The organism is Photobacterium jeanii (genome assembly GCF_001650345.1).
GTDB lineage: Bacteria > Pseudomonadota > Gammaproteobacteria > Enterobacterales > Vibrionaceae > Photobacterium > Photobacterium jeanii.
Genome location: NZ_LVHF01000012.1, coordinates 1,095,759 through 1,211,101, shown reverse-complemented (window position 1 = coordinate 1,211,101; position 115,343 = coordinate 1,095,759). Strand labels below are relative to the sequence as shown.

At 45.3% G+C, this 115,343-nt stretch carries 100 protein-coding genes and 1 other RNA gene (2 of these 101 cut by a window edge); 62 read left to right on the top strand and 39 right to left on the bottom strand.

Going from position 1 to position 115,343, the window contains the following annotated elements:
* The 6 genes from ccmE to A3K86_RS06745 form a co-directional block, all read left to right on the top strand.
* Positions 1 to 104: the end of a cytochrome c maturation protein CcmE gene (gene ccmE / locus A3K86_RS06770; RefSeq protein ID WP_068329552.1), read on the top strand. 382 nt of this gene lie to the left of the window's left edge; the window shows 104 of its 486 coding nt (coding positions 383–486); its start codon lies off the left edge, out of view; its stop codon occupies positions 102 to 104.
* A complete protein-coding gene (locus A3K86_RS06765) occupies positions 101 to 2,089 on the top strand; it encodes a heme lyase CcmF/NrfE family subunit (RefSeq protein ID WP_068329549.1) in 1,989 nt (662 codons plus the stop codon). The genes ccmE and A3K86_RS06765 overlap by 4 nt, the downstream gene beginning before the upstream one ends.
* Positions 2,086 to 2,640, top strand: a complete 555-nt coding sequence (locus A3K86_RS06760) for a DsbE family thiol:disulfide interchange protein (protein WP_068329542.1) — start codon at positions 2,086 to 2,088, stop codon at positions 2,638 to 2,640. Before A3K86_RS06765 ends, A3K86_RS06760 begins: the two co-directional genes overlap by 4 nt.
* A complete protein-coding gene (locus A3K86_RS06755) occupies positions 2,640 to 3,155 on the top strand; it encodes a cytochrome c-type biogenesis protein (RefSeq protein ID WP_068330276.1) in 516 nt (171 codons plus the stop codon). The genes A3K86_RS06760 and A3K86_RS06755 overlap by 1 nt, the downstream gene beginning before the upstream one ends.
* On the top strand, positions 3,155 to 4,372 hold the full coding sequence (ccmI, locus tag A3K86_RS06750; RefSeq protein WP_068329540.1) for a c-type cytochrome biogenesis protein CcmI: 1,218 nt from the start codon (positions 3,155 to 3,157) through the stop codon (positions 4,370 to 4,372). Before A3K86_RS06755 ends, ccmI begins: the two co-directional genes overlap by 1 nt.
* 84 nt (positions 4,373 to 4,456) lie before the next feature.
* Positions 4,457 to 5,287 carry an MlaA family lipoprotein gene (locus tag A3K86_RS06745; protein WP_415860030.1) on the top strand — a complete coding sequence of 277 codons (831 nt, stop codon included), beginning with the start codon at positions 4,457 to 4,459 and terminating at the stop codon, positions 5,285 to 5,287.
* Positions 5,288 to 5,339: 52 nt separating this feature from the next.
* Here the strand turns inward: A3K86_RS06745 and A3K86_RS06740 are convergent, their stop codons facing one another.
* The 5 genes from A3K86_RS06740 to A3K86_RS06720 form a co-directional block, all read right to left on the bottom strand.
* Complete coding sequence (locus tag A3K86_RS06740; RefSeq protein WP_068329536.1) at positions 5,340 to 5,987, bottom strand: hypothetical protein; 648 nt, start codon at positions 5,985 to 5,987, stop codon at positions 5,340 to 5,342.
* Between the two features lie 332 nt (positions 5,988 to 6,319).
* Positions 6,320 to 7,606 (bottom strand): outer membrane protein transport protein, encoded by a 1,287-nt coding sequence (locus A3K86_RS06735; protein WP_068329527.1) that lies wholly within the window; start codon positions 7,604 to 7,606, stop codon positions 6,320 to 6,322.
* Positions 7,607 to 7,983: 377 nt separating this feature from the next.
* Positions 7,984 to 9,198 carry an outer membrane protein transport protein gene (locus A3K86_RS06730; RefSeq protein ID WP_068329524.1) on the bottom strand — a complete coding sequence of 405 codons (1,215 nt, stop codon included), beginning with the start codon at positions 9,196 to 9,198 and terminating at the stop codon, positions 7,984 to 7,986.
* A gap of 307 nt (positions 9,199 to 9,505) precedes the next feature.
* Positions 9,506 to 10,249 (bottom strand): DUF3379 domain-containing protein, encoded by a 744-nt coding sequence (locus tag A3K86_RS06725; RefSeq protein ID WP_068329521.1) that lies wholly within the window; start codon positions 10,247 to 10,249, stop codon positions 9,506 to 9,508.
* A complete protein-coding gene (locus tag A3K86_RS06720) occupies positions 10,236 to 10,808 on the bottom strand; it encodes a sigma-70 family RNA polymerase sigma factor (RefSeq protein ID WP_068329517.1) in 573 nt (190 codons plus the stop codon). Before A3K86_RS06720 ends, A3K86_RS06725 begins: the two co-directional genes overlap by 14 nt.
* Before the next feature lie 518 nt (positions 10,809 to 11,326).
* On the opposite strand from A3K86_RS06720, the gene fadI reads away from it, so the two are divergent.
* Positions 11,327 to 12,637, top strand: a complete 1,311-nt coding sequence (gene fadI, locus A3K86_RS06715; protein WP_068329514.1) for an acetyl-CoA C-acyltransferase FadI — start codon at positions 11,327 to 11,329, stop codon at positions 12,635 to 12,637.
* Positions 12,637 to 14,742: a fatty acid oxidation complex subunit alpha FadJ gene (gene fadJ, locus A3K86_RS06710; RefSeq protein ID WP_068329511.1), complete on the top strand. Its 2,106-nt coding sequence runs from the start codon at positions 12,637 to 12,639 to the stop codon at positions 14,740 to 14,742. Before fadI ends, fadJ begins: the two co-directional genes overlap by 1 nt.
* 102 nt (positions 14,743 to 14,844) lie before the next feature.
* Here fadJ and A3K86_RS06705 read toward each other — a convergent pair whose 3' ends face one another.
* A complete protein-coding gene (locus A3K86_RS06705) occupies positions 14,845 to 17,610 on the bottom strand; it encodes an insulinase family protein (protein WP_068329508.1) in 2,766 nt (921 codons plus the stop codon).
* 283 nt (positions 17,611 to 17,893) lie between these two features.
* Between A3K86_RS06705 and sixA the strand changes: the two genes are divergently transcribed.
* Both sixA and A3K86_RS06695 read left to right on the top strand, forming a co-directional pair.
* Positions 17,894 to 18,367 carry a phosphohistidine phosphatase SixA gene (sixA, locus tag A3K86_RS06700; protein WP_068329505.1) on the top strand — a complete coding sequence of 158 codons (474 nt, stop codon included), beginning with the start codon at positions 17,894 to 17,896 and terminating at the stop codon, positions 18,365 to 18,367.
* 216 nt (positions 18,368 to 18,583) lie between these two features.
* A complete protein-coding gene (locus A3K86_RS06695) occupies positions 18,584 to 18,943 on the top strand; it encodes a hypothetical protein (protein WP_198160405.1) in 360 nt (119 codons plus the stop codon).
* Positions 18,944 to 19,016: 73 nt separating this feature from the next.
* Here the strand turns inward: A3K86_RS06695 and smrB are convergent, their stop codons facing one another.
* On the bottom strand, positions 19,017 to 19,547 hold the full coding sequence (smrB, locus tag A3K86_RS06690) for an endonuclease SmrB (RefSeq protein WP_068329503.1): 531 nt from the start codon (positions 19,545 to 19,547) through the stop codon (positions 19,017 to 19,019).
* Positions 19,548 to 19,600: 53 nt separating this feature from the next.
* Here smrB and prmB point away from each other — a divergent pair, with 53 nt between their 5' ends.
* Positions 19,601 to 20,533 (top strand): 50S ribosomal protein L3 N(5)-glutamine methyltransferase, encoded by a 933-nt coding sequence (gene prmB / locus A3K86_RS06685; RefSeq protein ID WP_068329495.1) that lies wholly within the window; start codon positions 19,601 to 19,603, stop codon positions 20,531 to 20,533.
* A gap of 100 nt (positions 20,534 to 20,633) precedes the next feature.
* On the opposite strand, the gene A3K86_RS06680 is transcribed toward prmB, so the two are convergent.
* The 4 genes from A3K86_RS06680 to A3K86_RS06665 form a co-directional block, all read right to left on the bottom strand.
* Positions 20,634 to 21,692, bottom strand: a complete 1,059-nt coding sequence (locus A3K86_RS06680; protein ID WP_068329491.1) for a hypothetical protein — start codon at positions 21,690 to 21,692, stop codon at positions 20,634 to 20,636.
* A gap of 19 nt (positions 21,693 to 21,711) precedes the next feature.
* Positions 21,712 to 23,022, bottom strand: a complete 1,311-nt coding sequence (locus A3K86_RS06675) for a BamA/TamA family outer membrane protein (RefSeq protein WP_084406528.1) — start codon at positions 23,020 to 23,022, stop codon at positions 21,712 to 21,714.
* A gap of 271 nt (positions 23,023 to 23,293) precedes the next feature.
* On the bottom strand, positions 23,294 to 23,992 hold the full coding sequence (gene queC / locus A3K86_RS06670; RefSeq protein WP_068329488.1) for a 7-cyano-7-deazaguanine synthase QueC: 699 nt from the start codon (positions 23,990 to 23,992) through the stop codon (positions 23,294 to 23,296).
* 156 nt (positions 23,993 to 24,148) lie between these two features.
* Positions 24,149 to 25,222, bottom strand: coding sequence for a PLP-dependent cysteine synthase family protein (locus A3K86_RS06665; protein ID WP_068329485.1), 1,074 nt, complete (start codon positions 25,220 to 25,222; stop codon positions 24,149 to 24,151).
* 145 nt (positions 25,223 to 25,367) lie between these two features.
* On the opposite strand from A3K86_RS06665, the gene A3K86_RS06660 reads away from it, so the two are divergent.
* From A3K86_RS06660 to A3K86_RS06615, 10 genes are all read left to right on the top strand, one after another.
* Positions 25,368 to 25,823: an Lrp/AsnC family transcriptional regulator gene (locus tag A3K86_RS06660; protein WP_198160413.1), complete on the top strand. Its 456-nt coding sequence runs from the start codon at positions 25,368 to 25,370 to the stop codon at positions 25,821 to 25,823.
* Positions 25,824 to 26,187: 364 nt separating this feature from the next.
* On the top strand, positions 26,188 to 28,209 hold the full coding sequence (locus A3K86_RS06655; protein ID WP_068329479.1) for a hypothetical protein: 2,022 nt from the start codon (positions 26,188 to 26,190) through the stop codon (positions 28,207 to 28,209).
* Between the two features lie 125 nt (positions 28,210 to 28,334).
* Positions 28,335 to 28,820 carry a hypothetical protein gene (locus tag A3K86_RS06650; RefSeq protein WP_068329476.1) on the top strand — a complete coding sequence of 162 codons (486 nt, stop codon included), beginning with the start codon at positions 28,335 to 28,337 and terminating at the stop codon, positions 28,818 to 28,820.
* A 34-nt stretch (positions 28,821 to 28,854) separates the two neighbouring features.
* The gene (locus tag A3K86_RS06645) at positions 28,855 to 29,673 is read left to right on the top strand and encodes an FTR1 family iron permease (RefSeq protein ID WP_068329466.1); all 819 of its coding nucleotides are present in this window, start codon (positions 28,855 to 28,857) and stop codon (positions 29,671 to 29,673) included.
* Positions 29,670 to 31,094: an FAD-dependent oxidoreductase gene (locus tag A3K86_RS06640; RefSeq protein ID WP_068329464.1), complete on the top strand. Its 1,425-nt coding sequence runs from the start codon at positions 29,670 to 29,672 to the stop codon at positions 31,092 to 31,094. Before A3K86_RS06645 ends, A3K86_RS06640 begins: the two co-directional genes overlap by 4 nt.
* Before the next feature lie 28 nt (positions 31,095 to 31,122).
* Positions 31,123 to 31,713 carry a hypothetical protein gene (locus A3K86_RS06635; RefSeq protein ID WP_068329462.1) on the top strand — a complete coding sequence of 197 codons (591 nt, stop codon included), beginning with the start codon at positions 31,123 to 31,125 and terminating at the stop codon, positions 31,711 to 31,713.
* Complete coding sequence (locus tag A3K86_RS06630; protein WP_232321913.1) at positions 31,688 to 33,217, top strand: hypothetical protein; 1,530 nt, start codon at positions 31,688 to 31,690, stop codon at positions 33,215 to 33,217. Before A3K86_RS06635 ends, A3K86_RS06630 begins: the two co-directional genes overlap by 26 nt.
* A 65-nt stretch (positions 33,218 to 33,282) precedes the next feature.
* Entirely contained in the window at positions 33,283 to 36,207 is a 2,925-nt protein-coding gene (locus A3K86_RS06625; protein WP_232321911.1) for a cytochrome D1 domain-containing protein, read from the top strand.
* Positions 36,208 to 36,528: 321 nt separating this feature from the next.
* Positions 36,529 to 38,271, top strand: coding sequence for an ABC transporter transmembrane domain-containing protein (locus A3K86_RS06620; RefSeq protein ID WP_068329456.1), 1,743 nt, complete (start codon positions 36,529 to 36,531; stop codon positions 38,269 to 38,271).
* On the top strand, positions 38,271 to 40,091 hold the full coding sequence (locus A3K86_RS06615; protein WP_068329454.1) for a SmdB family multidrug efflux ABC transporter permease/ATP-binding protein: 1,821 nt from the start codon (positions 38,271 to 38,273) through the stop codon (positions 40,089 to 40,091). Before A3K86_RS06620 ends, A3K86_RS06615 begins: the two co-directional genes overlap by 1 nt.
* Positions 40,092 to 40,283: 192 nt before the next feature.
* On the opposite strand, the gene tesB is transcribed toward A3K86_RS06615, so the two are convergent.
* Positions 40,284 to 41,144, bottom strand: a complete 861-nt coding sequence (gene tesB / locus A3K86_RS06610) for an acyl-CoA thioesterase II (protein ID WP_068329452.1) — start codon at positions 41,142 to 41,144, stop codon at positions 40,284 to 40,286.
* A gap of 220 nt (positions 41,145 to 41,364) precedes the next feature.
* Between tesB and A3K86_RS06605 the strand changes: the two genes are divergently transcribed.
* Positions 41,365 to 41,784 carry a YbaY family lipoprotein gene (locus tag A3K86_RS06605; RefSeq protein WP_068329450.1) on the top strand — a complete coding sequence of 140 codons (420 nt, stop codon included), beginning with the start codon at positions 41,365 to 41,367 and terminating at the stop codon, positions 41,782 to 41,784.
* Positions 41,785 to 41,811: 27 nt separating this feature from the next.
* Here the strand turns inward: A3K86_RS06605 and A3K86_RS06600 are convergent, their stop codons facing one another.
* On the bottom strand, positions 41,812 to 42,126 hold the full coding sequence (locus A3K86_RS06600) for an MGMT family protein (RefSeq protein ID WP_068329448.1): 315 nt from the start codon (positions 42,124 to 42,126) through the stop codon (positions 41,812 to 41,814).
* Between the two features lie 162 nt (positions 42,127 to 42,288).
* Between A3K86_RS06600 and A3K86_RS06595 the strand changes: the two genes are divergently transcribed.
* A complete protein-coding gene (locus A3K86_RS06595; RefSeq protein WP_068329441.1) occupies positions 42,289 to 43,020 on the top strand; it encodes a VP0952 family biofilm-associated protein in 732 nt (243 codons plus the stop codon).
* A gap of 158 nt (positions 43,021 to 43,178) precedes the next feature.
* An RNA gene (gene ffs / locus A3K86_RS06590) (signal recognition particle sRNA small type) lies at positions 43,179 to 43,275 on the top strand.
* A gap of 125 nt (positions 43,276 to 43,400) precedes the next feature.
* Here ffs and A3K86_RS06585 read toward each other — a convergent pair.
* The gene (locus tag A3K86_RS06585) at positions 43,401 to 43,913 is read right to left on the bottom strand and encodes a DUF2799 domain-containing protein (RefSeq protein ID WP_068329439.1); all 513 of its coding nucleotides are present in this window, start codon (positions 43,911 to 43,913) and stop codon (positions 43,401 to 43,403) included.
* A 467-nt stretch (positions 43,914 to 44,380) separates the two neighbouring features.
* Between A3K86_RS06585 and A3K86_RS06580 the strand changes: the two genes are divergently transcribed.
* From A3K86_RS06580 to A3K86_RS06545, 8 genes are all read left to right on the top strand, one after another.
* Positions 44,381 to 44,944 carry a TetR/AcrR family transcriptional regulator gene (locus A3K86_RS06580; RefSeq protein ID WP_068329436.1) on the top strand — a complete coding sequence of 188 codons (564 nt, stop codon included), beginning with the start codon at positions 44,381 to 44,383 and terminating at the stop codon, positions 44,942 to 44,944.
* Positions 44,945 to 45,076: 132 nt separating this feature from the next.
* Complete coding sequence (locus A3K86_RS06575; RefSeq protein ID WP_068329434.1) at positions 45,077 to 45,310, top strand: hypothetical protein; 234 nt, start codon at positions 45,077 to 45,079, stop codon at positions 45,308 to 45,310.
* A 12-nt stretch (positions 45,311 to 45,322) separates the two neighbouring features.
* Positions 45,323 to 46,696 (top strand): hypothetical protein, encoded by a 1,374-nt coding sequence (locus A3K86_RS06570; protein ID WP_068329432.1) that lies wholly within the window; start codon positions 45,323 to 45,325, stop codon positions 46,694 to 46,696.
* Positions 46,697 to 47,103: 407 nt separating this feature from the next.
* Positions 47,104 to 48,723, top strand: a complete 1,620-nt coding sequence (locus A3K86_RS06565) for a methyl-accepting chemotaxis protein (protein ID WP_068330268.1) — start codon at positions 47,104 to 47,106, stop codon at positions 48,721 to 48,723.
* 112 nt (positions 48,724 to 48,835) lie between these two features.
* The gene (locus A3K86_RS06560; RefSeq protein ID WP_068329424.1) at positions 48,836 to 50,098 is read left to right on the top strand and encodes a hypothetical protein; all 1,263 of its coding nucleotides are present in this window, start codon (positions 48,836 to 48,838) and stop codon (positions 50,096 to 50,098) included.
* A 10-nt stretch (positions 50,099 to 50,108) separates the two neighbouring features.
* Complete coding sequence (locus A3K86_RS06555) at positions 50,109 to 50,504, top strand: type 2 periplasmic-binding domain-containing protein (RefSeq protein ID WP_068329419.1); 396 nt, start codon at positions 50,109 to 50,111, stop codon at positions 50,502 to 50,504.
* A gap of 232 nt (positions 50,505 to 50,736) precedes the next feature.
* Positions 50,737 to 51,885 carry a serine hydrolase domain-containing protein gene (locus A3K86_RS06550; protein ID WP_068329408.1) on the top strand — a complete coding sequence of 383 codons (1,149 nt, stop codon included), beginning with the start codon at positions 50,737 to 50,739 and terminating at the stop codon, positions 51,883 to 51,885.
* A gap of 74 nt (positions 51,886 to 51,959) precedes the next feature.
* The gene (locus tag A3K86_RS06545; protein WP_068329407.1) at positions 51,960 to 52,427 is read left to right on the top strand and encodes an RNA-binding S4 domain-containing protein; all 468 of its coding nucleotides are present in this window, start codon (positions 51,960 to 51,962) and stop codon (positions 52,425 to 52,427) included.
* A 38-nt stretch (positions 52,428 to 52,465) separates the two neighbouring features.
* On the opposite strand, the gene yidZ is transcribed toward A3K86_RS06545, so the two are convergent.
* On the bottom strand, positions 52,466 to 53,461 hold the full coding sequence (gene yidZ / locus A3K86_RS06540) for an HTH-type transcriptional regulator YidZ (protein WP_068329406.1): 996 nt from the start codon (positions 53,459 to 53,461) through the stop codon (positions 52,466 to 52,468).
* A gap of 184 nt (positions 53,462 to 53,645) precedes the next feature.
* On the opposite strand from yidZ, the gene A3K86_RS06535 reads away from it, so the two are divergent.
* Positions 53,646 to 56,432 carry a M16 family metallopeptidase gene (locus tag A3K86_RS06535; RefSeq protein ID WP_068329404.1) on the top strand — a complete coding sequence of 929 codons (2,787 nt, stop codon included), beginning with the start codon at positions 53,646 to 53,648 and terminating at the stop codon, positions 56,430 to 56,432.
* Positions 56,433 to 56,503: 71 nt separating this feature from the next.
* On the opposite strand, the gene A3K86_RS06530 is transcribed toward A3K86_RS06535, so the two are convergent.
* The 7 genes from A3K86_RS06530 to dinG all read right to left on the bottom strand — a co-directional run bounded on the left by A3K86_RS06530 (position 56,504) and on the right by dinG (position 63,767).
* Positions 56,504 to 57,421, bottom strand: a complete 918-nt coding sequence (locus A3K86_RS06530; RefSeq protein ID WP_068329402.1) for a cation efflux transmembrane domain-containing protein — start codon at positions 57,419 to 57,421, stop codon at positions 56,504 to 56,506.
* A 245-nt stretch (positions 57,422 to 57,666) separates the two neighbouring features.
* The gene (locus A3K86_RS06525; RefSeq protein ID WP_068329399.1) at positions 57,667 to 58,974 is read right to left on the bottom strand and encodes a phosphatase PAP2 family protein; all 1,308 of its coding nucleotides are present in this window, start codon (positions 58,972 to 58,974) and stop codon (positions 57,667 to 57,669) included.
* Between the two features lie 202 nt (positions 58,975 to 59,176).
* Positions 59,177 to 59,338, bottom strand: a complete 162-nt coding sequence (gene rsmS, locus A3K86_RS06520) for a pleiotropic regulatory protein RsmS (RefSeq protein WP_068330267.1) — start codon at positions 59,336 to 59,338, stop codon at positions 59,177 to 59,179.
* A gap of 84 nt (positions 59,339 to 59,422) precedes the next feature.
* Entirely contained in the window at positions 59,423 to 60,334 is a 912-nt protein-coding gene (locus A3K86_RS06515; protein ID WP_068329396.1) for a histone deacetylase family protein, read from the bottom strand.
* Between the two features lie 3 nt (positions 60,335 to 60,337).
* Positions 60,338 to 60,889, bottom strand: coding sequence for a primosomal replication protein PriC (gene priC, locus A3K86_RS06510; protein ID WP_068329393.1), 552 nt, complete (start codon positions 60,887 to 60,889; stop codon positions 60,338 to 60,340).
* A 10-nt stretch (positions 60,890 to 60,899) separates the two neighbouring features.
* On the bottom strand, positions 60,900 to 61,673 hold the full coding sequence (locus tag A3K86_RS06505) for a sulfite exporter TauE/SafE family protein (protein WP_068329389.1): 774 nt from the start codon (positions 61,671 to 61,673) through the stop codon (positions 60,900 to 60,902).
* 15 nt (positions 61,674 to 61,688) lie between these two features.
* Positions 61,689 to 63,767 (bottom strand): ATP-dependent DNA helicase DinG, encoded by a 2,079-nt coding sequence (gene dinG, locus A3K86_RS06500; RefSeq protein ID WP_068329385.1) that lies wholly within the window; start codon positions 63,765 to 63,767, stop codon positions 61,689 to 61,691.
* Between the two features lie 535 nt (positions 63,768 to 64,302).
* On the opposite strand from dinG, the gene A3K86_RS06495 reads away from it, so the two are divergent.
* Together A3K86_RS06495 and A3K86_RS06490 are read left to right on the top strand one after the other, a co-directional pair.
* A complete protein-coding gene (locus A3K86_RS06495; protein ID WP_068329382.1) occupies positions 64,303 to 65,274 on the top strand; it encodes a porin in 972 nt (323 codons plus the stop codon).
* Between the two features lie 327 nt (positions 65,275 to 65,601).
* A complete protein-coding gene (locus A3K86_RS06490) occupies positions 65,602 to 66,249 on the top strand; it encodes a YccT family protein (RefSeq protein WP_068329379.1) in 648 nt (215 codons plus the stop codon).
* A 128-nt stretch (positions 66,250 to 66,377) separates the two neighbouring features.
* On the opposite strand, the gene A3K86_RS06485 is transcribed toward A3K86_RS06490, so the two are convergent.
* A complete protein-coding gene (locus A3K86_RS06485) occupies positions 66,378 to 66,740 on the bottom strand; it encodes a TraR/DksA C4-type zinc finger protein (RefSeq protein WP_068329375.1) in 363 nt (120 codons plus the stop codon).
* 704 nt (positions 66,741 to 67,444) lie between these two features.
* Between A3K86_RS06485 and A3K86_RS06480 the strand changes: the two genes are divergently transcribed.
* The 5 genes from A3K86_RS06480 (at position 67,445) to recR (ending at position 71,810) form a co-directional block, all read left to right on the top strand.
* Positions 67,445 to 67,834 carry a YbaN family protein gene (locus tag A3K86_RS06480; protein ID WP_068329372.1) on the top strand — a complete coding sequence of 130 codons (390 nt, stop codon included), beginning with the start codon at positions 67,445 to 67,447 and terminating at the stop codon, positions 67,832 to 67,834.
* Positions 67,835 to 67,924: 90 nt separating this feature from the next.
* Positions 67,925 to 68,470: an adenine phosphoribosyltransferase gene (gene apt, locus A3K86_RS06475; RefSeq protein ID WP_068329368.1), complete on the top strand. Its 546-nt coding sequence runs from the start codon at positions 67,925 to 67,927 to the stop codon at positions 68,468 to 68,470.
* A gap of 140 nt (positions 68,471 to 68,610) precedes the next feature.
* Positions 68,611 to 70,815, top strand: a complete 2,205-nt coding sequence (dnaX, locus tag A3K86_RS06470) for a DNA polymerase III subunit gamma/tau (RefSeq protein WP_068329366.1) — start codon at positions 68,611 to 68,613, stop codon at positions 70,813 to 70,815.
* A 59-nt stretch (positions 70,816 to 70,874) separates the two neighbouring features.
* Positions 70,875 to 71,204 (top strand): YbaB/EbfC family nucleoid-associated protein, encoded by a 330-nt coding sequence (locus tag A3K86_RS06465; protein ID WP_068329356.1) that lies wholly within the window; start codon positions 70,875 to 70,877, stop codon positions 71,202 to 71,204.
* Between the two features lie 3 nt (positions 71,205 to 71,207).
* Entirely contained in the window at positions 71,208 to 71,810 is a 603-nt protein-coding gene (recR, locus tag A3K86_RS06460; protein WP_048898682.1) for a recombination mediator RecR, read from the top strand.
* Positions 71,811 to 71,879: 69 nt separating this feature from the next.
* Here the strand turns inward: recR and A3K86_RS06455 are convergent, their stop codons facing one another.
* Positions 71,880 to 72,425: a regulatory protein ToxS gene (locus tag A3K86_RS06455; RefSeq protein ID WP_068329354.1), complete on the bottom strand. Its 546-nt coding sequence runs from the start codon at positions 72,423 to 72,425 to the stop codon at positions 71,880 to 71,882.
* Positions 72,416 to 73,282, bottom strand: coding sequence for a winged helix-turn-helix domain-containing protein (locus A3K86_RS06450; RefSeq protein WP_068329352.1), 867 nt, complete (start codon positions 73,280 to 73,282; stop codon positions 72,416 to 72,418). Before A3K86_RS06450 ends, A3K86_RS06455 begins: the two co-directional genes overlap by 10 nt.
* A gap of 256 nt (positions 73,283 to 73,538) precedes the next feature.
* On the opposite strand from A3K86_RS06450, the gene htpG reads away from it, so the two are divergent.
* The 4 genes from htpG (at position 73,539) to A3K86_RS06430 (ending at position 78,975) form a co-directional block, all read left to right on the top strand.
* Entirely contained in the window at positions 73,539 to 75,443 is a 1,905-nt protein-coding gene (gene htpG, locus A3K86_RS06445; RefSeq protein ID WP_068329340.1) for a molecular chaperone HtpG, read from the top strand.
* 172 nt (positions 75,444 to 75,615) lie between these two features.
* Complete coding sequence (gene adk, locus A3K86_RS06440; RefSeq protein WP_068329339.1) at positions 75,616 to 76,260, top strand: adenylate kinase; 645 nt, start codon at positions 75,616 to 75,618, stop codon at positions 76,258 to 76,260.
* Positions 76,261 to 76,474: 214 nt separating this feature from the next.
* Positions 76,475 to 77,446, top strand: a complete 972-nt coding sequence (gene hemH, locus A3K86_RS06435; RefSeq protein WP_068329338.1) for a ferrochelatase — start codon at positions 76,475 to 76,477, stop codon at positions 77,444 to 77,446.
* Between the two features lie 224 nt (positions 77,447 to 77,670).
* Complete coding sequence (locus A3K86_RS06430) at positions 77,671 to 78,975, top strand: inosine/guanosine kinase (RefSeq protein ID WP_068329333.1); 1,305 nt, start codon at positions 77,671 to 77,673, stop codon at positions 78,973 to 78,975.
* Between the two features lie 109 nt (positions 78,976 to 79,084).
* Here the strand turns inward: A3K86_RS06430 and A3K86_RS06425 are convergent, their stop codons facing one another.
* From A3K86_RS06425 to nagB, 6 genes are all read right to left on the bottom strand, one after another.
* Complete coding sequence (locus tag A3K86_RS06425) at positions 79,085 to 79,990, bottom strand: aldo/keto reductase (protein ID WP_068329331.1); 906 nt, start codon at positions 79,988 to 79,990, stop codon at positions 79,085 to 79,087.
* 248 nt (positions 79,991 to 80,238) lie between these two features.
* Positions 80,239 to 81,909, bottom strand: coding sequence for an asparagine synthase B (gene asnB / locus A3K86_RS06420; protein WP_068329329.1), 1,671 nt, complete (start codon positions 81,907 to 81,909; stop codon positions 80,239 to 80,241).
* A 320-nt stretch (positions 81,910 to 82,229) separates the two neighbouring features.
* The gene (locus tag A3K86_RS06415; protein WP_068329327.1) at positions 82,230 to 83,819 is read right to left on the bottom strand and encodes a cation:proton antiporter family protein; all 1,590 of its coding nucleotides are present in this window, start codon (positions 83,817 to 83,819) and stop codon (positions 82,230 to 82,232) included.
* 163 nt (positions 83,820 to 83,982) lie between these two features.
* Positions 83,983 to 85,197 carry a DNA-binding transcriptional regulator NagC gene (nagC, locus tag A3K86_RS06410; RefSeq protein ID WP_068329324.1) on the bottom strand — a complete coding sequence of 405 codons (1,215 nt, stop codon included), beginning with the start codon at positions 85,195 to 85,197 and terminating at the stop codon, positions 83,983 to 83,985.
* A gap of 2 nt (positions 85,198 to 85,199) precedes the next feature.
* Positions 85,200 to 86,336: an N-acetylglucosamine-6-phosphate deacetylase gene (gene nagA, locus A3K86_RS06405; protein ID WP_068329323.1), complete on the bottom strand. Its 1,137-nt coding sequence runs from the start codon at positions 86,334 to 86,336 to the stop codon at positions 85,200 to 85,202.
* Positions 86,337 to 86,351: 15 nt separating this feature from the next.
* Positions 86,352 to 87,152 carry a glucosamine-6-phosphate deaminase gene (gene nagB / locus A3K86_RS06400; RefSeq protein WP_068329322.1) on the bottom strand — a complete coding sequence of 267 codons (801 nt, stop codon included), beginning with the start codon at positions 87,150 to 87,152 and terminating at the stop codon, positions 86,352 to 86,354.
* A gap of 255 nt (positions 87,153 to 87,407) precedes the next feature.
* Between nagB and nagE the strand changes: the two genes are divergently transcribed.
* Both nagE and glnS read left to right on the top strand, forming a co-directional pair.
* Positions 87,408 to 88,898: an N-acetylglucosamine-specific PTS transporter subunit IIBC gene (gene nagE / locus A3K86_RS06395; RefSeq protein WP_068329321.1), complete on the top strand. Its 1,491-nt coding sequence runs from the start codon at positions 87,408 to 87,410 to the stop codon at positions 88,896 to 88,898.
* Positions 88,899 to 89,328: 430 nt separating this feature from the next.
* Positions 89,329 to 90,990 (top strand): glutamine--tRNA ligase, encoded by a 1,662-nt coding sequence (gene glnS / locus A3K86_RS06390; protein WP_068329318.1) that lies wholly within the window; start codon positions 89,329 to 89,331, stop codon positions 90,988 to 90,990.
* Positions 90,991 to 91,125: 135 nt separating this feature from the next.
* On the opposite strand, the gene fur is transcribed toward glnS, so the two are convergent.
* Entirely contained in the window at positions 91,126 to 91,572 is a 447-nt protein-coding gene (gene fur / locus A3K86_RS06385; protein WP_068329315.1) for a ferric iron uptake transcriptional regulator, read from the bottom strand.
* A 276-nt stretch (positions 91,573 to 91,848) separates the two neighbouring features.
* Here fur and A3K86_RS06380 point away from each other — a divergent pair, with 276 nt between their 5' ends.
* Positions 91,849 to 92,358, top strand: coding sequence for a DUF4442 domain-containing protein (locus tag A3K86_RS06380; protein WP_068329308.1), 510 nt, complete (start codon positions 91,849 to 91,851; stop codon positions 92,356 to 92,358).
* An 85-nt stretch (positions 92,359 to 92,443) separates the two neighbouring features.
* Here A3K86_RS06380 and fldA read toward each other — a convergent pair whose 3' ends face one another.
* From fldA to A3K86_RS06365, 3 genes are all read right to left on the bottom strand, one after another.
* Entirely contained in the window at positions 92,444 to 92,971 is a 528-nt protein-coding gene (gene fldA, locus A3K86_RS06375) for a flavodoxin FldA (protein ID WP_068329305.1), read from the bottom strand.
* A gap of 197 nt (positions 92,972 to 93,168) precedes the next feature.
* A complete protein-coding gene (locus tag A3K86_RS06370) occupies positions 93,169 to 93,390 on the bottom strand; it encodes a DUF2788 domain-containing protein (RefSeq protein WP_068329299.1) in 222 nt (73 codons plus the stop codon).
* Positions 93,391 to 93,513: 123 nt separating this feature from the next.
* A complete protein-coding gene (locus A3K86_RS06365) occupies positions 93,514 to 94,275 on the bottom strand; it encodes an alpha/beta fold hydrolase (RefSeq protein WP_068329296.1) in 762 nt (253 codons plus the stop codon).
* 103 nt (positions 94,276 to 94,378) lie between these two features.
* Here A3K86_RS06365 and seqA point away from each other — a divergent pair, with 103 nt between their 5' ends.
* Both seqA and pgm read left to right on the top strand, forming a co-directional pair.
* Entirely contained in the window at positions 94,379 to 94,930 is a 552-nt protein-coding gene (seqA, locus tag A3K86_RS06360) for a replication initiation negative regulator SeqA (protein ID WP_068330265.1), read from the top strand.
* 39 nt (positions 94,931 to 94,969) lie between these two features.
* Positions 94,970 to 96,616 carry a phosphoglucomutase (alpha-D-glucose-1,6-bisphosphate-dependent) gene (pgm, locus tag A3K86_RS06355; protein ID WP_068329294.1) on the top strand — a complete coding sequence of 549 codons (1,647 nt, stop codon included), beginning with the start codon at positions 94,970 to 94,972 and terminating at the stop codon, positions 96,614 to 96,616.
* 91 nt (positions 96,617 to 96,707) lie between these two features.
* Here the strand turns inward: pgm and A3K86_RS06350 are convergent, their stop codons facing one another.
* A complete protein-coding gene (locus A3K86_RS06350; protein ID WP_068329292.1) occupies positions 96,708 to 97,529 on the bottom strand; it encodes a DUF1853 family protein in 822 nt (273 codons plus the stop codon).
* Positions 97,530 to 97,636: 107 nt separating this feature from the next.
* On the opposite strand from A3K86_RS06350, the gene A3K86_RS06345 reads away from it, so the two are divergent.
* Complete coding sequence (locus A3K86_RS06345; RefSeq protein WP_068329291.1) at positions 97,637 to 98,395, top strand: Nif3-like dinuclear metal center hexameric protein; 759 nt, start codon at positions 97,637 to 97,639, stop codon at positions 98,393 to 98,395.
* An 81-nt stretch (positions 98,396 to 98,476) separates the two neighbouring features.
* Here the strand turns inward: A3K86_RS06345 and A3K86_RS06340 are convergent, their stop codons facing one another.
* Positions 98,477 to 99,766 carry a citrate synthase gene (locus A3K86_RS06340; RefSeq protein ID WP_068329290.1) on the bottom strand — a complete coding sequence of 430 codons (1,290 nt, stop codon included), beginning with the start codon at positions 99,764 to 99,766 and terminating at the stop codon, positions 98,477 to 98,479.
* A 412-nt stretch (positions 99,767 to 100,178) separates the two neighbouring features.
* Here A3K86_RS06340 and sdhC point away from each other — a divergent pair, with 412 nt between their 5' ends.
* The 9 genes from sdhC (at position 100,179) to A3K86_RS06295 (ending at position 110,384) form a co-directional block, all read left to right on the top strand.
* Entirely contained in the window at positions 100,179 to 100,565 is a 387-nt protein-coding gene (gene sdhC, locus A3K86_RS06335; RefSeq protein ID WP_068329283.1) for a succinate dehydrogenase cytochrome b556 subunit, read from the top strand.
* Complete coding sequence (gene sdhD, locus A3K86_RS06330; RefSeq protein ID WP_068329280.1) at positions 100,559 to 100,906, top strand: succinate dehydrogenase, hydrophobic membrane anchor protein; 348 nt, start codon at positions 100,559 to 100,561, stop codon at positions 100,904 to 100,906. Before sdhC ends, sdhD begins: the two co-directional genes overlap by 7 nt.
* Positions 100,907 to 102,673, top strand: a complete 1,767-nt coding sequence (gene sdhA, locus A3K86_RS06325; protein ID WP_068329272.1) for a succinate dehydrogenase flavoprotein subunit — start codon at positions 100,907 to 100,909, stop codon at positions 102,671 to 102,673.
* Positions 102,674 to 102,687: 14 nt separating this feature from the next.
* Positions 102,688 to 103,401 (top strand): succinate dehydrogenase iron-sulfur subunit, encoded by a 714-nt coding sequence (locus tag A3K86_RS06320; protein ID WP_068329269.1) that lies wholly within the window; start codon positions 102,688 to 102,690, stop codon positions 103,399 to 103,401.
* A gap of 109 nt (positions 103,402 to 103,510) precedes the next feature.
* Positions 103,511 to 106,321: a 2-oxoglutarate dehydrogenase E1 component gene (sucA, locus tag A3K86_RS06315; protein WP_068329260.1), complete on the top strand. Its 2,811-nt coding sequence runs from the start codon at positions 103,511 to 103,513 to the stop codon at positions 106,319 to 106,321.
* A 48-nt stretch (positions 106,322 to 106,369) separates the two neighbouring features.
* Entirely contained in the window at positions 106,370 to 107,584 is a 1,215-nt protein-coding gene (odhB, locus tag A3K86_RS06310) for a 2-oxoglutarate dehydrogenase complex dihydrolipoyllysine-residue succinyltransferase (protein WP_068329258.1), read from the top strand.
* 158 nt (positions 107,585 to 107,742) lie between these two features.
* Positions 107,743 to 108,909 carry an ADP-forming succinate--CoA ligase subunit beta gene (gene sucC / locus A3K86_RS06305; protein WP_068329256.1) on the top strand — a complete coding sequence of 389 codons (1,167 nt, stop codon included), beginning with the start codon at positions 107,743 to 107,745 and terminating at the stop codon, positions 108,907 to 108,909.
* Entirely contained in the window at positions 108,909 to 109,781 is an 873-nt protein-coding gene (sucD, locus tag A3K86_RS06300) for a succinate--CoA ligase subunit alpha (protein WP_068329252.1), read from the top strand. The genes sucC and sucD overlap by 1 nt, the downstream gene beginning before the upstream one ends.
* Positions 109,782 to 110,081: 300 nt before the next feature.
* Positions 110,082 to 110,384, top strand: coding sequence for a VF_A0006 family four-cysteine protein (locus A3K86_RS06295; RefSeq protein WP_068329249.1), 303 nt, complete (start codon positions 110,082 to 110,084; stop codon positions 110,382 to 110,384).
* Between the two features lie 63 nt (positions 110,385 to 110,447).
* Here the strand turns inward: A3K86_RS06295 and znuB are convergent, their stop codons facing one another.
* Both znuB and znuC read right to left on the bottom strand, forming a co-directional pair.
* The gene (znuB, locus tag A3K86_RS06290; protein ID WP_068329246.1) at positions 110,448 to 111,233 is read right to left on the bottom strand and encodes a zinc ABC transporter permease subunit ZnuB; all 786 of its coding nucleotides are present in this window, start codon (positions 111,231 to 111,233) and stop codon (positions 110,448 to 110,450) included.
* The gene (gene znuC / locus A3K86_RS06285) at positions 111,233 to 112,009 is read right to left on the bottom strand and encodes a zinc ABC transporter ATP-binding protein ZnuC (RefSeq protein ID WP_068329243.1); all 777 of its coding nucleotides are present in this window, start codon (positions 112,007 to 112,009) and stop codon (positions 111,233 to 111,235) included. The genes znuB and znuC overlap by 1 nt, the downstream gene beginning before the upstream one ends.
* Positions 112,010 to 112,102: 93 nt before the next feature.
* Between znuC and znuA the strand changes: the two genes are divergently transcribed.
* The 3 genes from znuA to A3K86_RS06270 form a co-directional block, all read left to right on the top strand.
* Complete coding sequence (znuA, locus tag A3K86_RS06280; RefSeq protein ID WP_068329236.1) at positions 112,103 to 112,996, top strand: zinc ABC transporter substrate-binding protein ZnuA; 894 nt, start codon at positions 112,103 to 112,105, stop codon at positions 112,994 to 112,996.
* A 2-nt stretch (positions 112,997 to 112,998) separates the two neighbouring features.
* A complete protein-coding gene (mepM, locus tag A3K86_RS06275) occupies positions 112,999 to 114,342 on the top strand; it encodes a murein DD-endopeptidase MepM (RefSeq protein ID WP_068329235.1) in 1,344 nt (447 codons plus the stop codon).
* Between the two features lie 124 nt (positions 114,343 to 114,466).
* A protein-coding gene (locus A3K86_RS06270) for an AraC family transcriptional regulator (RefSeq protein WP_068329234.1) crosses the window boundary here: on the top strand, positions 114,467 to 115,343 show its beginning. The gene runs 2,276 nt beyond the window's last position; 877 of the gene's 3,153 nt are visible here — the first part of the coding sequence; the start codon lies at positions 114,467 to 114,469; its stop codon lies off the right edge, out of view.

The following is a 115,343-nucleotide window of genomic DNA, read 5'->3' as shown; positions in this document are numbered from 1 at the left end:
AGCACGATGAAGAATACATGCCGCCTGAAGTCGCTGCAGCGATGGAGAAAACCCACGCGCCGCTTCAATATTCAAAAGAGCAGAAGCAAGGTAGTACACAATGATTGCTGAAATAGGGCATTTTGCTCTTATCATCGCGCTAGGGTTATCGGTACTGGCAAGTATCTACCCACTTTATGGCGCATCGGCGGGAAATCAGATGATGATGCGTACCGCCCGTCCACTGACTTATGGCATTTTTGCTATGTTGTCGTTGTCGTTCGTGATCCTATGTTGGGCGTTTTACACCAACGACTTCACGTTGACTTATGTTGCAAGTAACTCGACGTCGCAATTGCCATGGTACTACCGTATCACCGCGGTGTGGGGTGCTCACGAAGGTTCATTACTGCTTTGGGTTCTGATCCAAGCGGGTTGGGCGGCAGCCGTTGCACGCTTTAGTCGTGGTATGCCACTAGAGTCGGTATCACGCGTATTAGCCGTAATGGGCATGATTTCAGTGGGTTTCCTACTGTTCATCATCGTGACATCAAACCCTTTCCTACGTACCTTGCCTTACTTCCCTGTTGAAGGTCGCGACCTTAACCCACTGCTACAAGATCCGGGCTTGATCATTCACCCGCCATTACTGTATATGGGCTATGTTGGCTTCTCGGTAGCGTTTGCTTTCTCAATCGCTTCGCTAATGACGGGTCGTCTAGATACTGCATGGGCTCGTTGGTCTCGTCCTTGGACAATCGCAGCATGGTCGTTCCTAACACTAGGTATCGCGATTGGTTCTTGGTGGGCGTACTACGAACTAGGCTGGGGTGGCTGGTGGTTCTGGGATCCAGTAGAAAATGCCTCGCTAATGCCTTGGCTTGCAGGTACTGCGTTGATGCACTCACTAGCAGTGACAGAAAAACGTGGCACCTTTAAAGCGTGGACAGTATTACTGGCGATCTCTGCTTTCTCATTGAGCTTACTGGGTACCTTCTTGGTACGTTCGGGCGTATTGGTATCGGTGCACGCATTCGCATCGGATCCTGCGCGCGGTATGTTCATTCTTGGTTTCCTTGTGGTTGTGATTGGCGGCTCGCTATTGCTTTACGCATTGCGTGGCGCACAAATTCGCTCACGAGGTAACTACAGCCTACTATCACGTGAAAACCTACTGCTAGCAAACAACCTGTTACTGGTTGCAGGTCTGATTGTCGTGCTTGTTGGTACGTTATTGCCACTGGTTCACAAACAAATTGGTTTGGGCTCGGTGTCTATCGGTGCACCATTCTTCAATACTTTGTTTACTTGGTTGATGGTGCCATTTGCTTTCATTCTAGGTATCGGTCCACTGGTTCGTTGGAAGCGTGATCAGCTAAGCTCGCTGAAAAAGCCGTTGATCCTTTCGGGTCTATTCACTGTGCCTTTTTCTGTAGGCGTGGTGTACCTGTTCGCAGATAAATTCCAGCCGTTCGCAGCCCTAGGCGTTGCAATGGCAGTATGGATCATTGTGCTGCAAACTTATGAGCTTTATGAGCGTGCTACTCACCGTCATACCCTAGCGGTTGGTTTAGGCAAGCTTGGTCGTAGCCACTGGGCAATGGTGCTAGGTCACCTTGGTCTGGCTGTCTCTGTTATCGGCATGGCATTGGTTTCAAACTACGATCTTGAGCGCGACGTACGTATGGCGCCGGGCGAAAGCATCCATGTTGAAGGGTACGATTTCAAATTTGCAGGTCTACGCGATGCGGATGGTCCGAACTACGATGGTTACATTGCAGACTTTAACATCACGAAAGATGGTAAGTATGTGACGACCCTGCATGCAGAGAAGCGTTTCTACAGTGTTGCACGTTCAATGATGACCGAAGCGGCTATCGACAGTGGTATTACTCGTGACCTTTATGTCGCTATGGGTGAAAAGCTGGGTAACGAAGGCGCTTGGGCAGTACGTATTTACTATAAACCGTTTGTTAACTGGATTTGGTTTGGTGCCATTCTAATGGCTCTTGGTGGTGCATTTGCGATCAGCGACAAGCGTTACCGTTTCCGCCAAAAAGCGAAGCAACCAAAATCAACAGCAGGTAAGCAAGTTGAGGTGAATGGATGAATAAGAAGGTTTTATACATCCCGCTAGTGCTTTTTATCGCATTAGCCATGGTGTTTCTTGTGCAATTAACGCGTAATGCAGACGGTGATGATCCGACTAAGTTGGAATCTGTACTGGTGGGTAAACCTGTCCCTCAGTTCAAACTTGAAGACTTAGTAGAAGCGGGCAAGTTGTACGAGCAAGACATTTTTAAAGGTCAGCCTTTACTACTAAACGTATGGGCGACTTGGTGTCCAACTTGTTACGCTGAGCACTCGTACTTAAATAAACTCGCAGCTACTGGCGTTAAGATTGTTGGTCTGAACTACAAAGATGATCGCTTGAAAGCTGTGCAGTGGTTGAATGAATTGGGCAACCCATACATTCATAGCTTATTTGATGGCAGTGGTATGCTGGGAATGGACCTTGGTGTTTATGGTGCGCCAGAAACATTCCTTATCGATGCTGACGGAGTGATCCGTTACCGTCACGTGGGCGATGTTAACCCACGTAACTGGGAAGAAACTCTGCAGCCTATGTATAGCAAGTTGCTAGAGGAAGCGAAGGGATGATGAAACGATTCTCCATGCTTCTCGCTGGTCTGATGCTGGCACTGTTGACGTCAACGTCAGCAGTGGCGGCGATTGAAGTACACAGCTTTGATAACGTCGATCAAGAAGAAGCATTCCAAGAGCTAACGGCAACCCTGCGTTGCCCTAAGTGTCAGAACAACACGATTGCTGATTCCGATGCGCCTTTAGCGCGAGACATGCGCCAGAAAGTGTATGACATGCTTCAGCAAGGCAAAGATAAAGAAGATGTGGTTGATTACATGGTCGCGCGTTACGGTAACTTCGTTACCTACGAGCCGCCAGTGATGCTATCGACCATTATTCTATGGCTTGGTCCGTTATTCTTTATCGTAGGTGGCTTTACGGTATTGGTATTGCGCTCTCGTCGCAATAATGAGCCTCAGGCTGCGGCAAACGATGATCTTGATGAAGCTGAAGCGAAACGTTTAAAAGCGATGCTCGCTGAAATGGAACAAGATAACGTTGAGAACAAAAACGATAAGGTAGAAAAATAATGATGTTGTTCTGGATCACCACCATCGTTTTAATTTTGGTGGGACTACTTTTTTTCGTGGTGCCGATTTATTACGGTAAAGCGCAAGATGACGCCGCTAGCCGCGATGAGCTCAACAAAGCTTTTTATCAAGATCGTGTACGTGAAATCGAATCTGAAAGCGATGAAGGTATTGTTGCTACTAAAGGTGAGCTGGTTTCTGAGCTGCAACAGTCATTGCTTGATGACGTTGTAGAGCTGCATCAGCCGGAAGAAAAGCTAACGTCACCTTGGTTAGTTTTGCCGGGTATCGTTGCCACTATCGTGATTTGTTACGGTTTGTACTTCAACGTAGGTAACATCAGTAAAGTGGACGAATGGCAGAAAGTCGCAGCGCGCTTACCTGAGCTTTCTCAGCGTCTAATGAATGAAGATCAAGACCCTCTGACTGATGAAGAGATGAATGATCTGACATTGGCGTTGCGTACCCGTCTTCACGATACGCCAAATGATGCGACTGGTTGGTTGTTGCTTGGTCGTATTGGTATGGCTAACCGTGATGCTGAGACATCACAGACGGCGATGAAGCGTGCCTACGATCTGCGACCTAACGATACGGAAGTACAGTTAGGTTACGCCCAAACTTTGATGATGATTGGCGACCCTGCGCAAAGCGACTTTGTTCGTTCGCTACTACGCTCGGTGATCAAGCGCGATCACACCAATGTACGTGCGATGTCGTTGTTGGCGTTTGATGCGTTTGAGCGTAAAGAGTTTAAGCTGGCGATTTCTTACTGGAGCATGATGAAAAAACTGGTATCGCCAGATGATCCTCGTGTTGAAATGTTAGACCGCAGCATTGAGCGTGCACAAGCACAGCTAGGTACTGGTGAGGCGACGACTAAATCACTGACAGTAACGATTAACCTAGACCCAAGTGTGCAACTGCCGCAACAAGGTTTGTTGATCATCTCGGCACATGACGAGAATGGTTCACCGATGCCGATTGCGGCTCGTCGTGTACCGCTTTCAGGCCAGTTCCCTTTGACTGTAATGCTTGATGATAATGACAGCATGATCCCAGAGCGTTTAATGTCGTCTTTGCCTAAGTTAATGGTTAAAGCTCGCATTGATGCTGATGGTAACGTAATGACTAAGCAAGGTGACTGGTACGGTGAAAGCCAACCTGTTGACCTTGGAAGTAGCGTAAATGTTGTGATTAATCAGCAATACAAATAACTAAACTGGAATAAATTGAGCAGGCTCGATATTATTATTGAGTCTGCTTTTTTTATGGATGAAATTTAAAGCTTGTTAAAAGAAATACTTAGAACCGCCACAGTCGCTATTGTGCTTTCAACTTCGGTTATTGGCTGTGCTGACTCGCCTGAAAGGCATGAGCAGCAAGCTGCGACTACCAACCAAGTGAAAGTAGCGGATCATATCGACTATGAAGCGGAAGCCAGCAGTGACACGCAAAGTGGCGTTTATGACCCTTTCGAAGGTATAAATCGCTCTGTTTGGCATCTTAACTACAATATTCTCGATCCTTACGTGGTTCGCCCAGTGTCTTTGGCGTATGTGGATTATGTACCTGTTCCTGTGCGCTCAGGGCTAGCCAACTTTTTAGCTAACCTTGAAGAGCCAGCGAGCATGGTAAACAGCTTGATCATGCTGAATCCTGAAAACGCGGCGATTCACTTTAACCGTTTTTGGTTTAATACCGTGTTTGGTTTGGGCGGCTTGATTGATATCGCGACTGCCGCTGATATCCGCTCACCGGGTCAGCGAGAGTTTGGTGATTCACTCGGTTATCACGGGGTTGGGAACGGACCTTATTTCATGGTGCCTATGTATGGTCCTATTACCTTGCGTGAAGGGGCGGGGGATATCGTCGACGGTTTATACTTCCCTCTTAACTTGCTGACGTTCTGGCAAAGTGCGGGTAAGTGGGCACTAGAAGGTATGGAAAAACGTGCGGCATTAGTACCGCAAGAAGCGATATTAGAAGATTCGCCAGATCCGTATTTGTTTACGCGTGATGCTTATATTCAGCATAAGAACTTCCGCGCATCGAATGGTGCTCCTTTGGATACGCAAGAGCAAGAACCTGATTTTTCAGACGAGTTTCTTGATGAAATCGATGATTATTAGGGGGGCTAGCCTAGAGTTAATAAAAATCCGAGCATTGCTCGGATTTTTTGTATCAGTAGTAAATGGTGGTATCTAGTTGCTTTATTGTTAGTTCATTAAAGCCCGGCGTAAAGCTGTCTAAATCGTGATGCTTTGGTTTATCGATGTTCAACTGCGTTGTTGTCGAAGGTAGTACATCATCGCTCCAGCATTGTTTACTAACTTGTTTATGAACGGCTTTGCCGCTGGCAAGGTTATAGTCAAATAGCTGATAACAACCTTGGGTTCCATATTTGATGGTTGCTCCAATTAAAGGCCACGCCTTACCATCAAAACGGTATCTGTGGGTGTAATTCCATTTTTGTGCACTGCCGCCAAAATGATGAATCACTAAAGCGCCACGCTCAATGGTCATGCTTTCAAACGGATCCCCTAATAGGCCTCCGCTTTCACTGTCTAACACGCCACCTTGGCTAACATGCCATAGCTGCCATTCATCTTCGCTTCCTTTGAATATTTGAATCATGCGTAGAGCTGGGCTTTGCCCTTTGATTGCGACGTCAAGCAACAGTGCTTTTTCGGGCTGACCATCTTTGTCTAAATCTCCCCACGCTTCAGCAAGAATATGGGACTGAAGGTTAAGGCTTTCTGAATCGTTGGATGCTTGCGTAGTTAAGCTGAAAGCAAGCAAAGGGAGTAGAGTAAGCGAAAGTCTTGTCATGATGATAATCGTCGTTAGATGGTGCGATAGGTGATACAAGCAAGGCCAAGGATAGCGGTTGAGAATCTCACGCTGCAAGTAAGTTTTAGCTAAATTTTGCGGTGTGGGCAGTGAATATGAGCGACAGGAAAGTGAGTTGGTAGTGGTGGCGGAGAGGGTGTGCCTTTTATGTTTATTTCGAATCTAGCTGTGGCACGATAGCTAAAAAAATGCCGCTTACAAGATAGCCTTGTTAAGCGGCATTTAGACTCGTACCTTCTCATTGCTGACTTTACAGTGCGTTACCGCCAATCGCTATGAGCGAGTTTATGTGAGTCAGTCTTTATGAGTGCTTAGAAGCGGTAGCTTGCTTGAACACCAAGTAGCCATACGTTACCAGTGGTTTCACCAGTAAATTGACCTGGAAGTGCAGCTTCTGATTCAGTCATAGATGCATCTTTTGCGAAGATGTAAGTAAAGCCAGCATCTAGGTTGAAGTCTTTAGTTACTTGGTAACCTGCACCTAGGCTTAGCCATAGACGATCTGTCTCTGGGATAGTTTGGGTACGGTTAGCATCGTCAACTGCTGATGTGTCGTAAGCTACACCAGTGCGAAGTACAACAGCCTGGTTTAGTTGGTAAGTTGAACCAACAGCAAAGCGGTAGTTGTCTTTCCAGTTTTCATCTTTGATATGCTGTTTACCTAGAGCGTCGATATCTGCTTCTAGCTTGTCAAAGCTGCTCCAGTCGGTCCAGTTGAAGCTTGCGTGTACAGCTACTTTGTCAGTTAGCTGGTGGAAGCTTGCAAGTTCTGCTGTAGCAGGAAGCGTTAGCTCCATGCTACCAGAATACTTCTTAGCAACTTGTTTACCAGACATAGCTGCTGTCATGTCGAAAACAACACCAGATGCTTCGCCTTCAAGTTTTAGATCGACTGCAGAGCGGTAGTTGAAACCAATGCGGTTGTCATCATTGATCTGCCAAGCGGCACCCAGTTGCCAACCCCAAGCAGTATCATCACCTTCCATGTATTTTAGGTCAGTGCCTTTTGGAATAACGCCTTGTTGAGTAGGCATATCTGTTGGAGTATTAGCACCAAAGTGGCCTTCACCCATAACGTAACGAACACCAGCACCTACGCTGAATTGCTCGTTAATTTTGTAAGCAAGGTTAGGGTTGATCTCAACAGAGTGAACTTTCGCTTGGTTACCGTATTGGGTCGCAAGGAACTCGCCACCAAGTTCTGTTTCCATACCGTAGTTGGTAGACAGCGCAAGACCAACGAATACTTGATCATTGATTTGGTGTGACAGGTAGAAGTTAGGGATCACTGCAGATTTTGCAATGTCGTTTGCTTCTGTTGGGATATCCATACCAATGTTAAGGTTACCCTTCACATCGATATTAGGATCAACGTAGATCGCACCTGTCGATACTTGAGTACCAGTTAGGTAGCTAAGCATTGCTGGGTTACGGAACTGTGCGCTTGCGTTGTCAGCCATTGCTGCTTCACCTGCGAAAGCACGACCAAGACCTGTTGCTGAATATTCTGCTAGTTGGAAGCCTGCTGCTGCTGCATTTGCACTGATAACTAGCGTTGACGCTGCTGCTAAAGCGAGAGTGATATTGTTCTTTTTCATGATTAATTGTTCGCTGAAATTTGTATGGCGAATAATACGCCTTAGAGTAAATGCTTTAATTAAATAAATGCACTTTTGTGTTTTTTTGCTTAAAAAGAGTGCGATTAGTGGGGTTCTTGCGATTTCGTTGCTGCTTTTTTCACTCAAATCGAGCACTGTGAATTTTTTTCAGCGTACACGTGTGTCATAAAATAAGGGTTTGAGCGTACAGGGCGTCGCTGAGTTTTAGCGAGTAAAGTGAAGTTAATTCGAGAAAATTGAAAATAATTTCTGCTTATTTATTGATATTTATGAAATTAATTCAAAAGTAATGAATAAAATAAAAAGGGAGCCATAAGGCTCCCTTCATTATTTTTTTACTTAACTGTTCGCTGAAATTAGAACGAGCGGCTGTATTGAATACCGTATAGCCAAGCATTAGCGCGAGTTGTCGCGTTAATAGGTAGTACTGCATCATTTTCAACAACAGATACATCTTTACCCATCAGGTAAGTAACACCGAAGTCGATGTTCGATTTGCTGTCGATGTGGTAGGTGAAACCACCTGATAGCCATTGGCGGTCAGAGTCAGGCACTGAGATAGATGTTTTCGTATCTTGTGCGCTGGTGTCGTACATGTAACCTGCACGTAGTTCCCAATCGTTGTTTAGGTAGTAGGTACCACCTAGCGAGTAGTGCCAGCCATCTTGCCACTTATATTCTTTTAGCGTTTGGCTAGGGCTACCTGTTGTAGCTAGCTTGTCAAACTCGCTCCACTTGATCCACTGTACGCTATAGTGAACAGCGAACTGGTCGTTAAGTTTGTGGAAGCCTGAGAATTCAGCCATATCAGGTAGAGGCATATTTAATTTGTGCCCGTCTAGCTGTTGGCCTTTTAATTTAATGGTTCCATCAGCTTCAAGATCTGGGCTGTAACGGTACGAAAGACCAAAGCGATTGTCTTCGTTTAGCTCGTAAACACCACCGATGTTCCAGCCAAGAGCATAGCCATCAGCGTCAACTTCTACTAACTTAACGCCTGGAGCTAATTTTTGGTTTTCTCGCTCAAGCTTACCGCTACCGTAGATTACATCTAGACCACCACCAACGCTGAACTGTTCGTTGATACGGTACGCAACACTCAGTGCAAAGTTAATGCTTTTAACATCGGTTAGACCACCGTATTCGTTTGCAGGAAAATCACTGCTGAATTCAGTTTTTGTACCGAAATTTGAGTAAAGGCCAGCACCTACAGTAAATTTGTCATTGATTGGGTGAATGTAGTAGATGTTTGGCACGTAGGAAGTGCTACCAATTTGTTGGTCTGAAGTACCAGTTGGTGCTAGAGGGTACTTCACATCTTTTACTTTGATATCTGTATCGATAACGTTTACACCCAGAGAGAGTGCAGGCGCATCGAATAGTGCCATTGCTGCTGCGTTACGAGATAGTACAGATGCGTTATCAGCGATTACCGCATCACCCGCAAACGCACGACCTAGACCAGTCGCAGATTGGCTATTAAGTTGGAAACCAGCCGCAGCTGCTTGCTGCGATGCCATTGCTACAGTCAACGCTAAGATTGACTTAGTAAACAGACGCTTCTTGTTCATATTTATTATTATTCCTAATCTATTTTGTGCAGTTATATCTTCTACTTTGGAAGATTGCGCAAGATTGTAGGTGGGGAGCCTGACCTATCAAAGCAGACCAGTTGTTATTTTATTGATGCGTATAACGAAAGTTAACGAATCGTTAAGGATTGTATAGTAATTACTCTATTTGAGGGGAGAGGGAATCTTTCTTTATGCAACAGAGGTAACAGTTTTTCGTTCTGTATGTGCAAACAGAATAAAAGCTGCTATGACGCAGCTTTTATTATTGAGAGCGCTATAACGCATTGATTGCGCTACAGTGAAACTAAATTTGCCAACGTAATTCCGATTTTATGGTATTCGCGACAGGCTTCATATCGCTGCCTTTTTCGCCTACCACAATTAAACTGGCGTCACGAAGTGGCATCAACACACCTTCCATCTTGCTGTCTTTGAAATCCGTCTCAATTTGACTTTTCATTGGTACCACAAACACAGTGACTTTACCTTGTGGGGTATCCATCACCATATGTAAGGCGTTTTGATTGCCAAACGAGCAGTGGTTCACATAATAAACATGGCCTGGTAATTCGGTTAACTCTGAGCCAAACGGTTTCAACTTTGCGTTTACTTGGCTGAGTTCTACGCCTTCATCTATGGTGTTAACAAAAGGCGCTTCGGCATAGAAATGATCCAATGCCATTTGACCTAAATTAGCTTCTGCTGCTGCGATTTGTGCTGTTTTTGATGTTGATGATGTATTGTCAAAAATTGAATTGAACTGTCCGGTGAAAATACCAAACGCAAACGCCACCGATGCCGCTATTGCTAAATGTACCTTAGTGGTTTTAGGTTTTGCTGGTGTTTGACCTGACTGATGAAACAGGATTCGATCGGCAAGATCATCCGGAACATCGACTTTTAGCGCTTTATCAATTTTGGCATCCAATAGCTGCAATTCATCGGATAACTTGCGGTTAACCAACGACGCATTTTTGGCTTCGATCATCTCCTCACTGTTATCGTTCGGATCAGCGAGAATACGCCGACGGAATTCAAGATCGTCCATTTTGATGACCCCTCTGTTCGGTTTGTTTCTCTAATTGCTCTTTTAGTTGGTTACGTGCTCTGAACAAGCGAGTCATTACGGTGTTGCGATTGAGTTCAAGAATGTCAGCAATTTCATCGCCACTAAATCCGGCCATTACCTGAAGTACCAAAGGTTCTCGATATTCGGGTGATAGTTTCATGATTTGGCGGTGCAGTAATTGCTGCTCTAATTCCATTTCATTGTCTTGCTGGTGCGTGTCGGCAATGGCGTAATCATCAATATCGACCAAGTCGAATTGTTTACGTTCAAAGCGACGTGCATTCTCTCGACGCAGAATGGTGATCAACCAAGCTTTAGCGGCTTTATCATCCTGCAAACTATCGAGCGAACGCCATGCGCGCAAGCAAGTTTCTTGCACTAAATCTTCCGCGATATGCTGATCATGGCATAGCCAGTATGCATATCGGTAGAGGTCTCGGTGCCACGCCCTAACCAGGGCCTCGTATCGTCTTTGCTTATTCATATCAACAGAGACCGAGGGATCTGGTTTTTTCTTACGAAAAAATTGTTTAATCATGTTATTGCCTAAACCAATGGTGGTTATCCTTGCGATCTGAATGAATTATCGTCGGTGATTAATCAAAAAAATGTGTTTTCGAACTTAAAATTGATCTGCTTCAAATTCTGACTTCGCAGGCAAGTTATAGTAGTTCCCGTCATCTGGTAGTGGTGATTGAGCGCAAGTCCTGAGGATTCAGGTTTGCAATGAGTTAACACTATCTGTTGAGCAAGATGACAACTTCCTTTTGAAGGCTGACTTTACTTTCTCCTATCAGGTATTGCCTGATTTGCAATTGGCTTTATGTTAATTGATTTAAAATTCATTACGTAGATTGCTTTCCGCGTAAATTACAACCATACCAATTCGGTATGGTTTTTTTTTGCCTATAGAAAAAGTATATACCTCTCGCTGCTGAATCTTCATCATACTTCTTAAAACATTTGTTTGAATTGAATAACAACTTGATTACAATTGTTGTGGTCTGACCTCTATTTTTGGTATCACGCCTATTGAACAATTGATAAGGAGTTGCGATGACACGTCTCCAAAAGCTTACCACCTCGCAAGGTGAGCGCATCGCTGTTGTAAGTGGATTACGTACCCCGTTTGCTCGCCAAGCTACCGCCTTTGATGGTGTCCCAGCTTTGGATATGGGCAAAATGGTGGTGAATGAAATGCTCAATCAAGTCGATATCGACCCTAAGCTCATAGAGCAAGTTGTGTTTGGGCAGGTAGTACAAATGCCTGAAGCACCAAATATTGCTCGTGAAATTGTGCTAGGCACGGGAATGGATATTGGCACCGACGCCTACAGTGTTACCCGGGCTTGTGCGACAAGTTTCCAAGCGGCAGCCAATGTTTGTGAAACTATTTTGTCGGGCACCATAGATATTGGTATTGCGGGTGGTGCGGATTCATCATCTGTGTTGCCAATTGGTGTCTCTAAGCGCATGGCGGCAACGCTACTGCAATTGAGTAAAGCCAAGACCATGAGTAAGCGCCTCAAGCTCATTAGCAAACTTAGCCTAAAAGATTTGATGCCTGTGCCGCCTGCGGTAGCGGAATACTCAACGGGATTAAGTATGGGGCAAACTGCTGAACAAATGGCAAAAAGCCACGGTATTACGCGTGCGCAGCAAGATGAATTAGCTCACCGCTCCCATACGCTTGCCGCGCAAGCATGGCGTGACGGCTTAATCCAAGGGGAGGTGATGACAGCTTTCCCAGAACCGTATCGCCAGTGGATTGATAAAGACAATAATATTCGTGAAGACTCGAGCCTTGAGTCATATGCGAAGTTGCGTCCTGCTTTTGATCGTAAGTTTGGTTCGGTTACCGCCGCCAACAGTACCCCATTAACCGATGGTGCCGCTGCGGTGCTATTGATGCGTGAAGGTCGTGCGAAAGAGTTAGGCTATAAACCGCTTGGCTATATTCGCTCCTATGCTTTTGCCGCGATTGGCGTAGAGCAAGATATGCTGATGGGGCCGTCATACGCCACGCCGATTGCTTTAGATCGTGCTGGTTTATCATTATCGGATCTGACGTTGATCGACATGCACGAAGCATTTGCAGCCCAAGCTTTGTCGAACGTGAAAATGTTTGGTTCGAAGCAATTTGCGCAAGAAAAACTGGGACGTAGTGAAGCAATTGGTGAAATCGACATGGACAAATTCAACGTCTTAGGCGGCTCGATTGCTTACGGTCACCCATTCGCAGCGACAGGGGCGCGAATGATGACGCAAACATTAAGAGAGCTACAACGTCGAGGTGGTGGTTTTGCATTAAATACCGCTTGTGCCGCTGGTGGCTTGGGTGCAGCAATGATTTTGGAGGCAGAGTAATGACACAATCAGCGTTTAGTCTTACCTACGGTGACAACGGCATTGCTTGGCTCAAAGTCGATGTGCCGGATGAGAAAATGAATACCTTGCAGTCGGTTTTTGCAGAGCAAGTATCTGCGGTATTGGCTGAGTTAAAAACCAAGTCTGATGTTAAAGGTATGGTGATCCACTCAGGTAAGCCAGATAATTTCATCGCGGGTGCTGACATCAAAATGTTAGCAGCCTGTACTACAGCGAAAGAAGCGCAAGCTCTGGCTACACAAGGGCAAGAGTTGTTTGCTCAGCTTGAACAGCTACCATTTCACGTAGTGGCGGCGATTCATGGTCCGTGCCTAGGTGGTGGTTTAGAGCTCGCTTTGGCATGTCATAGCCGCGTTTGTTCCGATGATGACAAAACCCGTTTAGGCTTACCTGAAGTGCAGCTAGGCTTGTTGCCAGGCTCTGGAGGTACTCAGCGTTTACCTCGTTTAGTCGGTGTTGCCAATGCGCTCGATATGATCTTAACGGGTAAGCAGCTCCGTGCTAAAAAAGCGAAAAAGTTAGGTTTAGTGGAAGAGTCGGTGCCGCTTAGCATCTTGTTAGAGATAGCTGAAAAACAAGCCTTGAAACCTAAGCCAAAGCGTAAAGGCACCATGCAAGAATGGGCGCTAGGGGGGAACCCTATTGGGCGTTCATTGGTATTTGAACAAGCAACCAAGAAAACCCGCGAGAAAACGCGAGGCAATTACCCTGCGACAGAAGCCATTTTAGAAGTGGTGAAAGTTGGCTTACAAGACGGTATGAAAAAAGGGTTAGCATTGGAGGCAGAGCGTTTCGGTGAGCTTGTAATGAGCCCTGAATCAGCAGCGCTACGCAGTATTTTCTTTGCTACCACAGAGATGAAAAAAGAAAACGGTGCTGATGCAACACCACTGAAGATTCAACGTATTGGTGTACTTGGTGGCGGTTTAATGGGCGGCGGGATCAGCCATGTGTCAGCGGTAAAAGCTAAGCTGACAACGCGGATTAAAGATATCAGTAACGATGGTATTCAAAACGCCCTTAACTACAACTACAAGTTGTTAGAAAAGCAGCGTAAGCGTCGTATTATCAGCAAAGCGCAGCTGCAATCTAAGATGATGTCGATAACTGGCGGAATTGATTACACAGGCTTTAATCATGCTGATGTAGTGATTGAAGCGGTGTTTGAAGATCTTGGATTGAAGCATCAAATGGTGCAAGACATTGAGGCGAATGCCAAGCCTGAGACGATCTTCGCTACTAATACCTCGTCTTTGCCAATCCATCAAATTGCGCAAGTAGCAGAGCGACCGGAAAATGTTGTTGGTTTGCATTACTTCAGTCCGGTGGAGAAAATGCCGCTGGTGGAAGTGATCCCTCATCAAGGTACGTCACCACAAACGGTGGCTACTGTGGTCGCATTAGCGAAGAAACAAGGTAAAACCCCAATCGTGGTGGGCGACAAAGCCGGTTTCTATGTGAACCGTATTTTGGCGCCTTACATGAATGAAGCAGCAAGCTTGTTGATGGCGGGTGAGCCGATTGAGCACTTAGATAATGCCTTGCTTGATTTTGGCTTCCCGGTTGGGCCAATCACCTTATTGGATGAAGTGGGCGTTGATATTGGCGCTAAGATCATGCCTATCTTGGTGGCAGAATTGGGTGAGCGTTTTAAAGGTCCTGATGTATTTGAGACCTTACTCAACGATAACCGTAAAGGGCGCAAGTCAGGTAAAGGCTTCTACTTGTATGACAGCAAGAAAAAAGAAGTCGATAAAACCGTTTATAAACTGCTGAACCTCGAGCCACAACAGCACCTCGCGGCGATTGATGTTGCGCAACGTTGTAGTTTAATGATGCTTAATGAAGCGGTTCGCTGCCTAGACGAAGGTGTGATCCGTTCGCCTCGTGATGGTGATATTGGCGCTATCTTTGGTATTGGTTTCCCACCATTCTTAGGTGGTCCGTTCCGTTATATGGATCAGCTTGGTATTCCGCGTGTGGTTGAGTTACTGAACGAATACAAAGATAAATACGGTGAGCGCTTCACGCCATGTGAGAAATTAGTGGCAATGGCAAGTGAAGGGCAACGCTTTTATTCCTAGTCATAGCGATTGAGCACTTCAAATAAAAAAGACCAGCTTCGGCTGGTCTTTTTTGTTGCTGGGCAGAGTACTGTAGGAAGTACTTCTGGTTGTTCATTCGAGTTAACGCGCATCTCGTTTGAAGTCATCGACAGACTCGATGGGCTTACCGATATCGAGTGGCTCAAGGTTGGCGTGTGCTTGGCCTTGGCAATGCATGACGACTCGATTGGCCGTACGTGGTTTAACGATATCAACAATGAAGCGCACCATGTCGGCTCGGCTTAGGTCTTCAAGCGCGGTGATCACTTTTTGGCGTTGGTTAAAGTGCTCATCTTTATTACCAATGCTGACCCACAAACGTTGAGCGCGAGTACGTAAGTTTGTATCTGGCTCTGCAATTTGGGCGATAAGCCCCTGCTTGCTGGCTTGCCATTGCGCTTCATTGAGCTCTAGCAGTACCAAAGCAAACGCGTTAGTGAAGTCATCGATGGCTTCAGTCAACTGGCTTGGCGCGGCTACCGGGGATTGAATGTATAGGATCAATCCTGGGTGGCGATTGAGCGGTAAATTCGCCGTTCCCACCATGTAGCCAAGCTGCTGTTTAGTGCGTAGCTCGTGGAAGAAAGTGGTCGACATTAAGTGATTCGCCAAGGTGTAAATCGCAATCTTACGTGGTGTGGTTTCACGCGATTGGTAATACATCAAGATCGCTGAATCGGCATGGTTGCAGCTGATTTCGTGCGTCATGGTGCCGCGTTGACCAAGGCGAACCAGTGGACGTTGTGCTTCACCGTACAGTTGGTCGGTAACGCGGAAGGCATCTTTTAACACCTCGGCCAGCGCTAACGCATCTTCTTTAAGCCAGTTGCCGTATACAAAAGTGTCGATGTGAAGCTCGGCAAACATCGCCTCAACAAAGGCTGGAAGTTCATCAACCTCAATGGATTCCAAGGCTTCGATCAGAGTCGGGTAAGGTGGATTGTTTGGCTGTAATAAACCCGTTAACTCATTAAAGAGTTGAGAAATCGGCTTATCTTCAGCGGCATTTCGCCAATTGCGTAGCATCTGGGCTTTGATATTTCTAAAACGTTCTGGATCGAAATTGCGGTTGGCAAATTTATCCAATAATAGCTTCATCAAGAGCGGTTGCTTCTCGCTAAACCCTGACAGTTGTAACGTTACGCCGCCTTGGTGGGCGTAAAGGTTATACGACATCCCTGCAATTTCAGCTGGATAAGCACTTTCATTGATCGCCTCGAGTAGCATTTCCACACACAAACGTGTTTTCACAATATTGCGTGGGCTGCTAACTGCATGGGGGCTGTCGATGGCGACATACACCACACCTTTAGGCACCCGAAATTCGTGCTCTTGTTTGTACCACAGGCGAAAACCCGGTAGATCTTGGATCAGTTGCGGTGGGTTACCGGCTTCATCAACTAACGGATGTGGGTCGAGGTTTTCGCAAATAAATGGGTTTTGCTCTGGCAGTGAAAGGGCTGGGTTTAGCGCGACTTGCTGCCATTGTTCAACTTGTGCCGGAGTAAACTTAGTTACTGAATAAGGCGTGTGATACCACTGTGCGATGCGATCGTATTCTTGCCCTTGAGCCACTAACACCAAGCGCATGTTATCGGGTTTGAGATAGTCGAGCAGGCTGGTGATCAGCGCCTCGTCGTACCCTGCCATCATGTAGTCACCGTAGACGATATCGTCTGGTGAGTAATGGAGCAGGTTCATTACCAAGTAACTGACGGTATCGAGCGGACGGCTTTTTTCCTGATAACGGAAAGCAAACTCTAATACCGAACGTTTTTCTTTATAGCGCCATTCATTGAGTCCTTGGGTTTTAATGAGCTCAATGTATTGGAATACCGAAGTGACGATGTCATCAATGTGCTCCAGCCCTTTAGGGGTGAGGTTCAAGCTGACTGTAAATTCGCGGAAGTTGCTGCCACTAACGCCACCGCCAGCGGCTAATGTGTTGATGTAACCTTGTTTTTTTAGGAGTGACATCAAGCTTCCTTGACCTTCATTACCCAGTAAATGCGCAATGTAAGATAAAGGCTTTTGGCTGTAGTACTGATCAATCGACGGCATGGTGAACGACAAGGTAAGTTTGCGTACTTCCTTGATCGGTTCAATTTTAATAAAGCGACCTGTTTCGTTATTGGTCACCAAAGGGGCGGTGATCTCAGGACGCGGTTGACCGTTTGATGAAATATGGCTGAAAAACTCGTGAGTAAATTGTTCCAACTCATCCAAGCTTTGCGGGCCAAGTAACACTAACCCCATCACACTCGCTGAGTAATGGGTGTGGTAGAAGGAGAGCAATTCATCACGTACTGAACTGTCATTTCTGTCATCTAAGGTGGTGAGATCGCCAACCGAGAATTTAGCAAAAGGGTGGTCGGGGTTAATGGTTTCTTTGTGAACTTGATAGAGGCGGCGAACGTCGTCTTTAATTTTTAGTTTGTATTCTGAGTCGACGGCTTGGCGTTCTTTATCGACCGCTTCTTCGTTAAAAAGTGGGGCTGTGAAAAATTGCCCGAAACGATCTAAACCTTCTTCAAACGCATGCGGACTTACCTCGAAGAAAAAGGTGGTGTTCTCTGTGCCTGTCCACGCATTGTTGCTACCGCCGCTACGGTTTATAAAGGTTTGGAAATCACCGACTTTGGGGTATTTTTCAGTGCCTAAAAATAGCATGTGCTCTAAAAAGTGTGCCATGCCTTGGCGGTCAATAGGATCGTCAAAATGCCCAACGTTAACCGTTAGAGCGGCTGCTGAGCGCGGTGCATCTTCATCATGTACCAACAGTACCTTGAGCGCATTAGGTAAAGTGAGGTAACGATACTTTTTGGGATCATTAGGGCTAATGTGCACAGGAGGGACGCCTATTTATTATGATAATTAGGCTAATTATGACGCTCATCCCTAATGCTGGCAAACTTAACGCGCTAACTATGTTGACTTTATTATCATTTTTGTCACTTTTTTATTGAACCGCTAACACATTCGGCAACGTATAACTGTCAGGAATAGCGAAAAGGCGGCAATCTAAGGGCTGTCGCCACGGTCACGGAATGGGAAGAGAATTGCCGCAATAGCTATTCAGTTCCGGCAAGGCTTGTTAGCATAGCGATGAATCACAGTTTCGGAAGATAAGATGCGAATTTTTATTATGCGCCACGGTGAAGCGCAAAACTTTGCGCCATCAGACGCTGAGCGCCCACTAACCCCGCGCGGTGAAGCACAGTCTCGTCAAATGGCGGAGTGGTTAGCGCAGCAGCTTGATGGTCAGCTAGCAATGGCTTGGGTTAGCCCGTATTTGCGTGCGCAGCAAACTTGGCAAACCATGACAGACGCTCTGCCAGCGCCCGCTAAGTTAATGACAGTCGAAGATATTACACCTTATGGTGATGCCGAAGATGTCGCTGCTTATGTTAAAGCTGTGGTTGATCTTGAACGCCCAGAAACTCTAGTGATTGTCTCTCACCTTCCTTTAGTGGGTTACCTAACGGCTGAGTTGGTGGTTGGTATGCAGCCGCCTATGTTCCAAACGTCAGCGATTGCTGCGATTGATTACAACCCTGAAACCGGTAAAGCCACCTTCCTTGAGCAAGCTATTCCCCACGGATAATTTCAGCTTTTCAGTCATGTATGACTCGCTTATCCCTTTTGGTGTGTTTTTTGCTTATATCACTTAAGCAACGGCAATTATTGCCGATAGCTTAGTAGTACCAACCAGAATAGCGCTTTGAGCAAAAAGCTGGTTGGTATTAATTGCGATCAATAGGGATGCTTGGTGCCACTGTACCAAGATTGACGTTTGCACCTTCAACGAAAGAAAGTAGTAATGAAAATAAAACTCCTGACATTTGTATGTACTCTGTTTCTTCTAGGCTGTGTTCACCGTCCTGCTGGGCCGAGCATCAACGCGAATGGTGCAATTAAGTGGGCAAATGGTGTAAGCGAAGAAATGCATATTTCAGCATCAGGCAGCACCCTAACGTTTGCTTCGCCAGACTCTTTTGGCCGCAGTGGTGGTATTGCGATTTTCTCTCGTATCGACAGTGCGCGTAATGGTGACTGTGAGCATTACTACAGCGAAGCGGCGCTGAAAACCCGTATGCAGATTTGTAAGAGCGGTGAAGTGACTTTAATCAAAGAAGGTAAGGTCATTAATGTTGGTGCACTGGCAAGATGGGTGTACTGAGTTAAGTCGTAAGCATATGAAAAAGGTGAGCGTGGCTCACCTTTTTTGCATTTGGAATATCAAAGTGGGCTTATTAACGCTCGGGAATGTCGAGTAACACCAAAAGCGCACCGTCGCCACCGAACTCAAGCGGCGCTTGGTGAAAAGCCATAACATCAGGGTGTTGTGCTAGCCACATTGGCGCTTTCGCTTTCAGAATATGCTTACCGATCCCATGCATCACACAGGCACAAGCCACTTTTTCTTTGATGCAAGCAGCAATCATAGCGGCTAGTTCTCGCTTCGCTTCTTGCTGTGTCATACCATGCATGTCGAGATACATATCAGGGACGTAAACACCACGACGAAGTTTCTTCACTTCGTATTTCGACACACCTGTACGAGCATATTGCATCGGACCGTTTTCATTTAAATGCGGCTCAAACTCATCCGAGAAATAAAACTCATGATTTTGCGCTTCTTTTGCCGACACTTTCGGCGTATCGGTCTTTGTGCTCTGTCGGCGCGTTGTGATTATGGTATCATGCGTCAACTTTTTTACGCCCTTTACCGCATCTTTGAAGAGTGAGAAATCGTCTTCTAACGCAGGATCTTTTTTAGTCATAATGAAATTCCAACAACTTGATAGCGGTATTGTAGCGTCATTCGGAGGCTATTTTGGATAAGATTTTTGTCGACGAAGCCGTCAACGAACTTCATACATTACAAGACATGCTACGTTGGACGGTAAGCCGTTTCAATGCCGCGGGTCTTTTTTATGGTCACGGTACTGATAACGCATGGGATGAAGCCGTTCAGCTGGTTCTACCTACGTTGTACCTACCACTTGATATTCCAGCAGAAGTACGTGATTCGCGCCTAACAAGCAGCGAGCGCCTACGCATTGTTGAGCGCGTTATCCGTCGTATCAACGAGCGCACACCTGTGTCTTACCTAACGAACAAAGCTTACTTCTGTGGTATGGAATTCTTCGTCGATGAGCGTGTGCTTGTGCCACGTTCGCCAATCGGTGAGCTGATTGAAAACAGCTTTGAACCATTCCTAAAAGAGCGCCCAACGCGCATCATGGATCTGTGTACTGGTAGCGGCTGTATCGGTATCGCTTGTGCGCATATGTTCCCTGAAGCCGAAGTGGACATTGTTGATATCTCAACAGACGCGCTAGCTGTTGCTGAGCAAAACATCACAGACCACGGTCTAGAACAACAAGTGATCCCACTGCGTTCGGACTTGCTACGTGATGTGCCAAAAGACAAATACGACCTGATCGTGTCTAACCCACCTTACGTGGATCAAGAAGACATGGACAGCCTACCGGATGAGTTCCGTCACGAGCCTGAGCTTGGTTTGGCGGCAGGTAGCGATGGTCTGAAACTGTTCCGACGTATTATGGCAAATGCACCTGATTACCTAAAAGAAGACGGTATTCTGATCTGTGAAGTGGGTAACTCGATGATCCACGTTGAAGAGCAGTACCCGCACATTCCATTTACTTGGATTGAATTCGAAAACGGTGGTCACGGTGTCTTCATGCTAACGCGTGAACAGCTAGTGGCATGCCACGAAGAGTTTTCTATCTACCGTGACTAATTCACGTTAGAAAGAGAGGATATTAAAAACGGAGCGCGATGCTCCGTTTTTTTATGCCTGCGATTTATCTAACTTGGTGTCAATTCCAAACGCGATAGGTTTAGAAACGGCGACCGAGCGAGAAAGTAAACTGATTCCAGTTTAAGAATCCGTACTCGGCAAACAACGACCACTCGTTGTTATCACCAAAGTCATACACGGCGCTGATGGCCATGTTAGAGCTCTCTTTACTCTTTAAATCGACATCAAAATCAATCGACTCAGCGACGCTAGATAGCGGTGTACCTTCGAGTGAAATGCTGCCGCTGACGTTTTGCTGGATCATTTGATACGTATAGCCACCAAGTAAAGTTAGCTTACCGTAAGGGACGTCGTAACGCTGACCAATACGCAGGGCACCAATCGACGTACGAATCGTGCTGTCGGTGGTGGTGGTCCAAGAGTTGGTCATCGCACCCACGGCGGTGACGATGATAGGACGCATGCCATCAATCACTTCAAATTGCCCCGCTAACACAGTACCGATACCAAGGTTATAGGCTTCATATTCAAGGTGAAGCGGCAGCGTTGTTGGGATGCCGTCAGGTAGTGTGACTGTTTTATTCTCTAATTTTATAGTTGAGAGATCAGCGGTAATATCTTTGGTGCCTCGGGTATAACCAGCAAGACCATAAACATTCATGAAAGGGAAAACCCACGCATCTAGGCGAAGCTGAATACTGTCATCTTTCCCTGTAATCCCTACATTTTCGGCAGGGATTGCCATCGCACAGCTGTTACCACCCGTAGAGGTGGCCGCAGGACGTGACGGACGCTCTGGATTAGTTGGATTCGTCGGATTTCCTGGACGGCTTGGAATTTCAGGAACCGCGGGCACATTACATAATCGACCTAACGCACCACCATGTGCATTCAATTTGAAGTCATTTTCCGCCACATACTCGACTTCCTGAGTATTCATGTAGATCCCAAAACCAACCGGAATCGGTAAGTCGTAACCTAGCTCACGGGCTTTATCGCCAAAAACGGGTAATCCGCTCCAGTGGATATTGTTCTTTTCGCGTTCAACTTGCGCGAGGACATCACTGTCTTGTGCGTGCGTGAAAGGGGATAACGCGCCAGCGAAAAGCGCGGCGCCAGTTAATAAAGAGTGCTTCATTTTCACAGTGATATCTCGCTTAAAATGCCTCAGTAAAGTTGAAATAAAACGCCATGCCGTGCTCGCTAAAGCCCAAATCCAATCGTACGTTCATACGTGGTTGCACTTCGTAGCGATAGCCGACGCCATAGCTAAGTAGTAAGTGGTCGCTCAGTTGTTTGGCGCTTTCTGCCACCGAGCCAACGCCAGTCCACAAAGTGATGCCGTGGTTGGAGAGCTCGCCATTATTGCGTTTAAATGTGTGGCGGTATTCAGTGGTTAGTTCTGCGGTGGTGCGGTCACGATATTGCCCTTGGTAGTAACCCCGCATTGACGTTGGTCCACCTAAGGTTGGCATGTCGTAATAGGGAATATCGCCCCATGCCTGCTGGTAAGCTGCGTAGGTAGCAATTACTCGTCCTTGTTCCAAGCTATGGTAAAAGCGATGCTGAACATCTAATTTTTCGTAGCTAGCTTGGCTACCTAACTGTGAATTAAAAACAAGGTATTGCAGTTTGGCGTATTGCCCTTGCCATGCATTCACAGCCACGTCGCGAGAGTCAAATTGCAGCGCACCACCTAAGCCCAAAGTGAAGGGCTTGTCTTCAAATGCAAGATAATTGGGATCATTGGCGATCGCTTCACCTGCATCTGTATCTTGCGGCGCGTAGTAATTAATGCGAATAGCTGGGCCAACAAACCACTCGTCTTTGAGGCGGAAGTTGAGGTTCGACTCATAGGTAGTGCTGAGCACTTGTTGTTTGGTGGCATCGCCAAGCTCAAAGGCTTGCGCGTTATCGTAGCCAATTCCCCAGTAATGTTTGGTTTGCATGCCTGCATTCCACATTCCAATGAATTGGATATCGTTGTTGTTCCAAAACAGGTTGTGCTTGGCGCGAAGTCCATAACCGATGTCGTTATCAACTGCATTCGCGACTACAAATAAAGACACGCTAGAGCGTTGTAGATCTTGTTGTTGGCGATCAGACTTGAATGAATAGAGTCCACCAGCTGCGACTAAAATACCTTGCTCTGGGGTATAAGCTGGGCCACCGAGAAAGGTAAATATCGGTAAGCCATTTATTTCTTGATGGTACTTGCGTGCATACGCTAAATCGTCAATCAACTGGGCGTTGTGTTCGCTGTCAGGCTGCTGCTCTAGCGTGTCAATCGCTTGATCATATTGCGTGAGTGCTTGTTCCGCCTGTTCACGGTCAGCCATAAATTCAATCGCGGCCTTGTCGGTCACAGGAGCGTGGTTTGGCGATGTGTGTGTGGCTGAGAGGCTATCTGCTAGCACTGCAGTTGGTGTTAGGCATAGTAGTCTGATCAGCCAGCGTTGAAACAACATAGTCGTACCCAGAGTCGATATAAAAATTACATTTATGGAATAGCGTTCCAATTGGGTGCGAGATTATAGACCGTATGGTATTCCATATCTATATTTTTTGGAACTCTGTACGGATTAGGGTGTCTCTGTGGTTATGAAAACGATGATAAATGAGGGCGTTCGCGGGGGAGAGTAAGCTGTAAAGTTTTGGTTTAAGTATAAAAAAGGCGAAGCTTGAAACTTCACCTTTGATGCTTACTTTACCAACGGGCGTTGGTGTCAGTTGCCTTGTTTAAGCTTTGCCTTGCGCTTGTTTTCGTTCAAGCTCAGCCATAATCTCAGCTTGATCCGCTAAGTATTCTTCAAGACCTGCACGACGAAGATCGCACGATGGGCAATCACCACAGCCGTCACCTACCACGCCGTTATAACAAGTTAGTGTGTGTTCACGAACAAACTGCAATTCTTGGTATTGATCGGCAAGTGCCCATGTTTCTGCTTTATTGAGCCACATAAGCGGCGTTTCAATTTTCAGCGCGCGATCCATGCCCAATACCAGTGATTGGTTGAGGGATTTCACGAACTCGTCACGGCAGTCTGGGTAGCCTGAAAAATCTGTTTCACATACGCCAGTGATCACAGCTTCAGCGCCGATTTGGTAGGCATAGATACCCGCAAGGGTCAGGAACAGAATATTGCGCCCTGGTACAAACGAGTTTGGCAGACCGTTTTCTTGAAGCTCATGAGAAACCGCAATGTTGTCACGAGTTAATGAGCTGATAGCCAGTTCATTTAGCAGACCCACATCCATGACTTTATGGGCAGCCACATTGAGTTTTTTACAGATAGCTTCAGCGATCTCGATTTCTAACTTATGGCGTTGACCATAGTCGAAAGTAATACAGTGTACTTCATCGTATTGGGCGATAGCTTGGATCAAACAAGTGGTTGAGTCCTGACCGCCACTAAAAACAACGACAGCTTTGCGCATTTTTAATGTCCTATAAATTGTTCTTACCGAAAAACAGTCGGTAGGGTGCTACCTGAAACGCGAGTTCGCAGGTAGGCCACAAGCAGGTTCTCTTCTGGCATCTGCAATGCTACCGCACCCCTATGGCAATCGAAACAGAAAAATGAGTTGAGCTGTTTACACTTTATCCAAACAACCCGTTTGTTCCAGATTTTCTAATTGCGCCAAATACGGTGAGATATTCCCGATATTGGTCGCGACCCATTGCTCATCAAAATAGGTATCTAAATAACGCTCACCGCTATCGCACAGTAACGTTACTATCGAGCCTGTTTCGCCGCGTGCTTTCATCTCGCATGCCAGTTGCAATACGCCATAAAGGTTGGTGCCGGTCGACGCACCAGCTTTGCGCCCTAACAACTTTTCCAGCCAATGAGCGGTTGCCACACTGGCAGCATCGGGAATGGTGCGCATTTCATTGATCACATCTGGAATAAAGCTAGGTTCAACTCGAGGACGTCCAATCCCTTCAATACGGCTGCCTTTATCGCCAGTCAGAGAGCTGTCTCGGGTTTGGTAATAGGCGTGGAAAACGGAGTTTTCAGGGTCAACGACACACAATTGGGTCGGGTGCATTTGATAGCGAATATAACGGCCAATAGTGGCGGACGTGCCGCCTGTACCCGGGCTCATGACAATCCAACGTGGGATAGGGTGTGCTTCCAACGCCATTTGGCTAAAGATGCTATTGGCAATGTTGTTATTGCCGCGCCAGTCGGTGGCGCGTTCGGCGTAGGTGAACTGATCCATGTAATGACCGTTGAGCGCTTTGGCTAACCGACGCGATTCATCATAGATCTCGCTAGGACTATCAACAAAGTGGGCTTGTCCGCCATAAAACTCAATTTGCTCTATCTTTTTATAAGCGGTCTTACGTGGCACCACGGCAATAAAAGGTAGACCAAGCAAGCGTGCAAAATAAGCTTCTGAGACTGCCGTGCTGCCCGATGAAGATTCGATAACGGTAGTGCCTTCATTGATCCAACCGTTGCACAAGGCATACAAAAACAGTGAACGTGCTAAACGGTGTTTCAAGCTGCCTGTGGGGTGAGTACTTTCATCTTTAAGATAAATATCAATGCCGTCGAGGCTGGGAATGGTCAGTTTGATAAGATGGGTGTCTGCCGAGCGTTGGAAATCGGCTTCAATTTTCCGTATTGCGTTGTTAATCCATTGGGTGTTCACCGCCATAATCTCATCCTCGATTAATTCATATTTGTCCTTTCATTATTAATCTTAATTGTTCGTTGCGATAAAAACTTTGCTATATTTGCTGTGTTCCTCGTTGGAATAGAAAAGTTTTCTATAATTTTAAGGTTTAGCATAAATGAAAGCTCTGATTGATCATGTCGATAGAATGCTATTAAGGCTGTTACAGGAAGATGGCACCTTATCGTTAGCCGAGCTGGCTGATAGAGTGAATTTAACCACCACGCCTTGTTGGAAGCGTCTGAAACGATTAGAAGAAAATGGCATTTTGCGCCAGCGGGTGGCACTGCTTGATCCGGTCAAACTTGGGCTGTCGTTCACCGCCTTTGTGCAAATCAAAACCAGTGATCACTCCAAAGAGTGGTACCACAATTTAGTGGAAGCGGTGGCTGATTTTCCAGAAGTGATGGAGTTCTATCGCATGGCGGGTGAATACGACTACATGATGAAAGTGCAAGTGGCGGATATGGCTGCGTTCGATCAGTTCTATAAGAAGATGGTTAATAGCATCGAAGGGCTGACTAATGTGACCTCGACGTTTGCGATGGAGCCATTGAAGTACACCACGGCTTTGCCACTTTAAACTGCCATTACTTGATTGATTTTTACAAGCACCGTTTACAGCGTGTCGTGCTTTATAAGCACTTATTTGAACCGTTGTAGATGATGCTTTTGTTTTTTTTGTTTTTCATTTCCCTTTCTTCTCTTTTCTCATCCTTTAAGTCCTCCTTTTGTTCATCTGGGTTTATATCACCACCTCTCAATTTGTGTATTTAAAATACAACTAAAGTGATTTTTATCAATTTTGCTAATAAAAATGATTCCCGTTACTGTTATTTACAAATTGAAACATATATAGTGCGAATCATTCTCGTTTAGCATTGTTTGTGATGGCGGTATGTCTATTGCGATTGCTGTAATGATGGAATTACAAAAAAGGAAAAGCCGTGAAGAAGTCAACGTTAACGCTTGCGATTGCTGCCGCTGTATTTACTTCAGCTGCAAGTGCATCAGCACATGTAAAAGTACTCGATAAAACTCACCAACCAGCAGGTAACTTTTTAGCTTACACCGAGTTTGAACTTTCAGGTGAACCTTTAGCGGAATCGCTAGGTTTGGATCTGGATGTTTTAGACGCGAATGTTGCTGATGAACCAACCCCTTTTGACTTTGCTGCGGGTATTGAAAGTTACGAGTATTCGGAAGAAGCGATGTATGCGCTTAACTACCAATCACAAATGGGTCCACACCTTGTGAATGGTCCGGTTAACCAAGCTCGTGGTGGTAAGTTAGCTGATCTGGGTAAACGTGTGATTGAAATGGCGGGTGCTGTAGGTTTCCCTGCAAGTGAGATCCCACAAAACATGTACCCAATTTCCATTCCATACGTATCTGGTAGCCCTGAGTTTGCTCAAAAGCCTGATACGACGACGGTTAATGGCGATGAAGTTGAAATTACAACTGCGAAAGGTAACAGCAAAACGGTACAAACCGTGGTGCCTGCTTACTTCCGCGATTACAAAACGTTGGCTTGGAATGAAAAAAGCTTCGATAAAGCATTTAATCCTGCTGCGACTGGCGGCATTTTGCTGAAAGAAGTGATGTGGTCCCAAGACTTCTTGGGTGGAATGCACGTGACGGATACCGATGAAGAAGTGGAAGCAGAATCTGCAATCATGGATCAAGACGGTAAGCATAGCCTTGGTGTGTCTGCGGCTGATGGCTTTAACGGCATGATGTTGACAGAGATGTCAATCGATAAGCTACTTATCATGCAACAGCAAATGGGCTTCGATGGTAAAAAATTGGGCGTTAAATTTGGTCCTGATTACGATCCTGCGAAAGGACCAATTTGGTTTGCACATAAAGTTGCTGTGACTGAAGGTCAGATGAATGGTGTGAAGACGATTGCTGGCCTGAAAGTAACGGATGCCTCTTCCACATTGCGTGATACGTGGTCAACATTGTGGCCTGTAGCTGAGTTCTATGCTTTCAGTGACCAACGCAAAGCTAACAGTGCACAAAACCCAGCCTTCCTAGCGGTATTTGATGGTGCGCCTTTTGCGGCGGCACCTGCGGCGAATACTGACGCGAGCGAAACAAATGACGTTGTTGCTGATGATGCATTCTCACTGGCGAACAACATTTCTAACTTGTTATTCAAAAACATTGCAGCGCTGCACTACAACAAGGCTCGTGGCACTTTTGTTACTGAATTTAAAGACGGTAAGCAAGGTAATCAGGTAGATACTTACGATGCGGCATACTCAATTGTGGCGTTATCAATTTATCAACGTGCAAAAGATGCACTGCCTGTTGGTTATGCTTCGGCAGAAAGCGGTGATGTTGATCTGAAAACAGCGGCAGGTAAAGAGGCGCTGGCGATGATTAAAGGCCAAGCCGACTTCATTATCGATCACCTAGTAAGTAAAGACGGTTTAGTGTTTGATGGCCTAACGCTGAATAAGGTGATCACGCTAAATAAAGACAAGTCATTAGACGCGCAGTTTGCAGCGATCCGTGGTCTTGTTGCGGCATACCTGGCGACTGATGATCTGAAGTATAAGCAAGCTGCTCGTTCAATCTACCTTGCTGTAGAGAAACATATGTTTGATAAGAACATCAACACATGGGCAGCGGTACCGGGTAAAGCCACTATTCACACTCCTTACACTGCGGCGGCGATCTCCGGTGGTTTACGTGAAGCCATTCTTCACCTGAAAAATGAAGAAGGTGAAAATGAGCCAGCATTAGAATTATCAACATTAACAGACCGTTATGTAAGTTGGTTCCGCACTGTGATTAACGGCGGTATGCAGCTTGCAGAATGGATGGGTGATTCTGGTGAAAACCAAATTAAAGGTAGCAGCTCAACGGATACTGATGAAGATGGTGTTCATCAAATTATTGCTGCTGGCGGTAAGTTTGGTACTGCAATGACAATGGCAAATAAAGTCAGTGTTAAGTAAGCAATAACCAAAACTTGTTATCGATTAGGCAGCGATAGGTATCGCTGCCTTTGTCGTTTTTGTCATTTTGGTTATTTGTTGTGTTTTTTATCGATAAGTAATGACGATAGAGAGTAAGAATTGTTATGGCTGCGCATAGTGTGTCGGAACAACTGCCGAAATCCGGATGGTTTAACCAATGGTGGTTGAGCTTGGCTTATCACCACAAATGGGCTGAATCACTGTTGTACATGATGTTTTTCAGTGGGGTTCTGCTGTGGGATCGCATCGGTGTGATATGGCAAGTCGAACGTTGGCTGTTATTGGCTCATATGTTAGCGGGTGCGACGCTGTTCACCATTATTGTTGGCGCATTTTGGGGAGCACACCGTCGTTTGATCGTGAAAAGTAATAAGCCCTTTTTACGACAAACGGGCACTGCGATTGAGTGGTTGTTGATTGCTTGTAGCGTCAGTGGCTTTTACTTGTTCTTTTATGGCAACACTGGCAACACAATCGGCGTTGTACTGCAGAATGTTCATTTTTACTCCTCATGGTTATTAGCTCCTTTGGTATTTCGACATGCCATGCGTTGGAGTGTTCTAAACCTCTCGAAACTCTTTAAGTCATGAATACAAAAAATAATCTTAGTTGTATGGGGAAACCATGTTAGCCAGTTTTTTAATTACTCTACGTGAAGGGCTTGAAGCTTTTTTATTGGTCGGGATTGCCTTGTCTTACCTTGCCAAATTAAATGCTCGCCAATATAACAAGTTCATTTATGTTGGCGTGTTTATTGGTTTGATTTTATCGCTGGCGATCGCGGTTGTATTTCAAGTGGTGGTCGATCAATTCAGTAACGAACTCTATCGTAACTACTTGATGGCTGGGATCTTGATGTTTGCCACTGTTGTGCTGACGTATATGGCTATCTGGATGCAGAACCAAGCTAAAAATCAGGTAAGCCAAATGCAGCAAGACGTTAGCCAAATGGTGAGTTCCGGTAACTTATTTGGCTTAGTGTTTCTTTCGTTGTTGGCCGTTTTACGTGAGGGATTTGAGACTATCTTATTTTTCTCAGCTTTGATGTATTCCAACTACGGTGAGTTCAGTACTCAAGATGCGTTAATCGGTGCAATAGCTGGGCTGGCGGTATCCTTGTTTATTGTGTGGTTGATGCTTCGAACTACCCGCAATGTACCACTTCGTGCATTTTTCCGCTGGACAAGTTTACTGATCATTATCATTGCGGCCGGGCTTTTGTCTTCTGCTGTAAACATGTTACAAGCTGCGCATGTGTTACCGATTGTTCATGCTCAGTTATTTGATATCTCACATATCCTCGATGATCGTGGTGTTTTTGGCACATTCTTACGTGCTTTATTTGGCTATAACTCCTCACCTGGCTTATTGCAATTAGTGGTATGGGCGAGCTATATGGCGACATTTATCTTTTTCTGGAATCGAGGTTATAAACAAGCATGAGTACTGCTGTTGAAAATAAACATATCGCTGTGCTTGGTGCAGGACCCGCAGGCTTGATGGCGGCGTGGGAATTGGTAGAAGCCGGTTATCAAGTGACAATTTTAGAGCGTGACGATCATGTGGGCGGGATGTGTGCGACCCAAACGTTCACCGGGCAACATGGTGAATACCGGTTTGATTTTGGCGGTCATCGTTTTATCACCAAAAATCCTAAGCTATTGGCCTTTGTTGACTCCCTTATGGGAGATGAATTGTTGTTCGCGCAGCGTAAAAGTGTGATCCGTTACCGCGGACGTATTTACCAGTATCCGCTGGCGTTGGTTGATTTGATCAAGAACGCCCCTTTGCCGCTATTGATTGGCGGTGGTGTCGATCTCATTAAACAAATGTTTAAGCCAAAACCACAGGATCAATCTTCAGTGAGTTTTGCTGAGTGGATTGAAAGTCGCTTTGGTACCACTTTGTATCAGCACTTCTTTGAAGGGTACACCGCCAAGCTGTGGGGAATTGACCCTAAATTTTTATCGGGTGATTGGGCATCGCAACGCATTAGCTTGATGGATTTGAAAGACGTTGCTCGTCGTTTATTTCCTGGGCGTCGTTCTTCGGTTCGCACTTATGCGCGTCAATACCGTTATCCCAAATGGGGCTTTGGACAGTTGTATACCCGCCTAGCAGAAGAGTTAGAAAAAAAAGGGGTTACGATTGTACTCAATAGTGATGTTTGCGGTTTGACGGTGAATACGGCACAGCAAATTGAACACGTTGAATATCGTCATCAAGGTGAGGTGCACACTTTAGCTTGTGAGCAGGTGATCTCAACGCTACCACTGCCGTTGATGTGTCAACTTACTGGATTTGATAGCGGATTGGAATTTCGGTCATTGCGCTTTATGAATATGCCAATGGAAACCAAAGACATTTCAGACAACACTTGGCAGTACTTGTCAGACCCACAAATTTTGGGCACTCGCTTGCAAGAGCCTAAGCGCCGTTCTGCTTTCATGGCACCAGAAGGGCGCTCATCGGTGATGATTGAAATCCCATGTAACAAAGGGGATGAAGTGTGGAGCATGGACGGTGAGCGATTGCAAAAACGTGTGTTAGCTGACTTAGCTTCTTTAGGTGTCGATCCGGCGCTAGCTACGGGCGAGTATTTTACCTCGTACACTGAGCATGCTTATCCCCTCATGGATATGACTTATCAAGCAAAGCGTGAGAAGGCTATTTCTCATTTGTCGCAGTTCAGCAACCTCATTATGACAGGTCGTCAGGGTACTTTCCGTTATATCTTCACCGACACCGCTATGGAAATGGGCATGATGGCGGCTCAGTCCGTGATGGATGGGGTTGATCGTCGTCGTGAGATCTTCGATTTCCGTAATGAAAAAACAGTGATTGAAGTACAAAGCGTCGCTTAAAGCGAAATCGGATAAGGAGCGCAATGCAATGAATCGAGTAGGTGTTTATCAAGTAGTGGGTCGATGGATACTAGTGGCAGTTGCCCTTTTTTCTAGTGCGATGACCTATGCCTATTCATACGCGGCGGCAGGCAAAGAGCCTGTGATTGATGGTCGTGAAGCTATTTTGTTGGCGTTAGAAAAGCAAGACTTTAATGCTGTACAACAAGCTGTCGGTGATTTGAAAGATGAGTTCGCTTATCTAAAAAAAGAGCACAATGTTGATTTGCAAACGCCAATGGCAGCCGCAGTTGCGAATCAAGATGCAGCTCAAGTCGAAGCCATTATGGATCGTGCAGTGGTTGAGGAAATTGTCCGTCGTCTTGATGGGGCAAGCAAGAATTTGGCTGATTATCAGGTCGCGAAAGTGCTAGTGGTGAAAAGTAAATTGTTTCTTGATCTGATCACACCCAAGTTAGATGACAGTCATCGCCAACAAGCCGAGCAGGCGATTCAAGGTACCTTGCAAGCCATTGGGAATCCTGGAGTGTTTGGGGTAGGGCAAGCTCCGGCTGATCCTGAAGCATTTAAGCAGCAACAGCAGTTGTTAATTGATGCAATCAGTACCTTACACCCGTAAATCTGTAGGGTTATTCAATATGATGAGCCAGTATATTTCCGATCTTCGTGCTGATAAGCCTTCATGTTTGGTGTTTCGTTATGTTGCTAAAACAATGAATGCACCCAAATTGATCGCCGCGATGATCACATTGCTGGCTTATGTTTGCTGGTGGCAGTGGATCAGCCAATTTCCGCTGCAACTCACTAGTGATGATGCGTTGAATTTTGCTCGTGGGGTACAGCGTTTTTCTGTATTGGAGTTTCGTCCTCATTTTCCTGGTTATCCCGCTTTTATTGGTGTGGCACATATTGCTGCACGGTGGTGTGACCCTCAAGTTGCGGTGATTTGGGTTTCATTAATCTCAGCGATGCTGATTCCGCTGGCTGTGGCTCGCTTGATCTTTCTTTGTGTGTCTTCGCTGGTGGCGGCGGTAGTCGGCTGTTTATTGGTACTGAGTCAACCGTTACTAGCTTCGATAGCACTGAGCGGGTTATCGGATGCAACGGCTATTTTGTTTACGCTACTGTCCTTAATGGCTGCAAGTCAAAAACAATATAGGTGGGTGGGCGTATGGCTGGGCTTAATGTTGGCGACGCGACCATCGTATTTCGTATTGGCGCTTGGGGTAGGGATGTTTCCTTGGTGGCATGGTTTACATCGTCAGTTGGGTGTTAAAGCGGTCGTGAAGGCATATTTTCAAGCCAGCTGGATTATTGCCGTTATTGGTGCGCTTAGCTTGGGATTTATTTGGGCGCATGATGGTAAAGCCTACATCGATGAGGGGATTCGGTTTACTCAAGGGCATTTTGCTATTTGGGGAAATACCGTCGAGGGCAATGATGCCACGTTATGGCAGTGGGTCATTGCTATAAGCAATGGCATGGGTTGGCCCGTATTGGTCGCTGCTTTTTTGTCATTGTTAAGTAGTGTTTTTTTAGTTTTTTTTCAATCTGCTAAACATGGGGCGTCGAGTGTTCATCGTGTGAATTCAGTATCGCAATTGGCAGCGTGCGCTTCGGTGGCCGTGGCGTATTGGACGTGGATCAGTTTAGGACAGAACCCTGACAACTTACGCCATTGGGCGCCTGTATTGTTTTTGTTTTTAGTGGTTATTGTCGGGCAGCTATCGTGGTTGGCAAAAAGTAATGAACTGTGGCTAGTCGCGATAATGGTATTGGCTGGTTACGATGTAGGGCGCAATGTTGCGGCATTAGCTCAGTCTCGATTACAACCACAAGCACCTATCCAGCAGGCTATAACTTGGATCCGTAAGCATCCGCAGATCAGAGTAATTGGCACGAATTACAGTGTGAATTTAGTCCGAGCTCAGCTTAAGGGACGAGCGGTGTACGACATGTTTTATCCCAGTAGTCAGCGTGCATTATCAGAGCAAGCGCAGAGCGATCCTCATAGTGCGTGGCGTTTATCCGGAATACGACTCAATGGCCATGAGCTTTATGCTCAATTTCCACCTCGTTTTGTAGGGGAAAGAGGTCTGTATTTATATCAAATCAATCAATGATGTGTGCTTGATTTGGAATTAGGTAAGTGTAAAGGCGAATGATGTTAAATTGTAAAATAAAGCCTATGAAGCAGTGGTTGTTTTTGTTGCTTGTACTGATGAGTCAGTCTGTACATGCGATTGAAAAGAGTAGTTCAATGCTAATGACGTTGGATAAAACTCAAATCATTAGTGCTAACTTTGATGCTGGTAGTGTGAGTATTATCAATCGCACTGATGGTAAGTTGCTAAAAGAGGCTGTCATTGGTCGTGATATTCGCCGTATCGCACTAACAAACGATGGTAAGTTGATATTAGCGACAGATTATTTAAATGATCAACTTGTTCTATTAGATGCGAAAACGTTGGCAACGAAGCAAGTTACTTCTGTGCCGTCTCGTCCGTTTGGCGTCGTCTTTGATGCTCACCACCAACAGTTTTATGTGACTAGTTTTGAGCGTAATCAGCTGTTGGTCGTGAACCGCGATGGTAGCGTAGTTCAAACAATTGATACCGTAACAACGCCACGAGGTCTAGCGCTAACCGATGATGGACGCTTACTTGTGACGCATGCGCTATCGGGGCAGGTATCAATTTATGATGTTAAGTCAGATCAGCCTCAGTTAATCAAAGTGATTAAACTGGTCGACACTCCGGCTCACCATGAGAAAACAACGCCGCAAGGCAAGCCTCGTTTACTCGATAACATTGTTATTTCACCGGATGGTAAGCAAGCATGGCTTCCACATGTGTTGTGGTCATTCGGGCATGACTTTCATTTTCAATCAACGGTATTCCCAACCGTTTCTCTTCTTGATCTTACGCCTAACGATGAACACGAGATTGTTGATGAGCGTAAGCAATTGTTTAAGCAAATTAATATTATTGAAAGTGGTAATCGAATTCGAATTGTCTCGAATCCACATGATGGTGCTTTCACCGATGATGGTAAGAAAGTTATTTTCACGCTCGCGGGCTCTGAAGATTTGATGGTATTCGATTTATCACGCCAAGGTAAAAAGAATAAAAAGCGCCATCGTCGTAAGAAGTTTCAAGGTGGGGTGAAAGCGACTCAGATTTATCGCAATGTACCTGGTGATAACCCACGCGGTATCCTCGTCACAGGGCGCGAGCTCTATGTACAAAATGCAATGTCGCTAGATATTGCCAAGTTTGATACTGGTGCGGTTGGCCCGTTTGCCAAAGTAAAATTAACGCAGGCTCATTTTGCCAATTTAGTCAGTAAAGATCCGTTACCTAAACAATTGCGTTGGGGGAAAACATTATTTAACAGCGCCAATATGGCTGATAACCCTCAGTTCCCGATGGCGGGTGATTTCTGGATGAGTTGTAACTCTTGTCACCTTGATGGCTTTAATTTTACTAACCGTCAATTGATGGAAGATGGCAAAAAAGATCGTTTTAAAAATGCCGTTACTGGTCATGTGGATGTACGCAAAATGATTGCCGGAGATCCGATTGGAGCCTACATCGATATTATCCAGAAGACGCAAGGAGGGATGGGCGGTGATCCGCGTGAAGAAGAAATGCCCCCCGTCAATGTTGAACAGCCGCCATTAGAAGCAGCCAAGATGATGATGGCGTTGAATGAATATGTGCGAGCACCAGAGAACTTACCGTATTTATCTACTTGGTTGCGCCTGGATGATAATAAGCGTTATACCCATCCTGATGAATGGGTGAACTCGGCGGAATGTTCTGATTGTCACACCACAATTTATGATCAATGGGCAGATTCAAACCATGGTATGAATATGGATCACCCGTATTACCGATTCCAAGAAGATGTGGCAGCGCAAAGTGAAGGGGAAGAATTCCGTGTGCTTTGTCGTGGTTGTCATGCCCCTCAGATGGTGATTAATGGTGATAATAAACCGCTATCTGACTTTGGTAATATGCGAGAGAAAGGCGGTCAATCATTGAAGATAGCCTTAGCGCATGGACAGTCGGTGAGTGAACGCGGTACTGGTTGTGTGTTCTGCCACCGTGTGACGAAAGCTGAAAATGCAGGCGGTAACACGGATATGACGGTTAATCTTAAAGACCGTGAAAGTTACGTGTTTGAGGATGCAAAAACGAGTATGTTGAAATGGCTCTCTGAGAAGCAGATCAATGCGATGCCAGCGCAGCACAAAGCGTCGTATTCTAATCCAGAGCTGTATCAGAGTTCTTTGTATTGTGCGACTTGTCATAATGAGTTTACGACTGGACAAGGGGCGAATATCAACGACAACTTTGGTGAATGGTTAGCATCGCCATTTAATGCTCCTGATAATCCTGCTCAGCATAAAACTTGTATCGATTGTCATATGACGCAAGACGTGACGAACTTTGATCGTAAAGTTGGTGGACAGTCGACCAATAACGGGCCAATGAAATCAAACCTTCGCTCGCATCACTTAGTGGGTGGTAACTATTTCTTTACTGGTATGCGAAATCCAGAACATAAGAAAATGAGTATCGATATCTTGAAAACGGCCTTGCGCCTTGAGGTTGAAAAACAAGGTAACGAATTTATTGCGAAAGTGACTAATGTGAATTCCGGTCATGATATGCCTGGTGGCGCTCGTCGTCAGGTTTGGCTGGAGGTGATTGCGACCGATGCTAACGGCAAGCAAGTCTTTACTAGTGGTGTGATGCAAGATGGGGTGATCCCGAAAGATGCCCGTAAGTTTGTTAAGGTGGGCGTAGATAAAGATGGGAAACCTGTTGGCTTGCGTTTCTGGCGTTATGTCAAAATTGGTAAAGACACACGGATTAAATCAGGGCAAACGCGTAATGAGGTATTTGAGCTGCCATCGGATATGACATACCCATTAACGGTATCGACGCGGGTGCTTTATCAAGTATTTGCGAAAGCGTTGACAGATAAGGTTCGTCAGGCTTACCCAGAAGAGCATATTCCTGAGCCGGAAGTGATAGAGTTACAAGCGGTGACGAAAACGTATATGTCACCAAATTTGTCATCAAATACGGTGGCGATGCATTAATTACTGTTAGCTATCGTTAGATAAAAGAGATCTATCATTGATAGGTCTCTTTTTTTATAAACATAATTGCGTTAAATGATTGGTATATAAAGTCATATGTGTTTGTTTTTTGTTGCTTGTATCAAGCGAGTTAGAAGGATGTCTGCTTTTTAAGTATCAACTAAATAAGGTGTTGAATAAAAATACTACCATTAGATAATCACATCAGCCCTGAGCTTTTCTTCTTCACTTCCTGCATCGAATGATTGTTAATAACGTCAACAGTTAAGTCCTATTAAAGGGAGATGCAGTTTACGCCTTGCAGCTATCTATGGAGGGATAATGCAGATTTTCTGGCAACTTCGATGGTATTTCTTTCAAGAGTGGCGCCGCTATGGCGGGGCAATTTCTATTTTAGCTGTCGTGGCATTATTGGAGCTGGTGCCGCCTAAAGCGATTGGCTGGGTGGTCGACCATGTCGTCAGCGGCGAGTTGAATACCAGCATGTTGATGTGGTGCTTGCTGGGGCTGATTGCACTCTGGGCTGTGGTATATGTACTTCGGATTATTTGGCGGGTGTGGTTATTCACCGCAGCGGCTAAGCTTGGCACCGTGATTCGTAACCGCTTATACCGTCACTTCTCTTTTCATCCGCCTGCGTTTTTTGAGCGTTATAAAACCGGTGACTTGATGGCGCGCTCAACCAATGACGTTAACTCTGTGGTGCTGACTGCGGGGGAAGGGGTATTGACCGCCGCTGACTCATTGCTTACCGGTATTGTGGTGCTCTTTGTAATGACCACTCAATACAGCTGGGAACTGACTGTTTTGGCGCTTTTGCCGATGCCACTGATGGCGATTGTGGTGTTTTTCTTAGGACGACAATTACACACTCGTTTTGGGGTGTCACAGGCCGCGTTTTCTAATCTGACAGATAAGACGCAAGAATCCTTAAATGGGGTGCGGATGATCCGTGCTTTTGGCTTGGAGCGACGTCAGCAAGATGAGTTTAACAGCGTGGTTGATGATACTGGGCAGAAGAACTTAGCGGTTGAGAAAGTTGATGCGCTATTTAACCCAGTGATCCAAATTACCATTGGTATGTCGTTCTTTTTGAGTGTTGCGGGTGGCGCTTACATGGTGTCGGTAGGGCGATTAACGCTAGGCGATTTAACCGCGTTTACTTTGTACCAAGGCTTGATGATTTGGCCTATGTTGGCAATGGCGTGGCTGTTTAATATTTTAGAGCGTGGTTCTGCGGCATGGAAACGGCTTCAGCATATCTTTGATGAAACGCCTGAGATTGTTAGTGGGGAAATTCCGCTGACCCAGCAGGTTCAATCTCTGGTGGTGAATATTGAACAGTTCTGTTGGGGCGAGCAGCCACACCCTGTACTTAAAGACGTTTCTTTTACTTTGCCTCATGGACAAATGTTGGGGATTGCGGGGCCTGTGGGGAGCGGTAAATCAACCTTGTTAGCCCTGTTATTGCGCCAGCAAACCTTGCATCAAGGGACGATCCACTACGGTGAGGTCACGATTGAGCAGGCAGATCTTGATCATTGGCGCAGCCGTTTTGCGGTAGTGAGCCAAACGCCGTTTTTGTTTTCTCGCTCGATAGCCGACAACATTGCCTTGGGTAAACCTGAGGCTAGTCGTGAGGAGATCCGCCAAGCTGCACGTCTTGCGTGTATTGACGAAGACATTATTCAGTTCCCTCAAGGTTACGAGACTTTGGTCGGGGAAAAGGGCATTACTTTGTCTGGCGGACAGAAACAGCGTATTGCGATTGCGCGCGCTTTGTTACTCAATGCCGAAATTTTGGTGTTAGACGATGCGTTGTCAGCCGTTGATGGCAAAACCGAGCACCAAATTTTGAGTAATTTGCGCCATAGCCAGCAGCGACAAACCGTGATTGTGATTGCGCACCGATTAACTGCGCTTGAGCAAGCTCATGAAATTTTGGTGCTACAACACGGTGTGGTTGCGGAGCGCGGTGATCATCAAGCGTTACTCAAAGCCAATAGCTGGTATGCGGAAATGTATCAGTATCAGCAACTTGAACAAGCGATAGAGGGGGCGTAATGAAAGGGAAAGCAGTCAATCCTGCGATATTAAAGCGCCTACTCAGCTATGGCTTGAGCGATAAACCTAAGCTAGCGATTGCCATTGGTTTTTTGTTTATCGCCTCGTTGGCAGACGTGGCAGGGCCTTGGTTGATCCAACACTTTATCGATAACCATATCGCCAAGGATGATTACCCTATTGAAGTCATGGTGAGCTTGGGGCTTGGCTATGTCGCTTTGATGGTGATCGCCGCTATTTTCCAATATTTGCAGTCGATCCGTTTTAACGACATTGCGATTGGTGTTGTGCAGACGGTGCGTAAGCAAGTGTTTGGGCGGATCTTAAATCAACCCTTGTCAGCCTTTGATTACATGCCGACAGGGCGTTTGATCTCGCGGATCACCAACGACACTGAGTCGATCAAAGATTTCTATATCTTCGTGATTTCAACTGTGGTGAAAAATGTCGCGCTGATCAGCGTCATGTTGGTGGTGATGAGTATGCTGAGCTGGCGTTTAACGCTAGTGGTGTTGGTTTTGTTGCCGGTGGTGGCGGGCGTAATGGTGGTATATCAGCGCAAGAGTGCTGATGCCTACCGTCGGATGCGAGATTTATTGTCCGATATTAACTCATCAATGAGTGAGTCAATCCAAGGTATGAGCTTGATCCAGCTGATGCGCCAAGAGCGAGAATTTAGTCAGCAATTTGCCAAGCTCAATGAGCAGCATCTCGCAGCGCAAGTGAGTGTGACTAAACTCAATGGTTTGTTGCTAAGACCACTGATTGATTTACTCTCGGGTATTGCGTTAATTTCGTTGGTGGCAGTATTTGGTGTGAGTGGCACCGAGCTGGTCGGGGTTGGGGTACTGTACGCCTTTATCAGTTATTTAGGGCGCGTTACCGAGCCTTTGATTGAGCTTACTCAGCAACTGTCTTTGTTGCAGCAGGCGCTGGTGGCGAGTGAACGTATCTTTGGTTTTATCGATGCCAAACAGCAAGCGTATGGTGATGATGAACAACCACTCACGACAGGTGCGATCCAATGTCAGCAAGTTAATTTCAGTTACGACGGTAAACAGCCTATTTTGTCGAATATCGATATCGACTTACCGCACCGTGGCTTCTTGGCACTTGTAGGGCATACGGGTAGTGGTAAAAGTACTTTGGCATCCTTGCTGATGGGCTTTTACCCTGTAAAAGAGGGTGAGGTGACGCTAGATGGGCGTGCGCTATCAAGCTTAGCGCAACCCGTTTTACGCCAAGGGGTCGCGATGGTGCAGCAAGATCCGCATGTTCTTAATGACACCGTTCGCGAAAATATTTGTCTTGGCCGACAAGTGACAGATGATGCGATTTGGCAGGCATTAGAGAATGTCGGTTTGGCGGCGCAAATTCGTCACTACAAGGCGCAGTTAGATACGCGTTTAGGGGGTGGTGAAGTCAATCTTTCGGCAGGGCAAAAGCAATTGCTGGCATTGGCGCGAGTGTTAGTGGCGAAACCTAAAGTGCTGATCTTAGATGAGGCGACAGCGAACATTGATTCTGGTACCGAGCAAAATATTCAGCGCGGTTTAGCGTTATTGCGCAAAGATATGAGTATTGTGGTGATTGCCCATCGGTTATCCACCATCATGGATGCTGACGAAATCATTGTGCTGAATAGAGGTGAAATCATCGAGCGTGGCACGCATAAAAATTTGTTAGCTCAGCAAGGGCATTATTTGCAGATGTATCAATTGCAGCAAGCAGGGGAGCTTTTACAGCAATTAGAGTCTGATGAGGGTTACCAAGATGCGGAAAGTAAACCGCATGATATACAGACGCAAGAATCTGCTTGATGTAACGTTTTGATTTTACTTGATTCTGACATTTTAGCTGAGGGTTAAGCGTATGCTGGCTGTATCAGTTGGTTTGGGATTATCCCAAGGCTCTGCCAACTGATCCCCCTATGCTAAAACGCCACAGAAACCGGCGTCGTTTCTGTGGCGTTTTTGTGTGAGTTTACTCGTATGAGCAAAGAGCGTTGATGATCACTGGTGGTGGCGCATTAAGCCTTCTTGAACTGCAGATGCGACCAATTCACCTTTTTGGTTATAAATTTCACCGCGAACTAAGCCACGTGCGCCGCTAGCTGATGGGCTATCGATAACGTATAGCAACCATTCATCAAGTCGGAATGGACGGTGGAACCACATAGAGTGATCAATGGTGGCAACTTGCATCTTAGGGGTTAGCAAAGTCACCCCGTGAGGTTGTAGTGCCGTTACCAAGAATCCCCAGTCAGAGGCGTAAGCCAGTACATACTGGTGGATACGTGGGTCATCTGGCATCTCGCCATTGGCCTTGATCCACAAGTATTGTTTTGGCTCGGCTTTGGTTGGTTGTAATGGGTTGATCACATTGACAGGGCGAACCTCGATCGGACGTGTGCGAGCAAAGGTTTCTACCGCTTTTTTCGGTAAATATTCCGCCAGTGATTTAACCAGTTCCGTTTCAGATTTTAGGGTTTCAGGCGCAGGTACATCCGGCATGGTCGATTGATGGCTATAACCTTCTTCTTCACCTTGATAAGAGGCGGTTAAGTAGAAAATAGGCTGACCATTTTGAATTGCTTTCACTCGGCGAGTGCTAAAGCTTTTGCCATCACGCAGGTTTTCTACATCGTAGATAATCGGCTTTTCAGGATCACCTGGACGAAGAAAGTAACTGTGGAAGGAGTGGACATGACGGTCGGCATCAACGGTCTTTTTTGCCGCTGATAGTGATTGACCAATCACTTGACCACCGTAAACCTGAGGTAAGCCGAGGTGCTCACTCTGACCTCGAAATAGCCCCAGTTCGAGCGGTTCAAGGTGGAGTAGGGTGAGTAGTTCAGTCAGTTCTTTGCTCATCGTGAATCCATTTGTAATGACAATAAAAAAGGTTAAGAACTTAGCACAATCAAAGTGAATCGTTACTTAACAAACTTGGCGGTTTTACGCGATCGTTAACAGACGTTGCAGACATCTTTTCGTAAAATCGCATCATATTAATGATATATGGTGTCGATTTTAGAAATTAAAAGCCTATGTTGGCAAAGCTATCAATACGAATAATTATATAAGGGTTATCATGAAAAAAGTGATTCTTCTGATGCTAGGGCTGGCTGGGCTCCTCGCGATCAGTGCATGTACTAGCATGCTTCAACAAGACAACGAGCTTAGTTATGTTGAAGGTACGGTAAGTTATCGAGAACGTATTGCTTTACCGCCCAATGCGAAAGTAACAGTAACGTTAGCGGATGTGTCGAAAATGGATGTGGCTGCAGAGGTGTTAAGCCAACAAGCTCAGCTAACCGAAGGAAAACAAGTCCCGTTTACGTTCAAGCTAGGCTATAAAACGTCAGACATCATTGAAAATCACACTTACGCTGTAAGTGCGCGAATTGAAGTTGATGGCAAGTTGATGTTTATCACCGATACCATGAATTTGGTGATCACAGATGCTGCAAAAACACAGCAACTTGATCTTATGTTGATTAAAACCCGCTAATCGCTGCTGTTATAGCTGTTTTTGTCACTAAGCGTCGGTATCGTGCATCCAGCGATATCGACGTAACGATAACTTCCCGGCTTCTGATATTTCAATGCCCTCTGCTTGCAAGCGTTCACGCTGACGAATTAATCCTTCTCCCGTTAATGAGATACAGCCTTTCGCGTTGATCACTCGATGCCACGGCAGTTGGGTGTCTTTAGGAAGGCTTGCCATTAGCTTTCCAACCTGCCTGGCATAGCGCGGAAATCCTGCCATTTGGGCTATGTCGCCATAAGTTGCCACTTTGCCATGTGGAATTTGATAAACCACGCTATAGATTTGGCTCGCAAAATCGTCCATATTAAAAAGAACCTATGATTTTTTTTGTTGTTTTGATTGTTGGCTCACAAAAAGTAGCGCAACAAAATATTCAACGTAAAGCTTTATTCTCTGTTACTTAATGTTATAACAGTGACTTAGTAGATTTGTATAGGATCCTGAACAACGCAAGGAGGTGCTGCAATGATGTATGCCGCGTTATTAGTTCTGGTGAGTGTCGCGTTAACTGTACTTGGAGTCAGTGCAGTGGGGTACTCAGAAGGGCAACTTCCCGCCCTCGCTTTAGCCATCCCCGCATTGTGGTTACTACCGCAAGGTGGGGTTGCTGCTTGGCTATTGCTTATCGGCCTCGGTGTGTTCGGTATGGTGTTACCGGAACAACCACTCGCCTTATCAATTAGCATCTTCATGATGCTGCCTGTCTTTAATATTTGTATCTCCCCGAAAGGTGGCTGGCAATTGAGTGCGCTGCTGCTCTCTGTAATATTGGCAATGGATGTCGGTATTATGGCGTTGCAAAGCGAAGGCAAACTGCCTGGCAGCCCGATGTATACCGTATTACAAGTGCTTTCCGTATGCGTCATTTGGTTAGCGTGCCGGAGTTGGCGTCCAGTTGAAGGGAATACTTGGTGGCCATTATTCTTGGTGATCCCGCTCTGGGTTGGCGATATGCAGCATGCTGCTTTGGTGGCATTGTGTATTACAGGTTTGATTGCCGCCTTGCAAGGGATGGCGAAAATCAAGCATGCTGAGTGGGTGCCACGCTTATCTTGGGTACTACCAGCGGTCGGGTTTGCGACTTTGGTTGTTGTGCCGCACTTTGAAGTGCCTAACCCCATCTTGGTTGCCTGGCTCCTGATTTTAGGTGGCGCTTTGCTTGGCGAGTACTTGCTTGAAGAGCCTGAAGAAGTCTAAATCAAGTAAAACCAAGCTAAACAAATCGCTTAACTCGTAGTTTTGGGTAATAAATCAACACTTAACCGCGAGTTGGGCGACTTGGTATTGCAATGGCAACGGGCTTAAGACATAATCCTTCCCGTTCTCGTAAGAGACAAAGAATCTATGGAGGCCCCCTTTGGTCCTCCCGCAACACTAACTTGTGAACCTGGTCAGGCCCGGAAGGGAGCAGCCACAGCAAGCGACGTGTGTGCCGGGATGTGGCTGGAGGGGGCCTCCACCCGTTTAACGGTCTGAAAACTCCCTCTTCATCTTTTTCCTTCGCGTTTTTCTCTTTTTATTTCTTATATTCCAAACATTTCATGTTGCGCTGATACTGTTTTACTTTTCTGTTGTGGTTAGAAATGTAGGTTGAAGTTAATATCAGGACGAAGAAGATCGGCACGTTCCTCTGTTAATGCTTTTCTCTGTTCTCTTAACCGATCCGCAGTATCTTTGTCTGGTTTATTACTTAGTTGACCGTCTATTACGGAAATTTGGTTATCGATTTCTTGAAGCCGTTGTTGAACTTGGTATTGCTGATGCCCTAGTTGGTAGTTATCAACGAACTGCTTACTGTCGCACACACCATAGTATTCTTTCCCTGCTAGCCCCACTTGGTAGCCGTTATCAGGAGAGCAATAAAGAATGGTGCCTTTCGTGAAGCCTTCTTTCCAGCGTGCATGATCGGCTGTTACTCCAGCTTCAGCACAGTCCTTGCTGTAATCGTTGATGATATTTGGATTCTTGCCTTGCTGCCCATCTTGATAGCCAACTTGATACCAATCCGCTGTTTTACACTCATCTGGTGACATACTGGCGCAGCCAGAGAGCAGAGTGAGTATGGATAGGGGAAGTAACGCTTGTTTCATTATTTGTTGTCCTTAACTGGAAGTAGTACCTAAGTTTAAAATGAACGTTGTTCACCGCAATAGATGAAATCATTGTATGCATTATTAGTTTAGGAAAAACAATAAATTTTCATTTATGCCTAAATATACTTGCAATAAGCATGATTTCTCGTGCAACTGTTGGTGTTAACTGTAAGTGGCAGTTGTTTTTCATATTAATTTTACATTCTAAATTGTGCTACAAATCATGAGTGTTATTTGTATGTCAAATTAACTTTTCTTATGCGTGGTCATAATAACCACACTCTTCATCCAATATTCCAAATTCAATATAAAACGCAGCATTGTTTAGCTCACATTTTTAATGAATAGTGTTTTCATGGAATAAAAATACTGTTTTTTTACGCTGTTATGATTTATGGTGGCGAAAATGTGCTTGGGTAAAGATTACTTAGTGAGAAATTGCTGAGTTTTATATGGTTAATTAGATGTTGTCAGAAGCAAAAACAAGAAAAAAAATCCTATCGAGTGCGACAGCATTATTTGCTAGTAGTGCATATAACAAAGTAACGATCAGAAAAATCGCGGATATGGCTGGGGTTAGCCCAAGTTTGATTATTTACTATTTTATTTCTAAGGAAAATTTATACTGCCAGGTATTTGAAGAGTTCTTCCCTGAAATTGAATGTGTTATCAAGCAATTAAAGCAACAGGATAATATATCACTACCTCTTATCGTGAATAGTTATGTTGATATATTAAGACAGAATGCATTAATTCCTGTACTTCTGCATAGAGAATTACTTTCGTTATCTGAAACGGAAGCGAAAAACCGCCTCACAAATAAGCTGTTAAAAACGCATAAAAAAAGCTTAATTACTCTGTTGAAGAAATTACCTGAGTGTAATGAAGGTAATCAAAATTATTTCTACACCATAGTGATGTCGCTTGCGACTTACCCATTTATTTCTGAGTACACCTCTGAGCCTGAAGATAGCAACTTAGTAGGGCTGCAAGATGTGTATGATACCGTTTTTCAAGCGGCGTGTTGATTTGAAGCTTCATTCAGCGCAGGGGCTGAGTGATTAGCACCATTAGGGTGCTATAGCGGTGGTTTGAAATGTTTTGTTATTTCAAATCACTACAAGGTCAAAGACCTTTAATAACAATCATAAAGAGGGAATATGAAAAAAGCAGTAGCAGTACTAAGTGTGTTGTTTGGCCTTGTTGGCTGTGGTGGGGAATCAGGTGGTGATAGTGGTTCATCCTCAACAGCGACCAAACCGACTCAGAACACATCATTACCGTCTCGTAGCGGTATTCAGCTAACTCAAGCACAACTTAACCAGCTGAAAGGTATTCAATATCAGTCAGCAAAAGGAAGTGCATTTGAAGCGCACCAAGTATTCAAAAAATAAGGATAATAATAAATGAGTAAAGTAAGTACATTAGCGCTAGCTGTTTCATTTGGTATGGCGGCATTTTCATCTCAAGCATCTGTTGAGATCAGCTCACTGCAAGGTTATTTCAAAACTCGCGCAACTATCGATTATGTGTCAGACAAAATGATGCAGAACAAGATCGACTTTTTAGCACTCGATTCAGTGCTCAGTTCAGATATGAAGCCGAGTAATAGCCCTCAATCAATGCCAAGTTTATCGGCTATGCTCAGTAGTAATAAGTACAATGACTCTGAGCGAGATGTTCTTCGTAAGCTTCATGGTCAATTTGCTGAAACAGGGCTGATTTGTAAAGTGGCAGATTCAGGCGCAGAGATTGTGTTTGTTGTCGATGATTCTGCGGCTAGCTGTCAGCTTGATGTGAAGAAAATCAACAAAGCGATGGCAAAGACGAAAGACGGTAAAGTCGTGTTCTTTAGTCAATTTGGCGGTAAAGATTACCAGCAGTATTACATTGATACTTATTTAGTTGATGGCGACAAACAAACGATGTCATCGAGCTTTTTGCATACGTTTAAAGGCCAGTTGATTGGTGATGTTACGCGTGTAACTCGTGATGATTCGGAGAGCGTGGCGACATACGATATTGAGCAGTATGCTGATTACGGCCCTGAAGATGGTCAAAAAATCGCGTTTAAATCTTATCAATGGATGAGTCAGCCATTGAAGGCGGATAGTAGTAATGTAAAAGACGTTGCTGTCAGTACTTTCATGGTTGAGTCAGGTAAAGCGAACACATTTTATGATGCAAGCACAGATGGAGAGCTAAAAGGCGTTGGTACTTACTGGGCAGTAAAAGACGTTGTTGGTGTGCATAAGAACGCTAAAAATCAAGATGTTATCATGGCTGACGATGTGCAGAGTTACCGCGTGTTGCAGAGTGATACTTCAAAGGTGCATAAAGGCGCTTACAACTCTTTAGAAAAAGGTGATTGGTTGGATTATAACTTCAATAATATGCATGACTTAACAGGTGTAAGTCCTGACTCATGCATGATTAAAGAGATTAGTGAAGGTAAGCCAGTTATTCGATACAAAGGGTTGCATCGTTCAATCAATAAAAACTCTGGTGGTTGCGCTGTTTCAGCTAACGACATTAAAGGTAAAGAAAAAGTGGTATATACCACCTTTACTACAGGTGCTGGTAAAAAAATCAGTGTGAAAGATGCCGCTTTAGTGAAAAGTGCAAAAGAAATTCTTTCGATTGTAGAAAATGCTGATAAAAATGCTTCCGTTCGTGCTGCGGCTAAAATTGATTCTGCCGAATTTAACAAGATGAAAGCGCAGTTTGATAAGAAAGAAAAAGAGTTCGCTAGTTTTAACTCGCTTTCTTTCTGGAAATAATCGGTACATCTAAATGTAAATAATAAAAACGCTCTCTTCAGAGGGCGTTTTTTTATTTCTAGTAAAATAACAGTGCTGACTTCATGCCTATAAGTTATGACTTTTAGGATGTTGTTTTGCGTCATTATTATTTGTGAAAGTTGAGTGGCGATAACTTATACATAATTGAACAGGGTGGTATATCTGTTCAATTATTAATGTTAATTATATTTATATGTTCCAATATAATCCCATTTGTCCGAGCTGAAATTTGCTAATCATGTAACGAAAGCATAATTCAGCTTTGCTGACTCACCAAATAAATAACGCACGACTGTATTCGTGTGATTTAAATTCTCGGCAACGCATATATCAATATGGCTGCATTTCAATTGCCAAGATATAGCCAGTTATTAGAAGAAGATATTATGAAGTTATCTCGCTACCTGACTATTCGCCACCAGTTTTGGTTGTTAATGGCATTTGTATCGACAGGTATTGCAGTTATTATTTTTCTCAATGCCAATGTTCATCGTGAAAATAACCATCATCTGGTGTCACTGGATAAACAGTATTATCCCGCGCTAGAAGTTTCTGTTCGTCTGAACGGGGTATTACCTCGCCTAACGCAGCAGTTTGAAACAGCAGTGGTAACGGGTGAAGAAGATGCGCTAGAAGAAGCTAAAAGTCTTTATGGTTTATTATCCGAAGATCTGACAGCGATCAAATCATTATTACCGCAAAAACAAGCTGAAATCGAGCGAGTTGAAAAACTGACGTCCACCTACTTTTCTGCAGGTAATGCGTTAGCGCTAGCTTTTATTAATATGAGTGAGCCTGTTGAGGTTATTTCTGCCAAGGCTGATCAAAATCGTCAAACACAAGAGCAATTAGAAAAAGCGTTAACTTCGCTGCAAGACTTTGTTCGCTCTGAAGTGGTTGAATTGATCAGTGGTACACGTGAGAGTGCAGACCATGCTGGCGTGACCTCGGTGATTTCAGGTTTGGTTGTAGTCGCTTTCTTGTTGATCTTTGGCTACGCCATTTTACGTTCAGTGACGCAATCTGTTGCGATTGTGACAGATCGTATGCGTGAAATTGCCTCTGGTGAAGGTGATCTGACGGTTCGTATTCATTACGACGGTAAAGACGAAGTGGCGGAATTGGTTAATAACGTTAATCAGTTTATTGGAAAATTACAGGCTACGATTTCAGATACTGTGGGCAGTATTCATCAATTAGAAGCGATTACCAGCCAGCTTTCTGAAAGTCGCCAAGATACCTCTCGCTTTACTGCAGAGCAGCAATCCAATATTCAGCAAGTGACGTTGTCGGTAGGTGAAATGCTGCAAACCGTGAGTCATGTAGCGGATTACGCAAGCCAAGCATCTCAGCAAGCAAATGATGCCAACAGTAAAGCGGATGATGGCTTTAATGTAGTGCAACAGACCGTGAACGTAATTAACGTATTGTCAGATGATGTTCGCAATATCGCTGCGGTTATCGACAAGTTAGAACAAGACACGGCTAATGTTGATGCCATTCTTTCAACAATCAAAGGTATTGCTGATCAAACCAACTTGCTGGCATTGAATGCCGCGATTGAAGCTGCTCGTGCTGGTGAGCAAGGTCGAGGCTTTGCGGTTGTGGCAGATGAAGTACGAACACTAGCAGCGCGAACTCAGCAATCAACAGAAGAGATCCAGCAAGTATTAGCAGAGCTGCAAGTTGCCTCGAAATCAGCCGTTGAAGCGATGCACCAAGGGTTGCGTCAAACGGAAGATGGCGTGACTAGCGCTGCTACGGCAGGCGAAAGCTTACGCGCAATTACGGAGAAAGTTGCTGGGATCACCGTAGTCAATGAACAGATTGCATCAGCAACGGAAGAGCAGCATCAGACGTCATTGGTGATCCAAGATCAGCTGAAAGAATTTAATCGCAGTGCAGAACAAGTTTCCTCATCTTCTGATCGTTTGGGTGTAGCCAGCGATCAGCTAGTGAGCGTGGTAGAGCAGCTTAGTTACTCGACCTCGCAATTCAAAGTGTAGTGCGCCATTGCAGGTGAAAAGCGAAGCCTAATCTTGTCTTGATTAGGTTTCATTTACCTGCGATGCGACTTCCCCTCATTTACACAATATAAAAATAAACCGGAGAACCATAATGACAATGAAGGCTTTTCGCCTGTTGCCACTGGCAGCCTTGTGCGCTGTGTCAGCTCAAGTAGCTGCTAGCACCACTACAGATGCGCGTATTAGTGATCTTGAAAACCAAGTCGCGGTTTTGACTGAACAACAACAATCAAGTGTTGCTGATCGTTTCCAGTTTGATGGTTTCGCTTCGCTAAACTTGCAAACAGCTAACAACGGTGCAGGTTATGCTGGTGCGACGAACAAGCTGAACCTAGATGAAGGTTCTCTTATCGGTCTTCAATCTGTGTTCACAGTTAATGACACTACAAGCGCAACTGTACAGCTTGTTAGCCGTGGTACTGAGCTTGAAAACTGGAAGCCTCAAATCGAGTGGGCATTTATTAGCCATGAATTTACGCCAAACCTAAAAGGTCGTGCTGGTAAATTACGTCTGCCACTGTTCATGCTATCTGATTACCTAGAAGTCGGTTACGCGCAGTTAGGTGTACGTGTACCAAATGAAGTTTATGGCAACGTAGTTGCAACTTCTTTCACGGGTGCCGATATGCTTTACGATATCGAGCTTGAAGATAGCAGCATCATGGTTCAAGGTTTTGCGGGTTCTCACAACCTAAGCTCAGACAAAACTAAGTTCCGCGCACAAACTAAATTTGATCAAATTTATGGTGGTGCACTGAGCTGGACAAACGACACACTAACACTGCGTGCTAGCTACGCTCAGGCGAAAGTAAGCTCAAATGATAACTGGTTGCTAAATGGTCAGCCTTTGGCATCAACAACCTTTAATGATGACCCTGCGAAGTTCTACGGTATTGGCGCACGTTTCGATGGTGAAAACCTGTTCGTAATGTCTGAAATCACGCGTACAGAAACGCAAGGTTTCTACCCTGATGCAGACGCAGCGTACGTGACTCTTGGTTACCGTGTTGAATCAGTAACGCCTTACATCACCGTTTCTCACCTAAAGACGAAAGACAACGATGTTCGTAAAAAGGCGGCAGATCAAGCAATGGCTAACCTAATGAAGAAGCCAACTGCTGCAGCAATGCACCAAGCGGTATCGACTAAAGCTCAACAAGCGGTGTTAGATATGCAACGCACTAGTTACAGTGTCGGTGCGCGTTGGGACGTATACACCAACATGGCACTAAAAGCAGATGTAACTTACGTGACTGATTTTGGTGATACTCGCGGTGGTCTACCTGGCGCTGCAAAAGACAAGGCTATCGACGATACCTTGGTTTACACAGTGAAACTAGACGTAGTGTTCTAAGGAGAGCGTCATGTTGAAAAAAACAGTATTGGCACTTTGCCTAGCCGCTTCTGGTTTTGCACAGGCGGGTGTGGTGGTAATTGCGAACCCTGCAGTAGCGGACTTAGATGCAGCGACCATTAAAAAAGTTTACCTGGGTAAAGCGAAGTCTCTGAATGTAGAGGCGATTGATCTAGCTGACGGTCAAGCTCTAAAAGGTGAGTTTCACTCAAAAGTAACGGGTAAAACTGAAGCTCAACTGCAAGCTTACTGGGCGAAGAAAGTCTTCACTGGTAAAGGTCAGCCGCCAAAAACAGTTGCTTCAAGTGCCATTGTTAAAAACACAGTCGCTAACACTGCCAATGCGATTGGTTATATCGATGAAAGTGAAGTAGACGGTAGCGTGAAGGTGCTTCTGCGCCCTTAATAGCTTTATCTTTTGTTCGATATTTCAAAGCCATCAGCGTGTTGCTGGTGGCTTTTTTTATGAGAACCGTTGTTCAGAGATGCTAGTGAAATGGGTGAGAAACAACCCAAATTATAAATATCATAAGAAGGAGAACGCCTACACGATCAAATGAATGTAAGTAAAACTACGCTAGCATGATGCATAAGGACCGAAGTATTTGGCTTGATAACATCAATGGACTGGAGGTCATATGCTGACAAACAGCGAGCTAAAGGCACAGCTCAGTGCCGACTTTTCTCAACTGGCTCAGCAGAAAAATAAGCTTGGCCGCTCATTTCTCTTGGTGCATTCAGATAAACTCGACTTTCATCTTGAATTAGCCCAAGGCACTGATGAAACCCACATAGATGACTGTCATCAACCCGTTCACCTAGCAAGTGTTGGTAAGTTATTTACCTCAGTTCTAATAGGCTTACTGGTTGAAGAAAGACTGCTACGATTTGACGATCCTGTCAGCTTGTATCTTGATTCTGAGTTGTGTGAAAGCCTTGAACATTTGGCAGCAACACAACCTTCATACAATATCTCCAATTTAAGGTTTAGCGACCAACTCACGGTTCGTCATTTACTCATGCAAACCTCAGGCTTACCCGATGTGTTTTTTCCGTTAATGGAAAAACTCAAGGCAGGAGAGCTTTATGATCCAACAGCAACATCATCGGTGGCGATATCACCGCGAGAGGCGATTCTCTGGGGCTGCGAACACTTAAAATACCAATCAGCGCTAGGGACAAAACACGTTTACACCGATACAAATTACTATTTGCTAGGGCTAATTATTGAGCAAGCAACGGGCATGACATTCCAGCAAGCTATTCAACAATGGATTTTTGCGCCTTTAGCGATGGATCATGCTTGGTTGCATGGTTTGAGTAAGCCGAGCAAATCTTGTTATCAACCCGCTAACTTATACATTGATGAGCAAGACTTTTTGGCAATCAAAGGTAGTCATTTGTTGGATTATGCGGGCGGAAGTGTGATTGCGCCTTTACCTGAGTACCTCACCTTCATGCAATCTCTGGTTAATGGCAAGTTGCTAAATTCCACTATAGTGGATCAGATGGTGAGTGACGATATTGCGATGGGATTTCCTGCACTAGGGTTTCGGTATGGTTACGGCGTATGGAAAACCAGGCCAATCCCCTTGTTACTGCCTAAAAACCATTATTGCTGGGGATGCGTAGGGGTGACAGGGGCGTTTATGTTTTATCATCCTCAGACTGAGACTTACATTATTGGCACTTTCAACAATAATAAATACAGAGAAAAAGCATTACGGTTTGTTATTGGTAATGTCATCAAAAAATTGTTGGTGTTAAATCAAACACTAAACAATTAGCCGCCAGAAGAACCGCTACTTATCCCATTCGGTATCAGGTACACTGCAAGCCTATTAACCATAGAGCACTAGTTATGTCTGAGCATGAAGAATATGAAGTAGAAGCCCTCGCGATTGAGGTTTCTGCTCAACCAATTGAATTATATAAAGTATTAAAGATTGCCAACCTAGTGAGTGGTGGTGGTGAAGCGAAATTCGCAATTGCTGAAGGTTATGTCGGCGTTAATGGTGAGCTTGAGCAGCGTAAGCGTCGTAAGTTATACGATGGTGATGTGATTGAGTTTAATCAGGAATACTATGTCGTCATCTGTGATCAGCCGGTAACTGAGCCTGCTGAAGCTAAGCCAAAGAAAGAAAAGAAACCTGAGTCGCCAAAAGCGAGCTCACAACAATCTGAGCCTAAGAAGGCGAACACTAATAAAGCCAGTGCACAGAAAGCTAGCGGTAAGAAGCCAGCGAAACCAGCTAAGAAAAAAGCGGCGAAAGCAGAGCAAAAGCCGACGCGAGATCAGAATACTGGTCGTCGTTCAATCAGCTTTTAATTTCTGGCTGCTAAGTTCGAGATATTCAAAAAAAGACTCTACGGAGTCTTTTTTTGTATCTGCGGGGCGTATTTAGGCTGTTTCTCTTGATAGAGCTGGCGAATGGTTTGGCGGAGCCACTGAGTTTTTGGGTTGTGCCCGTTTCGTTTATGCCACAGCAAAGAGTATTGAATCGTTAATTGCTGATATTCCTCATCGCTAAGCGGTAGCGGGCGCATCACAAGGTTTGGAAAGCGCTCGCGCACATACGGCAAGATTGATGATGGCGCTGTTGTGATTTGCTGGTGGTGAGGTTGCGCTGTCATCAACAGTGATTGTTCAAAATCAGACAAGGTGAAGGAAACTCGGCGCGTTATTCCTTTACTGGCTAACAGTTCATCAAAGGCAAATTGCTCGCTTTCTTCCCATAAAATCGAAATAAACTCATGTTTTACCAGTGCGTCTAATGTCCATGCTTGTGAGAGTAATGGATGATCATCACGAATGAACACCACAGGCTTATCTTCATAAATCACTTCATGATCGATGTAATACGGCAACTCATCGAGTGTTTCTTGCGAACGTTGATGAGTTTCGCGACCACAAAAACCAATGTCTGAATCACCGTTGACTATGCTGTCGAGCGAATGGGATTGCCAGTTTCTGATCCGTACTTGGCTATCGGGGTAATGTTGACGGATAGTTTGCCCGAGTTCAGCAAAATAAATATGGTGAAAAGGGGACTCCAACATGAGCTGGAAAGTTAATCCTGATGGCGTTGTAGTGCCATTTCGCTGCGCTATTTGAGAGGCCAAGATAAAGAGTTCACCAAGCTCTTGCTCCATGCTTAACGAGAGTTGCGTCGGCTGCAATCCATTAGGAGCACGAACAAACAGCGGGTCATCAAACCAATCTCTTAGTTTCGCTAATGACTTACTGACGGCAGAGGGAGTGAGGTTAAGTTTTTTGGCGGTACGTGTCACGCTACGTTCTTGCAGTAAGGTTTGCATGGTGATCAGCAAGTTGAGATCTAAGCGGTGCAAGGGTTTAGCCATAGGGTGATGCTCTCATAGGTGTTAATTGCTGTTAATACTAACTTGTCCAATGAATGTTTGGTATCAAATTACTTCACTATTGCTAATAGTATGAATAGATAACTGAATCGCAAATACAACCTAGCACTATATTGCATGTAAATTATTGATTATAGTGTGATCACTTACCTACAAAGGAGTGGTTATGAGAAATTGGTTGAAGCTTAGCTCTTCCTTGATGCTAGTGCTTGTATTTCTAATGGGTTGTGAAGCTGAAGACACAGCTTGGATGTCGACACCCATTTCGTCAGATCCTGACTGGCAACATGGTCAGTTGGAAAATGGCATGAAATACCATCTTTATCATAAGCAAGATGCACCGCTAGAAATGCGTTTCATTGTGCATGCAGGCGCGTTGCAGGAGACGTCTTCGCAACATGGCTATGCTCACTTTCTTGAGCATATGGCATTTAATGATACTCGTCACTTAGAGCAGCAAGATGTATGGCAGCTATTTAGCCAATTAGGGATTAGCGGTGGTTCTCATCTCAATGCGTTCACGTCATTTGACAAAACATGGTACCAACTGACTTTGCCCAATGACGATGAAGTCTCGACTGCTTTGACGTGGTTTCGTGATGCTGCCGATGGCATTTTATTAAAACCTGAGCAGATCGAAAAAGAGCGGGGAATTATTCTTGGTGAATTACGTGCGAGTGATCCGCAGGAGCGTAGCGTTTATCGCCAAATATTTGAGGTGTTACAAGCAGCGAATCCAGATTATCACCAAGTTTTGGGGACGAAAGACAGCATTCAGTCGGTCACAGCAAAAGGCCTTCAAGCGTATTATCAGCGTTGGTATTTCCCTTCAAATACAGATCTTGTGATTGTTGGTGATTTTGATAAAGCCAATATCGAGTCACAAATCAGCAAGCAGTTTGCATCGTGGCAGGCTGTATCTCAGCCATTAGCAGCTGTGGAGTCTATTCAATTGCCACAAGAAAAACAGCATGGGTTGGTGGCACCAGAGGGGAGCGACTCAGCGCTTATTTTGTTACAGCCTCTTGGCGAAGATCAACGGTTAACGTATAGCGATCTTTATCATGATTTTGAGACGACTTTGATCAACAACCTGATCCGTAATCGCTTGATAGATAGAAGTATTGCGTTGTCGATGAATACCAGCGTGATTGCAGCTTATGATGAAACGTTTGAAAAACAAAAATTCAATGTATTGGAAGTGAGTTTTAAAGAAGCGTATCGCTCAGAGGTTCAAGCCTTTGTTGCTAATGAGCTTGCAAGCCTGCGTGATCACGGCATTGGTGAAGCAGAATTAGCCGCTGCAATGGCGAGTTATCATCTTGATTTAAATAATCATGCTGAAAATTGGCACGATGATGAAGCTTGGATGATCATGGATGCTATGGTCGATTCGTTGTCTGACAAACGCGTAATGATGTCTGAGGTGGATCGTAAGGCTGTGCTAACGCGTTTTGTCGCCAATATGGATCAGAAGTACGTTAATAAGCGCCTGAATCAGACTTTAGCGCAACTGTCGCCTTACGCTTTCTTTGCTTATAGCCTAGCTGAGCAAACTCAACAATTAGCACAAGATGTGACGCTATTTAACCAACAGCTTGCTAAGTCAGGGCAGGAGCTGATGCTCACCAAAACGGTCTCAGCTTTTCCTACCCCTGATACCAAAGGCGAAATTGTCGCGAAACAGCAGATAGATCCGAAAACCTGGCAGTGGCAGTTAAGTAATGGCGTTGAAGTCTGGTTAAAGCAAATGCCAGAAATTAAACAAAACGTTTATATGAACTGGGCGGTGGATGCTGGTCGGGCGCAACTCGATCCTAGCTTGTATGCTGCTAGTGAGCTGGCGGTTGATGCTCTATACCGGAGTGAGTTGGCAGGGTTAGATGCTGTGGCATTTGAGAAAGTATTTGCAGCCAATAATACTTTACTGACGCCATATATTAATGACTTTGATAATGGATTATCGATTGCGACTCAATACGATAATTTACCGTTTGCGCTTTCAGCACTTCATCAGGTGTTAACGGCGGTAAAAGTTGATCCTAAACAGCTTGAGTTGGTTAAGAAACAGTACAAAGAAGATCAAGCACAATATGCGTCTTCACCTTTAGGGCAAGTTGTTCAGCAGATTGAAGATAGCACGATTGTAAATGGTGACTTTGCAAGAATGCAGTCGAGCTCTGCTTTCGGTAAAGTGACGAGTGAGGATGTTGAGCAAGTATACCAAAGGTTATACCAACAGCGTCATCATAATCGCTTGATCATTGCTGGTAATATTGCTCCTCAAGAGATTACAACCCTGCTGCGTCAGTACATCGCTAATATTCCGTTGACTGAAAGTTTCAAGCAACCATTACCTGTTGTCGAGCTGAATCCTGAATCGCAGGCGTTAACCCTGCCTGTTTCAAATGAAGCGTCTGTAGGCTATATCGTGGTGATGACGAACCCGATATCTACGAATTTAGCGATGACAGCAACGGATGTGATGGCGAATGATATGTTGCAACGCATCATTGATCAGCGAGCGTTTGAAATCTTACGAGAAAAGCACAGCCTGACTTATTCTCCGTTTGTGATGGTTGATGTGCCTGATAGTGGCTTGTTTAGCGCAGTGATGATCACGCTAAATATTGATGCTGCGGATTTAGATAAATCTAAAGCGGCAGTGACTGAGCTTATACAGAATATTCGTCAGCAAGAGATCACCCAGCAAGAACGAGATAGTGTCGCGAAACAATTAGCATCGGCCCTAAAGCCGATGGCGACAAATGGCGCGGAAACTGTACATTTTATGGGGCGTTACTTGATGCACGGCTATGATGTGAATGCGGTGAAAGATCCCCAAGCATTTATTGATAAAGTCACACCCGAGTTACTAAACCAACAAATTAAACAAGTCATGGGTGAACAAAGCTATACCACTAAGTTGACGGTATTACCGAAAGCCTTCTAAGGCTTGATGAAAAGCAATAAAAAGTCGCCTTATGGCGACTTTTTTATTTGTCGTTATGAGGTTTTAAGCGATTAGCAAAGGACAAACTCAACATCAATATGCGGGTAACTTTTCGTGAGCTCTTGCGTTAAGCCTTGCTTGATTTGAGAGAAGACCTCAATGCCTTGCTGATTGATTTCCTCTGTTGCCAGAGTGAGTACCACGAGGTAACTACTGCCTGTTTTGCTAATAAAGATATTCTTGGCTTGGGTTTCTTTCTTCGCCAATGCTTGGTTGATGGTTGCTTCGATGCTGTCGTATTCGGTCATATTTTGTAAGCGGCCGCCAGCAAGCTCGATAAAAGCCTCTTTAATGATGCCAATAGGTTGTTTTGCAAGGAAGGTTGCCAAAATAAGTACCATGATGGCATCACCGATATAGAGCAAGAAGTTGAAGCTGCCATTGGGGTCAACGTAACCAATTAAGATCAGCGCGAAACCAGCCCCTGCCGACATAAAGCCATCAACCAGTGAGGCTTTTTGATCCGTCTTTAGCATGCTGCTACTTTCAGCGGTACGTTTGTATTGGTATTTGTAAAAGAAAGATAAACCAAAACAAATGGCAACCATGGCAATGGAGTACACCAAAATGGGGCCTGTTTTAAGTACTTGTAGCTCAGCACCTTCAAAGTACTTAAAAATTTTGCCAAGGTTTCCTGTAATGGCTGTTAATAGTACCCCGCCAATCAGTAAGCCTTTGACCAGTGAATATAGAGCTTCTGAGACGAATAAACCAAAGGGGAAAGTGGTAGAGCGCTGCGCTTTAATCGCTGAAATCTTTAACGCTGCGATGGACGATAAGAACATGATAAATGAGAAGTTACCATCGAGCAGCATGGCTTCTGAGCCTGAAAGGTAAAAGGTTGCCCAGCCCGACAGTGCCATAATTAAGTTAGCACTGGTACCGACCAGCAAAGATTGACGTTCTATTTTTAGTATTTGTGCTTGCATAGTGGGTCCGTGGTTATTCAGTACATAAAGTACAGTGATCCATCTGCACTAAATGTTAACACGACTGATCGAATACCAACCACAATAAGTCTCTGTTTAGTTAGGATGGTTAAATTGAGTTACTTTAGTCTTATGAACGAATATTTAGCCCGGTTGGTATGAACTGATTTAATATTTTTAGGGTATTAGAAACTAAAAGAAGAAAGGAGCCGATATAGTGGCTCCTTTATGGGTTACTACTGATGTTAGAAACGGTTGGCAAAAGTTAGCGCAATCGAGTGGGCATCGTAGTCTGTCTTGAAGGTAGTGTTATCTAGCTCTGTACTGCTAAAGATATAATTTAGACCAACATCCCACGCAGGGTTGATTTGGTAATTTACTCCAGCTTCAGCTGAGAGGAAGTTGTCGCCATCCCAGAACTGGTATTGTGCTTTACCTTTCACGGAGAATTGATCTGTGATGTGGTACTGCGCTTTAGCTGCTAAGTTTGGTAGCGCACGCCAAGAGTCAGCTGTTGAGTATTTACCGCCTTCATTCAAGTCCACATCCACTGAAATCCAGTGTACGTACATACCTAAACCAAAATCGACATCGAATTTATCGTTAACTTTGTATCCCTTGAAGGCAGTAGCGCCAAGGCTCCACTGGCGGAAGGCGGTAAAGAGTTTGCCATCGGCAGGGGTATACTCAACACCATCAACAGTGAAGTTTTTGCTTGCTTGACCACGGCGACGGGTTTCGCTTGGTGCAAAGTCAATTTCTAGGCTGTTGTTATTCGCGAGTTGATATTGGTAATTGATGTAGGAAAACGGTTGGTATTCATCAATCAATTCAGAATCAGCGAGGAATTCTTTTGCGCCCGCTTGACCCGTACTATCCGACAAGTTTGCCCCGATACCTAGCTCGAAACGGTGTTTACGTTCGTTTGAGGTCAGTTGGTAAGTGGCACGCTCCCGCTTGGTATCTTCAAATGCCTTATCGGTAAGGGTAACGCCCATCGCAAAGCCATCTTGGGTTGGTTGAGCATTAAAGTACACGCCTTCAGTTCGGTAAGGGGAAACAAAATATTGGTTTACCAAAAACGCGATACCAGCACCCGCAACCACATCACCCATGTAGTGACGGTTACCATGGATACGACTTAAGCCCACAAAAGTCGCACCAGCATAGGCTGGAATACCCCAAGCAGCACCATAGCGTGATTGTAAAAAAGCAGCGCCAGAGAAAGCGGCAGAGGTATGCCCTGATGGGAAAGAATGCCAGTTACTATCATTAGGGCGTTTACGACCAACGGTATATTTTAACCCTTGTACAATCGCTTGTGTTGAGGCTGTGGCATACACTAATTGCTTAGCACCTTCTGCATCATCATGCATCCAAGCAGCAAATAAGCCTGTTGCTGGTAAAAGCACTTGCAACATATCACCCGCTTCAACAATATCGCTATTAACGGTACGGGTAATTTCATTGGGGTTTTGTGGTGGGTTATTGGCGTATGCTAACGGCGCAATCGCCAGCAAGGCTGGAATCGCATATTTTAGTCTTTGTTGCATGTGTAATCCTTAACAAATGTGGTCCCTATAACTGAGCATAGGACCAAAGGAATTTGAAAGCCGATAAAAGTATCGGGTTGATAGCAACTAAAGACGTAATATAAAAGTTATTTTCTATAAAAAACTCGAATAAGATCTCATTTCATTAGTGGCGAAAATGTAATTGCATTTTACATTTGCTGGGGTGTTAATTAACTGAGATTTATTGGATTTTTGCTTCTAGATCCTTTTGTACGATCGCAAGCGCGTCGAGGGCAACTTTAGGATCAATTTCGTTACTTTCAAGCAAGTAAATAAGATCCACGGCTAATTTAATTTCAGCTGGCGCGTTATCAAGAGGCGATGATGGTGTCTGTTCTGGCATTGAGTTTGTCATACTACTTAGTTTCTTTTTAATGGTGTATGGGTGTCTATAAATACTAGGCGGCTAAGCGCCAATAGGTATAAATCAGACTAAATCTAGGGCTGCTTGTATTAACTGGCTATGCAGCGGAGCTAATGCTTGATGATCTTTGCGATAACCGCCACCAACCACTGCGGCAACTGGAATGCTTTGTTGTTGGCAACTGTTGAGCACGAAATGATCCCTTTGGTAGAGTCCATCAAGGCAGATATTAAAATAACCCAGTTCATCGTCTTGATGAATATCGACCCCTGCATCGTAAATCACTATATCAGGTTGATGCTGCGCTAAAGCCAGTTGAAAAATAGGTTGGAAAGCCGCTAGATAATCTTCTGTTGTGGTTTCTCTCGGTAGGGCTAAATCAATATTGGAATCAGGCTTACGTGCAGGGAAGTTCTTATCGCAATGAACCGAAAAGGTCACAATGTCATCGTGCTCAGCCAGTATGGTCGCAGTGCCATCGCCATGGTGCACGTCGCAATCGATGATCAGAACTTTGTCGATACCCTCAAGTGTCAGGGCATGTTGAGCAGCAAGCGCAAGATCGTTAATTAGGCAAAAGCCACTACCAAAGTCGTGGTGCGCATGGTGATAGCCACCGCTAAGGTGAATCGCGATACCATGTTGATGGGCCAACTCTGTTGTTAAGCATGTTCCCCCAGCCGAAGTCAGTGTGCGGGTGATCAGTTGCTCACTCCAAGGAAAACCGATGCGACGCATTTTGGCGGCGGGTAATTGATTATTCACCAACGCATCAATGTAATCACTATGGTGTAATGCCTTTACTTGCTCAAGGCTGATAGCACTTGGCTGGTGGAACTGAAGGCGATTAATATCTTTAGTTGCAAGTGAGGCATGTAAATGCTCGAACAGGTGTCGATATTTAGTGATCGGATATCGGTGTTCAGGTGGTAGAGCAAGCTTTGAGTAAATAGGGTGATAAATAAGGGGTAACATAGATCATCCCTGACGTTCTTGCTGGGTTATTTGCTTCTCGATCTTCGCAATAGCAGCTTTACAACGTTGAATACGGCCTTCAAAAGCGGTGATTTCTTGCTGTAATTTTTGTTGCTCCGCCAAAGATTGGCAGTGGTTAAGCATCAAGGTCTTGTCTTGGGTGGTTGCTTTGAGGCGACGTTCCCAATCTTGGTGTTTCGCTAAGTCTTGATAAAGTTCATGAATTGGACGACGGTAATTGTCTGCACGTCGTGGTTCTCGTTGACGAACTTGCTGGGTCGCCAGTTCACGTTGTACAGCTTGGACTTGCGCGACGATTTTTTCGCACATGTGGGCTGTGCGTGCCACTTGTAATTTCCCGGCTTTTTGTTCGCGCTCAAGGGCGCTGATTTCATGACTAATTTCATCAACACAAGGCGTTAGCAATTTGCTACGGCAGAGGAATAGCTGTTCATCAAATAGAGGCCGATAGGCTTCGCCGCGTTGGCGGTCGACTTTAGCAGCTTCGAGCTGTAGTTGAGATACCAGCGATTTTAGTTTTGATAAGTCAAACATCGTTCTTCACCTAAAGCCAAGCTTCCCATGCGAGTTTCCCCGCAAGAATAACCACTACAGTGACAAAGACCGGGCGAATAAACTTAGCGCCAAAACGGATCGCAGAGTGGGCACCAATATAAGCGCCTAGCATCAAACACACACCCATGGTTAAGCCTAGGGCGATATTAATATGACCTAAAATGGCAAAGGTGACCAGTGAGGTGAAATTACTGGTGAAATTCATCGCTTTGGCTAGTCCTGATGCGAGCAAAATATCAAGACGATAAAGCGCCATGCTAGAGACTGTCCAAAATGCGCCAGTACCGGGACCGGCTACACCATCGTAAAAACCAAGCGTACCGCCTTGTAACCATTGCTTACGGGTTAGTTTCGGATCGTCTTTAGGGAGGTTGCGCTGTTCGCCCTTTGGATGAGGGTGCCAAATGGTATAAGCCGCTGCCGCAAGAATAACCAGCGGAAGGGCTTTTTCTAGCCATTCAGTGCTGATGATATCAACCACTAAGGTGCCGCCAATTGCTCCAATTAAGGTCGCGACGAAAGACAATCGCCAAAATGATGGAGAGAAGAGTTGCTTGCGATAATAAGTCCATGCCGCGGTAGATGAGGCAAAAGTCGCCGCAAGCTTGTTAGTGCCGAGCGCGATATGCGGAGGTAGCCCTAATGACAATAGCGCAGGGACGGTGAGCATACCACCACCGCCAGCAACAGCATCGATAAAGCCTGCAATAAAAGCGACCACCCCAAGGATGGCCAGCATGGATGGATCAATCAGTTCTAGCATCTATGGCAATTCTTTTTATTTGTGTTCGATAATCCGTTTAAACGGCGGTAATGAATCTAATAATGCTTTGCCATATCGTCGTGAAATCACGCGTCGGTCGAGCAGCACCACTCTACCAGAGTCTTCTTCTTTACGCAGCAAGCGACCAGCAGATTGAATTAGTTTTTTGCTGGCTTCTGGCACAGAAATCTGCAGGAATGGGTTGCCTCCTCGACTTTCAATGTATTCAGCGTGGGCTTCTTCCACTGGGGAGGTTGGTACCGCAAATGGAATTTTGGTAATAATCAGGTTTTTAAGTAAATCACCAGGTAAATCAAGGCCTTCAGAGAAGCTGCCAGTACCAAATAAAATGCTAGGTACCTTGTTTTCACAGTTCTCTTTATGTTTTTTTAGAAGTACAGTGCGTGATTCTTCCCCTTGAACCAAGAGTTGCCACTTATTTTTCTTGGCTGTGGCTTGCAGACTCTCGGCGACTTTGTTCATTTGCCAATAGGATGAGAACAGCACTAGGCTGGCAGTTTCGCCTTCGAGGTACTCTGGCAGCACCTTGATCAGCAAGTCAGTGAACTTATCGGCTTGCGGTTCAAGCGGGAGTGCTGGGATCACTAACCGAGCGTTGTTTTGGTAATCAAACGGTGAGGCGAGTGCCAGAAAGCGCACGCCATCGGATTCCGAGATCCCTGCCTGACGACAAAAATAAGTAAATTGGTTGAGGGCGCGTAGCGTTGCTGACACCAAAATTGACCCTGCAGCACGGCTCCACAGTAATTGGTCAAGGCGATAGCCAACTTCTAATGGCGAAACCTCAATGATGTAGTCACCATCACGGTCTGGACTTTTTTCAATCCAACGAGCCAATGGCGCGCCTTTTTTGTTATTTGGCTGTGCCATTAATGCCCAAACTTTTTCTAAGTTCTCAAGGCGCTGTAAGTAAAAGCCGGCTTCAGAGAGTGCGGGCTCACCTAAACGGGCGCTAATTTCGTTGTCTTTTAGCCGTTCTGAGATCAAATCGTGTAGTTTACCCAGCGCCTGTAATGCTTTTTTACTGGCTTCTTTGCATCCTTTTGCTTCTTCTTCAAGCCATTGAGGGAGCTCGCCGTGCTCAAAGCGGTAGATCCCATCGTCACTAAAATGTGCTGGATCGATATTGGTTGCGATTTGGCGCAAGGTTGGGATCAGGTGCTGGATATTATCTTGCAGCGCACTTTGGAAACGTCCGGCTTTGGCGTAGTCAGCTAACTCAGCAAATTTGGCGGTTGATTGGTTGAGCTTTTCTAGCCAGTTTGCCGCCCCTTTAAGGCTGGCTGCTGCCGATGAAAAGTCACGAGCCACTTGTGGTAAGTGGTGTGCTTCGTCTATCACATAAATGGTTTGCTCAGGCTCAGGCAAGATAACGCCTCCCCCGAGCTCAATATCAGCCATCAGGAGGGCGTGGTTAGCAATAATGACGTCAGCTTTATCTAAATGTTCACGGGCTTTAGCAAATGGACACTGACGATGCTTGGGTAACCCAGCATGACAGCTGTGTTTATCTGCCACGATTTGTTGCCAAATTCGATCTGGGATTTGTTTTGGCCATGCATCACGGTCACCGTCCCACTTGCCTGATTCATAAGCCTTTTTCATGCGGGTCAAAAGTTCTAAATCAGACTTTTTAGGTTTTTCTTGCCATAACGCCATTTGATCATCGTTATCGCCAGCAACAGAGAGTTCCAATTTATGACTACAGCAGTAGCGTTGACGACCTTTGGCCAGAATAAAGCTGAATTCCTTTGGAAAGATACGGTTAAACAACGGCAAGTCTTTATTGATGAGCTGTTCTTGAAGAGCCACTGTTGCAGTGGAGATCAGAATTTTCTTGTTATTGAACAAGGCAAATGGAATTCCGCCTAGCAGATAGGAGAGGGATTTACCGATCCCTGTACCAGCTTCGGCAACCAGCATACGGTTTTTCTTGTGGTATTCCCCCGCTAAGGTCTTAGCGATCTCCGCCACTAAATAGTTTTGTGCTCGTCTAGGAATAAAGTTATCAAGTTGGTTTCCAAGGTTTTCGTAGCACTGTTTTATATCGCGTTTAATTTGGCTGTGTAACATATATGAAACGTATCTAATGGCGTGGGCAGCGATTATAACACGAACATCTGAGTGTGAGCGGAGACAAATATATTGATTAAAAAAGACCCGAAGTGAGATTTTGCTCACGAAAATAAATTGAACTCAACAATGCCCCTCATCTGATCTGTCGATAAATCACTAACTTAACTAAAAAAGCACTGTTTTATAATATTTTATATAGCTGTGGGTGGTAATTTCTGTTGGTTTGTAGTTTTTAGTGTTGTTTTTTTGCTTGTTTAAAAAATGAATGATTGCTGCTTTTATCACTTTTTTGTTGCTGGTGATGTTTTTTTATTTTTATAAGCTGTTGTTTTTTATTGGTTTGATGTTTTTTGATTGTTTTTTTGAACTATTTGACACTTGGATAAATGTTCTGTCAGGATACATTCCGCAAATTGATTGATTCAGGTGATTATTCTGTTGTTTAGCAATAAGTAATGGCCTGAGCAAAATATAAGAAAAGGAATTCTGGAAACAGGAATTCCAGTCCAAATAAGAAAAGGCAGTGGATCTCATGAAAAAGACTCTATTAGCACTAACAGTGCCAGCACTACTAGTAGCAGGTTCTGCATCTGCAAGCGTATCTCTTTACGACCAAGACGGTACTCAAGTAACTATGTCTGGTGCAGCGGAAGTTCAATACTACCGTTCAGCTCCAAACGACATCGCTGATCAAGATGCAACTCTACGCATCGACGACGGTGACCTAGCGCTACGCGTTCAACACGAAGTTAACGCTAACCTATACGCTCTAGGCGCTATCGAACTAGCTATCGGTGAGAAAACTAAGAACAGCGGTTCTGACGCTTCTGGTACTGGCGACGTAACTAACGACGGTCTATACGTTGGTCTAGGTGGTAACTTCGGTGAAATCACTTTCGGTCGTCAACTAGCAATCATCGATGACGCTGGTGTTGGTGTTGACATCGAGCTTAAAGACACTGCTGGTGTTAGCTACGAAGATACTGACATGGATCAGTACATCAAATACCGCTTCAACGGCGAGCAATTCTGGGCTGGCGTTGGTTACAACATCGCTCAAAAAACTAACGGTAAGAAAAACGACGAGCTTCTAGAAGTTGCAGCTGGTGTACCGTTTGGTGATTTCGAAGTTCGTGGTTACTACGGCGACTACAAAAATGAGCAAAAAGCTGCTGAGCAAAAAGCTTGGGATCTAGAGTTCGTATACGCGAAAGGCCCTATCTACGTTGGTGCTCTATACGGTCAATCTGACAAAGGCAACAACAACGACGTTCAAACTTGGGAACTTGCTGGTTCTTACACACTTGATAAGAACACATTCGGTCTAGGTTACGCACAAAACACTGGCGACACAGATGCACAGAAAGCTGTAAACATCTACGCTAACGTTGCGCACCAACTAACTGCTAACACTCGTGCATACGTTGAAATCAGCCACGAAGACGTTAAAGCTGCAGACAAAAAAGGTCTAGGCTACGTAGTTGGTATGGAAGTTAAATTCTAATTCTGCTTTTTAGCGAGTTAGGAATACTTTCCCCCTGAATTTAATAAAAGCCGCCTTCGGGCGGCTTTATTTGTTTCTACAGCGCGTAAATTGGCATAACTAAAGACCAATTAAAATAAGTATCTGATCATTGTTGTCTCTGTTGGTGTTATTAACCTAGAGTCTAAGCAGTCATTTATTTTCATTGGTATTGATTTTTAGGCTGATATGAGTTCGTGCACTTATATCGTTGTTTAAATTATTATAATGCTCTCAAGCCCGGCATCGGTAATGCCATCAATGATGAAATTAAATGTCGGCTCGTTATTGTTGAAGGAGTAATAAGAAATGAATAAGGCAGTTATTGGACTTGCAATGAGCATGCTGTTTGCGGCATCGGCTCAAGCCAATACACTTGAAACTGAGTTTGGTTTGTCGGTAATGGCGATTAATGGCTCAGCAGTCGATCGCGATAGTGCGGTAGCAGATAACACTTATAATATTGCCGAGGGTAAAAACCAAGTGGTAATTCGAGGTGAAAAAATGCTGCGTCGTGGTACTAAAACCGAGCTTTTCACGACTAAGCCTTTTGTTATCACTTTTGATAGTGAACAAGACGTAAAAATTGAATTTCCCAAAGTTGCTAATAATTACCGTTCTGCAGAAACTGAGTTTCGTGGTGATGCTCCAGCATGGCAGGTAACGGCTAATGGGTCTGCTATCAGTTATCAGTCTGATTTGCTTCCTGGAGACGGTGGCTTTATTCCTTACTCAGATATTGAAGAGTTGGTTGCGAAATACAATCAGCAGCACGGTATTGCACTAGAGCAAGGTAAACCGACCAACATGACAGCGGCTGCGGTGACTGTTACCGAAACAGGTAAGGTAGAAATTACGGGCGATTCATTGTCTCAGCTAAAACTTTGGTACACCAAAGCATCGGCTAAAGAGAAGAAAGCGTTCAAGATTTGGATGGCTGAGCAAGACTTTCAGTAATTAGTTGCTGATTGCTTATTCCACTGCGGTATGAAAAGGGAGAAATCACACGGATAGAAAATGACTATTCGTTGTGACTTCTCTTTTTTATTTGTTGATCAAGTTTGATCTTGGCGATCAACAACAGGTTAGTTGTGATCGTGGTGGTAGCGGCTATGTGCGCGGCAACTGCGGCAGCGAGCTTGAGTTGGATCAGTGAGAAGATCTTCCGGTTCGATGGCTTCTTCGCAATCAGCACATAACCCATACATACCCATTTTCAGGGTACATACCGCAGCATCGACTTTTTCTAGTTTCGTAGCAAGTTCACACAACGACGGTTCGTGTGTTGATTTCGCCATCGACAGCAACTCATTCATTTCTGGGTTTTCAGTGTGTTCATGCCAACACTCATTAGCCGCGATTGCTTGTTTTAGCGAGGTGAGCAGTGCCTGTTGCTGATGCTCTAAGTCTTGTTGTAACTGGTGTTGCGTTCTCTCTGAACTAGCCATAATTCTTTATCTTTTTCATTTATCGTATTTTCATACTAAATCGAAAAAAATTCGTTTTCCTGATATGAATCAAATCATTACCATTCAGCACTATTGCTATGCCCTATAACCTTACTTTCATTCGGTTTTTGTATACCGCATCTTCTTATATAGTGCGTGGTGAAAGAGTTAAAACAAACCCTCAAGGAATAATATAAATATTAAATATTATCAAAGAGATAGTAATTAATGCTCATAAAAGGGTTTGAAGGAAAGTCAGTCAATATAGTGAGAAAAGGAAAGATAATGGAACATGGATTTAAAGACCCGTACAACCCACTTTATTTTTTAGGTTTGTTGGTAGCGTTATTACTACCAACCCTGCCTGCAAGCTTAACGCTACTGAGTATGTTCGGATAAGTGACGCTTAACGTCCAAGCTCATATCCCCCTGTGAGTGTTAAGCAAGGCTTTGGGCTTATTGTCTGGGGTTGGTCATCTTGCTATTAAGAACAGAGCACAGTAAAAGAAAGCCGCTTGATGAATCACGTGACGACGGTGATTTATTTGGCGGCTTTGTTATTTTTACTTTCAAGGCCATTTAAGGCTATTTAAGGCTATTTAAGGTATAGGCATGGCTGAGTTCGGTTGTTTCATTGGTGACTTTACCTTTGTTTATACTGTCAGTAGGGTAGGGATATGGCTGTGAAGTGGTAAGACGAGATAATGATTAAACGCTTTTTTTTACTGGCTATAGGTTGGTTTTGTGTTGTTTTAGGTGTGATTGGGATTTTCTTACCCTTACTGCCAACAACTCCTTTTCTGCTGTTAGCCAGTGCTTGTTTTATGCGCGGTTCTCCCAAGTTAAGTCGTTGGCTTCATCAACATCCGACCTTTGGCCCGATATTGCAAAATTGGCACCAGCACGGTGCGGTAACACGTAAAGTAAAGCGACGCGCGAATGTCATGATAGTGCTTAGTTTTGCATTATCTATTTATCTTGTGCCGCTGGGGTGGCATAAAATTATGCTGATTGTGATCGGGATAACTTTGTTGATTTGGTTTAATCGGTTGCCTGTCGTTGAGTCAGTTGCCCCACGTCGTGAAAATTACTAATATGGCGGGCTGATTGCGTCAGCTGCTTGGTTTGCAGTCGACGTATTGTTTGATAAAGCTCTGCACAGTAGCGGGGCATGGAATACAACTATGAATCAAGACAAGCTTGCTCTAATCAAAAACAGCATCAAATCAATCCAAGATTACCCTAAGCCAGGTATTTTATTTCGCGATGTGACTAGCCTTATGGAAGATCCGGCAGCGTACCGTGCGACGATGGAAGTGCTGATTGAAAAATACAAAGATCAAGGCATCACTAAGGTTATTGGTACTGAAGCTCGCGGTTTCCTATTTGGTGCGCCACTAGCATTAGAGTTAGGTGTTGGCTTTGTGCCTGTTCGTAAGCCAGGTAAATTGCCGCGTGAAGTCATTGCTGAGAGCTACGAGCTTGAATACGGTAAAGATACGTTAGAAATCCACCTTGATGCGATCAACGAAGAAGACAAAGTGCTGCTAGTGGATGATTTGCTAGCGACTGGCGGTACGATTGAAGCGACCACTAACTTGGTTCGTCGTTTAGGCGGTAAAGTAGAAGATGCTGCTTTTGTTATTAACTTGCCAGATATTGGCGGTGAAGCACGCCTGAAAGGTCTTGGTCTAAACGTATTTAGCATTTGCGATTTTGATGGCCACTAATCACGCCGCATAATCTTGCTTCGTCCAATACTTTACTGCAAGAGATGGTGAAGTATTGGACGCTCAATAAAGAGCCCTCTCGCTCAGATCCCCTCCCTGTGCTAGCATTGAACTCTTGATTCAGTAAGGTTAATTAATTCATGAGTTATCAAGTTTTGGCGCGCAAATGGCGACCGCATCAGTTCGATGATGTGGTGGGGCAATCCCATGTCTTAACAGCGCTGGCTAACGCACTTGCCCATGATCGACTTCATCACGCATATCTTTTCAGTGGCACCCGAGGTGTGGGTAAAACCACTATCGCTCGTATTTTTGCCAAAGGGTTAAATTGTGAACAAGGGATCACGGCATCACCTTGTGGCCAATGTGACACTTGTCGTGAGATCGAAGAAGGTCGCTTCGTTGATTTATTAGAAATCGATGCGGCATCGCGCACGAAAGTTGAAGACACTCGTGAGTTACTCGATAACGTGCAATACAAACCTGCACGTGGGCGTTTCAAGGTTTACCTGATCGATGAAGTGCACATGCTATCTCGTCACAGCTTTAATGCCTTGCTTAAAACCTTGGAAGAGCCGCCAGAGTACGTGAAGTTCATTCTGGCAACGACAGATCCTCAAAAATTGCCAGTGACGATTTTATCTCGCTGTCTGCAATTTCATTTAAAGCACCTTGATGCAACTCAAATTCAAGATCAGCTCGCCAATGTACTGACCCATGAGCAAGTGGAGTTTGAACCTCGTGCTCTGAGCTTGTTAGCGCGCGCTGCTGATGGCTCAATGCGTGATGCACTTAGCCTAACTGACCAAGCGATAGCTTTGGGCAATGGCAATGTAGCTGCCGATCCTGTTGCTATGATGTTGGGTACCTTAGATACCGATCAAGCTTTGCACTTACTCGAAGCGGTTGCGCAAGGTGAAGCACAAATCGCCATGGCGAATGTTTCTGAGCTAGCTGGCATTGGTGTTGAGTGGGACAGTTTGCTCCGTGAGTTAGCCGCTCAACTTCACCGTGTGGCAATGTATCAAGCTTTACCAGCATCGTTAGATATGACCTTGCCGGACGCTGAGCGTATTGCGGCACTTAGCAAGGCAATGTCGCCACAAGATGTTCAGCTAAGCTATCAAATTGCGTTGCAAGGTCGCCAAGATATGGTGTTTGCCCCTGAAGGACGCACGGGTTTGGAAATGGTTCTGCTACGTATGCTGGCGTTCCGCCCTGTAGCAGGGCAAGGCATTACACCGCAGGTGATTACAGTGCCATCCAGTGAACCAGCTGCACCTCAGATGGCAGCGCCTCAATCTATGGCGCCGCAAGCACCTGTTCAGAGCATGGAGCGTGTTCAAGCGCTAAAGCAGCGTATGCAGCCACAGTCTCAACCTCAGCATGCGCCTGTTGAAGCGCAGCCGATGGTGAGTTCGCAATCAGCAGCTACGCCACAAACAACAGCGGCATCACCAGCACCCGCAGCGATGGCACCAAGCGCACCGGTACAGCCGCAAGGTTATTCTCCAGCGCCAGTAGCGACACCAGCGGCAGAGCCTGCTGCAGTCCCTGTTACTGAGTCACAGCCAGCTTCGGCACCAAGCCGTAGCGGTGTCTCAGGTTTATTGGCAGCACGTAATGGTCTGCGAAGCCATAAACAACGGGGTGAAGCGCCAGCCGCTCCTGCAGTAAAAAAGACTGAACCGACGCCAGCCAAGAAAGTCGCCAATAACGTTTTAGAGCGTATTGCCCAAAAGCACCCTAAAACAGCCAATGGTCATACAGCGATGCCAGCGTCGAGCGGTGGTTTGCCTCCGCATCTAGCCCAGTCACAGGCATCAAAAGAGCCTGAAGAGTACCAATGGAAAGCCACTCATGTGGTTGATGATAGCGAGGCGAAAGCCAAGCTGTCTCCAAAGATACTGAAGCAAGCATTAGAGCACGAAAAAACACCTGAGATGATAAAACAGCTTGTCAATGAGGCTGCAAATCAGGATAGTTGGTCAGACTTAGTGACTAAGCTTAATGTAGGGCGTTTGGTACAACAACTGGCGTTAAACTCGGCGTTTAAGCAAGAAGGGCAACAAGTCACGCTTTGTTTGCGTGCAGCGCAAGGGCACCTTGATAGCCCGAAAGCACGTGAACAATTACAGCAAGCGATCAGTGAGCATTTGGAGCAATCCATCGAGCTCACCATTGAATTAAGTGATGAAGGGCAAACGCCACTCGAATGGCGTGATGCGATTTATCAGCAAAAACTGGGGCAAGCAAAGCAAAGCTTAATGCAAGACCCGAATGTGAAATTCATTTGTCAGCGGTTTGCCGCTGCCTTGGATGAAGAAAGCATAAGACCAATTTGATCGTCGTTATACTAACGGCGGTAACGTGAATATCAACCAGACCAATAGAGAGAGAAAATATGTTTGGTAAAGGCGGTATGGGTAACATGATGAAGCAGGCGCAACAAATGCAAGAGCGCATGCAGAAGATGCAAGAAGAAATCGCAAACATGGAAGTTACCGGTGAGTCTGGTGCTGGCCTTGTTAAAGTGACTATCACTGGTAGCCACAGCGTTCGTCGTGTTGAGCTAGACGATAGCCTAATGGAAGACGACAAAGACATGCTGGAAGACCTAATTGCAGCAGCATTCAACGACGCAGCACGTCGTATCGAAGAAGCGCAAAAAGAAAAAATGGCAAGCGTAACTGGCGGTATGAACCTACCTGCTGGCTTCAAACTACCATTCTAATCAATGCGTACCAGTCAATTACTGGAACAACTAATGGAGGCTCTTCGTTGTCTGCCTGGGGTTGGCCCCAAGTCAGCACAGCGAATGGCCTTCAGTTTGTTACAGCGCAATCGGCAGGGTGGTTTACAGCTTGCTGATGCCTTAAGTCAGGCTATGACTGAAATTGGCCACTGCCAACAATGTCGAACATTTACTGAAGAAGAGGTTTGCGCGATTTGTGCTAACCCTCGTCGTCAGGAATCCGGACAGATCTGTGTGGTTGAAAGCCCTGCAGATATCGTGGCAGTCGAGTCGACAGGACAATTCTCTGGGCGCTATTTTGTGCTGATGGGACACTTATCGCCACTTGATGGCATTGGTCCATCTGACATTGGTCTTGATTTGCTAGAGTTTCGTTTGCAGAAAGAGCCAATCAGTGAGTTGATCTTAGCGACTAACCCGACAGTGGAAGGTGAAGCGACAGCGCATTACATCGCAGAGCTTTGTAGCGAATACGATGTACCTGCCAGCCGTATTGCTCACGGTGTTCCGGTTGGTGGTGAATTAGAGCTTGTAGACGGCACCACGCTATCTCACTCGATAGCCGGGCGTCAGAAGCTGTATTAATCAGCTTACTATGAGCCAATAAAAAACCGCACTTTTAAGTGCGGTTTTTTTGTCTCTGCAACTCGGCTATTAGAGCGAGTAGTAGATGGTCGAACCGTAAGTGAGGCTAGTAAGTAACAAGCTCTTTTCGTTCAACACATCGATGCGGCGACTTTGACGAGCATCCATACGGAAGATCTTACGGATCGCTGTTAACTGCTTCTTCTGGAAGTCTTTATTGCTACCTGAGGTGATGTCTTTGAACTCCCCCGGCTCTGTTAGCAAGTAACCACCACTGATGTTCCAAGTCCCTGACTCAGAGATGTGCAGAGTCAGAGGCTCTTGGTCATCACTGAATAACTTCATCAAGGTAATGCGCGAGTAATTACGGTTTGGCAAGTAAACCATATGACTGGTCTGCTCTACGCGGCGCAGTACGCCGAGATCATCATCCAGTAGCTTCTCTTCAATGCGGCTTACTGTATTAGATTGCCACTCACGTGACATGATCAGCTGCTCTTGCTTGTAGTCACTGGAGTAATATAACCAGCAGCTAAATACAGCAGAAAGCGCCAATACTAAGAAAGGCCAAAAACGGTTGATAAGGTTAGGTAGAGATTGTTGATTTAGCGACATAGCTGCTCGTTATCCTCTTGGCTTGATAACAAACGTAACGTAACGTTTTCACCTGGCTCTGTAGGGCTATGGACATAGTTAATCCATAGTTGGTTTTGTTGACCGCCGGTTGCGATCACTTCAATAGGCAGTTTTTTACCTTGGTGATAAGCGACATAACTTTTCACACAAGTGCGGATCACGGGTTCCCAATTCGACAGGATAGGGTGGTTACTTGGCATTAAGACTTGAATACCATCAACATCGATGAATTTTTCAAATGCCGCCGATTTAGGTGGGTAACTGGTGTTAACCATTAACGGTAAAACCAGTGCTAAGACTAAGGCAACCCAACTCCACATATTGGTTTTAGATTTTTTTGCGACCAGAGCGGTTGCTGTGTGGGGCTGTGAATGTGCTTCAGCTTTTTTGTCAGAAATTTGTTTTTCACTTGACTCTTTGTTTGATGTGGAGCCAGGGAACTTACTGATCAAATCTTCGGCTAAGGTTTTTTCAGGTTTTTCGGGTGCAGGTTGGTGCTCCGTAACTGCAGCAATCATCTGATAACCACGTTTCGGCACCGTTTTAATAAACTCAGGTGATTTTGTTGAGTCTTTTAGTGCTTTACGAAGTGTTGAGATCGCTTGGGTTAAGCTCGAATCATCCACCTCAAAACCTTGCTCTCGCCAAACAAAATCATGAAGTTGGGTGCGCGTAATGATAGCACCAGGTGTTTCAATCAAAAGGCTTAAGGCACGGCTTTCATTACTACCTAAACGCGTCAGCTCATCGTTTTCTTGTTGGTCGATAAGGCTATTATCGTATGGGTCGAAGAGGAAGCGTTTGCCAATTAAGAACTTAGTTGAGGTGTTATGCATTTTTAGCCCCAAATGTATGGTTTAGGCGTCTATATATCATAAGTCCCTGAATATAGGTTGAATGTAAAAAAAGGAAAAATGACGGTAATGGAATTCTAAAATGAATAAAAAAGGCTATTTTAGGTTGAAAAGCCACAGTTTGACCATATCTATTTATTAACTTAATTCAGAGTTTTTGTAGTCAGATTCAAATCTTCGCACTAAGCGTATGAATCTTAGACATATTACGTAGAACTATTTTTGTTTTGGAGTTTCGATGAGCGAACAACATACCTCTACAAACAAGGAAACCCGTGGTTTTCAGTCAGAAGTAAAACAGCTACTTCACCTGATGATTCACTCTCTGTATTCAAATAAAGAGATTTTTTTACGTGAATTGATCTCGAATGCGTCGGATGCGTCAGACAAATTGCGTTTCCGTGCATTGTCACAACCTGATCTGTACGAGAACGAATCAGACTTGGGCGTGAAGTTATCATTCAACGAGGAAGCGGGTACGTTAACCATTAGCGATAATGGTATTGGTATGAGCCGTGAAGATGTGATCGAACACTTAGGTACGATTGCAAAATCAGGTACCAAAGAGTTTTTCAGCAACCTAAATGATGAAGAAAGCAAAGACTCGCAACTGATCGGTCAGTTCGGTGTGGGCTTCTATTCCGCATTCATCGTCGCTGATTCCGTAACGGTAAACACTCGTGCGGCGGGTGCACCTGCCGAGCAAGGCGTGAGCTGGCACTCGACTGGTGAAGGTGATTACAGTGTGGCTGATATCACTAAGACGGGTCGTGGTACTGATATCATTCTTCACCTACGTGAAGAAGAGAAAGAGTTTTTAAGTGAGTACCGCCTGCGTGACGTGATTGGTAAATATTCTGATCACATCGGTATTCCTGTTTATTTGCAAACGCCAGAAATGGATGAAGAAGGCAAAGAGACAGGCAACAAGAAGTGGGAGCAAATCAACAAAGCACAAGCTTTGTGGACGCGTAACAAGTCTGAGATCTCTGAAGAAGAATACAAAGAGTTCTACAAACATGTATCGCACGATTATGCTGAGCCATTAAATTGGAGCCATAACCGCGTTGAAGGTAAGCAAGACTACACTAGCTTGCTATATGTACCGTCGAAAGCGCCATTCGATCTTTACAACCGCGACAGCAAGCACGGCTTGAAACTATACGTACAGCGCGTATTCATCATGGATGACGCTGAGCAGTTCATGCCGAGCTACCTACGTTTTATGCGCGGCTTGATTGATTCAAACGATCTGCCATTGAACGTATCGCGTGAAATCCTGCAAGACAACAAGGTAACGCAAGCACTACGCAAAGCCTGTACTAAGCGTTCACTGACGATGCTTGAGCGTATGGCGAAAAACGATGCAGAGAAATTCCAAACGTTCTGGAATGAATTCGGTCAGGTACTAAAAGAAGGTCCGGCTGAAGATTTTGCTAACCGTGACAAGATCGCTAACCTACTGCGCTTTAGCTCAACCCATAACGACACCGCAGAGCAAGTTGTGTCGCTAGCTGACTATGTTGAGCGCATGAAAGAAGATCAAGAGAAGATCTACTTCATCACAGCAGACAGTTTTAAAGCCGCGCAAAATAGTCCTCACTTAGAGCAATTCCGTGCCAAAGGTATTGAAGTGCTACTTATGCACGACCGTATTGATGAGTGGCTAATGAATTACCTTCCTGAGTTTGACGGTAAGCAGTTCCAGTCGATCACTAAGTCGGGCCTTGATTTGTCTAAATTCGAAAACGAAGAAGACAAAGAAAAGCAAAAAGAGACGGAAGAAGCCTTCAAATCTGTGGTTGAGCGTACGCAAGGTTACCTTGGTGAGCGCGTGAAGGAAGTACGTACTACCTTCAAGCTACATGATACTCCAGCTGTTGTGGTTACCGATGATAACGAGATGGGTACTCAAATGGCGAAACTGATGGCTGCAGTTGGTCAGGAAATGCCTGAAGTACAATACATCTTTGAAATCAATCCGGATCACGCGATTGTTAAACAAATGGCAGACGAAGCGGACGAAGAAATCTTCGGTCGTTGGGTTGAAATGCTATTTGGTCAGGCGATGTTGGCTGAGCGTGGCTCGATGGACGATCCATCTCAGTTCTTAACGGCTGTTAATCAACTTCTTGCCAAGTAATTGAGCTCGACTCTGACTAAGGTCTAATAGGCTTAGGTCTGGCGTCGATATAACCTCAAAGAAAGCAGGGAATCCAAGCCCAGTCACAGTACTGGGCTTGCGACTGACGCTTAATCAGTGTATTTTCACTTTTTTTGAGAAACACCAAACTTATTTAATTAAGGGGATCACGATGCGCATCATCCTTCTGGGCGCTCCAGGTGCAGGTAAAGGCACTCAGGCACAATTCATCATGGAGAAATTTGGTATTCCTCAAATCTCTACTGGTGACATGCTACGTGCAGCAATCAAAGCAGGTACTGAGCTAGGTAAACAAGCTAAAGCTGTTATTGATGCTGGTCAGCTAGTGTCTGACGACATCATTCTTGGTCTGGTTAAAGAGCGTATTGCCCAAGACGATTGTGCAAAAGGCTTCCTACTAGACGGTTTCCCACGCACGATTCCTCAAGCTGACGGCTTGAAAGAAAACGGCGTTGCAATCGACTACGTAATCGAGTTCGATGTTGCTGACGAAGTGATCGTTGAGCGTATGGCGGGTCGTCGTGCTCACCTACCTTCTGGTCGTACTTACCACGTTGTTTACAACCCACCTAAAGTGGAAGGTAAAGATGACGTAACTGGTGAAGACCTTGTTATCCGTGAAGACGACAAAGAAGAAACTGTTCTTGCGCGTCTAGGTGTTTACCACAAGCAAACTGCACCTCTTATCGAGTACTACGGTAAAGAAGCAGCAGCAGGTAACACTAAGTACCTTAAATTCGACGGTACTCAAGAAGTTGCAGCAGTAAGCGCAGAGCTAGAAAAAGCACTGTCTTAAGCGACGCTAAACAGCGATTAAAAACGGGCATACTTAGGTATGCCCGTTTTTTTTGGCTGTTATTTAAAAAGTTCTCGTGCTGAATGAACTTTTTAGTTATAGGGACGGTATAACCAAGCTGGTATAAAACTAACTACTTATCCAGATTGGTCTAGGTTAGTGATATTATTACCACATAAGCAACTTCAATTGGATTTAAGCGGCGGATACTAAAATGAATAACAAATACGGCGTATTACTGGTGAATCTAGGGACGCCAGACGAACCTACAGCTGCAGGGGTAAAGCGTTTCTTAGCTGAATTCTTGCATGATAAGCGAGTGGTCGATATGACGCGCTGGTTGTGGTGCCCAATTTTACACGGGGTGATTTTGCCGATCCGTTCCCCAAAAGTAGCGAAGTTATATCAATCTGTATGGATGGACGATGGCTCGCCACTAATGGTCTATTCACAGCGTCAGAAAGAGCAGTTAAAACAGCTGATTGATGTACCCGTTGAAATCGGTATGACTTATGGCTCGCCAAGCATTGCTTCGGGGCTAGAAACATTGAAACAGCAAGGCTGTGAACAAGTGCTGGTGCTGCCTTTATACCCGCAGTATTCCCAGACCACTACAGCTGCGGTGTTTGATAAATTAGCGAAGTCAGTTGCCGCAACGCCGAAGTTGCCAGAGTTGCGCTTTGTGAATCATTACTACGATCACCCTGATTACATCAGCGCCCTAGCGCAATCCGCGCAAACTTTTTGGGATCAACATGGTAAGCCAGATTATCTGTTGTGTTCGTACCACGGTATTCCAAAGCGTTATGCCGATAATGGTGATCCGTACCCTGAACATTGCGATCGCACCACAGCATTACTGGCCGACCAACTTGAGATGCCGCGTGAGCAAATGAGCATGAGTTATCAGTCGATTTTTGGTCGTGAAGAGTGGCTTAAACCTTACACTGACAAAACGATTGAAGCCTTGGCGAAGAAAGGGGTTAAGCGCTTAGATGTCATGTGCCCTGCGTTCTCGGTAGATTGCTTGGAGACATTGGAAGAAATTGCCGAAGAGTGCAAAGAAGTCTTTATTGAAGCTGGTGGCGAAACCTTCAATTTGATCCCATGCTTGAATGACAACGATGCTCATATCGCCATGATGGCGAGTTTGGTGCGTCAGCACAGCCAGGGGTGGGTTGAGTAAGCAGTGTTTGCACATTTAAGCTTGTAAGTTAATGAAAATAAAAGAGTAACCTTGGGTGCTCTTTTATTTTATGTAAGTAGTTGCTGATACTCGGTGCAATGACTGTCACTTCAACGTGCCATAAAGTCACTTTAACTCTCAAAAAAGCATTATCTGATTTCTTTTATGTTCACGATATTGTGATAGAATCCGCAAAAACCTCACTAAACAGATAGCTCATTCAGATGAAATTTCCAGGCCAACGTAAATCGAAGCATTACTTTCCTGTACATGCTCGTGATCCACTTCTGAGTCAAACCAAGCAAGAAAAACGTCTAACACGTACTCATGTTGTTGGTATCGACCAAACTCTGGTTGATATTGAAGCTTGTGTTGATGACGCGTTCCTAGAGCGCTATGAGCTAAGTAAAGGTCACTCTCTAGTGATCAGTGATGAAAAAGCCGAAGCGCTTTATAACGAATTAAAAAGCCAAGATCTGATCACTCACGAGTTTGCGGGTGGTACGATTGGTAATACATTACACAACTACTCAGTATTGGCTGATGATAAATCAGTACTGCTAGGTGTAATGAGTAAAGATATCGAAGTAGGTAGCTACGCATACCGTTACCTATGTAATACTTCAAGCCGTATGGATATGAACTTCCTACAGCCTGTTCAAGGTCCTATCGGTCGTTGTTTCGCGCTGATCTCTGCTGAAGGTGAACGTACGTTTGCTATCAACGAAGGTCACATGAACCAATTAAGCCCTGATAGCATTCCTGAGTCTGTGTTTGAAAGTGCCTCAGCGCTTGTGCTAACGGCTTACTTGGTGCGTTGTAAAGATGGCGACCCAATGCCAGCGGCAACAATGCGTGCAATTGAGTACGCTAAGAAACACGAAGTACCAGTAGTACTAACGCTGGGTACTAAGTTCGTGATCCAAGATGATCCACAATGGTGGCGTGACTTCCTACGCGATCACGTTACTGTGGTTGCGATGAACGAAGACGAAGGTGAAGCGCTAACGGGTGAAGCTGATCCGCTTGTTGCGGCAAATAAAACGCTGGAATGGGTTGATTTGGTACTGTGTACTGCGGGTCCTGTTGGTCTTTACACTGCGGGTTACACTGAAGACAGTGCTAAGCGTGAAACGAGCTTGCCACTACTTCCTGGTGACATTGCTGAGTTTAACCGCTACGAATTCAGCCGTCCGATGCTAAAAGATGAGTGTGAAAACCCAATCAAGGTGTACTCACACATCGCACCATACATGGGGGGGCCTGAGCGCATTAAGAACACCAATGGCGCGGGTGACGGTGCATTGTCTGCCTTGCTGCACGACATGTCAGCAAACCGTTACCACAAAGAAAATGTGCCTAACTCTAGTAAGCACCAACACAGCTTCCTAACTTACTCGTCGTTCTCGCAGATCTGTCTGTATTCAAACCGTGTAAGCTACGAAGTATTGGCGCAGCACTCGCCACGTTTATCTCGTGGACTACCTGAGCGTGAAGACAGCTTAGAAGAAGCTTACTGGGAACGTTAATCGCGTTTTCACAGCTTGCTAAAAATACAAAACCCAGCGTATCTGCTGGGTTTTTTTATGTCGGGATGTGGCTTAGCACCAAGACCTGAAATATTGAGCTTTGGCTAAATTACGGCACATTGTGACCGTTTGAGGCTACCCAAATACGGAACCACTGCTGGCGAGTCAGTGTGATGTCTGTACTTTTCACTGCTTGGCGAACACGGTCTATCTTACCGCTACCAATAATCGGTAGTGGATTGGACGGTAGTGCCAACACCCAAGCGTAAACCACTTGATCTATGCCTTCGGCACCGACTTCAGCGGCAATTTTCTCAAGTTCAGCACGTAGTCGTTTGGACTTTTCATCTTGACCATTGAACAAGCTACCACCGCCCAGGCACGACCATGCCATTGGCGCAATGCGATGTTGCTGCATTTGATCTAAGCTGCCGTCGTGTAGGGCTGCCATATTGACTGGCGAGATTTCTAATTGGTTGGTCGCTAGGGTGAAATCTAAGCGTGATTGCAATAAGTCGAATTGGCTGGTGGTGAAATTCGATACCCCAACATGTTTTACTTTACCGGCGTGCTTTAAGCGAGTGAACGCTTCAGCGATATCGTCCACCTTCATGAGTGGGTCAGGGCGGTGGATCAGTAATAAATCTAAGTGATCGGTATGCAGATTACGCAGAGACTGTTCCGCTTGGCTGATGATGTAATCTGTGGTGGTGTTGTAGTGTGGCAGGTGGATATCACCGCTTGGCGCACTCGGTAAGCGAATACCACACTTGCTAACGAGCTCGATTTGATCGCGTAAGCTTGGTTCTAGCTTTAATGCTTCACCAAAAGCCGTTTCACATTGGTAGTTGCCATAAATATCGGCATGGTCACAGGTGGTGATCCCAAGCTCAAGGTGTTGCTTAAGGAAAGTCAGACGCTGTTGCGGTGACATATCCCATTCCATCAGGCGCCAGTAGCCTGCAATAAATTGAGAAAACTCAGGGCCGTTTAATTCCGTTTTAATTCGCTTCATGTTGTGCTTTGTTGATTGCGGATGGAACACTGAGATTAGGCGATCTTGGTCACGCGATCTGTGGGCTGGTTAGCATAATGGCTCGCTAAGAATGAAATTTTTTGCAGGGTGAAAATAATCTAGGGCAGAGATGACGGGTTTGGCATTATTTCGCTTGCATAAAATAATGTTGAATTTTATGAGAGGAAATAACCCGCCACACGAGTCATGTCGATAATGGCGGGTTAAGTTAATTGCGGTTCTGACGGTTATTTTTTGTATGCTTCGTTGTGTACCGCAGCAACGGCACGGCCTGAAGGATCGGCGCTGTTCTTGAAGCTCTCATCCCACTCAATGGCTTTCGCACTTGAGCAAGCGATTGAAGGGCCGCCAGGAACACATTTAGCAGCACTTTCTAGTGGGAACAACTCTTCAAAAATTTCACGGTATACATACGCTTCTTTGGTCGTAGGCGTGTTGTACGGGAAGCGGAACTTCGCCGTTTCTAACTGTTGATCTGTGACTTTCTGCTCTGCAACATCACGTAGTGTATCAATCCAGCTGTAGCCTACACCGTCAGAGAACTGCTCTTTTTGACGCCATGCAACGGACTCAGGTAGGTAGTCTTCAAAGCACTCACGAACGATGTGTTTTTCCATTTTACCGTTGCCACACATCTTATCTTCAGGGTTGATACGCATCGCCACTTCCAAGAAATCTTTATCAAGGAAAGGTACACGTGCTTCAATCCCCCAAGCTGCCATTGATTTGTTAGCGCGTGCACAGTCGAACATGTTAAGCGCAAGTAGCTTACGTACGGTTTCTTCGTGGAACTCTTTAGCGTTTGGCGCTTTGTGGAAGTAGAGGTAGCCACCAAACACTTCATCAGCCCCTTCGCCAGACAGTACCATTTTGATCCCCATTGCACGGATTTTACGTGACATGAGGTACATAGGTGTAGAAGCGCGAATGGTGGTCACATCATAAGTTTCGATGTGGTAAATCACATCACGAATCGCATCTAAACCTTCTTGCACTGTGTAAGTTAATTCGTGGTGAACAGTGCCAATACTGTCGGCAACCACTTTAGCAGCTTTGAGATCAGGTGCGCCTTCAAGACCAATCGCAAATGAGTGCAGAGTAGGCCACCATGCTTGGGATTGTTCATCGTCTTCAATACGCTTAGCGGCAAACTTTTTGGTAATGGCTGAAATAACCGATGAATCAAGGCCACCAGAAAGTAGCACACCGTATGGTACGTCAGTCATTAGCTGGCGTTTTACCGCACCTTCTAAAGCTGCTTTCAATTCGGCTTTGTCGGTTTTGGCATCGGCAACGGCATCGTATTCCATCCAGTCACGTTTATAGTAACGCACTGGTTCACCTTGTTTACTCCATAGGAAGTGACCTGGAGGAAACTCGCTGATGGTTTTACACACTGGCACTAGGGCTTTCATTTCAGAGGCAACATAGTAGTTGCCGTGTTCGTCATGGCCATGGTAAAGCGGGATGATACCAATGTGGTCACGGCCAATCAGGTACGCGTCTTCAACTTCATCGTACAGGATGAAACCAAAGATACCGTTGAGGTAATCAAGTAGCTCTGGGCCTTTTTCTTTGTACAGCGCCAGAATGATTTCACAGTCTGATTCTGTTTGGAAAGGGTAGTCAGCGGCAAACTCAGCACGCAGCTCTTTGTGGTTGTAGATCTCACCGTTCACAGCTAGAGCGTGAGTTTTTTCTTGGTTGTAAAGTGGTTGCTCGCCACTGTTAAGGTCAACAATCGCTAGACGCTCATGAACCAAAATGGCTTTATCTGAAGAATAAATACCCGACCAATCTGGGCCGCGGTGACGCATTTTCTTCGACATTTCAAGTGCAGTTGCACGTAACGCAGCTGCGTCAGTTTTAATATCTAATACCCCAAAAACAGAACACATAATTGCCACTCCAACCTATAAACTATTGCAATTCTTAATAATTTCATCAGGACACCGCGGTGGGTGTTATGGGTTGGTATCAGATTTAACGGATACGTCACCTTTCCCTTACTTGATTTTTAAAATTGCGCATTCAGTAATAAATTGCAATGGAAAATCCCAATTCGATAAAAGAAAAAGACATAACGTAAATAATATTCGGTTAAATTGCTTTTAACTGAATATTTTCTATATTAAGTGATTTTTTGTTCAAAAAAAGCGGCTACCGAGGTAACCGCTTTGAATGAAATAGCAATTGAGCTGAAGGATATTTAGTCTTACTAAGTGCGCGATTTAAGGCTCATATCGAGCTCTTCGCAGACATGACGAGCAAAACCACGACCCGCTTCGTGATAAATATTGAAGGCCGCATCAATACCTAAATTCTCTAGTTCTTCCATTTCATCGGAATATTTTGCGATTGCTGCGACTTTGCCTTGGTAGTCGAGCGTATTGATTTGCTCCATCGCAAAACTGTTAGCATGGCTGTTTGGCATTGCCAGCAGTACGAGTTCGATTTGGTGGTTACTGATCACTCGCGCCCAGAAATCGGGGTCAGTTGCATCGCCGTGCAAAACATTACGTCCGTGCTTAAGGTGATCGTCCACCGATTCTTCACGGGTTTCGATACCGATGATTTGCTCGCCGTAGCGCTCGACCAGTTCATCGTAAGCACCGCTACCAATTCGTCCCATCCCTAAGATCAACACCCGAGCTTGGCCAAAATCAATCAGCTTATCGCTTGGATTCAGTAGTTCTGCATCGTACTCCTTAAGCCATTTTGAAGTATCGTGATACAGCTTATGGCCGATACTGTTTAGCGGTGCCGCAATTAAGAATGAAATCGACACAGTCATTGCGATGGCTACTAAGAAACTACCCGGTAGCCAGCCAAGCTTGTAGGCTAAGCCACTGACAATTAGACCAAATTCACTGTAGTTAAACAGGGTGAGTGTCCCTAACAACGAAGTACGAACACGGTAGCGGAACAGGTGAAAAATAAGGTAGTACAACAAGCCTTTGATTGGCAGGAGCAACAACAACACGATAGCCATTAAGGCGCCGTCCATTGTTGGTGCTTCGGACAAGCCAATATTGAGGAAGAAGCAAACCAGTAGCAGCTCTTTTAGATTAAAGAGCGATTTTGACATCTCGGATGCTTTCGGGTGACCGGCTAGCATCATCCCTAAGATCAATGCCCCCAAGTCGGCTTTTAAGCCCACAAGGTTGAATAAGCCTGCACCTGCTACTAAGGCGAGGAAAATCGAGTACAGTACCAGCATCTCGCCGTGACCAGCCTTATCGAGAATGCGGAACATCAATGGACGAAGTAGCGGTAAGGCAAACAGACCCAGTGCGGTGATCTCCGGCACTTTGCCCGTAGAAATGGTGAGGAACAGTACCGCAAAGATATCCTGCATGACCAGAATACCGATGGCTAAGGTGCCGTAAGTTGCGTTGAGTTCACCTTTATCTTGTAGAGCTTTGATCGCGAAAACGGTACTAGAAAAAGAAAGCGAAAAGCCAAGTAGTGCAAGGTGTGCCAAGCTAAGATCCGACAACATGCCAAGACCTAGCTGTTTTAGCCCAAGCAGAGCAAGTGTAAATAGACCCGTGGACAAGAGGTTATGTAAGGTTGCCCCTCCCCAGATTTCTTTGGCGAGTAGTGTTTTTACATCCAGTTTTAAGCCGATTGTGAACAGCAGCAGCGTGACCCCAAGATCAGCCATAGTGGCGAGTGCGTCGGTACTTTCGACGCCCATGCTGCTAAGGCCAAATCCAGCAACGAGAAAGCCTACTAATGGGGGGAGTTTGCATTGCATCGCAATAAAACCGGCAATGAATGCGGTGATGATGAAGACGAGTTCCATAATAGGCTGACAGCTCCTTCTTTTTTCGGGGAGAATTTTGTGGGCGTGAATATACCATAAGGGCCATACATCTGTGACGTATGGCCCTGAATTAACTGTTACAAATTAAGAGTATAAATTTGTAATCCAGATTTTGTGCGGTGATATGCGGGACGATTAGCGATTAATCTTCCAGTAGGCGTTGAAGTAGTACGCCGTTAAGCATTGCACGTTTGATCATAGAGAAAGCGCCAATGGTTGGGTGAGCAACAAGCTCTGATGGCACAATCGGTAGATCTTTGTTGAAGGTTGATAGCGACTGGGTCTCGATGCAGCGACGAATTGCCGGTAGCACCACATCTTTGGCTTGGGTGATATGACCGGCCAGCACAATCTTTTGCGGGTTAAATAAGTTGATGGTCATCGCTAGGGCTTTGCCTAGTTGATTTCCGACTTTAATTAACGATTGACTCGCAAGCTCGTCACCTTTGTTTGCGGCTTCGCAAATTGCCAGCATAGTGACTTCTTCAAGATCTTGAAGGCTGCTTGGGTAGCCTTGATCTAGCAGCTTCTGCACGTGAGCGACGATCGCTGGATCTGAGGCTACTGTCTCAAGACAACCAAAATTACCACATTGGCACTTATCACCCAGAGGATCGATCTGGATGTGACCAATCTCACCAACGTTGCGGTTAAAGCCAAGGAAAACCTGACCATTAACAATAATGCCCGCCCCCGTACCGTGGTGAACGCTCACCAAAATAGAATCTCGGCAATCTTTGCTAGCGCCGAAGTAGTGTTCTGCTAGCGCAAGACCACGAATGTCGTTACCAACAAAACAGCACACACCAAAGTTATCACTGATGATTTCAGCAAGCGGGAAGTTATCAACCTCGATATGCGGCATGTATTCAATGATGCCTTTTTCTGGGTTGATCAAACCTGGCAGAGTAATACCAAATGCCACGAGCTCTTTCATTACTGTTTGGTTATCAGCAATGAATTGACGTATGTGCTTGAGCAGACCAGTCGTTAACTCATCTTGGTCTTGGTAGTGGAATTGGCTGGCAGTGCCAGCAATGTATTTACCGCTAAGATCGTAGAGGGTGATTTCAATGTAATCACGGCCTAAACGAATAGCAATAGAGTGGAAAGGGGCTGACTCTGTGGTCAGAGAAATAGCACGTCGACCACCTGTCGATGCTTGTTGCGCGACCTCTTTGATAAGGCCGCGCTCAAGTAACTGGCGGGTTATTTTAGTAACACTTGCGGGAGCAAGTTGACTTACGTCTGCAACCTGAATCCGTGAAATAGGGCCTTGTAAGTCGATCAGTCTGTAAACGGCAGCACTGTTAAGCTGCTTTACCAGATCTACATTACCAATTTGTCCGCCTGTCATATTTAGTTCTGCTCGTATTCACCGTTAACAACAGTCGCCCGAACATTGAAGTCACGATCAAAAACAGTCAGGTTAGCAACCATGCCTTTTTTGATGGCTCCCAGCTTGTTGTCTACGCTAATTGCGCGTGCTGGGTAAAGAGTAGCCATACGAATCGCTTCGTCCAGGGCGATACCTGCATGTTCGACACTATTTTGTACAGCTTCAATCATTGTCAGTGCCGAACCGCCAAGTGTGCCGTTTTCATCAACGCACTTGCCATCTCGATAATATACTTTCTTACCGACAAAAATAAAGTGATCCATGTCTGCTCCTGCAGGTGCAGTCGCATCCGTAACTAGCACTAATTTCTCACCTTTCATGCGATGTGCCATGCGGATATTGGCATAATCGACGTGGAAACCGTCAGCGATGATACCTGTGTATACCTCAGGTGTATCGTAGATAGCGCCAACCATACCCGGCTCACGGCCCGCGATTGGTGTCATGGCGTTGAATAGGTGAGTTGCAAAAGTGATACCAGCGGCAAAGCCTCGGCGTGCTTCAACATAGGTCGCATTCGTGTGACCTGCAGAAACCACAATACCCGCTTCAACAAGCTGTTCGATGTGCTCTTGTGGGTTTTGTTCTGGTGCTAGCGTTACTTTGGTTACTACGTCAGCGTTTTCACAGATAGTTTTGATCATCTCATCGTCAGAGCGACGGATGTGATCAACGCTGTGAATACCTTTTTTCATCACGTTAAGGTAAGGACCTTCAAGGTGCAGACCTAACGAGTGGTTGTTGTATTTGCTTTGGTAATCACGCTCTGCGGCAATCGCGGCTTTCATATCTTCATCAGAAGAGGTGATAAGCGTTGGTAGGAAGCTCGTACAACCTGATTTCAGGTTAGCACGGTGCATAGTGTGAATAGCATCAGCGTTGATTTCATCGTTAAACATAACGCCGCCACAGCCGTTTAGCTGGAGGTCAATGAAGCCTGGCGTTAGGTTTGCGCCGTTAAGGTCAACGGTTTTGATGTCTTGAGGTAGGTCTGCTTCTAGGCAAACAGCGTGAATGTTCACGCCGTCAACAATGACGGCGTGGTTATTCAGCACATCGCTACCGGTAAAAATGCGGCAATTGGTAAGCGCGTACATGAACGAATCCTTGAATTATAGGTGCTTGATGTTTTCTGCTTCTAGCTCTTGAAAGTATTTCACTGTCTTCACTTTCAGCTCTTGTGTTGCTGGTTCATCACATACAATCAGCGATTTAGGGTGAAGTTGCAGTGCAGATACAGTCCATAGGTGGTTCACTGAACCTTCTACTGCTGCTTCTAGCGCTTGAGCTTTGTTGTGACCTGTAACTAGGATCATGATTTCTTCTGAATCAAGCAGTGTACCCACGCCGATAGTGAGTGCGTATTTAGGTACTTGGTTGATGTCGCCGTCGAAGAAACGAGAGTTCGCGATACGAGTATCTTCAGTCAGTGTTTTGATACGAGTGCGTGAAGATAGTGAAGATGCTGGCTCGTTGAATGCGATGTGACCGTCGTTGCCTACGCCACCCATGAATAGGTTGATGCGGCCGTAAGACTTGATTTTGTCTTCGTAGCGCTTACATTCAGCTTCGTTATCCTCTGCATTACCATCAAGAAGGTTGATGTTTTCTTCTTGAATATCAATGTGTTTAAAGAAGTTGTTGTACATGAAGCTACGGTATGATTCAGGGTGATCCGCAGGGATACCAATGTATTCGTCCATGTTAAAAGTAACAACGTGCTTGAAACTTACTTCGCCTGCATTATAAAGCTCGATTAGACGTTTGTAAGTTGACAGTGGCGTACCACCTGTAGGTAGACCAAGAACAAATGGACGTTCCGCAGTTGGCTGAAATTTGTTAATACGATCAGCGATATAGCGAGCTGACCACAAACCTACATCTTTAGCGTTATTAAGCGGGATAAGTCTCACGGTGACACCTCATTCAAGATTGATAAAACAGAAATAATCTTAGCGGCTTCTTGCCTTTGTTTTGAATGATAAAATAAGTTTTATGATCGAGCTAGCAAAATCGCTCACATCTTGTCTAGACAGGTGATAAAGATCACAAATGATAAGGTTTTAATTTGCGGGGCGAAATTAATTTCTTAAACTGCAGAGGACTAAAACGGATAGCAAAATAAGTTATCTACATTACATCTAAGAAAACCATAGGGGGAACTAAGGGTGAACATTCTTGGATATTTTCAAAAAGTAGGTAAAGCATTGATGGTGCCAGTCGCCACACTGCCTGCCGCAGCAATTCTAATGGGTATTGGTTACTGGATTGACCCAGTGGCTTGGGGTGGTAACAGCGCACTTGCAGCTTTCTTAATTAAAGCGGGCGCGGCAATCATCGACAACATGTCTGTACTGTTTGCAATCGGTGTTGCTTACGGTATGTCTAAAGATAAGGACGGTGCAGCAGCACTTTCTGGCTTCGTTGGCTTCCTTGTTGTTACAACTCTTCTTGCACCGGGCGCGGTAGCACAGATTCAAGGTATTTCACCTGACGCTGTTCCAGCTGCTTTCGGTAAAATCAATAACCAGTTCGTTGGTATCCTAGTGGGTATCGTATCTGCTGAGATCTACAACCGTTTCTCTGCAGTTGAACTTCACAAAGCACTTGCGTTCTTCTCTGGTAAGCGTCTTGTACCTATCCTAACGTCTTTCGCTGGTATCTTTATTGCCTTCGTACTTATGTACATCTGGCCTGCAGTTTACGGTGGTCTAGTATCATTCGGTGAAACTATCCAAGGTATGGGTGAGCTAGGTGCGGGTATCTACGCATTCTTTAACCGTCTACTTATCCCTGTTGGTCTTCACCACGCACTGAACTCAGTATTCTGGTTCGACGTAGCGGGTATTAACGACATCCCTAACTTCCTTGGTGGTGCGAAATCTATCGCTGAAGGTACTGCAACTGTAGGTGTTACAGGTATGTACCAAGCTGGTTTCTTCCCAATCATGATGTTTGGTCTACCAGGTGCAGCACTTGCGATGTACCACACAGCTAAAGCGAAGAACAAAGAAAAAGTAGCATCTATCATGATCGCTGCAGGTTTTGCATCATTCTTCACTGGTGTGACAGAGCCTCTAGAATTCGCATTCATGTTCCTAGCGCCTGCACTATACGTAGTTCACGCAGCACTAGCGGGTCTATCTGTATACATCGCAGCGTCAATGCAGTGGATTGCAGGTTTCGGTTTCTCTGCAGGTCTAGTGGATATGGTTCTATCTACTCGTAACCCGCTAGCAGTTAACTGGTACATGCTAATCGTACAAGGTCTAGTATTCTTCGGCCTATACTACACAATCTTCCGCACAGTTATCGTTAAGTTCAATCTGAAGACACCTGGTCGTGAAGATGATGATGTTGCTGAATCTGGTGTTAGCGGTTCTAAAGAAACTGGTGAACTAGCTAAGCAATACCTAAAAGCACTAGGTGGTCACGGTAACCTAGAAAACATCGATGCATGTATCACTCGTCTACGTCTAACACTAAAAGACAGCAGCCTTGCTGACGAGAAAACACTAAAAGCACTAGGTGCTATGGGTGTGGTTAAACTTGGTGCAAACAACCTTCAAGTTATCCTTGGCCCACTAGCTGAAATCGTTGCAGGCGAAATGAAGAAAATCCCTGCTTCTGAAGACCTATCAGCAGTAAAACTGCCATAAGCGCTTCAACAGCAAAATAGTGATGAATTATCGGCCTCTATATGAGGCCGATACTTTATAAAGCCCCGAGACTGCTTGTGTGTTTGTATTCTTCATTCCAGCGACAAAATAACGTAATAATCATCTTTAAATCAAAAAGATAATTTCTGAATCAGGTTTTGATAAAGAAACTCGAATCAGAAGTTATTTCGGTAACTTCTCCTTGTTTTTGCAAGGGCAGGTTGTTCGCTATTTTCAGTGGACTCCTGAGTGGAATGTTGTTTATTGGTGCTAATTTGGCACTGACACAAAATTTATTTTGTATTAACCCCGCTTTTGCGGGGTTTTTTTATCCATATCGACAAACAATGCACACTATTTGTTGAGTCGGCCGCCATATTTAGGGATTATATAAGGCTTAAAAATCCTGTAAGCACACGAGGTCTAATTGATGAGTGAATCTGAAGCTCGTCCATCAAACTTTATCCGCCAAATTATTGATGCGGATTTAGCGAGTGGCAAACATTCAAGCGTCCATACCCGATTCCCGCCGGAGCCAAATGGCTACCTGCACATCGGTCATGCTAAATCTATTTGTTTGAACTTCGGTATCGCTCAGGACTATCAGGGTCAATGTAATCTGCGTTTCGATGATACCAACCCTGAGAAAGAAGACATCGAATACGTTGAGTCTATTAAGAACGATGTTAACTGGTTAGGCTTCGAGTGGAGTGGTGAGATTTGTTACTCATCAAACTACTTCGATAAGCTACACGGGTTTGCAGTTGAACTAATTAATAAAGGCTTAGCGTATGTTGATGAGCTAAGTCCTGAGCAGATGCGTGAATACCGCGGTACGTTAACCGAGCCGGGTAAACACAGCCCATACCGTGATCGTAGCGTTGAAGAAAACCTGGCGCTATTTGAGCAAATGAAGAACGGTGAAATCGAAGAAGGCAAAATGTGCCTTCGTGCCAAGATCGACATGGCATCACCATTCATGGTTATGCGCGATCCTGTGATTTACCGCGTACGTTTCGCGACTCACCACCAAACGGGTGACAAGTGGTGCATCTACCCAATGTACGACTTCACGCACTGTATTTCGGATGCGCTAGAGGGCATTACGCACTCTATTTGTACGCTAGAATTCCAAGACAACCGTCGTCTATACGACTGGGTGCTAGACAATATCACAATTGATTGTCAGCCGCGTCAGTACGAATTTAGTCGTCTGAACCTAGAATACACGGTAATGTCGAAGCGTAAGCTAAACCAACTAGTAACAGAAAACCTAGTTTCTGGTTGGGATGATCCACGTATGCCAACTATTTCTGGTCTACGTCGTCGTGGCTTTACGTCTGCATCTATTCGCGAATTCTGTAAGCGTATCGGTGTGACTAAGCAAGACAACACGATCGAAATGAGCTCACTTGAGTCTTGTATTCGTGATGATCTAAACACCAACGCACCACGTGCGATGGCGGTACTGGATCCAATCAAAGTTGTGATTGAAAACTTTGGTGATACGGAAACGCTAACAGTGGCTAACCACCCGAACAACCCAGAAATGGGCGAGCGCCAAATTCCGTTTAGCCGTGAAGTGTACATCGAGCGTGAAGATTTTCGTGAAGAAGCGAACAAGAAGTACAAACGCCTAGTGCTAGGTAAAGAAGTACGTCTACGTGGTGCTTACGTGATCAAAGCTGAGCGTATCGAGAAAGATGCGGAAGGTAATATCACAACTATTTACTGTACTTACGATTCAGAAACGCTAGGTAAGAACCCAGCTGACGGTCGTAAAGTGAAAGGTGTTATTCACTGGGTATCTGCGGAAGCGGGTCTTCCAGCTGAATTCCGTTTGTACGATCGCCTATTCACTGTACCTAACCCAGGTGCGGCAGATGATTTCGTATCAACAATCAACCCAGAGTCACTATCGGTAGTGAAGGGCTTTGTTGAGCCAGCACTGAAAGAAGCGGTTGCTGAACGTGCGTTCCAGTTTGAGCGTACTGGCTACTTCTGTGCAGATTCAAAAGACTCAACGCCAGAGCAACTAGTATTTAACCGTACTGTTGGCTTGCGTGATACTTGGGCGAAAATTGCTGATTAATACCTACGGGTATCAGTTATGGATAGCTAATAAAAAACCAGCCGTTTGGCTGGTTTTTTTATAGCTGCGATTTGCTTTAGTAGCGGGCTAAGTGTTGAGCTCTTAACCTTATAATTTATTAGTGGCTACTTAGGCTTATTTGGCGTCGTGCAGGCTTTCGTCTTGAGTGCAGTCACCGTTGATGCAGTGGCCGTACAGGTAAAGACTATGATTGGTTAGATCAACATTGAATTTTGCAGCAATTTCTTTTTGACGTTGTTCGATAACATCGTCAGAGAATTCAATTACTTTGCCGCAATCAAGGCATACAAGGTGATCATGGTGATGCTGGGTGGCAAGTTCGAATACTGATTTACCACCTTCAAAATGGTGGCGAGTAACGATGCCAGCGTCATCAAATTGGTTCAATACGCGGTAAACAGTCGCAAGACCAATCTCTTCACCAATATCGATTAATTTTTTGTATAAATCTTCCGCACTAATGTGCTGGCAATCTGGTTGTTGTAACACTTCCAAAATCTTTAGACGTGGAAGCGTAACCTTCAAACCTGCTTGTTTTAGTGCATGGTTATTATCTGACATCTGGGGTTCCTATTGGCTAGCCGCACTGTAAGTTGGCGGTAGTCTTTCTCGTATTTAATTATTATAAGTGACGACAGAGTAACAATAAACCTTAAAAATCGAGTAATCCAGTCAGGTTTTACTATTTAATCTGAATTTTCAGTTTCCATATGCGTATAGATGAGCTGAAGTCACTTATAAGATAATTCCTACTATAAATAATTTTACTTTGCTTGCTGTGATCAAATTGTTAATCTTTGTGTCTAGTCTCATCGTACCAGTTGAAAGGAATCAGCCGTGTACCAATTCTATAAACCTAATATTGTTCGCACCGCATTGAACCTGTGGCCACCGTTTTGGGGGGCAGGGATCAAAATCGTTCATATCAGTGATGACTTCCGCCAAGTCGAGGTGCGTTTGAAACTACGCTGGTGGAACAAAAATGCCAATCGAACCCAATATGGCGGCAGTATTTTTTCATTAACTGATCCTATTTATGCCTTAATGCTGATGGGGATCTTAGGAAAAGAATACTACGTGTGGGATAAACAAGCGGACATTAACTTTTTAAAACCGGGTAATTCTGAGCTGCGTGCTCAATTTATTATTTCAGACGACTGTATTCGTTGGATCAAACAGCAAACCGCTGCTGGTGATAAGTGTTTTCCTGAATTTGTGGTCAATGTCGTCAACAATAAAGACGATGTAGTCGCTAAGGTGAAGCGGGTACTGTACGTGCGGAAAAAGCCACAATATCGAACTGATAGCGAAGTAATGACAGATGAGAAGGAAGAGTCAGTCGCTTAGGCGATGTAACCAGCCCTTGTTTGTTACGCATTGTTATAGGTATAAAAAAACGCGCTAAATAGCGCGTTTTTTACAGACGCTGAAATTAGTCAGCTAGCTCTGCAAGGCACATTTCTTCGTAGATTTGACCAACCCACTTTTGAACGCGCTCTTCAGTTAGTTCTGGTTGACGGTCTTCGTCGATACATAGACCGATGAAGTTGTTGTCATCAACCAAAGCTTTTGATGCTTCAAACTCGAAACCTTCTGTTGGGAAGTGACCAACGATAGTTGCACCACGACCTTCAACGATGTCACGTACAGTACCCATCGCATCACAGAAGTATTCAGCGTAATCTTCTTGGTCGCCACAGCCGAAAATAGCCACAAGCTTAGTTGAGAAGTCGATGCTTTCTAGTTCTGGGAAGAAGTCATCCCAGTCACATTGTGCTTCACCGTAGTACCAAGTTGGGATGCCTAGAATCAGAAGATCAAAGTTATCGATATCTTCTTTGCTGCTCTTAGCAATGTCTTTAACTTCAACTAAGTTTTTGCTTAGTTGTTTTTGAATCATTTTAGCGACAGCTTCAGTATTACCTGTGTCGCTACCAAAGAAGAGTCCAACGCTCGCCATAGTAGAGATTACCTGTATTAAAAGATGAACCGAAATACAATAACGGTTTTGTAACTAGTTCAGGAATGCCTGAAATAATGTTAATGATAATCGTTTTGATTGCTTAGCGCATGGCTTTTTACATGCACTTTTGTCGAGATTATCAAATGTTCAGTGAACATGCAGATTAGCGCCGTTTTACCGCTAACCTTGAATTCTTATCCGATGCCAGCGCCTTCCCAACTCAGTTGAATCAGCCCCTTAGTGATGAAGCCCGCGCAGCCCAGAAATAATACTAGCCAAACAATTTTCCGACCAAAAGGAGGGACGTTGCCTTCTTTCAATACATCTTTTATCGCCATACCAATGAAGAAAAAGATGGAGGCAAAGAGAAGGTCCAACCCAATGGATTCCAGCAGATCCATATGCTCGTATAACACACTGTCTCCTTACAACGTTTGAGCTAGTGCGAGACTATAGCATAACCCTAGGCACACTGTTAACGCTTGCCAATATGAAACACCAAAAATGATGGGCAAGACGTTAACTTAGTTTGATACGGATTAACTTTGTAAAAAGTTTAGGATGATACGGCTCACGACATCGGGTTTTTCAGCATGAAGCCAGTGACCGGTGTTTGCCACCATATGTGCTTTGGCATTCGGGAACTGGTTAGCCACCGCACTACGGTGCTCATTTTGGATGTATTCCGAGTTTTGCCCTTTAATAAACAAGGTCTTGCCAGCGAAAGGCGTCACAGGTTGCCAGCCCATAATGGTCGGATAGTTGGCAATCAGAGCCTCTACGTTAAAGCGCCAGTCGTAACCGTTGTCGCCTTTGGCAAAAGACTTGAGCAGGAATTGACGAACGCCAGGTTCAACCACGTGTTGTGCAAGATAAGTTTCCGCTTCGCTGCGTTTGCTTACTGTGTGCTTGGCTACTTCGCGAAGCCCAGCAAATACGTTTTGGTGGCGGTGTTCTTGATAAGCGACAGGTGCAATGTCCATCACTATTAACTGCTCAAGACGAGATTGCGCCAGTTCACTCAGTGCCATGGCAACTTTGCCACCCATAGAGTGGCCGATAACGGCAAAGCTAGCTAAGTTGAGCTCGTCAGCTACCGCAAGAACATCTTGTGCCAACTCTTGATAAGTAAAGTGTTCGCTGCGGGGAGATTGACCGTGGTTGCGAAGATCAACGCTGATCACTTGATAGTCATTTTTTAGTACACGGGCTAACAGACCCAAGTTATCCAAACTGCCGAATAGGCCGTGGATCAAAATGATCGCCTTGCCTTCGCCTTCGACGCGATAATGAAGATTCACCGACTAATTTCTCTTGTAGTTAATGGTTTTCCGTAGAGTATAACGCTATATCACGTTATAATCGCCTCGTGAATTTTTAAACGGAACGATAATGAACACTACGATGAAGACGATTGAAGTCGACGACGAGCTATACCGCTATATTGCAAGTCAAACTCAGCATATTGGTGAAAGTGCCTCTGACATTCTGCGTCGCTTACTGATGATGCCTCAGGAAACAGTTCAGGCTGCGCCAGCACCTGAAGTGGTTATGCCTGTTCGCCCGCGCGGTATCGTTGTAAGTAAAGATGCAGGTAATGCACCTCAAGTAGATCGTGTCAAAGAGATGCGTTCGCTGTTGATCTCTGATGAGTTTGCAGCACAGGAAAAAGCTATTGGTCGCTTTATGATGATTTTATCATCTCTTTATCGCATTGATTCGCAAGGATTCACAGAAGCAGCGGCAATCAAAGGTCGTACGCGTGTATATTTCGCAGATAAAGAAGAGACTCTTCTGGCAAGCGGCAAAACAACGAAACCAAAAGCCATTCCAGAAACCCCGTTTTGGGTGATCACCAACACGAATACTGATCGTAAGCGTCAAATGGTTGAGCAACTGATGGCTAAGATGGGCTTCGGTAGCGACATCACTGAAAAAGTTTGCGGTGAAATTTAAGGGCATTCAGCCTCTCTTTTTACAAGGATAGATAACTTTATGGCGATTCATCCTCGTGCTGGGCAACAAGCCCAGCAAGAAGATATGCATAACATTCCAGCGTTAGTGGCAAACTATTTCATCATTGAGCCAAAAGCCGATAACCTGCAACAGCGAGTGGCATTTGGTACTTCAGGTCACCGCGGTACCGCAGATAAAGGCACCTTCAACCAACACCACATTTGGGCCATCGCTCAAGCAGTGGCAGAAGTGCGTGCGGCAAACGGTGTAACTGGTCCACTTTTCCTAGGCAAAGATACCCATGCGCTATCTGAGCCTGCGTTTACTTCAACGTTGGAAGTGCTAGTAGCAAATGGTGTTCAGGTTGTGATCCAAGAGGGTAAAGGTTACACCCCAACTCCTGGTATCTCTCACGCTATTCTTTGCTACAACAAAGCAAATGCTGAAAAAGCGGATGGCATTGTGATCACGCCATCGCACAACCCACCTCAAGACGGCGGTATTAAATACAACCCTGTTCATGGTGGTCCAGCTGAAGGCGAGCTAACAACTGCGATTGAAACGCGCGCAAACGAAATCATCGCGAATGGTTTGGTGGATGTGAAGCGTGTTGCGATTGAAGATGCATTTGCAAGCGAGCTAGTGGTTGAGAAAGATTTGGTTGCACCATACGTTGACGATTTGGTTAACGTGATTGATATGGCGGCAATCCAAAAAGCCAATTTAGCTATTGGTGTTGATCCACTCGGTGGTTCTGGCATCGAATACTGGCGTCAAATTGCGAACCACTACGGTTTGAACCTTACGCTGGTTAACGAATCAATTGATCCGTCTTTCCGTTTCATGTCATTAGATAAAGATGGCGTGGTACGTATGGACTGTTCATCACCTTACGCAATGGCTGGTCTACTTGCTCACAAAGACAAGTACGATCTCGCGTTTGGTAACGACCCTGATTACGATCGCCACGGCATCGTAACACCAGCCGGTCTAATGAACCCGAACCACTTCCTAGCGGTTTGTATTGATTACCTGTACCGTCATCGTCCAGATTGGTCGGCTGATGTCGCTGTTGGTAAAACCCTAGTATCAAGTGCTTTGATTGACCGTGTGGTTGCTGATCTTGGTCGTGAGCTATGCGAAGTGCCTGTTGGCTTCAAATGGTTTGTAGACGGTCTGTACTCTGGTCGTTTAGGTTTTGGTGGCGAAGAAAGTGCAGGGGCTTCTTTCCTTCGTACGGATGGCACACCTTGGGCTACCGACAAAGACGGTATCCTTCTGTGTCTACTGGCTGCTGAAATTACAGCGGTAACGGGTAAGAACCCGCACCAATACTACCTAGAGCTTGTTGAAAAGCACGGTGAGTCTAAGTACAACCGTCTGCAAGCTGTAGCAAATGGTGAGCAGAAAGCGGTGCTTAGCAAACTTTCTCCTGAGATGGTGGCGGCAGAAATGCTAGCTGGTGATCCTATCACTGCTCGTCTAACTCACGCATCGGGTAACGGCGCTGCGATTGGTGGTTTGAAAGTGACAACTGATAACGGTTGGTTCGCTGCTCGCCCATCAGGTACAGAAGATATCTACAAGATTTACTGTGAAAGTTTCAAAGGCGAAGAACACCTTCGTATGATTGAAACCGAAGCGCAGGAAATTGTTAGCAAGGTATTTGCAGACGCAGGTCTGTAAGCATACTGCTGGCTCTTAACAGAGTTGTTTAAGAAAGACGCCATGACGGCGTCTTTTTTTATGTCGCTATGATTGCGCTATAGGGGCGACATTATTGCAACAAGTCTTTGTTATGTAAGGGCCAATGGTCTGGTACGATAAACCAAGCTTGATTGAATTCATCGACGGCTTGAGTCGGTGTAGTCAGCGTTGTGAGATCGATGCTTTCTACTAGTTCGTTAAAGCGAGGAGGGGTGATCCACTGTGTTTTGTTGAGGTGTTTGAATATCTTACCTTGCGTAATTAATGTCATCGCTTGATGTTTAAAGCACCATCGTCCTTTGCTGACCTGTGGGTTGATCGCCAATGGCGAGCCCATCTCTGCACCATCGAAACTATCAAATAATCGCCCTTGCATGATAAGGCGCTTCGTTGTTACCGCCCCGAACTCTTGTTGCCATTTTTGTTGATAGGCTGGGTGATCGCACAGCATCAGTTGATGCTCAACCATACGTTGGGTTTTCTTGTCTAGGTTGTCATTGGCATTAGGACCTAGCCATTGTTGCTGATAAGCCAAGTAGAACTTGATAGCCACTTCCCAGTGTTCCAACTCATTGGTTTGTTTATTTTGAACCAGAAAATCAATAGCGCCTAAGGTTTGCTTGTTCCAGCTTAGCTGGATCTCCTCTGCGACTAACTCATAGTCGGGGTGAGCGGTGATCAATTGTTGCCAAAGCCACTGATAATAAAACCCCAGCCGTTTGTTGCCTTGGTAACTCAGTGTTTGGGGAAGAATGGCATTGGCTTTGAAGCGATCAAGCCAAGTGTTGTCGGTTTGAAATGGTTGCTGCTGAGTCAATGCAGGCAATGAAAGTAGCGTCTTGAAATCTGCAGTAATTTGCTCAAGGTTGTTGTAACGCAACGGCTGTGACATGAATAAAAGACCTAAATAACGTTTCCTCATTGTAAGCAGATGATTTGCCGAGTGACAATGGCTACACTAGGGATATTGTTAAAGCATGCCGTTAAACGGAAGAATAAATGAATAATTTAAAGCTAGAAGCTGTATTAAATGAGCTACTTAGTCCACATATGATCAAGGACTACTGCCCGAATGGTTTACAGGTGGAAGGTAAGTCAGAGATCAAAAAGATAGTGACTGGCGTGACGGCATGTCAGGCATTGATTGATCGTGCGATTGAAGAAAAAGCCGATGCTCTGCTCGTACACCATGGTTTTTTTTGGAAAGGTGAACCTGCTGAAATTCGCGGGATGAAGTTTCGCCGTATTAAAGCACTGATTAAAAACGGCATTAACCTCTACGCCTACCATCTACCGTTAGATGTACATCCTGAGCTTGGCAATAATGCAAAATTGGCTGAGTTACTCGGGCTGGAAGTGCTTGGTGGTTTAGAGGCGGGGAATCCAAACTCGGTAGCGATTTACGGCCAGTTAGATACGCCCTTAAGTGGTGAGGAGCTTGCTGCACGTATTGCTATTGCACTTCATCGTGAACCGCTACACATTGGTGATAACGCGCCTGCTGAAATTAAAACTGTGGGTTGGTGTACCGGTGGCGGTCAAGATTTCATCGAGCTGGCAGCGCAGAAAGGGTTAGATGCCTTTATTTCCGGTGAAGTTTCCGAGCGTACTACTCATACTGCTCGTGAGTTAGGTATTCATTACTTTAGCGCTGGTCACCACGCTACGGAGCGATATGGCATTAAAGCGCTAGGAGAGTGGCTAGCTGCTGAGCATGACTTCGATGTGAACTTTATTGATATTGATAATCCAGTGTAGTTGGGTATAACGATTATTGAATTCAAATTAAAAGGGTTGCCATTGGCAACCCTTTATTTTCGTTAAATCTTAGGCGACAACTTATTCGCGTTCGTGAATTGGTTGGAATTCACGTTGAGTGTAACCTGTGTAAAGCTGACGAGGACGACCGATGCGGTTTTCAGGATCTGCATGCATTTCGCTCCAGTGCGCAATCCAACCGACAGTACGTGACATTGCGAAGATTACGGTAAACATGGATACCGGAATGCCAATCGCTTTCAAGATTATACCCGAGTAGAAGTCAACGTTAGGGTAAAGCTTCTTATCAATGAAATACGGGTCTGACAGCGCGATACGCTCAAGTTCCATTGCTACATCTAACAGTGGGTCTTGGATATTCAGCTCTTGCAGTACATCGTGGCATGCTTCACGCATCACGGTTGCACGTGGGTCGTAGTTCTTATAAACACGGTGACCAAAGCCCATTAGGCGGAATGGGTCATCTTTATCTTTCGCACGTTCGATGAACTCAGGGATCTTATCCACACTGCCGATTTCTTCAAGCATCTTCAGACAGGCTTCGTTAGCACCACCGTGCGCTGGTCCCCATAGCGAGGCAATACCTGCTGCAATACAAGCAAATGGGTTAGCACCCGAAGAGCCCGCAAGACGAACTGTTGACGTTGAAGCGTTTTGCTCATGGTCTGCGTGAAGGGTGAAGATTTTATCCATTGCACGCGCCACAACAGGGCTTACTTCATATTCTTCACATGGTGTTGCAAACATCATGTGAAGGAAGTTCTCTGCGTAATCAAGATCATTACGTGGGAAAATAAATGGCTGACCAATCGAGTACTTATAACACATTGCCGCCAGTGTTGGCATTTTCGACAGTAGGCGGAATGCAGTAATTTCGCGGTGCTCGTCGTTATTGATGTCTAACGAATCATGGTAAAAAGCCGCTAGTGCTCCCACCACGCCACACATAACAGCCATCGGGTGAGCATCACGACGGAAGCCATGGAAGAAACTCGCGATTTGTTCATGCACCATAGTATGACGCGTTACCGTAGTACGGAAATGTTCATATTGCTCACGCGTCGGTACTTCGCCGTATAGCAGGATGTAACATACTTCAAGGTAATCGGCATTGTTAGCAAGCTGATCAATAGGGTAACCACGATGCAGAAGAATACCTTTATCACCGTCAATGTAAGTGATTTGCGATTCACATGAAGCAGTGGCTAGAAAACCAGGGTCGAATGTGAAGTAACCGTTAGCGCCCAGTTTACGCACATCAACAACTTCAGGACCTTGTGTACCCCCGATAATCGGCAGTTCGATAGGAGCCTTCCCTTCAATATGAAGAGTAGCGTTCTTATCTGCCATAACAATCTCCTTTGCTTTTTTATAATCCTAATCCAAGGCGGATGTACATTTGTTGTACTTAATACGAGGTCAATTGTCAATTTTTGTACTTTGATGTGTGTGCTTGTTAATAACTTTCGATAAAAAAGTGCAAATTTCCCAAATCGTGTTAGATGTCATGTTAAGAGGTTTGTAATTGCTTGTTACGAGGCATATAATCGCGGCAGGTCTCAAGCGCAGCAATGCTGGTAACTTATTTTTTAGTTGCCTGTTAAATGAGTAACTTAAAGCTATAAATGCTCTAAATATTACGTAGGGCGAAATAATAACCGTAAGTTGCGAAAATGTAACATTTGTTTGTGAGGCCTAGATATCCAGTGAACTGGACAGTTCATTCATAAAAATAAAGTGCTCCCAAGGAGCTGAGTGGGCAATGACCGTGAAAGTAAATAAGCCAAGACCTGTCAACCTCGACCTACAGACCATTCGCTTTCCGTTAACTGCGATTGCGTCCATCCTGCACCGTGTCTCAGGTGTGATCACCTTCGTTTCAATCTCTATCCTATTGTGGCTGCTCAACCTGTCACTCTCGTCTCCAGAAGGATTTGCAAGTGCTGCAGACATCGTCGACAGCTTCTTCGTCAAATTTATCTTATGGGGAATTTTGACAGCGCTGTTCTATCACATCGTGGTGGGAATCCGTCACCTGTTGATGGATTTGGGATATTTTGAAGAAATGGAAACCGGGATCGCCAGTGCCAAAGTTAGCTTTGCGATTACCGCTGTTCTTTCTGTGTTTGCAGGAGGTCTAGTATGGTAGGGAATGTATCAACCGTCGGCCGTAATGGCATACACGACTTTATTCTAATCCGAGCCACTGCGCTCATTTTGACCCTTTACACCTTTTATATGGTCGGCTTTTTTGCGTTTGGGCCTGATCTAACGTTTGAAACTTGGAGTACTTTCTTTGGCAAGTTAAGTACCCGTGTTTTCACCTTACTTGCGTTAGTGTCGATATTGGTTCATGCGTGGATTGGCTTGTGGCAAGTGCTGACCGACTACATTAAACCCGCCGCCTTGCGTGCCGGGCTGCAATTTGTGGTTGTCGCCGTTCTTCTTGTCTACCTATTTTCTGGTTTCTTAATTGTGTGGGGTGCGTAAGTGAGCATTGCAGTTCGAGAGTTTGATGCCGTAGTGATCGGCGCAGGTGGTGCTGGCATGCGTGCTGCACTACAAATTTCAGAGCAGGGGCTAAAATGTGCCTTGCTATCCAAAGTATTTCCAACCCGTTCGCACACTGTATCGGCGCAAGGTGGTATTACCGTTGCTCTGGGCAATTCGCACCCAGATAACTGGCAATGGCACATGTACGATACGGTAAAAGGCTCTGATTACATAGGTGATCAGGATGCGATTGAGTACATGTGTTTGAATGGTCCGAAATCAGTTATCGAACTTGAGAAAATGGGATTGCCATTTTCACGTTTTGATAACGGCACGATTTATCAACGACCTTTTGGGGGCCAGTCGAAAGAGTTTGGTGGTGAGCAAGCCGCCCGTACCGCAGCCGCGGCAGACCGTACTGGACACGCCTTGCTTCATACCCTGTATCAACAAAATATTAAACACAAAACGACCATTTTCTCTGAGTGGTATGCGCTTGATTTGGTGAAAAACCAAGATGGCGCCATCTTAGGTTGTACGGCGCTTTGCATGGAAACGGGCGAGATTTGTTACTTCAAATCTAAAGCGACCATCTTAGCAACGGGTGGTGCGGGGCGTATCTATGCTTCAACTACAAATGCGCATATTAATACCGGTGACGGTGTCGGTATGGCGCTGCGTGCCGGTGTGCCAATGCAAGATATGGAAATGTGGCAGTTCCACCCAACCGGCATTGCAGGCGCAGGGGTACTGGTGACCGAAGGGTGTCGTGGCGAAGGTGGTTATCTGCTAAATAAAGACGGTGAGCGCTTTATGGAGCGTTATGCACCGAATGCCAAAGACTTAGCAGGCCGTGATGTGGTTGCCCGTTCAATGATGGTAGAAATTCGTGAAGGACGTGGCTGTGATGGTCCGTGGGGCCCGCATATCAAACTGAAAATGGATCACTTGGGTAAAGAGGTGCTGGAATCGCGTCTACCGGGGATCTGTGAGTTATCACGTACCTTTGCCCATATTGACCCAGTGAAAGAACCGATTCCTGTTATTCCAACCTGTCACTATATGATGGGTGGTGTGCCAACACAAGTTTCAGGGCAAGCAATTAAACAAACTGCTGCTGGTACTGACGAAGAAGTTCAAGGTTTGTTTGCTTGTGGTGAAATCGCCTCGGTTTCCGTCCATGGTGCTAACCGCCTAGGGGGGAACTCGCTCCTTGACTTGGTCGTGTTTGGTCGTGCAACGGGATTACACCTTGGTGAAACCTTGGCGGCACAAGCAGAAGCACGTCCGGCAACCGATTCTGATATCGAAGCGTCACTGGCGCGTGTTAATCGCTGGAACAACACTCAGAAAGGTGAAGACCCAGTAGAGATCCGTAAAGATCTGCAAACCTGTATGCAAAACAACTTCTCGGTATTCCGTGAAGGTGATGCGATGGCTAAAGGTTTGGAAGAGCTAAAAGTGATCCGTGACCGCTTGAAAGAAGCGCGCCTGGATGACACTTCAACAGAATTTAATACTCAGCGTATTGAATGTCTTGAGCTTGAAAACTTGATGGAGACAGCCTACGCAACTGCTGTAGCGGCGAACTATCGTACTGAAAGCCGTGGTGCTCATGCTCGTTTCGACTTCCCTGAGCGTGATGATGCGCAGTGGCTATGTCACTCGATTTACAATCCTGAGACTGAAAGCATGTCGAAGCGTGATGTGAACATGTCACCAACCCATCGTGAAGCTTTTCCACCGAAAGCACGTACATACTAGGGGAGGGATAAATTATGAAACTGAATTTTTCAATTTACCGCTATAACCCTGATGTTGATAACGCGCCGCACATGAAAGGCTACACCTTGGATGTGCCTGAAGGCTCAGACATGATGGTGCTAGACGCGTTGATTTTGCTTAAAGAGCAAGATCCAACACTGGCTTTCCGTCGCTCATGCCGTGAAGGGGTTTGTGGCTCTGATGGGATTAATATGAATGGTAAGAATGGTCTTGCTTGTATTACGCCGCTGTCCGCGTTAACAGGTGAGTCCACAATCGTGATCCGCCCATTGCCTGGGTTACCTGTGATCCGTGACCTTATCATCGACATGGAGCAGTTCTACACTAACTACGCCAAAGTGAAGCCATATTTGATCGACGATGGTGCGATGCCGCCAGCGCGTGAAAATCTGCAAATGCCAGAAGATCGTGCCCACCTTGATGGTTTGTACGAATGTATCATGTGCGCATGTTGTTCGACATCGTGCCCATCCTTCTGGTGGAACCCAGATAAGTTCGTGGGACCTGCAGGTTTGTTAGCGGCATACCGTTGGCTAATTGATAGTCGAGATACTGCAACAGATGAACGATTATCTGATCTCGACGACGCTTTTAGTGTTTTTCGTTGCCATGGCATCATGAACTGTGTAAATGTTTGTCCTAAAGGGTTAAATCCGACAAAGGCAATCGGACATATCAAGACAATGCTGCTTAAACGCGCAGTCTAAAATTGAATTATCGATATGCTGACAACTAGCCCTTTGGGTTGGTTGTCAGCCTTTATAAGCACGGCTTGGCCGTGGCATTTTGGCGATAACTAGTGGTTAAGGGAAAACAATGCACAATGGCGTTATGAAGACATGGCTTGAGTCTTCACATCTGGCTGGCGCCAATGCGACTTACGTAGAAGATCTCTACGAGTTGTATCTTAGCGACCCAGACTTAGTTGATGACGTATGGCGTGATGTATTTGACGGCTTACCTGTTCCCAAACAGGAAGTTGTTGAACAGCCTCATTCACGAGTTCGAGATTACTTCCGACGTCTAGCAAAAGAAACAACGTTTCTGAGTGCTAGCGTTAATGATCCCGATGTGGATGCCAAGCAAGTAAAAGTCCTTCAGCTCATCAATGCGTACCGCTTCCGCGGACACCAACACGCAAATCTTGATCCGTTAGGATTATGGCAACGGGAGAAAGTCGAAGACTTAGATCCTGTTTATCACTCTCTGACAACAGAAGACTTTGATCAGACCTTTAACGTGGGTTCGTTTGCTGTCGGCAAAGAAACCATGAAGTTGTCTGAAATTTACGATGCGCTGAAAAAGACCTACTGTGGTTCGATTGGTGCTGAGTATATGCATATCACAAATACCGATGAGAAGCGTTGGATCCAACAACGTTTAGAGTCGGTGGTTGGTCAAGGTACTTTCAGCAAAGAAGAAAAGATCACTTTCCTTGAAGAGTTAACCGCAGCGGAAGGACTTGAGCGCTATCTTGGCGCGAAATTCCCAGGCGCGAAGCGTTTCTCGCTTGAAGGTGGCGATGCACTGATCCCGATGATGAAAGAGCTTGTTCGCCATGCGGGCAGCCAAGGGGTTCGTGAAGTGGTGGTCGGTATGGCGCACCGCGGCCGCTTGAACATGTTGGTTAACGTACTGGGTAAAAAGCCGCAAGATTTGTTCGATGAGTTTGCAGGCAAACACGACGAAACTTGGGGTACAGGTGATGTGAAATATCACCAAGGCTTCTCGGCGGACTTTGCAACTCCGGGTGGCGATGTGCATCTCGCGCTAGCCTTTAACCCATCGCACTTGGAAATTGTAAACCCAGTAGTCGTTGGTTCAGTACGTGCTCGTCAAGATCGTTTAGGCGATGAAAATGGCTCGTTGGTACTGCCAATTACCATTCACGGTGACTCTGCGGTAGCAGGTCAGGGTGTTGTTGCTGAAACCTTTAATATGTCGCAATCTCGCGGCTATCGTGTTGGCGGTACTGTACGTATCGTAGTGAACAACCAAATTGGTTTCACTACCTCGAACCCGAACGATACGCGTTCAACTCAATACTGTACCGATATCGCGAAGATGGTACAGGCACCAATTTTCCACGTTAATGCTGATGACCCTGAAGCGGTGGCATTCGTTACTCGTTTAGCTTTCGATTACCGTAATGAGTTCAAGCGTGATGTGGTGATTGATCTGGTGTGTTACCGCCGTCATGGTCACAACGAAGCGGATGAGCCAAATGCGACTCAGCCGTTGATGTATCAAAAAATCAAAAAACACCCAACGCCGCGTAAGATTTACGCTGATACGCTCACCGACGCAGCTTCCATTGAATTGGAAACCGCCACTGCGCTTATTAACGAATATCGTGATGCGCTTGATCGTGGTGAGTGTGTGGTAAAAGAGTGGCGCCCAATGAAGCTGCATTCCGTGGACTGGGAACCGTATCTCGGTCATGACTGGACTGCGGAATGGGATTACCAAGTTGGTGATACTCGCCTTACTGATTTAGGTAAGCGTGTTTGTCAGTTCCCTGAAAGTCATAAGCTTCAAAGTCGTGTCCAGAAACTGTACAACGACCGCATGTCGATGGTTAATGGTGAGAAGGCTGTTGACTGGGGGATGGCTGAAACCTTGGCTTACGCAACCTTGGTTGATGAAGGCCGTCGCATTCGTATCACAGGTCAGGATTCTGGTCGTGGTACTTTCTTCCACCGTCATGCTGTGCTGCATAACCAAGGTGATGCGAGCACTTACATTCCGCTTTCTAACATTCACAACAAACAAGGCACGTTCCAAGTGTTTGACTCTGTGTTGTCGGAAGAAGCGGTACTGGCATTTGAATACGGTTACGCGACCGCTGAGCCAAGTGGCTTGACGGTATGGGAAGCACAGTTTGGTGATTTCGCCAATGGTGCTCAAGTAGTAATTGACCAGTTCATCAGTTCGGGTGAGCAGAAGTGGGGCCGTATGTGTGGCCTGACTATGCTACTGCCGCACGGTTATGAAGGTCAGGGGCCTGAGCACTCATCGGCACGTCTTGAGCGTTACCTTCAGCTATGTGCTGAGCAGAACATGCAAGTGGTGGTTCCATCTACGCCTGCGCAGGTATATCACATGCTGCGCCGTCAGGTACTTCGCCCAATGCGTCGTCCGTTGGTGGTTATGTCACCTAAGTCTTTGCTTCGTCATCCATTGTGTGTGTCGAGCATGGAAGATCTTGCGAACGGTACTTTCCAGCCAGCGATTGGTGAAATCGATGATCTGGATCCGAAGCAAGTTAAACGTGTGGTGTTCTGTTCAGGTAAAGTGTACTTCGACTTGCTAGAGCAACGTCGTAAGAACGAGCAAATCGATGTCGCGATTGTGCGTATCGAGCAGCTCTACCCATTCCCTAAAGAAGATGTTGAAGCGGCTTTGGCTGATTATCAACATGTCACCGACTTTGTATGGTGTCAGGAAGAGCCACAAAACCAAGGTGCATGGTACTCAAGCCAGCATAACTTCCGCTCTGCGTTGCCAAAAGGTGCAGATCTGAATTATGCAGGACGCCAAGCGTCAGCTTCACCGGCTGTAGGTTACATGTCGGTTCACTTGAAACAACAAAAAGCGTTAATCGAAGACGCACTGACTATAGCTTGATCGCGCTTTGCCGCGATTAAGCGTTGGAACAAAAAGGAATAAGCCGATATGACAATCGAAATTTTGGTTCCCGATTTACCTGAATCTGTTGCAGATGCGACAGTAGCAACATGGCACAAACAACCAGGCGACGCGGTAAGCCGCGATGAAGTGCTGGTGGATATCGAAACCGATAAAGTAGTACTTGAAGTACCAGCGCCAGAAGATGGCATTCTAGAAGCGATTTTGGAAGGTGAAGGAACCACGGTACTGACGAAGCAGCTGATTGGTAAACTTAAAGCTGGTGCTGTCGCTGGTGAGCCAACATCAGATGTACCTGCTGAAGCAGAAGCTTCGCCAAACAAGCGTAACACGGCATCTTTGTCTGAAGAGAGCAATGAAGCGCTAAGCCCGACAGCTCGCCGTTTGCTTGGTGAGCATGGTCTTAAAGCGTCACAAGTGAAAGGGACTGGTGTTGGTGGTCGTATTACGCGTGAAGACGTTGAAGCGTATGTGAAAGAAGCCAAAGCAGCACCTGTTGCAACTCCTGAGGTTGAAGCAAAAGCCGAAGCACCATTGGCGCATCGCAGCGAAAAACGTGTTCCTATGACTCGTCTACGTAAGCGTGTAGCTGAGCGTCTGCTGGAAGCAAAAAATAGCACTGCTATGCTGACTACGTTTAACGAAGTGAACATGAAACCTATCATGGATCTTCGTAAGCAATACAAAGACATTTTTGAAGAACGTCACGGCATTCGCCTTGGCTTCATGTCTTTCTACGTGAAAGCTGTGGTTGAAGCGCTGAAACGTTTCCCAGAAGTGAATGCTTCACTCGACGGTGACGATATTGTTTACCACAACTTCTTCGATGTTAGCATCGCGGTTTCAACACCTCGCGGTTTGGTAACGCCAGTACTTCGTGATTGTGACAAGCTAAGCTTGGCTGAAATCGAAAAAGGCATTCGTGAACTTGCGCTGAAAGGTCGTGACGGTAAGTTAACTGTTGATGATCTAACCGGTGGTAACTTCACTATCACCAATGGCGGCGTGTTTGGTTCGCTAATGTCGACACCAATTATCAACCCACCACAATCAGCCATTTTGGGTATGCACAAGATCCAAGATCGTCCAATGGCGGTTGATGGCAAAGTTGAAATCCTACCAATGATGTACCTAGCGCTATCTTATGATCACCGTTTAATCGACGGTCGTGAATCAGTTGGCTTCCTAGTGACCATCAAAGAATTACTTGAAGACCCTACGCGTCTACTTCTAGACGTGTGATACCTGGGCCGGTAAATAGTGCAGGCCGAGCATGCTCACGTTCGGCCTAATTTAAGCGTTCAGGTATGAGTGGTGTTGCCTTGGCTCCCCCGCCATTTTCGGGTGACATCAGATGGAATAACAAATCCCTTAAGGGATATAAAAACGGATAGAACATCATGAATCTGCACGAATATCAGGCAAAACAGCTATTCGCTGAGTACGGTCTGCCAGTTCCAGAAGGCTATGCTTGTGACACACCACAAGAAGCAGCGGAAGCGGCGGGTAAAATCGGCGGCGACAAATGGGTAGTAAAATGTCAAGTTCACGCTGGTGGCCGTGGTAAAGCGGGCGGTGTGGAACTGCATGACACGAAAGAAGGTATTAAAGAATTCGCTCAGAAGTGGCTAGGTAAGAATCTAGTGACTTATCAAACTGACGCTAATGGTCAGCCTGTAGCGAAAATTTTGGTAGAAGAAGCATCGAATATCGCTAATGAACTGTATTTAGGTGCAGTTGTTGATCGCGGTACTCGTCGAATTGTTTTCATGGCATCAACTGAAGGTGGCGTGGAGATTGAAAAAGTTGCGGAAGAAACGCCAGAGCTAATTCATAAAGCGGCCATTGACCCTCTTGTTGGTCCTCAGGCTTATCAAGGTCGCGAGTTAGCATTCAAGCTCGGCTTGAAAGGCGATCAAATCAAACAGTTCACTAAGATCTTCATGGGCTTAGGGACTATGTTTACTGATTGCGACTTAGCGTTATTAGAAATTAACCCACTGGTTATTACTGGTGATGACAACCTACTTTGCTTAGACGGTAAGATTAACATCGACTCTAATGCCTTATACCGTCAGCCGGGTCTTCGTGAAATGCACGATCCATCGCAAGAAGATGAGCGCGAAGCACATGCGGCGAAGTGGGAACTAAACTATGTTGCTTTAGACGGTAGCATTGGTTGTATGGTAAACGGTGCCGGTCTTGCGATGGGTACTATGGATATCGTTAACCTTCACGGTGGTCAGCCTGCTAACTTCCTTGATGTCGGTGGTGGTGCAACCAAAGAACGCGTGACTGAGGCGTTCAAAATCATCCTTTCTGATAGCAATGTAAAAGCGGTATTAGTGAATATTTTTGGTGGTATCGTTCGTTGTGATTTGATTGCCGACGGTATTATCGGCGCTGTTGAAGAAGTGGGTGTTGAAGTGCCTGTTGTTGTTCGCCTAGAAGGTAATAACGCAGAGCTGGGTACAACCAAATTGGCTGAAAGTGGCCTTAACATTATTGCTGCGACTTCGTTGACTGAAGCAGCTGAGAAAGTAGTTGCTGCTGCGGAGGGTAAATAATGTCTGTTCTAATTAATAAAGATACTAAAGTTATCTGTCAGGGCTTCACAGGTGGACAAGGAACCTTCCATTCTGAGCAAGCTATTGCTTACGGTACTCAAATGGTCGGTGGTGTTTCACCGGGTAAAGGTGGTACTGAGCACCTTGGTTTACCTGTATTTAATACGGTACGTGAAGCAGTAGAAGCGACAGGTGCGACAGCGACGGTCATTTATGTACCGGCTCCGTTCTGTAAAGATGCGATTTTAGAAGCGATTGATGCTGGTATCGAGCTGATTGTGACGATTACCGAGGGTATCCCTACATTGGATATGCTTGATGTAAAAGTACGTTTAGACGAAGCGGGCGTTCGCATGATTGGTCCTAACTGCCCAGGTGTGATCACACCGGATGAGTGCAAGATTGGTATCATGCCTGGTCATATCCACAAGGCGGGTAAAGTTGGTATCGTATCGCGCTCTGGTACTCTGACCTATGAAGCGGTTAAGCAAACCACTGATGAAGGTTTTGGCCAATCAACTTGTGTTGGTATTGGTGGTGACCCAATCCCTGGCTCAAACTTTATCGATATTCTTGAGATGTTTGAACAAGATCCTGCGACTGAAGCTATCGTGATGATCGGTGAGATCGGCGGTACAGCTGAGGAAGAAGCGGCTGCTTACATTAAAGAGCATGTGACTAAACCTGTTGTGTCTTACATTGCGGGTGTGACAGCACCTCCGGGTAAACGTATGGGCCATGCCGGTGCGATTATCTCTGGTGGTAAAGGTACTGCGGAAGATAAGTTTGCGGCACTTGAAGCTGCAGGCGTGAAAACAGTGAAAAGTCTTGCTGAAATTGGCTCAGCATTACGCCAAGTCACTGGCTGGTAATACAGCAGCATTGCGCAAAACCCGTCACTAGGTGGCGGGTTTTTTTATGCGGTTAACTTGGTATTTTACCTTGTGCGTGCCTCTGACACTTTGTGTCATTATCTGACTAGCTAGCTCTTTGCCTTGGAATAAAGGTACTTTTCACTAGAGAGTTTAAGCACAGAAAGTCAGCGACTTACCATAATACGCATGCCTGTATGGTTACAGATTGCAGAAAAAATAAAACATCGTATTATATGAGATTACTATAAAGATAGGACTCGCTGACCATTTGCATGGCTGCACGAAGGTAGGACAAAAATGAAGAAGATACTTATCACTGGTTGCTTATTAGCCGTAGCGGGAAACGTATACGCGAAGCCAGATCAGCAAGCGTACGATGATTGCGTGTTGGCGAATGTTTCCAAAGCAGAAGAGTCAGCAGCCGCGAGTATTATGACCAATGCTTGTCACCGCCTTCATATCGACAACTTTATGCTAAGCGATAAAGATCAAGCCTATTTTCAATGTTTGCTTGATTACCTACCGGATGTAAAAAAGCGCTCGTTAACCATGCAGGTTAAGCAAACCTGCGATCGAAAACATCGAAGCTTATTTAACTAAGTGCTAGATACAATTCAGGTCAGCAAATGCTGACCTGAATTGTTTTTGGTAAGGGCAATATAATTAGGCTTCCCCACGCTTTAGCTGACTTAGCATAAACAAGCCTGCTGCGGCGACAACGACTGAAGGACCTGCCGGGGTGTCGTAATGCCAAGACATGGCTAAGCCAATACATACCGAAATGGCACCAAGTAACGAGGCTAATAGCGCCATGCCTTCGGGACCTTTGGCAAAGCGGCGTGCTGTAGCCGCAGGAATAATGAGTAGTGAGGTAATGATTAGCGCCCCAACAAACTTCATCGCGACGGCAATAACGACACCCACCAATAGCATCAAGATCAAGCGCATTAGATCGACATTAATGCCTTCCACTTGCGCCAGCTCTTCACTAATTGTCATTGATAATAATGGCTGCCATAAGGCGATCAATAAGGTCAGTACGACAGCAACACCGCTGTAAATCCAGATCAAATCCGTGGTGGTTACTGCTAGAAGATCACCAAAGAGATAAGACATTAGGTCGATACGTACGTGATCGAGGAAGCTAATCGCGACTAAGCCAAGAGACAGTGAACTGTGCGCCAAAATACCCAATAAGGTGTCAGTCGCGACATATTTTTGCTTTTGCAGTGTTACTAGCAATACCGCGAGTGCTAGACAGCACACCAATAGCGCAAGGTTAAGGTTGATATTAAAAAGAAAACCTAGCGCAATGCCCAGTAATGAGGCGTGAGAAAGGGTATCGCCAAAGTAAGCCATTTTGCGCCACACCACGAATGAACCAAGTGGGCCAGCAATCATGGCAATACCAATACCAGCAATTAATGCTGGTAGTAGAAATTCAAGCATCAGTGTTTATCCGAGTGAGAGTGGTCATGATCGTGTTGGCAAGGGCCAACAGGTTCACCAGCAAGGTTATGATCATGGTTGTGGTGATGATGATATAACGCCAATTGCTCACTTTGTTGCTGACCAAAAAGCGCAACATAAGAAGGATGATTGGTAATCGCATCAGGTTCGCCTGAACAGCAAATATGGTGGTGCAGGCAGATCACATGATCTGTTTTTGCCATCACTAAGTGCAAATCGTGCGATACCATCAAAATGGCACAATTGAGCATGTCGCGCAGCGACTGGATCAAACTATAAAGCTCAAGCTGACCATTCACATCGACCCCTTGCACCGGCTCGTCTAGCACTAAGACATCCGGTTTTTGTAATAGGGCACGAGCTAATAAGACGCGCTGCATTTCACCGCCCGATAGGCCGTGCATATTACTGTGGTGCAAATGACTACCACTTACCAGACGCAGAGCTTCTAAACGATCGGCTTCAGGGTATCGCCCAGCCAGACGCATAAAGCGATCGACAGTCAGAGGGAGCGCAGAATTCAATTGTAGTTTTTGTGGTACGTAACCAACACGGACGCCCTTGGCGCGGATCATTTTACCGCTGGTGGCTTTTTGCAACCCTGTGATCACTTTCACCAGAGTTGATTTACCTGCGCCATTAGGGCCAATGAGGGTCGTAATCTGACCACGTTCCAACTTGAGTGAAACCTGATCTAATACATGTCGCTCGGAAAATGTTACGGTGACAGACTGTAATTCAACTAATGTTGTCATAAATAAGAGAATATTAAGGACGTTAGCAAGCTTAGATGTTACAATATAACACTAAGTTTTGTATTAATGCTCACAAGTATAATGGAAACCAATATGAGTCGCTTCATCTCATTCGGTCTAATCGGTATTTTTTTATTCTCTAGTGCTTCTTTTGCTAAAGAGTTCAATGTTGTAACTAGTGTTAAACCTTTACAACTCATCGTTCAGGAACTCACAGCAGGAGTAAGTGAACCTCAAGTATTATTGCCGGCTGGTGCATCACCGCATGATTATGCATTGAAACCGTCAGATGTGAAGAAAATTCATGATGCAGACTTGGTGATTTGGGTTGGTCCTGAGCTTGAAACCTTTATGGTAAAAGTGCTTAAAAATGAAGTCACTAACTTAGCATTAACTGAATCTGACCGTATCGATTTTTTACATTATGAGCATGATGATCACAGTGACCATGCCGATCATGGTCATAGTCATGATGGTGTTGATCCACACTTCTGGATGGGGCCAACACAAGCGATGCAAGCGGCAAATGTCATTACAACGGCATTGATTGATGCTGATCCATTGCATAAAAATGAATATGAAGTTAATCTTGCCAAGTTTCAAGATTCTGTCAAATCCGCCACCGAGCAGTTGACAACTCAACTTAAGCCAGTAGCAGATCATGGCTACTATGTTTTCCATGATGGTTACGGTTATTTTGAAACATATTTCAAGTTAAACAACCTAGGCCACTTTACGGTTAAACCGGATCGTCGCCCAGGGGCTAAGACCCTGATTAGCATTCGTCGTGCTTTGCTTGATAAACAGGCGTATTGCGTATTCAGTGAGCCACAATTTTCACCGGCAGTTGTAAGTAGTGTTGTTAATGGCACGGATGTCAAAATTGGAACCTTAGATCCAATGGCTACAAACATTGCATACCAACAGGGTGGGTACATCGCGTTCTTAAATGAACTAGGCCAGAGTTTTACCAACTGTCTTAAATAATAATGAAAATACATAAAGTTGTAGCTGCTACTTTAAAGCAGCTACCGCGACAACATCGAATTGCGCTAGCTTCTACGTCGTTGTTGGTCTGTGCTGCTTTCCTTTGGCAGCCGTCTTCAACAGTATCGCTGGGTAGTTATAGTCAAGACCAGCGCGTAGATGTCACGTTAACAACAGATCTTGAAAAGCTATCGGACATGAACAGCGAGCCGATTGGCGCTGTTGTCGATCCTAAAGATCCTGAGTTCATCGTACCGAAAGACGAGCTAGATCAACAGCTTGAAGAAGTTGATGTCGCACACACTCACAAAGTGGCATCGGGTGAGACACTCGGTTCTATCTTCTCGCAATACGCGCTTCCTATCTCGACCATGTACACACTGATCGATGTAAATAAATCGATTCAGAATTTGCGTGTTGGTCAAACACTTGAGTGGTCGGTGGACGACGAAGGTCAAATTCAGTCGTTTGCTATTAAGCGTAGTGCGAAAACCACTGATACTTTTACCTTAACGGCGAACGGTTATTCTTACGAGAAGGTAGAAGAAAGTGGTGTTATTCAACCTGTATTCCTGACTGGACGGATTAGCGGTAGCTTCTATAACTCTGCTTTGGCGGCTGGGCTAACGGCAAATCAAATTCAAACGCTGGCGCAAAAGCTGCAATGGAGATTTGATTTCGGTCGCGAAGCACGAAAAGGTGACCGTTTTGCGGTGTCGGTTGAGCGAGAGTTCATCGATGGTCGTGCAGTGAATAAAGGCGATGTTAAAGCCATTTATTACCTGAGTGGTAATCGTGAAGTTTTTGCCATGCGCTATGATGATAACTTTTATGATGCCGATGGTAAGAGTTTGGATCGTGCGCTACGTCGTATCCCGCTAAGTAAGCGCTACCGTATTAGCTCGCCGTTTAATCCGACGCGTAAACACCCAATTACTGGGCGTATTTCACCACATAACGGCACTGATTTTGCCACTCCACGAGGAACGTCAGTTTTAGCTGCAGGTGATGGTGTGGTAGTGAAATCAAGTAAGCACCCATTGGCAGGTAATTATATTGTGATTAAGCATGGTCGTGAGTATATGACCCGCTATCTTCACCTTGATAAGCGATTAGTGAAAGTGGGCGAGAAAGTCACTATGGGTGAGCGTATTGCGCTAAGTGGTAATACCGGCCGCTCGACAGGACCTCACTTGCATTACGAGTTAATCAAGAAAAATCGCCCTGTGAATGCGATGAAAGTACCGCTTCCTCAAGCATCGCCAGTGCCAAGTAAAGAGCGTAAAACCTATCTTCGCCAGGCAAACGAAGAGCGCCAGAAGTTGCTGGAAGTGATGCCGGGCTAATACAAGAAATACGAAAAATGCGCACATTAGTGCGCATTTTTTATGCCTTCATGACTTGTATTCAGCAATGCAGACTAAATTTATAAAATCTTTACTAAAAAGGGTTGCGAAGCTGCCTCGATTCTTGTCATTATCGCGCGCTGTTTACAAAGGTATCGCTGGTATTGGTTTGCAATCTCGTTTGTTAGTCACCGTCTTTTGGGGATTTTTTCTTCTTTACTCATCATGGGTGAATGCTGCTCATAAGGCGATCGACCAAGCTGCTTTCTACACCTTCCCACTGCATAATCACACCAACCAATTTTCTATTGTAGAGATGATCGACAGTCCGAGCGGAGCTGGGCTTTTTATGCGAGATGCAAAAAGCAAGGTGTACTTCTACGATGGTCGTCGAGCTCACTCATTACGCGATAATCAAGGGCAGCGAGTTCGGCAAGTTAAAGCACTATCGGCTTCTGAGCAGTACTTATGGTTACTGCAATCAAATCGAGTGGTTGCCTATTCATTGGCGGATCGTCAGCTTGTTGATATTCCACTGCCGACCGAAGATGCTGTAGTCGATCTTGCCGTTTTCAAACACCACTTATGGCTGTTAACCGCGAAGGGCATGTGGGTTGTTTCGCTGGCTGATACTGAGCGTTATCTTACCTATGCCGAGCCTCTTTCCTTTACCTCAATTCCGTTATTAACCCACGGTGATGTTACTGGGCTCATTGTGGAAAGTGACCACTTATGGCTGACAACACATAATGCCGTACACCAAGTTTTAGCGTCTCCATCAGCGCATCATCCGCTTAAGATTGCACCCGTGATCGCACCACCATTGGTATTGCCTCGAGTTACGAGTATGGCGTTAGATCAGGCTGGCAGAATTTGGCTAGGGACGGAAAAAGGGTTATTCGTGCAACAGGGCGCTGAAGCGGTACAGCAAGTGCTCTCACATCCAGTGATTGCTTTAAGTTCGACTCAGCAAGGAGTGTGGGTTGGAACTCAACAAGGCT

What these genes read in the sequence shown, in the direction of transcription:
- tesB (WP_068329452.1), bottom strand. Translation starts at nt 41,144, where the DNA reads ATGAGCAAAGAACTGACTGAACTACTCACCCTACTCCACCTTGAACCG.
- A3K86_RS06730 (WP_068329524.1), bottom strand. Translation starts at nt 9,198, where the DNA reads ATGAACAAGAAGCGTCTGTTTACTAAGTCAATCTTAGCGTTGACTGTA.
- A3K86_RS06320 (WP_068329269.1), top strand. Translation starts at nt 102,688, where the DNA reads ATGAAACTGAATTTTTCAATTTACCGCTATAACCCTGATGTTGATAAC.
- A3K86_RS06465 (WP_068329356.1), top strand. Translation starts at nt 70,875, where the DNA reads ATGTTTGGTAAAGGCGGTATGGGTAACATGATGAAGCAGGCGCAACAA.
- A3K86_RS06530 (WP_068329402.1), bottom strand. Translation starts at nt 57,421, where the DNA reads ATGCAAGCACAAATACTAAAAATAGAACGTCAATCTTTGCTGGTCGGT.
- A3K86_RS06595 (WP_068329441.1), top strand. Translation starts at nt 42,289, where the DNA reads ATGATGTATGCCGCGTTATTAGTTCTGGTGAGTGTCGCGTTAACTGTA.
- A3K86_RS06340 (WP_068329290.1), bottom strand. Translation starts at nt 99,766, where the DNA reads ATGGCAGATAAGAACGCTACTCTTCATATTGAAGGGAAGGCTCCTATC.
- seqA (WP_068330265.1), top strand. Translation starts at nt 94,379, where the DNA reads ATGAAGACGATTGAAGTCGACGACGAGCTATACCGCTATATTGCAAGT.
- A3K86_RS06620 (WP_068329456.1), top strand. Translation starts at nt 36,529, where the DNA reads ATGCAGATTTTCTGGCAACTTCGATGGTATTTCTTTCAAGAGTGGCGC.
- A3K86_RS06505 (WP_068329389.1), bottom strand. Translation starts at nt 61,673, where the DNA reads ATGCTAGAACTGATTGATCCATCCATGCTGGCCATCCTTGGGGTGGTC.
- A3K86_RS06495 (WP_068329382.1), top strand. Translation starts at nt 64,303, where the DNA reads ATGAAAAAGACTCTATTAGCACTAACAGTGCCAGCACTACTAGTAGCA.
- fadJ (WP_068329511.1), top strand. Translation starts at nt 12,637, where the DNA reads ATGACACAATCAGCGTTTAGTCTTACCTACGGTGACAACGGCATTGCT.
- A3K86_RS06725 (WP_068329521.1), bottom strand. Translation starts at nt 10,249, where the DNA reads ATGGACGATCTTGAATTCCGTCGGCGTATTCTCGCTGATCCGAACGAT.
- A3K86_RS06415 (WP_068329327.1), bottom strand. Translation starts at nt 83,819, where the DNA reads ATGGAACTCGTCTTCATCATCACCGCATTCATTGCCGGTTTTATTGCG.
- A3K86_RS06570 (WP_068329432.1), top strand. Translation starts at nt 45,323, where the DNA reads ATGAGTAAAGTAAGTACATTAGCGCTAGCTGTTTCATTTGGTATGGCG.
- queC (WP_068329488.1), bottom strand. Translation starts at nt 23,992, where the DNA reads ATGCGCAAAGCTGTCGTTGTTTTTAGTGGCGGTCAGGACTCAACCACT.
- A3K86_RS06485 (WP_068329375.1), bottom strand. Translation starts at nt 66,740, where the DNA reads ATGGCTAGTTCAGAGAGAACGCAACACCAGTTACAACAAGACTTAGAG.
- sdhD (WP_068329280.1), top strand. Translation starts at nt 100,559, where the DNA reads ATGGTAGGGAATGTATCAACCGTCGGCCGTAATGGCATACACGACTTT.
- A3K86_RS06490 (WP_068329379.1), top strand. Translation starts at nt 65,602, where the DNA reads ATGAATAAGGCAGTTATTGGACTTGCAATGAGCATGCTGTTTGCGGCA.
- A3K86_RS06760 (WP_068329542.1), top strand. Translation starts at nt 2,086, where the DNA reads ATGAATAAGAAGGTTTTATACATCCCGCTAGTGCTTTTTATCGCATTA.
- nagC (WP_068329324.1), bottom strand. Translation starts at nt 85,197, where the DNA reads ATGACAGGCGGACAAATTGGTAATGTAGATCTGGTAAAGCAGCTTAAC.
- hemH (WP_068329338.1), top strand. Translation starts at nt 76,475, where the DNA reads ATGAATAACAAATACGGCGTATTACTGGTGAATCTAGGGACGCCAGAC.
- A3K86_RS06645 (WP_068329466.1), top strand. Translation starts at nt 28,855, where the DNA reads ATGTTAGCCAGTTTTTTAATTACTCTACGTGAAGGGCTTGAAGCTTTT.
- odhB (WP_068329258.1), top strand. Translation starts at nt 106,370, where the DNA reads ATGACAATCGAAATTTTGGTTCCCGATTTACCTGAATCTGTTGCAGAT.
- fadI (WP_068329514.1), top strand. Translation starts at nt 11,327, where the DNA reads ATGACACGTCTCCAAAAGCTTACCACCTCGCAAGGTGAGCGCATCGCT.
- glnS (WP_068329318.1), top strand. Translation starts at nt 89,329, where the DNA reads ATGAGTGAATCTGAAGCTCGTCCATCAAACTTTATCCGCCAAATTATT.
- A3K86_RS06565 (WP_068330268.1), top strand. Translation starts at nt 47,104, where the DNA reads ATGAAGTTATCTCGCTACCTGACTATTCGCCACCAGTTTTGGTTGTTA.
- A3K86_RS06560 (WP_068329424.1), top strand. Translation starts at nt 48,836, where the DNA reads ATGACAATGAAGGCTTTTCGCCTGTTGCCACTGGCAGCCTTGTGCGCT.
- priC (WP_068329393.1), bottom strand. Translation starts at nt 60,889, where the DNA reads ATGTTTGACTTATCAAAACTAAAATCGCTGGTATCTCAACTACAGCTC.
- A3K86_RS06625 (WP_232321911.1), top strand. Translation starts at nt 33,283, where the DNA reads ATGAAGCAGTGGTTGTTTTTGTTGCTTGTACTGATGAGTCAGTCTGTA.
- A3K86_RS06640 (WP_068329464.1), top strand. Translation starts at nt 29,670, where the DNA reads ATGAGTACTGCTGTTGAAAATAAACATATCGCTGTGCTTGGTGCAGGA.
- A3K86_RS06735 (WP_068329527.1), bottom strand. Translation starts at nt 7,606, where the DNA reads ATGAAAAAGAACAATATCACTCTCGCTTTAGCAGCAGCGTCAACGCTA.
- A3K86_RS06765 (WP_068329549.1), top strand. Translation starts at nt 101, where the DNA reads ATGATTGCTGAAATAGGGCATTTTGCTCTTATCATCGCGCTAGGGTTA.
- yidZ (WP_068329406.1), bottom strand. Translation starts at nt 53,461, where the DNA reads ATGGCTAAACCCTTGCACCGCTTAGATCTCAACTTGCTGATCACCATG.
- A3K86_RS06740 (WP_068329536.1), bottom strand. Translation starts at nt 5,987, where the DNA reads ATGACAAGACTTTCGCTTACTCTACTCCCTTTGCTTGCTTTCAGCTTA.
- A3K86_RS06455 (WP_068329354.1), bottom strand. Translation starts at nt 72,425, where the DNA reads ATGTCGCTAAATCAACAATCTCTACCTAACCTTATCAACCGTTTTTGG.
- asnB (WP_068329329.1), bottom strand. Translation starts at nt 81,909, where the DNA reads ATGTGTTCTGTTTTTGGGGTATTAGATATTAAAACTGACGCAGCTGCG.
- A3K86_RS06600 (WP_068329448.1), bottom strand. Translation starts at nt 42,126, where the DNA reads ATGGACGATTTTGCGAGCCAAATCTATAGCGTGGTTTATCAAATTCCA.
- apt (WP_068329368.1), top strand. Translation starts at nt 67,925, where the DNA reads ATGAATCAAGACAAGCTTGCTCTAATCAAAAACAGCATCAAATCAATC.
- recR (WP_048898682.1), top strand. Translation starts at nt 71,208, where the DNA reads ATGCGTACCAGTCAATTACTGGAACAACTAATGGAGGCTCTTCGTTGT.
- smrB (WP_068329503.1), bottom strand. Translation starts at nt 19,547, where the DNA reads ATGACTAAAAAAGATCCTGCGTTAGAAGACGATTTCTCACTCTTCAAA.
- sucA (WP_068329260.1), top strand. Translation starts at nt 103,511, where the DNA reads ATGCACAATGGCGTTATGAAGACATGGCTTGAGTCTTCACATCTGGCT.
- A3K86_RS06425 (WP_068329331.1), bottom strand. Translation starts at nt 79,990, where the DNA reads ATGAAGCGAATTAAAACGGAATTAAACGGCCCTGAGTTTTCTCAATTT.
- znuB (WP_068329246.1), bottom strand. Translation starts at nt 111,233, where the DNA reads ATGCTTGAATTTCTACTACCAGCATTAATTGCTGGTATTGGTATTGCC.
- dnaX (WP_068329366.1), top strand. Translation starts at nt 68,611, where the DNA reads ATGAGTTATCAAGTTTTGGCGCGCAAATGGCGACCGCATCAGTTCGAT.
- A3K86_RS06650 (WP_068329476.1), top strand. Translation starts at nt 28,335, where the DNA reads ATGGCTGCGCATAGTGTGTCGGAACAACTGCCGAAATCCGGATGGTTT.
- ccmI (WP_068329540.1), top strand. Translation starts at nt 3,155, where the DNA reads ATGATGTTGTTCTGGATCACCACCATCGTTTTAATTTTGGTGGGACTA.
- A3K86_RS06680 (WP_068329491.1), bottom strand. Translation starts at nt 21,692, where the DNA reads ATGAAGCACTCTTTATTAACTGGCGCCGCGCTTTTCGCTGGCGCGTTA.
- A3K86_RS06585 (WP_068329439.1), bottom strand. Translation starts at nt 43,913, where the DNA reads ATGAAACAAGCGTTACTTCCCCTATCCATACTCACTCTGCTCTCTGGC.
- A3K86_RS06695 (WP_198160405.1), top strand. Translation starts at nt 18,584, where the DNA reads ATGAAAATAAAACTCCTGACATTTGTATGTACTCTGTTTCTTCTAGGC.
- A3K86_RS06430 (WP_068329333.1), top strand. Translation starts at nt 77,671, where the DNA reads ATGAAATTTCCAGGCCAACGTAAATCGAAGCATTACTTTCCTGTACAT.
- pgm (WP_068329294.1), top strand. Translation starts at nt 94,970, where the DNA reads ATGGCGATTCATCCTCGTGCTGGGCAACAAGCCCAGCAAGAAGATATG.
- A3K86_RS06295 (WP_068329249.1), top strand. Translation starts at nt 110,082, where the DNA reads ATGAAGAAGATACTTATCACTGGTTGCTTATTAGCCGTAGCGGGAAAC.
- A3K86_RS06635 (WP_068329462.1), top strand. Translation starts at nt 31,123, where the DNA reads ATGAATCGAGTAGGTGTTTATCAAGTAGTGGGTCGATGGATACTAGTG.
- sucD (WP_068329252.1), top strand. Translation starts at nt 108,909, where the DNA reads ATGTCTGTTCTAATTAATAAAGATACTAAAGTTATCTGTCAGGGCTTC.
- A3K86_RS06755 (WP_068330276.1), top strand. Translation starts at nt 2,640, where the DNA reads ATGAAACGATTCTCCATGCTTCTCGCTGGTCTGATGCTGGCACTGTTG.
- fur (WP_068329315.1), bottom strand. Translation starts at nt 91,572, where the DNA reads ATGTCAGATAATAACCATGCACTAAAACAAGCAGGTTTGAAGGTTACG.
- A3K86_RS06555 (WP_068329419.1), top strand. Translation starts at nt 50,109, where the DNA reads ATGTTGAAAAAAACAGTATTGGCACTTTGCCTAGCCGCTTCTGGTTTT.
- A3K86_RS06580 (WP_068329436.1), top strand. Translation starts at nt 44,381, where the DNA reads ATGTTGTCAGAAGCAAAAACAAGAAAAAAAATCCTATCGAGTGCGACA.
- htpG (WP_068329340.1), top strand. Translation starts at nt 73,539, where the DNA reads ATGAGCGAACAACATACCTCTACAAACAAGGAAACCCGTGGTTTTCAG.
- A3K86_RS06575 (WP_068329434.1), top strand. Translation starts at nt 45,077, where the DNA reads ATGAAAAAAGCAGTAGCAGTACTAAGTGTGTTGTTTGGCCTTGTTGGC.
- sucC (WP_068329256.1), top strand. Translation starts at nt 107,743, where the DNA reads ATGAATCTGCACGAATATCAGGCAAAACAGCTATTCGCTGAGTACGGT.
- A3K86_RS06665 (WP_068329485.1), bottom strand. Translation starts at nt 25,222, where the DNA reads ATGGCGGTGAACACCCAATGGATTAACAACGCAATACGGAAAATTGAA.
- A3K86_RS06550 (WP_068329408.1), top strand. Translation starts at nt 50,737, where the DNA reads ATGCTGACAAACAGCGAGCTAAAGGCACAGCTCAGTGCCGACTTTTCT.
- A3K86_RS06525 (WP_068329399.1), bottom strand. Translation starts at nt 58,974, where the DNA reads ATGCAACAAAGACTAAAATATGCGATTCCAGCCTTGCTGGCGATTGCG.
- mepM (WP_068329235.1), top strand. Translation starts at nt 112,999, where the DNA reads ATGAAAATACATAAAGTTGTAGCTGCTACTTTAAAGCAGCTACCGCGA.
- A3K86_RS06350 (WP_068329292.1), bottom strand. Translation starts at nt 97,529, where the DNA reads ATGTCACAGCCGTTGCGTTACAACAACCTTGAGCAAATTACTGCAGAT.
- A3K86_RS06605 (WP_068329450.1), top strand. Translation starts at nt 41,365, where the DNA reads ATGAAAAAAGTGATTCTTCTGATGCTAGGGCTGGCTGGGCTCCTCGCG.
- A3K86_RS06535 (WP_068329404.1), top strand. Translation starts at nt 53,646, where the DNA reads ATGAGAAATTGGTTGAAGCTTAGCTCTTCCTTGATGCTAGTGCTTGTA.
- A3K86_RS06615 (WP_068329454.1), top strand. Translation starts at nt 38,271, where the DNA reads ATGAAAGGGAAAGCAGTCAATCCTGCGATATTAAAGCGCCTACTCAGC.
- znuC (WP_068329243.1), bottom strand. Translation starts at nt 112,009, where the DNA reads ATGACAACATTAGTTGAATTACAGTCTGTCACCGTAACATTTTCCGAG.
- A3K86_RS06720 (WP_068329517.1), bottom strand. Translation starts at nt 10,808, where the DNA reads ATGATTAAACAATTTTTTCGTAAGAAAAAACCAGATCCCTCGGTCTCT.
- fldA (WP_068329305.1), bottom strand. Translation starts at nt 92,971, where the DNA reads ATGGCGAGCGTTGGACTCTTCTTTGGTAGCGACACAGGTAATACTGAA.
- sixA (WP_068329505.1), top strand. Translation starts at nt 17,894, where the DNA reads ATGCGAATTTTTATTATGCGCCACGGTGAAGCGCAAAACTTTGCGCCA.
- A3K86_RS06345 (WP_068329291.1), top strand. Translation starts at nt 97,637, where the DNA reads ATGAATAATTTAAAGCTAGAAGCTGTATTAAATGAGCTACTTAGTCCA.
- A3K86_RS06480 (WP_068329372.1), top strand. Translation starts at nt 67,445, where the DNA reads ATGATTAAACGCTTTTTTTTACTGGCTATAGGTTGGTTTTGTGTTGTT.
- A3K86_RS06515 (WP_068329396.1), bottom strand. Translation starts at nt 60,334, where the DNA reads ATGTTACCCCTTATTTATCACCCTATTTACTCAAAGCTTGCTCTACCA.
- rsmS (WP_068330267.1), bottom strand. Translation starts at nt 59,338, where the DNA reads ATGCCAGAACAGACACCATCATCGCCTCTTGATAACGCGCCAGCTGAA.
- A3K86_RS06450 (WP_068329352.1), bottom strand. Translation starts at nt 73,282, where the DNA reads ATGCATAACACCTCAACTAAGTTCTTAATTGGCAAACGCTTCCTCTTC.
- nagA (WP_068329323.1), bottom strand. Translation starts at nt 86,336, where the DNA reads ATGTACGCGCTTACCAATTGCCGCATTTTTACCGGTAGCGATGTGCTG.
- sdhC (WP_068329283.1), top strand. Translation starts at nt 100,179, where the DNA reads ATGACCGTGAAAGTAAATAAGCCAAGACCTGTCAACCTCGACCTACAG.
- A3K86_RS06545 (WP_068329407.1), top strand. Translation starts at nt 51,960, where the DNA reads ATGTCTGAGCATGAAGAATATGAAGTAGAAGCCCTCGCGATTGAGGTT.
- znuA (WP_068329236.1), top strand. Translation starts at nt 112,103, where the DNA reads ATGAGTCGCTTCATCTCATTCGGTCTAATCGGTATTTTTTTATTCTCT.
- A3K86_RS06630 (WP_232321913.1), top strand. Translation starts at nt 31,688, where the DNA reads ATGCAATCAGTACCTTACACCCGTAAATCTGTAGGGTTATTCAATATG.
- A3K86_RS06675 (WP_084406528.1), bottom strand. Translation starts at nt 23,022, where the DNA reads ATGTTGTTTCAACGCTGGCTGATCAGACTACTATGCCTAACACCAACT.
- adk (WP_068329339.1), top strand. Translation starts at nt 75,616, where the DNA reads ATGCGCATCATCCTTCTGGGCGCTCCAGGTGCAGGTAAAGGCACTCAG.
- dinG (WP_068329385.1), bottom strand. Translation starts at nt 63,767, where the DNA reads ATGTTACACAGCCAAATTAAACGCGATATAAAACAGTGCTACGAAAAC.